At 58.9% G+C, this 105,452-nt stretch carries 94 protein-coding genes (1 of these 94 running past the window's edge); 58 read left to right on the top strand and 36 right to left on the bottom strand.

The genetic code is table 11. The annotated features are described in order from the left end of the window. Nucleotides 1-130: 130 nt before the first annotated feature. The gene (gene mrdA / locus GXB78_RS24805; protein ID WP_329517400.1) at nucleotides 131-2,023 is read left to right on the top strand and encodes a penicillin-binding protein 2; all 1,893 of its coding nucleotides are present in this window, start codon (nucleotides 131-133) and stop codon (nucleotides 2,021-2,023) included. Between the two features lie 46 nt (nucleotides 2,024-2,069). On the opposite strand, the gene GXB78_RS24800 is transcribed toward mrdA, so the two are convergent. Together GXB78_RS24800 and GXB78_RS24795 are read right to left on the bottom strand one after the other, a co-directional pair. Then, nucleotides 2,070-2,474, bottom strand: coding sequence for a lysozyme inhibitor LprI family protein (locus tag GXB78_RS24800; RefSeq protein WP_329517399.1), 405 nt, complete (start codon nucleotides 2,472-2,474; stop codon nucleotides 2,070-2,072). 48 nt (nucleotides 2,475-2,522) lie between these two features. Beyond that, nucleotides 2,523-3,437: an ADP-ribosylglycohydrolase family protein gene (locus tag GXB78_RS24795; RefSeq protein WP_329517398.1), complete on the bottom strand. Its 915-nt coding sequence runs from the start codon at nucleotides 3,435-3,437 to the stop codon at nucleotides 2,523-2,525. Nucleotides 3,438-3,613: 176 nt separating this feature from the next. On the opposite strand from GXB78_RS24795, the gene GXB78_RS24790 reads away from it, so the two are divergent. Then, nucleotides 3,614-4,102, top strand: coding sequence for an SRPBCC family protein (locus GXB78_RS24790; protein WP_329517397.1), 489 nt, complete (start codon nucleotides 3,614-3,616; stop codon nucleotides 4,100-4,102). A gap of 323 nt (nucleotides 4,103-4,425) precedes the next feature. Here GXB78_RS24790 and acnA read toward each other — a convergent pair whose 3' ends face one another. Continuing rightward, nucleotides 4,426-7,167 carry an aconitate hydratase AcnA gene (gene acnA, locus GXB78_RS24785; RefSeq protein WP_329517396.1) on the bottom strand — a complete coding sequence of 914 codons (2,742 nt, stop codon included), beginning with the start codon at nucleotides 7,165-7,167 and terminating at the stop codon, nucleotides 4,426-4,428. A 222-nt stretch (nucleotides 7,168-7,389) separates the two neighbouring features. On the opposite strand from acnA, the gene rlmM reads away from it, so the two are divergent. Both rlmM and tusA read left to right on the top strand, forming a co-directional pair. Continuing rightward, complete coding sequence (gene rlmM, locus GXB78_RS24780; RefSeq protein WP_329517395.1) at nucleotides 7,390-8,463, top strand: 23S rRNA (cytidine(2498)-2'-O)-methyltransferase RlmM; 1,074 nt, start codon at nucleotides 7,390-7,392, stop codon at nucleotides 8,461-8,463. A 162-nt stretch (nucleotides 8,464-8,625) separates the two neighbouring features. Beyond that, on the top strand, nucleotides 8,626-8,877 hold the full coding sequence (tusA, locus tag GXB78_RS24775) for a sulfurtransferase TusA (RefSeq protein ID WP_039760810.1): 252 nt from the start codon (nucleotides 8,626-8,628) through the stop codon (nucleotides 8,875-8,877). A gap of 134 nt (nucleotides 8,878-9,011) precedes the next feature. Here tusA and GXB78_RS24770 read toward each other — a convergent pair whose 3' ends face one another. Beyond that, complete coding sequence (locus tag GXB78_RS24770; RefSeq protein WP_329517394.1) at nucleotides 9,012-10,421, bottom strand: MATE family efflux transporter; 1,410 nt, start codon at nucleotides 10,419-10,421, stop codon at nucleotides 9,012-9,014. 158 nt (nucleotides 10,422-10,579) lie between these two features. On the opposite strand from GXB78_RS24770, the gene pdxB reads away from it, so the two are divergent. Beyond that, nucleotides 10,580-11,725, top strand: coding sequence for a 4-phosphoerythronate dehydrogenase PdxB (gene pdxB / locus GXB78_RS24765; protein ID WP_329517393.1), 1,146 nt, complete (start codon nucleotides 10,580-10,582; stop codon nucleotides 11,723-11,725). A 184-nt stretch (nucleotides 11,726-11,909) separates the two neighbouring features. Here pdxB and GXB78_RS24760 read toward each other — a convergent pair whose 3' ends face one another. Continuing rightward, a complete protein-coding gene (locus GXB78_RS24760) occupies nucleotides 11,910-12,089 on the bottom strand; it encodes a PA1571 family protein (RefSeq protein WP_042609025.1) in 180 nt (59 codons plus the stop codon). A 258-nt stretch (nucleotides 12,090-12,347) separates the two neighbouring features. On the opposite strand from GXB78_RS24760, the gene GXB78_RS24755 reads away from it, so the two are divergent. Then, nucleotides 12,348-14,120, top strand: coding sequence for an ABC transporter transmembrane domain-containing protein (locus GXB78_RS24755; RefSeq protein ID WP_329517392.1), 1,773 nt, complete (start codon nucleotides 12,348-12,350; stop codon nucleotides 14,118-14,120). A 103-nt stretch (nucleotides 14,121-14,223) separates the two neighbouring features. Here the strand turns inward: GXB78_RS24755 and GXB78_RS24750 are convergent, their stop codons facing one another. After that, nucleotides 14,224-16,152, bottom strand: coding sequence for a transglycosylase SLT domain-containing protein (locus GXB78_RS24750; protein WP_329517391.1), 1,929 nt, complete (start codon nucleotides 16,150-16,152; stop codon nucleotides 14,224-14,226). A 214-nt stretch (nucleotides 16,153-16,366) separates the two neighbouring features. Here GXB78_RS24750 and GXB78_RS24745 point away from each other — a divergent pair, with 214 nt between their 5' ends. After that, nucleotides 16,367-18,289 carry an ATP-binding cassette domain-containing protein gene (locus tag GXB78_RS24745; protein WP_329517390.1) on the top strand — a complete coding sequence of 641 codons (1,923 nt, stop codon included), beginning with the start codon at nucleotides 16,367-16,369 and terminating at the stop codon, nucleotides 18,287-18,289. Between the two features lie 173 nt (nucleotides 18,290-18,462). Here the strand turns inward: GXB78_RS24745 and GXB78_RS24740 are convergent, their stop codons facing one another. Beyond that, nucleotides 18,463-18,900 carry a universal stress protein gene (locus GXB78_RS24740; protein ID WP_329517389.1) on the bottom strand — a complete coding sequence of 146 codons (438 nt, stop codon included), beginning with the start codon at nucleotides 18,898-18,900 and terminating at the stop codon, nucleotides 18,463-18,465. A gap of 103 nt (nucleotides 18,901-19,003) precedes the next feature. Here GXB78_RS24740 and GXB78_RS24735 point away from each other — a divergent pair, with 103 nt between their 5' ends. The 7 genes from GXB78_RS24735 to GXB78_RS24705 all read left to right on the top strand — a co-directional run bounded on the left by GXB78_RS24735 (nucleotide 19,004) and on the right by GXB78_RS24705 (nucleotide 27,406). After that, nucleotides 19,004-19,441 carry a hypothetical protein gene (locus GXB78_RS24735; protein WP_329517388.1) on the top strand — a complete coding sequence of 146 codons (438 nt, stop codon included), beginning with the start codon at nucleotides 19,004-19,006 and terminating at the stop codon, nucleotides 19,439-19,441. Nucleotides 19,442-19,966: 525 nt separating this feature from the next. Further along, a complete protein-coding gene (gene fadB / locus GXB78_RS24730; RefSeq protein WP_039760793.1) occupies nucleotides 19,967-22,114 on the top strand; it encodes a fatty acid oxidation complex subunit alpha FadB in 2,148 nt (715 codons plus the stop codon). Between the two features lie 29 nt (nucleotides 22,115-22,143). Next, nucleotides 22,144-23,319 carry an acetyl-CoA C-acyltransferase FadA gene (gene fadA / locus GXB78_RS24725; RefSeq protein WP_016775495.1) on the top strand — a complete coding sequence of 392 codons (1,176 nt, stop codon included), beginning with the start codon at nucleotides 22,144-22,146 and terminating at the stop codon, nucleotides 23,317-23,319. 93 nt (nucleotides 23,320-23,412) lie between these two features. Continuing rightward, nucleotides 23,413-23,649: a DUF1653 domain-containing protein gene (locus tag GXB78_RS24720; protein WP_076563666.1), complete on the top strand. Its 237-nt coding sequence runs from the start codon at nucleotides 23,413-23,415 to the stop codon at nucleotides 23,647-23,649. Between the two features lie 114 nt (nucleotides 23,650-23,763). After that, nucleotides 23,764-26,397: a type I DNA topoisomerase gene (topA, locus tag GXB78_RS24715; RefSeq protein ID WP_129999684.1), complete on the top strand. Its 2,634-nt coding sequence runs from the start codon at nucleotides 23,764-23,766 to the stop codon at nucleotides 26,395-26,397. A gap of 144 nt (nucleotides 26,398-26,541) precedes the next feature. After that, entirely contained in the window at nucleotides 26,542-27,066 is a 525-nt protein-coding gene (locus GXB78_RS24710) for a DUF6586 family protein (RefSeq protein ID WP_329517387.1), read from the top strand. A gap of 106 nt (nucleotides 27,067-27,172) precedes the next feature. Continuing rightward, nucleotides 27,173-27,406 carry a hypothetical protein gene (locus GXB78_RS24705; RefSeq protein ID WP_003226592.1) on the top strand — a complete coding sequence of 78 codons (234 nt, stop codon included), beginning with the start codon at nucleotides 27,173-27,175 and terminating at the stop codon, nucleotides 27,404-27,406. Nucleotides 27,407-27,499: 93 nt separating this feature from the next. Here the strand turns inward: GXB78_RS24705 and sulA are convergent, their stop codons facing one another. Both sulA and lexA read right to left on the bottom strand, forming a co-directional pair. Continuing rightward, nucleotides 27,500-27,973, bottom strand: coding sequence for an SOS-induced cell division inhibitor SulA (gene sulA / locus GXB78_RS24700; protein WP_329517386.1), 474 nt, complete (start codon nucleotides 27,971-27,973; stop codon nucleotides 27,500-27,502). Nucleotides 27,974-27,983: 10 nt separating this feature from the next. Beyond that, entirely contained in the window at nucleotides 27,984-28,592 is a 609-nt protein-coding gene (gene lexA / locus GXB78_RS24695; RefSeq protein ID WP_016775490.1) for a transcriptional repressor LexA, read from the bottom strand. Between the two features lie 229 nt (nucleotides 28,593-28,821). Between lexA and GXB78_RS24690 the strand changes: the two genes are divergently transcribed. The 4 genes from GXB78_RS24690 (at nucleotide 28,822) to GXB78_RS24675 (ending at nucleotide 34,750) form a co-directional block, all read left to right on the top strand. Then, nucleotides 28,822-29,529, top strand: coding sequence for a TetR/AcrR family transcriptional regulator (locus tag GXB78_RS24690; protein WP_042609037.1), 708 nt, complete (start codon nucleotides 28,822-28,824; stop codon nucleotides 29,527-29,529). A 157-nt stretch (nucleotides 29,530-29,686) separates the two neighbouring features. Continuing rightward, nucleotides 29,687-30,697 carry a beta-N-acetylhexosaminidase gene (gene nagZ / locus GXB78_RS24685; protein ID WP_329517385.1) on the top strand — a complete coding sequence of 337 codons (1,011 nt, stop codon included), beginning with the start codon at nucleotides 29,687-29,689 and terminating at the stop codon, nucleotides 30,695-30,697. Nucleotides 30,698-30,709: 12 nt separating this feature from the next. Further along, the gene (locus tag GXB78_RS24680) at nucleotides 30,710-31,447 is read left to right on the top strand and encodes an S-methyl-5'-thioinosine phosphorylase (protein WP_329517384.1); all 738 of its coding nucleotides are present in this window, start codon (nucleotides 30,710-30,712) and stop codon (nucleotides 31,445-31,447) included. A gap of 9 nt (nucleotides 31,448-31,456) precedes the next feature. Beyond that, entirely contained in the window at nucleotides 31,457-34,750 is a 3,294-nt protein-coding gene (locus GXB78_RS24675; RefSeq protein WP_329517383.1) for a DEAD/DEAH box helicase, read from the top strand. Nucleotides 34,751-34,874: 124 nt separating this feature from the next. On the opposite strand, the gene GXB78_RS24670 is transcribed toward GXB78_RS24675, so the two are convergent. The 3 genes from GXB78_RS24670 to mfd are packed head-to-tail and all read right to left on the bottom strand — an operon-like array spanning nucleotide 34,875 to nucleotide 41,618. Beyond that, nucleotides 34,875-37,565, bottom strand: a complete 2,691-nt coding sequence (locus GXB78_RS24670; RefSeq protein ID WP_329517382.1) for a DEAD/DEAH box helicase — start codon at nucleotides 37,563-37,565, stop codon at nucleotides 34,875-34,877. An 11-nt stretch (nucleotides 37,566-37,576) separates the two neighbouring features. Continuing rightward, the gene (locus tag GXB78_RS24665) at nucleotides 37,577-38,158 is read right to left on the bottom strand and encodes a CsiV family protein (RefSeq protein ID WP_329517381.1); all 582 of its coding nucleotides are present in this window, start codon (nucleotides 38,156-38,158) and stop codon (nucleotides 37,577-37,579) included. 10 nt (nucleotides 38,159-38,168) lie between these two features. Beyond that, entirely contained in the window at nucleotides 38,169-41,618 is a 3,450-nt protein-coding gene (mfd, locus tag GXB78_RS24660; protein ID WP_329517380.1) for a transcription-repair coupling factor, read from the bottom strand. A 354-nt stretch (nucleotides 41,619-41,972) separates the two neighbouring features. Between mfd and GXB78_RS24655 the strand changes: the two genes are divergently transcribed. Continuing rightward, the gene (locus GXB78_RS24655; protein ID WP_016775482.1) at nucleotides 41,973-43,436 is read left to right on the top strand and encodes a glyceraldehyde-3-phosphate dehydrogenase; all 1,464 of its coding nucleotides are present in this window, start codon (nucleotides 41,973-41,975) and stop codon (nucleotides 43,434-43,436) included. Between the two features lie 172 nt (nucleotides 43,437-43,608). On the opposite strand, the gene tcuC is transcribed toward GXB78_RS24655, so the two are convergent. Then, entirely contained in the window at nucleotides 43,609-44,907 is a 1,299-nt protein-coding gene (gene tcuC / locus GXB78_RS24650) for an MFS transporter (protein ID WP_041477332.1), read from the bottom strand. Nucleotides 44,908-44,982: 75 nt separating this feature from the next. Between tcuC and GXB78_RS24645 the strand changes: the two genes are divergently transcribed. Continuing rightward, a complete protein-coding gene (locus GXB78_RS24645; protein WP_329517379.1) occupies nucleotides 44,983-46,032 on the top strand; it encodes an FAD:protein FMN transferase in 1,050 nt (349 codons plus the stop codon). Between the two features lie 197 nt (nucleotides 46,033-46,229). After that, nucleotides 46,230-47,624: a Si-specific NAD(P)(+) transhydrogenase gene (gene sthA, locus GXB78_RS24640; protein ID WP_016775479.1), complete on the top strand. Its 1,395-nt coding sequence runs from the start codon at nucleotides 46,230-46,232 to the stop codon at nucleotides 47,622-47,624. 42 nt (nucleotides 47,625-47,666) lie between these two features. On the opposite strand, the gene GXB78_RS24635 is transcribed toward sthA, so the two are convergent. Next, complete coding sequence (locus GXB78_RS24635) at nucleotides 47,667-48,389, bottom strand: glycerophosphodiester phosphodiesterase (RefSeq protein ID WP_007910500.1); 723 nt, start codon at nucleotides 48,387-48,389, stop codon at nucleotides 47,667-47,669. A gap of 14 nt (nucleotides 48,390-48,403) precedes the next feature. After that, nucleotides 48,404-48,985, bottom strand: coding sequence for a PilZ domain-containing protein (locus GXB78_RS24630; RefSeq protein WP_016775478.1), 582 nt, complete (start codon nucleotides 48,983-48,985; stop codon nucleotides 48,404-48,406). 94 nt (nucleotides 48,986-49,079) lie between these two features. On the opposite strand from GXB78_RS24630, the gene GXB78_RS24625 reads away from it, so the two are divergent. The 3 genes from GXB78_RS24625 to GXB78_RS24615 all read left to right on the top strand — a co-directional run bounded on the left by GXB78_RS24625 (nucleotide 49,080) and on the right by GXB78_RS24615 (nucleotide 52,329). Then, nucleotides 49,080-50,330, top strand: coding sequence for a lipoprotein-releasing ABC transporter permease subunit (locus GXB78_RS24625; protein WP_329517378.1), 1,251 nt, complete (start codon nucleotides 49,080-49,082; stop codon nucleotides 50,328-50,330). After that, a complete protein-coding gene (gene lolD / locus GXB78_RS24620; protein ID WP_024013628.1) occupies nucleotides 50,323-51,021 on the top strand; it encodes a lipoprotein-releasing ABC transporter ATP-binding protein LolD in 699 nt (232 codons plus the stop codon). The genes GXB78_RS24625 and lolD overlap by 8 nt, the downstream gene beginning before the upstream one ends. Nucleotides 51,022-51,084: 63 nt before the next feature. Beyond that, a complete protein-coding gene (locus GXB78_RS24615) occupies nucleotides 51,085-52,329 on the top strand; it encodes a lipoprotein-releasing ABC transporter permease subunit (protein WP_329517377.1) in 1,245 nt (414 codons plus the stop codon). A gap of 137 nt (nucleotides 52,330-52,466) precedes the next feature. On the opposite strand, the gene GXB78_RS24610 is transcribed toward GXB78_RS24615, so the two are convergent. Together GXB78_RS24610 and GXB78_RS24605 are read right to left on the bottom strand one after the other, a co-directional pair. Further along, nucleotides 52,467-53,816 carry a heavy metal sensor histidine kinase gene (locus GXB78_RS24610; RefSeq protein WP_329517376.1) on the bottom strand — a complete coding sequence of 450 codons (1,350 nt, stop codon included), beginning with the start codon at nucleotides 53,814-53,816 and terminating at the stop codon, nucleotides 52,467-52,469. Beyond that, a complete protein-coding gene (locus tag GXB78_RS24605; RefSeq protein WP_065615885.1) occupies nucleotides 53,816-54,496 on the bottom strand; it encodes a heavy metal response regulator transcription factor in 681 nt (226 codons plus the stop codon). The genes GXB78_RS24610 and GXB78_RS24605 overlap by 1 nt, the downstream gene beginning before the upstream one ends. A gap of 176 nt (nucleotides 54,497-54,672) precedes the next feature. Between GXB78_RS24605 and copI the strand changes: the two genes are divergently transcribed. Beyond that, on the top strand, nucleotides 54,673-55,206 hold the full coding sequence (copI, locus tag GXB78_RS24600) for a copper-resistant cuproprotein CopI (protein ID WP_329517375.1): 534 nt from the start codon (nucleotides 54,673-54,675) through the stop codon (nucleotides 55,204-55,206). Nucleotides 55,207-55,267: 61 nt separating this feature from the next. Then, a complete protein-coding gene (queF, locus tag GXB78_RS24595; protein ID WP_329517374.1) occupies nucleotides 55,268-56,098 on the top strand; it encodes an NADPH-dependent 7-cyano-7-deazaguanine reductase QueF in 831 nt (276 codons plus the stop codon). A 187-nt stretch (nucleotides 56,099-56,285) separates the two neighbouring features. Here queF and GXB78_RS24585 read toward each other — a convergent pair whose 3' ends face one another. Continuing rightward, nucleotides 56,286-56,552: a DUF4404 family protein gene (locus tag GXB78_RS24585; RefSeq protein WP_076563651.1), complete on the bottom strand. Its 267-nt coding sequence runs from the start codon at nucleotides 56,550-56,552 to the stop codon at nucleotides 56,286-56,288. Between the two features lie 108 nt (nucleotides 56,553-56,660). Beyond that, nucleotides 56,661-57,281 (bottom strand): HAD family phosphatase, encoded by a 621-nt coding sequence (locus GXB78_RS24580; protein WP_329517373.1) that lies wholly within the window; start codon nucleotides 57,279-57,281, stop codon nucleotides 56,661-56,663. A gap of 199 nt (nucleotides 57,282-57,480) precedes the next feature. Between GXB78_RS24580 and GXB78_RS24575 the strand changes: the two genes are divergently transcribed. The 3 genes from GXB78_RS24575 (at nucleotide 57,481) to rssC (ending at nucleotide 60,178) form a co-directional block, all read left to right on the top strand. Further along, nucleotides 57,481-58,170, top strand: a complete 690-nt coding sequence (locus GXB78_RS24575; RefSeq protein ID WP_253503782.1) for an MlaA family lipoprotein — start codon at nucleotides 57,481-57,483, stop codon at nucleotides 58,168-58,170. A 344-nt stretch (nucleotides 58,171-58,514) separates the two neighbouring features. Then, nucleotides 58,515-59,699 (top strand): two-component system response regulator RssB, encoded by a 1,185-nt coding sequence (rssB, locus tag GXB78_RS24570; RefSeq protein WP_329517372.1) that lies wholly within the window; start codon nucleotides 58,515-58,517, stop codon nucleotides 59,697-59,699. Next, a complete protein-coding gene (gene rssC / locus GXB78_RS24565; protein WP_003226553.1) occupies nucleotides 59,696-60,178 on the top strand; it encodes an anti-sigma factor antagonist RssC in 483 nt (160 codons plus the stop codon). Before rssB ends, rssC begins: the two co-directional genes overlap by 4 nt. A gap of 205 nt (nucleotides 60,179-60,383) precedes the next feature. On the opposite strand, the gene tal is transcribed toward rssC, so the two are convergent. Next, nucleotides 60,384-61,310: a transaldolase gene (gene tal / locus GXB78_RS24560; RefSeq protein WP_041477315.1), complete on the bottom strand. Its 927-nt coding sequence runs from the start codon at nucleotides 61,308-61,310 to the stop codon at nucleotides 60,384-60,386. Nucleotides 61,311-61,512: 202 nt separating this feature from the next. Beyond that, nucleotides 61,513-62,469 (bottom strand): glycosyl hydrolase family 5, encoded by a 957-nt coding sequence (locus tag GXB78_RS24555; protein WP_329517371.1) that lies wholly within the window; start codon nucleotides 62,467-62,469, stop codon nucleotides 61,513-61,515. Nucleotides 62,470-62,758: 289 nt separating this feature from the next. Between GXB78_RS24555 and GXB78_RS24550 the strand changes: the two genes are divergently transcribed. The 8 genes from GXB78_RS24550 (at nucleotide 62,759) to GXB78_RS24515 (ending at nucleotide 72,402) form a co-directional block, all read left to right on the top strand. Continuing rightward, a complete protein-coding gene (locus tag GXB78_RS24550; RefSeq protein WP_329517370.1) occupies nucleotides 62,759-63,199 on the top strand; it encodes a low molecular weight protein-tyrosine-phosphatase in 441 nt (146 codons plus the stop codon). A gap of 39 nt (nucleotides 63,200-63,238) precedes the next feature. Next, nucleotides 63,239-65,461 (top strand): polysaccharide biosynthesis tyrosine autokinase, encoded by a 2,223-nt coding sequence (locus GXB78_RS24545; protein WP_329517369.1) that lies wholly within the window; start codon nucleotides 63,239-63,241, stop codon nucleotides 65,459-65,461. Between the two features lie 40 nt (nucleotides 65,462-65,501). Further along, nucleotides 65,502-66,581 carry a glycosyltransferase gene (locus GXB78_RS24540; protein WP_329517368.1) on the top strand — a complete coding sequence of 360 codons (1,080 nt, stop codon included), beginning with the start codon at nucleotides 65,502-65,504 and terminating at the stop codon, nucleotides 66,579-66,581. A 15-nt stretch (nucleotides 66,582-66,596) separates the two neighbouring features. Further along, entirely contained in the window at nucleotides 66,597-67,709 is a 1,113-nt protein-coding gene (locus GXB78_RS24535; RefSeq protein WP_329517367.1) for a polysaccharide pyruvyl transferase family protein, read from the top strand. Further along, entirely contained in the window at nucleotides 67,706-68,938 is a 1,233-nt protein-coding gene (locus tag GXB78_RS24530) for an MATE family efflux transporter (protein ID WP_329517366.1), read from the top strand. The genes GXB78_RS24535 and GXB78_RS24530 overlap by 4 nt, the downstream gene beginning before the upstream one ends. Then, a complete protein-coding gene (locus GXB78_RS24525) occupies nucleotides 68,929-70,032 on the top strand; it encodes a hypothetical protein (protein ID WP_016775461.1) in 1,104 nt (367 codons plus the stop codon). Before GXB78_RS24530 ends, GXB78_RS24525 begins: the two co-directional genes overlap by 10 nt. Before the next feature lie 12 nt (nucleotides 70,033-70,044). Further along, the gene (locus tag GXB78_RS24520; protein WP_329517365.1) at nucleotides 70,045-71,094 is read left to right on the top strand and encodes an acyltransferase family protein; all 1,050 of its coding nucleotides are present in this window, start codon (nucleotides 70,045-70,047) and stop codon (nucleotides 71,092-71,094) included. 177 nt (nucleotides 71,095-71,271) lie between these two features. Further along, a complete protein-coding gene (locus GXB78_RS24515; RefSeq protein ID WP_329517364.1) occupies nucleotides 71,272-72,402 on the top strand; it encodes an SGNH/GDSL hydrolase family protein in 1,131 nt (376 codons plus the stop codon). Between the two features lie 107 nt (nucleotides 72,403-72,509). Here the strand turns inward: GXB78_RS24515 and GXB78_RS24510 are convergent, their stop codons facing one another. Then, nucleotides 72,510-72,920, bottom strand: coding sequence for a mannose-1-phosphate guanylyltransferase (locus GXB78_RS24510; protein WP_329517363.1), 411 nt, complete (start codon nucleotides 72,918-72,920; stop codon nucleotides 72,510-72,512). Nucleotides 72,921-72,952: 32 nt separating this feature from the next. Next, nucleotides 72,953-73,786, bottom strand: a complete 834-nt coding sequence (gene galU / locus GXB78_RS24505; protein ID WP_329517362.1) for a UTP--glucose-1-phosphate uridylyltransferase GalU — start codon at nucleotides 73,784-73,786, stop codon at nucleotides 72,953-72,955. Between the two features lie 386 nt (nucleotides 73,787-74,172). Between galU and galE the strand changes: the two genes are divergently transcribed. From galE to GXB78_RS24475, 6 genes are all read left to right on the top strand, one after another. Continuing rightward, nucleotides 74,173-75,189, top strand: coding sequence for a UDP-glucose 4-epimerase GalE (gene galE, locus GXB78_RS24500; protein WP_253503750.1), 1,017 nt, complete (start codon nucleotides 74,173-74,175; stop codon nucleotides 75,187-75,189). A 231-nt stretch (nucleotides 75,190-75,420) separates the two neighbouring features. Then, nucleotides 75,421-75,657 carry a hypothetical protein gene (locus tag GXB78_RS24495; RefSeq protein WP_016775457.1) on the top strand — a complete coding sequence of 79 codons (237 nt, stop codon included), beginning with the start codon at nucleotides 75,421-75,423 and terminating at the stop codon, nucleotides 75,655-75,657. Between the two features lie 91 nt (nucleotides 75,658-75,748). Then, nucleotides 75,749-76,864, top strand: a complete 1,116-nt coding sequence (locus GXB78_RS24490; RefSeq protein WP_456239210.1) for a polysaccharide biosynthesis/export family protein — start codon at nucleotides 75,749-75,751, stop codon at nucleotides 76,862-76,864. A 12-nt stretch (nucleotides 76,865-76,876) separates the two neighbouring features. Then, nucleotides 76,877-77,542: a YjbF family lipoprotein gene (locus GXB78_RS24485; RefSeq protein WP_329517360.1), complete on the top strand. Its 666-nt coding sequence runs from the start codon at nucleotides 76,877-76,879 to the stop codon at nucleotides 77,540-77,542. Then, a complete protein-coding gene (locus GXB78_RS24480) occupies nucleotides 77,539-78,300 on the top strand; it encodes a capsule biosynthesis GfcC family protein (protein WP_329517359.1) in 762 nt (253 codons plus the stop codon). Before GXB78_RS24485 ends, GXB78_RS24480 begins: the two co-directional genes overlap by 4 nt. Further along, nucleotides 78,297-80,375 carry a YjbH domain-containing protein gene (locus tag GXB78_RS24475; protein WP_329517358.1) on the top strand — a complete coding sequence of 693 codons (2,079 nt, stop codon included), beginning with the start codon at nucleotides 78,297-78,299 and terminating at the stop codon, nucleotides 80,373-80,375. The genes GXB78_RS24480 and GXB78_RS24475 overlap by 4 nt, the downstream gene beginning before the upstream one ends. A 347-nt stretch (nucleotides 80,376-80,722) precedes the next feature. Here the strand turns inward: GXB78_RS24475 and GXB78_RS24465 are convergent, their stop codons facing one another. From GXB78_RS24465 to GXB78_RS24455, 3 genes are all read right to left on the bottom strand, one after another. Next, a complete protein-coding gene (locus tag GXB78_RS24465) occupies nucleotides 80,723-82,117 on the bottom strand; it encodes an undecaprenyl-phosphate glucose phosphotransferase (RefSeq protein WP_329517357.1) in 1,395 nt (464 codons plus the stop codon). 390 nt (nucleotides 82,118-82,507) lie between these two features. Continuing rightward, on the bottom strand, nucleotides 82,508-83,167 hold the full coding sequence (locus tag GXB78_RS24460) for a winged helix-turn-helix domain-containing protein (protein WP_329517356.1): 660 nt from the start codon (nucleotides 83,165-83,167) through the stop codon (nucleotides 82,508-82,510). A 278-nt stretch (nucleotides 83,168-83,445) separates the two neighbouring features. Continuing rightward, a complete protein-coding gene (locus GXB78_RS24455; protein ID WP_329517355.1) occupies nucleotides 83,446-84,186 on the bottom strand; it encodes a winged helix-turn-helix domain-containing protein in 741 nt (246 codons plus the stop codon). Nucleotides 84,187-84,757: 571 nt separating this feature from the next. On the opposite strand from GXB78_RS24455, the gene GXB78_RS24450 reads away from it, so the two are divergent. Next, a complete protein-coding gene (locus GXB78_RS24450; protein ID WP_329517354.1) occupies nucleotides 84,758-85,591 on the top strand; it encodes an undecaprenyl-diphosphate phosphatase in 834 nt (277 codons plus the stop codon). 52 nt (nucleotides 85,592-85,643) lie between these two features. On the opposite strand, the gene dusA is transcribed toward GXB78_RS24450, so the two are convergent. After that, complete coding sequence (dusA, locus tag GXB78_RS24445) at nucleotides 85,644-86,663, bottom strand: tRNA dihydrouridine(20/20a) synthase DusA (RefSeq protein WP_329517353.1); 1,020 nt, start codon at nucleotides 86,661-86,663, stop codon at nucleotides 85,644-85,646. Nucleotides 86,664-86,765: 102 nt separating this feature from the next. Here dusA and GXB78_RS24440 point away from each other — a divergent pair, with 102 nt between their 5' ends. Continuing rightward, a complete protein-coding gene (locus tag GXB78_RS24440; RefSeq protein WP_329517352.1) occupies nucleotides 86,766-87,857 on the top strand; it encodes a site-specific integrase in 1,092 nt (363 codons plus the stop codon). Nucleotides 87,858-87,901: 44 nt separating this feature from the next. Next, nucleotides 87,902-88,966 (top strand): hypothetical protein, encoded by a 1,065-nt coding sequence (locus GXB78_RS24435; protein ID WP_329517351.1) that lies wholly within the window; start codon nucleotides 87,902-87,904, stop codon nucleotides 88,964-88,966. 57 nt (nucleotides 88,967-89,023) lie between these two features. Here GXB78_RS24435 and GXB78_RS24430 read toward each other — a convergent pair whose 3' ends face one another. Together GXB78_RS24430 and GXB78_RS24425 are read right to left on the bottom strand one after the other, a co-directional pair. Further along, on the bottom strand, nucleotides 89,024-89,293 hold the full coding sequence (locus GXB78_RS24430) for a pyocin activator PrtN family protein (RefSeq protein ID WP_128192157.1): 270 nt from the start codon (nucleotides 89,291-89,293) through the stop codon (nucleotides 89,024-89,026). Beyond that, nucleotides 89,290-91,035 (bottom strand): DNA cytosine methyltransferase, encoded by a 1,746-nt coding sequence (locus tag GXB78_RS24425; RefSeq protein WP_329517350.1) that lies wholly within the window; start codon nucleotides 91,033-91,035, stop codon nucleotides 89,290-89,292. The genes GXB78_RS24430 and GXB78_RS24425 overlap by 4 nt, the downstream gene beginning before the upstream one ends. Before the next feature lie 101 nt (nucleotides 91,036-91,136). On the opposite strand from GXB78_RS24425, the gene GXB78_RS24420 reads away from it, so the two are divergent. Then, nucleotides 91,137-91,787, top strand: a complete 651-nt coding sequence (locus GXB78_RS24420; RefSeq protein WP_329517349.1) for a hypothetical protein — start codon at nucleotides 91,137-91,139, stop codon at nucleotides 91,785-91,787. A gap of 326 nt (nucleotides 91,788-92,113) precedes the next feature. Here GXB78_RS24420 and GXB78_RS24415 read toward each other — a convergent pair whose 3' ends face one another. The 6 genes from GXB78_RS24415 to GXB78_RS24390 all read right to left on the bottom strand — a co-directional run bounded on the left by GXB78_RS24415 (nucleotide 92,114) and on the right by GXB78_RS24390 (nucleotide 94,343). Continuing rightward, on the bottom strand, nucleotides 92,114-92,335 hold the full coding sequence (locus tag GXB78_RS24415; RefSeq protein WP_329517348.1) for a hypothetical protein: 222 nt from the start codon (nucleotides 92,333-92,335) through the stop codon (nucleotides 92,114-92,116). Beyond that, a complete protein-coding gene (locus tag GXB78_RS24410; protein WP_329517347.1) occupies nucleotides 92,332-92,751 on the bottom strand; it encodes a hypothetical protein in 420 nt (139 codons plus the stop codon). The genes GXB78_RS24415 and GXB78_RS24410 overlap by 4 nt, the downstream gene beginning before the upstream one ends. Nucleotides 92,752-92,808: 57 nt before the next feature. Further along, entirely contained in the window at nucleotides 92,809-93,126 is a 318-nt protein-coding gene (locus GXB78_RS24405; protein ID WP_329517346.1) for a pyocin activator PrtN family protein, read from the bottom strand. A gap of 158 nt (nucleotides 93,127-93,284) precedes the next feature. After that, nucleotides 93,285-93,569, bottom strand: a complete 285-nt coding sequence (locus GXB78_RS24400) for a phage antirepressor KilAC domain-containing protein (protein ID WP_329517345.1) — start codon at nucleotides 93,567-93,569, stop codon at nucleotides 93,285-93,287. 10 nt (nucleotides 93,570-93,579) lie between these two features. Next, a complete protein-coding gene (locus GXB78_RS24395) occupies nucleotides 93,580-94,170 on the bottom strand; it encodes a hypothetical protein (RefSeq protein ID WP_329517344.1) in 591 nt (196 codons plus the stop codon). Then, nucleotides 94,167-94,343: a hypothetical protein gene (locus tag GXB78_RS24390; protein WP_329517343.1), complete on the bottom strand. Its 177-nt coding sequence runs from the start codon at nucleotides 94,341-94,343 to the stop codon at nucleotides 94,167-94,169. Before GXB78_RS24390 ends, GXB78_RS24395 begins: the two co-directional genes overlap by 4 nt. Nucleotides 94,344-94,516: 173 nt before the next feature. Here GXB78_RS24390 and GXB78_RS24385 point away from each other — a divergent pair, with 173 nt between their 5' ends. Continuing rightward, nucleotides 94,517-95,719 (top strand): putative phage abortive infection protein, encoded by a 1,203-nt coding sequence (locus GXB78_RS24385; protein ID WP_329517342.1) that lies wholly within the window; start codon nucleotides 94,517-94,519, stop codon nucleotides 95,717-95,719. 12 nt (nucleotides 95,720-95,731) lie between these two features. Here GXB78_RS24385 and GXB78_RS24380 read toward each other — a convergent pair whose 3' ends face one another. Continuing rightward, a complete protein-coding gene (locus GXB78_RS24380) occupies nucleotides 95,732-96,463 on the bottom strand; it encodes a LexA family protein (RefSeq protein ID WP_329517341.1) in 732 nt (243 codons plus the stop codon). A 79-nt stretch (nucleotides 96,464-96,542) separates the two neighbouring features. Between GXB78_RS24380 and GXB78_RS24375 the strand changes: the two genes are divergently transcribed. The 10 genes from GXB78_RS24375 to GXB78_RS24330 all read left to right on the top strand — a co-directional run. After that, the gene (locus GXB78_RS24375; RefSeq protein WP_329517340.1) at nucleotides 96,543-96,803 is read left to right on the top strand and encodes a hypothetical protein; all 261 of its coding nucleotides are present in this window, start codon (nucleotides 96,543-96,545) and stop codon (nucleotides 96,801-96,803) included. 330 nt (nucleotides 96,804-97,133) lie between these two features. Then, the gene (locus tag GXB78_RS24370) at nucleotides 97,134-97,652 is read left to right on the top strand and encodes a phage regulatory CII family protein (RefSeq protein WP_329517339.1); all 519 of its coding nucleotides are present in this window, start codon (nucleotides 97,134-97,136) and stop codon (nucleotides 97,650-97,652) included. Next, the gene (locus tag GXB78_RS24365; protein WP_329517338.1) at nucleotides 97,645-97,872 is read left to right on the top strand and encodes a TraR/DksA family transcriptional regulator; all 228 of its coding nucleotides are present in this window, start codon (nucleotides 97,645-97,647) and stop codon (nucleotides 97,870-97,872) included. Before GXB78_RS24370 ends, GXB78_RS24365 begins: the two co-directional genes overlap by 8 nt. After that, on the top strand, nucleotides 97,862-100,081 hold the full coding sequence (locus GXB78_RS24360) for a VapE domain-containing protein (protein ID WP_329517337.1): 2,220 nt from the start codon (nucleotides 97,862-97,864) through the stop codon (nucleotides 100,079-100,081). Before GXB78_RS24365 ends, GXB78_RS24360 begins: the two co-directional genes overlap by 11 nt. Further along, on the top strand, nucleotides 100,074-100,439 hold the full coding sequence (locus GXB78_RS24355) for a PA0613 family protein (protein ID WP_329517336.1): 366 nt from the start codon (nucleotides 100,074-100,076) through the stop codon (nucleotides 100,437-100,439). The genes GXB78_RS24360 and GXB78_RS24355 overlap by 8 nt, the downstream gene beginning before the upstream one ends. Nucleotides 100,440-100,968: 529 nt before the next feature. Beyond that, complete coding sequence (locus GXB78_RS24350) at nucleotides 100,969-101,313, top strand: phage holin family protein (protein WP_329517335.1); 345 nt, start codon at nucleotides 100,969-100,971, stop codon at nucleotides 101,311-101,313. Between the two features lie 168 nt (nucleotides 101,314-101,481). Further along, entirely contained in the window at nucleotides 101,482-102,081 is a 600-nt protein-coding gene (locus tag GXB78_RS24345; RefSeq protein WP_329517334.1) for a terminase small subunit, read from the top strand. Nucleotides 102,082-102,085: 4 nt separating this feature from the next. Further along, nucleotides 102,086-104,107 (top strand): phage terminase large subunit family protein, encoded by a 2,022-nt coding sequence (locus GXB78_RS24340; RefSeq protein ID WP_329517333.1) that lies wholly within the window; start codon nucleotides 102,086-102,088, stop codon nucleotides 104,105-104,107. A gap of 1 nt (nucleotide 104,108) precedes the next feature. Further along, on the top strand, nucleotides 104,109-104,315 hold the full coding sequence (locus tag GXB78_RS24335; RefSeq protein ID WP_201059406.1) for a phage head-tail joining protein: 207 nt from the start codon (nucleotides 104,109-104,111) through the stop codon (nucleotides 104,313-104,315). Further along, nucleotides 104,315-105,452 carry the 5' portion of a phage portal protein gene (locus GXB78_RS24330; RefSeq protein ID WP_329517332.1) on the top strand. It continues 344 nt past the right edge of the window, so 1,138 of the gene's 1,482 nt are visible here — the first part of the coding sequence; its start codon is at nucleotides 104,315-104,317; its stop codon lies beyond the right edge, outside the window. The genes GXB78_RS24335 and GXB78_RS24330 overlap by 1 nt, the downstream gene beginning before the upstream one ends.

Below are 105,452 nucleotides of genomic sequence, written 5' to 3'. Positions count from 1 at the left end.
TCAGAGCGCCACCGGGGTAAATTCATCCTGAAGTGGACGGCCAGTTTTGGTATGGTGCAGCTCGTTTTTTAACGGACTGATGTCCTGCCCACGGATCGGCACTCATTTATGTCAAAGAGTTGCTGTAGAAATGCCTGAACCAATTCCGATCAAGGACCATGAAAAAGAAACGCGGCTAGTCAACAAACGCTTGATTGCCTGTGCTCTGTTCGTCTTCGCCATCAGCTGTGCTCTGGTGGTACGCCTGTATATCCTCCAAGTGGTGGAGTTCGACTACCACTCGACCATCTCCGAAAACAACCGTGTCCATGTCCTGCCGATACCGCCGACGCGCGGATTGATCTATGACCGCAACGGTGTACTTCTCGCCGACAACCGCCCCAGCTACAACCTCACCATCACTCGTGAGCGTGCAACTGATGTCAATCAGGAGCTGGACGAAGTCATCAACTTGCTGCATCTGCCTGCCGAAGATCGCTCGGTATTCGACAGGGCGATGAAGCAATCCCGGCATCCGTTCACACCGGTCACCCTGTTTTATGAGCTGACGGAAGAGCAGATCGCCGTCCTGGCGGTCAACGAATTCCGTCTGCCGGGCCTTGATGTCGAACCGCAGTTTGTCCGGCACTATCCCCTCGGAAAGCATTTCGCCCACTCGATCGGTTACGTCGGTCGGATCAATGAAAAGGAATCGAAAACTCTCGACTCCGTTGAATACCGTGGTACGCAATCCATCGGTAAAACCGGTATCGAGCGCTTCTATGAAGCGCAGCTGCATGGCCATGTCGGTTACGAAGAGGTCGAAACCAATGCTCAAGGCCGAGTGCTGCGGGTGCTCAAGCACACCGACCCGGTGCCAGGCAAAAACATCGTCCTCAGCCTCGATGTGAAACTGCAGGAAGCCGCCGAAGCCGCTTTGGGCGACCGTCGTGGATCCGTGGTGGCTCTTGATCCGTCCACGGGAGAAGTGCTGGCCATGGTCAGCAACCCGAGCTTCGATCCGAATCTGTTCGTCACTGGTATCAGTTCGAAAGAATACTCGGCGCTACGTGATTCCATCGACCGGCCGCTGTTCAACCGCGTGTTGCGCGGCCTGTATGCTCCAGGCTCGACGATCAAACCGGAAGTTGCCATCGCAGGTCTGGACGCAGGCGTCGTGACTCCGCAAACCCGCGTATTCGACCCTGGCTATTACCAACTACCGGACTTCGATCACAAGTACCGTAACTGGAACCACAGCGGTGACGGCTGGGTGGATATGGACGCGGCGATCATGCGCTCCAACGACACTTACTTCTACGACTTGGCGCACAAGCTTGGCATCGATCGTCTGCACGACTACATGGCGATGTTTGGTCTCGGTGAAAAAGTCTCGCTGGACATGTTTGAAGAATCGCCCGGTCTGATGCCGTCGCAAGCCTGGAAACGCGCGACGCGGCGACAGGCTTGGTATCCCGGTGAAACCGTTATTCTCGGCATCGGCCAAGGCTATATGCAGGTCACGCCACTGCAATTGGCCCAAGCCACTGCACTGATTGCCAACAAAGGAATATGGAATCGGCCGCATTTGGCCAAGTCGGTCGACGGCGTAGCGCCGGTTGACGAGCACCCGATGCCGAACATCCTGCTCAAGGATCCGCGTGATTGGGAGCAGGTCAACCACGGTATGCAGATGGTCATGCACGATGCTCGCGGTATTGCCCGAGCGGCCGCTGCGGGCGCGCAATATCGAATCGCCGGCAAAAGTGGTACGGCGCAAGTGGTGGCGATCAAACAGGGTGAGCGCTATAACCGTGAGAAAACCCTCGAGCGCCACCGCGACAATGCTTTGTTCGTTGGATTCGCACCGGCAGAGCATCCAAAGATCGCCATTTCGGTAATGATCGAGAACGGCGAGGCTGGAGGGCGAGTTGCCGGGCCAGTGGTCCGGCAGATCATGGACGCTTGGTTACTCGATCAGGATGGGCACCTCAAACCGCAATACGCCGCGCCGAGCAAAGCCCCCGGCGATCCTCATGTCTGAGGCGTAATGGCTTCCCAGTACAGGCTCCCGCGAGCGGAGCCTGTAATTACGCACCGGGTACCGGGCAACTCATGTCGCCTTCCTCACATTGCAGATATTGCTTGAACGCCTCGACACGCGTCTTGGTAATGCCCGTCAGGCAATCGCTGTAAATCAATGGATAAACGCTCCCGCCCGTCACCCCTGATGCCGAAAACTTGCACTCGGCATCCCGAAAGCCGATCCACGCCCGTTGCGCGTTGACCAGCAGCTTCTTGCCGTCCGGGTTGTCCTTCAGGCGTCCGGTGATCTGCTGATAGAGCGTATTCAGTTCCTTGTCTGCCGCTTTGAAGGCTTGCCCCGCGCATTGATTCATCGTCGCCTGATCGTTGGCGTTGGAGCAATCAACGGCGGCGTGGGCAAATGGGGAAAATAAAAAAGGCGCAAGGGCCAGGAGCAGGCGCACTGACATTAGGTTCTCGCTGTATCGAGTGGAAAGAGCAAAACAGTGTAGCGATTGTTACGCACGTAACCTGGAGGCCTCAAGCAGGCGATCCGCAGTGGCTGCGATTTCTTCGCCTTCATGCAGCCGCTCCAGCCAGTGCTCAGGAATCGCCCGAACGCCGTAGTAAGCGCCGGCCAACTGACCCACGATAGCAGCCGTAGTATCCGCATCATCACCGAGATTGGCTGCCTTGAGTACAGCGTCAGCGTAGCTCTGCGTGTGATGAAAGCACCACAAAGCGGCTTCCAGTGATTGGACGCTATAGCCGCTGCCTTTGATTTCAGTTTCCGCTTTATCGAGGTACTCACCCCGTGCGATCGCAACCACCTTGGGCTGGGAAAGCTCTGACAGTGGTGACCGGCGAAGCTGTGTTTTCTCCGCACCCTCCAGCGCTCTCGCGATCAGATCAGCCAGCAATTGGCAGCACTCGATTGCCTCCGGCGCCGCATGGGTTGTGCGCGAACTATCGGCAGCAAAGGTCTGGATCTGTCGAATGTCGGGAAAATAGAACAGCACGACGGGCGCCAATCGCATCAGCGAACCGTTGCCAGCGGTAAGAGGGTCAGTGGAACCCGCAAAAGGGTCCCCGGTTGTCTGGTACTGTTCCAGCGCCTGGCTCACGGTCATGCCGATATCGAAACATTCACCGGTAGAACTGAGGTATCCCCATTTCCACCAGTTGAGATAGCGGCCCATCTGATCAGCCGCATCGAAGCCGTTTTTGCTCAGCAGGCTCTCGGCCAGACAGAGTGCCATTGAGGTGTCGTCCGTCCATTGCTCGGGTTTGAGCTGGAATGGACCTCCGCCGACCATATCACTCAGCGGTCGGAAGGATCCTCGCGGTTGAAACTCCACCGTTGTGCCGACCGCATCGCCGCAAGCCAGGCCGAGGAGGGCGCCGCGATAACGATCGGCAAGAGAAGGCTGCATGATTCGTCCTTGTTTCTGCGGATTCGCTGGAAAGATAACAGGTCGGGCAGCGCTGATCACAGAGCGAAAACTACGGCAGGATGTGTCCGCAGGATTGCGTGGTTGCAGCGCTTCGATACAACTTCGCATTGGACACGTGGTCATACAAGCCTAGTGTTCAGAACATGAGGTGACGTATGAAACCAGTACCCAACAGTTTCGAACGCAAAATCACGCTCAAGGCGTCGCGTTCCCATGTCTGGCGTGCACTTGTCGATGCCGAGGCCTTTGGCCAGTGGTTCGGCGTGGCGCTGGAGGGCCGGCGGTTCATCGCCGGCGAATGGACACAGGGGCAGGTTACGTACCCCGGTTATGAGCACGTATTGTGGAATGTGCTGATCGAGCGGGTCGAGCCGCAGCAGTTGTTTTCCTTCCGCTGGCACCCGTACGCGGTCAACCCGAAAATCGACTACTCGCAAGAGCCGACCACGCTGGTCAAGTTCGAATTGCAGGACTTCGAGGACGGCACTCTGCTCAAGGTCTCGGAGTCGGGCTTTGCGCACATTCCCGATATTCGCCAGAAAGAGGCGTATTACATGGACAGTCGCGGCTGGGAGGAACAATTGAGCAGGCTTGAACAGTTCCTCGTCGAAAGCGCCAAGGCCCGTGAAAGCGGTAGTGCCTGACAGGTCTAAGGGTTTTCGGAAGTGTTTGTATGGCGAATGTCTTACACGCGTTGGTAGCTTTTACGACTATTGCTGATTGGATCCACTGGGTAATCTACACACATCAACTGAGACACAGGGAGTGTTTCAGGATCATGGATGATCGACCATTTGCAAGGATCGCTGCCGACAGGGAGTCGATAATGGTCTTGGGAAAAACCCGCTTCGGCGGGTTTTTTTTCGTCTGTACGTAGGAGCTGCCGAAGGCTGCGATGTTTTGATCTTGCTCTTGAAAGCCAAAGTCAAAAAATCGCAGCCAGGGGCAGCTTCACAAATGTTGCTCCTTACGAAGCAATCAACTGCCGCAACACATAATGCAGAATCCCCCCCGATTTGAAGTACTCGACTTCGTTCAACGTATCAATCCGGCACAAGACTTCAATCTTCTCCTGACGCCCATCCTCGCGAGTAATCACCAGAGGCAGATTCATCCGCGGCGTCAACTCGACACCGCTCAGCCCCTGAATCTCGAATGTTTCCTTGCCAGTCAGATTGAGACTCTTGCGATTCTGGTCAAGCTTGAACTGCAACGGCAGCACACCCATGCCGACCAGATTGGAGCGGTGAATACGCTCGAAACTTTCCGCAATCACGGCTTTGACCCCCAGAAGATTGGTACCTTTCGCCGCCCAGTCACGGCTTGACCCGGTGCCATATTCCTGGCCGGCAATCACCACCAGTGGCGTGCCCGAAGCCTGGTACTTCATGGCCGCATCATAGATGGCCAGTTTTTCCCCGCTGGGTATGTAGATCGTGTTGCCGCCTTCCTCGCCCCCGAGCATCTCATTGCGGATACGAATATTGGCAAAGGTCCCGCGCATCATCACTTCGTGATTACCGCGACGTGAGCCATAGGAGTTGAAATCACGCGGCTCGACGCCTTTTTCCTGCAGATAACGCCCGGCCGGGCTGTCGATCTTGATATTGCCGGCGGGGGAGATGTGGTCGGTGGTTACCGAATCACCGAGCAAGGCCAGTACCCGCGCGCCTTTGACGTCTTTGACTTCCGGCAAAGGGCCGGAAATATCGTCGAAGAAAGGTGGATGCTGAATGTAGGTCGAATCGTCCTGCCACACGTAAGTCGCCGCTTGCGGCACCTCAATGGCTTGCCACTGCTCATCACCGGCGAACACTTCGGCATATTCCTTGTGGAACATTGCCGTGTTGACCTGATTCACCGCCTCGGCGATTTCCCGGCTGCTTGGCCAGATATCGCGCAGATACACCGGATTGCCTTGCTGATCCTCACCCAGCGGTTCGCTGCTGATATCCGTGCGCACGCTGCCAGCCAATGCATAGGCGACGACCAGCGGCGGCGAGGCCAGCCAGTTGGTTTTCACCAGCGGGTGCACCCGGCCTTCGAAGTTGCGGTTGCCGGACAGTACTGACGCGACGGTCAGATCGGCTTTCTGAATGGCCTTCTCGATCGGCTCCGGCAGTGGCCCCGAGTTGCCGATGCAGGTGGTGCAGCCATAGCCGACAAGGGAGAACCCGAGCTGATCAAGGTACTGAGTCAGCCCGGCAGCCTTGTAATAGTCGGTGACGACTTTCGAGCCGGGCGCGAGTGAGCTTTTGACCCACGGCTTGCGCGTCAGACCTTTCTCGACGGCTTTTTTCGCCAGCAGCCCGGCCGCCATCATCACGCTCGGGTTGGAAGTGTTGGTGCAGGAAGTGATCGCGGCGATGACCACGGCGCCGTTTTTCAGGCGATAGGTCTTGCCCTCGTATTCGTAGTCCGCTTCGCCCACCAGATCGGCGTTGCCCACCGCCACGCCGCCACCGCCCTCGCTTTCCAGGCGTCCTTCTTCCTTGCTGGTGGGTTTGAATTGCAGGTCGATGAAATCACTGAAGGCCTGCGCGACGTTCGGCAGCGAGACGCGATCCTGCGGGCGTTTCGGCCCGGCCAGACTGGCCTCGACGCTGCCCATGTCCAAAGCCAGGCTGTCGGTGAACACCGGCTCCTGACCCGGCAGACGCCACAGGCCTTGAGCCTTGGTGTAGGCCTCGACCAGTTTCACCACTTCTGGCGGACGGCCGGACAGGCGCAGGTATTCCAGGGTGACATCGTCGACCGGGAAGAAGCCGCACGTCGCACCGTATTCCGGAGCCATGTTGGCGATGGTCGCACGGTCGGCCAACGGCAGGTCGGCGAGGCCGTCGCCGTAGAATTCGACGAATTTGCCGACCACGCCTTTCTTGCGCAGCATCTGCGTCACGGTCAGCACCAGGTCGGTCGCGGTGATGCCTTCCTTGAGCTTGCCGGTAAGTTTGAAGCCGATCACTTCCGGAATCAGCATCGACACCGGTTGCCCGAGCATCGCCGCTTCCGCTTCAATCCCGCCAACGCCCCAGCCGAGTACGCCGAGGCCGTTGATCATGGTGGTGTGGGAGTCAGTCCCGACCAGCGTGTCGGGGAACGCGTAAGTGCGGCCATCCTCATCTTTGGTCCAGACGGTGCGGCCGAGGTATTCGAGGTTGACCTGATGGCAGATGCCGGTGCCCGGCGGTACCACGCTGAAGTTATCGAACGCACTCTGGCCCCAGCGCAGGAAGGCATAGCGCTCGCCGTTGCGTTGCATTTCAATGTCGACGTTCTGTTCGAAGGCACTGGCGCTGCCAAACTTGTCGACCATTACCGAGTGGTCGATCACCAGATCCACCGGCGACAACGGATTGATTCGTTGCGGGTCGCCACCGGCCTTGGCCATCGCCGCACGCATGGCGGCGAGGTCGACCACGGCAGGGACGCCGGTAAAATCCTGCATCAATACACGGGCCGGGCGGTACTGGATTTCGCGATCGGAGCGGCGCTCCTTGAGCCAGGCGGCGATGGCCCTTAGATCGGCGCCGGTCACGGTTTTTTCGTCTTCCCAGCGCAGCAGGTTTTCCAGCAGGACCTTCAACGACATCGGCAGCTTGTCGAGGTCGCCCAGGCTTTTGGCGGCTTCCGGCAGGCTGAAATAATGGTAGGTCGTGGCGTCGATTTGTAGGGTTTTCAATGACTTCAGACTATCGAGGGACGGCATTACGATCACTCCTTTGAGTCCGCACGGCTACGGACTGAGGGGACGGGCAGAGCATTAAACCTAGCCCTGTTTTGAGTAGCTGGCTAATAACTGGACTCTATGGGCGGAACCAAGGTTCCGACTTCGGCTATCATGCGCCGGTTTTCGTGACAGGCATTGCGGCAGCGCAAGGCTTGAGCATCGCGCAGCGGCCGAATCATCGACCGCTGCCCAGGAGTAAGAATGAACACCCTATTCATGCATTGCCGGCCGGGCTTCGAAGGCGAAGTCTGTTCGGAGATTTCCGACCTCGCCGCCCGTCTCGATGTCGCCGGTTACGCCAAAGCCAAAACGGCTGCGGCCTGCGCCGAGTTCGTCTGCACTGAAGCGGACGGCGCCGAACGTCTGATGCGCGGGCAACGTTTCGCTGAGCTGATCTTCCCGCGGCAGTGGGCGCGCGGCTTTTTCATCGATCTGCCGGAAAACGACCGGATCAGCGTGATTCTCGCGCACATGGCCGATTTCCCGGTGTGCGGCAGTCTGTGGCTGGAAGTGGTCGATACCAATGACGGCAAGGAGCTGTCGAACTTCTGCAAGAAGTTCGAAGGCCCGCTGCGCAAGGCGCTGACCGCCGCCGGCAAACTGCTGGAAGACGCCAGCAAGCCGCGTTTGTTGCTGACCTTCAAAAGCGGCCTCGAGGTGTTTCTCGGCATGGCCGACGCCGGTAATTCGGCAATGTGGCCGATGGGCATTCCGCGCCTGAAGTTTCCCCGCGAGGCGCCAAGCCGTTCGACCTTGAAGCTGGAAGAAGCGTGGCACCACTTCATTCCGCGCGATCAGTGGGAAGATCGTCTGCACAGTGACATGACCGGCGTCGACCTCGGCGCCGCGCCGGGCGGCTGGACCTGGCAACTGGTCAATCGCGGCATGCTGGTTACCGCCATCGACAACGGCCCAATGGCAGAGAGCCTGATGGAAACCGGGCTGGTCCAGCATCTGATGGCTGACGGTTTTACCTTCAAGCCCAAGCAGCCGGTTGACTGGATGGTCTGCGATATCGTCGAGAAACCGGCGCGCAACGCGGCGATGCTGGAAGAGTGGATCGGCGAGGGACATTGCCGCGAGGCGGTGGTCAACCTGAAGCTGCCGATGAAGCAGCGTTATGCCGAGGTGAAGCGACTGCTCGAGCGCATTGCCGATGGTTTCAAGGCGCGCGGGATCAAGGTTGATATCGGCTGCAAGCAGCTGTATCACGACCGTGAAGAAGTGACCTGCCACTTGCGTCGGCACGACAGCAAAAAAACCAAGTCCCGCTGAAGCAGCGCAAACCCTTGTGGGAGCGAGCCTGCTCGCGAAAAGTGGTGGGGCAGCCAACGATGTGTTGACTGACGGATTGCCTTCGCGAGCAGGCTCGCTCCCACATGGGTTGGACGATACCCGGCAATGCGCGACAATGCCGGCCAGTTTCTGGAGTGAATCATGAGTGAAATGATCGATACCCCGGTCGACGGCACCCTCGACGCCACCGGTCTCAATTGCCCGGAACCGGTGATGATGTTGCACCAGCACATCCGCGATCTGGTGCCCGGCGGCCTGCTCAAGGTGATCGCCACCGATCCCTCGACCAAACGCGATATCCCCAAATTCTGTGTGTTTCTCGACCATGAGTTGGTGAGCCAGCACGAAGAGGCCGGTACTTATCTGTACTGGATCCGCAAGAAAGACGCTTAACAGCAGCTACACATAGAACAACTGTGGGAGCGAGCCTGCTCGCGAAAGCGGTATCTCAGTCACTATTGATGGCGACTGATTCACCGCATTCGCGAGCAGGCTCGCTCCCACATTTTTTTGTCTTGCGTAAAGGCTCAACCCGCCGAACGACTGATCCGAATCCGCTTGCGCGCACTGCGTGTCAGCCGGATCGACAGCATCAGCGCCGCGCAGCTCAAACCGACAATCAGACCCTGCCACAAGCCGCTCGGGCCACGTGGTTCGCCGAGCCAGTCGGTCAGGCCGAGCGCGTAACCCACCGGCAAACCAATCCCCCAGTAGGCGAACAGAGTCAGGATCATCGTCACGCGAGTGTCCTGATAACCACGCAACGCGCCGGCCGCAGTTACCTGGATCGCATCGGAAAACTGGAACAGTGCTGAATAGACAATCAGCATCGCCGCGATGTGAATCACCGTCGGATCGGCGGTATAGATCGACGCAATCGGCTCGCGCAGCAACAGCATCAGGCTCGCTGACAGGCAGGCGTAGGCCAATGCTGTGCCCATGCCGACTCCAGCGGCAAAACGCGCCTCACGCGGTTCCTCGCGGCCCAGCGCCTGGCCGACACGCACGGTGACCGCCATGCCCAGCGAATAGGGAATCATGAACACCAGCGAGCTGACGTTCAGCGCGATCTGATGCCCGGCCACCACCGTCGCGCCGAGGCTGCCGATCAGCAGGGCGATCACGGCAAAGATGCTCGACTCGGCAAACACCGCGATGCCGATTGGCAAACCGATCGACAGCAGGCGCTTGATCACCGCCCACTGCGGCCAGTCGAAGCGGCTGAACAGTTCGCTCGAGCGATAGGCTGGCGCCCAGCGTTCGTAAGCGGCCAGGCCCAGCGCCATCACCCACATCACGATCGCCGTGGCCCAGCCGCAGCCGACGCCGCCCATGGCCGGCACGCCGACGTGGCCATAGATGAAGATGTAGTTCAGCGGAATGTTCAGCGCCAGACCGCACAGGCCCAACACCATGGCCGGGCGGGTACGGCCGATTCCATCACTGGTGCAGCGCAGCACGTGATAGAAGGCCACCGCTGGCAAGCCGCTGGCGATGCCGTGCAGGTATTGCATGCACGGGCCGATCAATTCGGGATCGACCTGCATCAGGTGCAGCACCGGTTCGGCGGCGATCAGCATCGAGGTAGCGATCAAGCCGACGACCAATGCCAGCCACAACGCCTGCCGCACGATCGGGCCGATTTCGCTGTGCTTGCCAGCGCCGAAACGCTGCGCGACTTTGGGCGTGGTGGCCAACAGGGTGCCAGTCATCAGCAGAAACACCGGAACCCAGATCGAGTTGCCCAATGCCACTGCCGCCAGATCCTTGGGCCCGACGCGCCCGGCCATCACCGCATCGACGAAGCCCATGGCCGTGGTCGCCAGTTGCGCGATGATGATTGGCAGCGCCAGGGCGAGCAGGTTTTTCAACTCCAGGCGAATCCGCGCTGGGCGGGACAGGGAGACGGCGACAGGTTGATCGGTTACAGGGTTCACAGGCAAAGCGTCCAGAAAGTTAGTGCGCGAGGCGGCGCATTCTACGCCGCTGACACCCCGGTCAGGAAAAATCCTCTGTTGCGCATTTGTAAGCGCAAACCCTGCTGGCTGATCGACGCGTCTGCACCTAAACTGCCGATCCGCCCAAGGAGCCCGCCATGCTGATTGTTGCCGACGAAAATATACCCCTGCTCGACGCTTTTTTTGCCGGTTTCGGCGAGATCCGCCGGGTGCCGGGTCGCTCCATTGACCCTGCGACGGTCGAGCAGGCCGATGTGTTGCTGGTGCGCTCGGTGACCAACGTCAATCGTGCGCTGCTTGAGGGCAGCAAGGTGCGCTTTGTCGGCACCTGCACCATTGGCACCGATCATCTGGATCTTGATTACTTCAACGAGGCCGGAATCTGCTGGTCGAGCGCGCCGGGGTGTAATGCCCGGGGTGTGGTCGACTACGTACTGGGCAGTCTGATGACGCTGGCCGAAATCGAAGGCGTTGATCTGACTCACCGGACTTACGGCGTGGTTGGCGCCGGTGAAGTCGGTGGTCGCTTGATCAAGGTCCTCAAGGGCCTGGGCTGGAACGTAAAGGTCTGCGATCCGCCGCGTCAGGCTGCCGAGGGCGGCGAATATGTCAGCCTTGAGCAGATCCTCGAGGAATGCGACGTGATCAGTCTGCACACCCCTTTGACTCGTCATGGCGACGACGCGACCTGGCACCTGTTCGATCAACAGCGTTTGCAGCAACTCAGGCAGGGTGCATGGCTGATCAACGCCGCGCGCGGCCCTGTGGTGGACAATGCAGCGCTGCGAGAGGTACTGCTGGAGCGCGACGACCTGCAAGCGGTGCTCGACGTCTGGGAAAAAGAGCCTGAAGTCGATGTTGCGCTGGCCGAGCTTTGTGTATTGGCAACGCCACATATTGCCGGTTACAGCCTCGACGGCAAGCAACGCGGGACCGCGCAGATCTATCAGGCCTACTGCGCATTCATTGGTCAGCCTGCAACTATCCAGCTTGGTGATCTGTTGCCAGCACCCTGGTTGTCGGAAGTTTCCCTGCACGTCGACAGTGATCCGGCGTGGGCACTGGCGATGTTGTGCCGGGGCGTGTACGACCCGCGCCGCGACGACGCGGATTTCCGCCGCAGCCTGGTGGGAAATGTCGCTGAGCAACGAGCGGCGTTTGATGTGTTGCGCAAGCAGTACCCGGTGCGACGCGAGATCGAAGGGCTGAAGGTGCGGATCGAAGGGGATGCGCCGGGCTTGCGTCAGCTGGTCGAGGCGCTGGGCGCAAACCAGGTCCCATAATCGCATTGCCCGTAGGAGCTGTGTAGGAGCTGTCGAGTGAAACGAGGCTGCGATCTTTTGATCTTGCTGTTAAGAATCAACATCAAAAGATCGCAGCCTCCGGCAGCTCCTACACGATCCCAAGTGAATTCCGGAAAGAAAAAACCCGGCCAATCAGGGCCGGGTCAGGAAGACGGTGGCTATATCACTCTTGTTCGGCAGGCTTGACCAATCGCTTCTCCAGTTCGCGGCAAGCGTCCTGGATCATGTTTTCAGTGATCGGTACTTCGCGGCCCTGTTCATCGATAATCGAGCAACCCAGAGACTGGTCGGGTTGGGTGCGGATCACTTCAATCTTGTCTTCGCTGCTGTGTTGCAAGGACATGGCCTGTCTCCTCATCAGGTTGTGTGCCTAAGTTAAAACCGCCAGTGACCAGGCTGTGACAACTCCCTGCGGTCTGTCGCCGGGCGGCATCTCTACTCAAACAGAAATGACCGCTCGTCTCAACCGCAACCTTAGACCAATCGTTTCTAGCATCCGGACATCCCGGGCATATTTAACCTGACTCATTGTGATTTACAGAGTTCCACCCCATCTGAAGTCTGTAGGCTGGCCCGATCCATTTGCGCAGACGTGAACTCCATGATCTCCATGCTTTCTTCCCGACACCGGCGCGCCCTGCGCCTGACCAGTCATTTTCTCCTGCCGTACCGCTTGCATGCGTTTGGCGCGTTGCTCGCGTTGATCGTCACAGCCGGTATTACCTTGTCGATGGGGCAGGGCATCAAATTGTTGGTCGATCAGGGCTTCATGACCCGATCGCCGCATCTGCTCAATCAGTCCATCGGCATTTTCATGCTGCTGGTGCTCGGGTTGGCGCTGGGCACTTTTGCCCGTTTCTATCTGGTGTCGTGGATCGGCGAGCGCGTGGTCGCTGACATTCGTCGTCAAGTGTTCAACCACTTGGTGTATCTGCATCCGGGCTTTTATGAGGACAACCGCAGCTCGGAAATCCAGTCGCGCCTGACCGCCGACACCACGCTGCTGCAATCGGTAATCGGCTCGTCGCTGTCGCTATTCCTGCGCAATCTGCTGATGGTGATCGGCGGTGTGGTGTTGCTGTTCGTCACCAATCCCAAACTCACCAGCATTGTTGTGATTGCGCTGCCGCTGGTGATAGCGCCGATCCTGATTTTCGGCCGCCGCGTGCGCAATCTGTCGCGCCAGAGCCAGGATCGCATCGCCGACATCGGCAGTTATGTGTCGGAGACCCTTGGCCAGATCAAAACCGTGCAGGCGTACAACCATCAGGTACAGGACGAGCAGCGTTTCGCCTCGACCGTCGAGCAGGCGTTCGAGACCGCACGCAAACGGATCTTCCAGCGGGCATGGTTGATCACTCTGGTGATCGTGCTGGTGCTAGGCGCGGTCGCAGTGATGTTGTGGGTCGGTGGCATGGACGTCATGGCCGGGCGCATCTCGGCTGGCGAGCTGGCGGCATTCGTTTTCTATAGCCTGATCGTCGGCAGTGCGTTCGGCACGCTGAGCGAAGTGATCGGCGAACTGCAACGCGCTGCCGGCGCCGCCGAACGCATTGCGGAATTGCTGCGTTCGGAAAACATCATCCAGCCACCGCTGACCGGACTGATCACTTTGCCAGCGCGAGTCAAAGGTGAGCTGGAGTTGCGCGATGTGCGCTTTTCCTACCCGTCGCGTCCAGATAGCTACGCAGTCGATGGTTTGAATCTGACGGTTAGGGCGGGTGAAACCCTGGCACTGGTAGGGCCGTCCGGCGCGGGCAAGTCCACTGTCTACGACTTGTTGCTGCGCTTCTACGATCCGCGCGAGGGCCAGATTCTGCTTGATGGTGTGCCGCTGACCAGCCTTGACCCACTGGATCTGCGCCGCTGTTTCGCACTGGTCTCGCAAACCCCTGCGCTGTTCTTCGGCAGTGTGGAGGAGAACATTCGCTACGGCTGCCCAACCGCCACGCTGGAGCAGGTCAAGGAAGCTGCGCGAATCGCCCACGCCCACGACTTCATCGAACAGATGCCGGACGGCTATCAGACTCATCTCGGCGACGGCGGCCTCGGGCTTTCCGGTGGCCAGCGCCAGCGCCTGGCCATCGCTCGCGCGTTGCTGGTGGACGCGCCGATCCTGCTACTGGACGAAGCTACCAGCGCCCTCGATGCGCAGAGTGAACACCTGATTCAGGAAGCCCTGCCAACGCTGATGAAAAACCGCACCACGCTGGTCATCGCCCACCGGCTGGCCACGGTGAAGAACGCTGATCGAATTGCTGTGATGGATCAAGGCAAGCTGGTAGCGGTGGGGACACACCAGCAATTGATCGCCAGCAATCCGCTGTACGCGCGGCTGGCGGCGTTGCAGTTTAATGATGGTCAGCCTGATTAACCGACCCAGTAACCGACCCAGTAACCGACTGGTAATGATCCATAAAAAAATGCCCGTATCTCACGATGCGGGCATTTTTCATTCTCATGCGGTCACTGCCTGCTCATTGATCATCAAAATACCGCTCATGCCAATCCACCAGAGGTTGTGGCGAGTTGAGCTTCTGGCCGTAAATCACCGAGTACGACAGCACGTTCTGCACGTACTGGCGGGTTTCGTCGAAGGGGATGCTTTCCACCCAGACGTCGAAGCTCAGGTGATCGGCGCCGCGCAGCCATTGACGCACGCGGCCGGGGCCGGCGTTGTAGGCGGCGGAGGCGAGCACGCGGTTGCCGTTGAACTGGCTGTGCACCTGGCTCAGATAAGCGGCACCGAGCTGGATGTTCTTGTCCGGGTCGAGCACTTGCTGGGGCGAGGCCAGCGGAATGCTGAACTTGCGCGCGGTCTCCTTGGCGGTGCCGGGCATCAATTGCATCAGACCGCTGGCGCCGACGCCGGAGCGCGCGTCGTCCATGAAGGCGCTTTCCTGCCGGGTGATGGCGAAGACCCAACTCGAATGCAGGCCGCGAACCTTGGCTTCACGCACGAGGGTATCGCGGTGGGCCATCGGGAAGCGGATGTCCAGATCGTCCCAGTACTGCGCCTGACTGATGGTGCGGATCGCCGGGAAGTACCACTTCAGGTCGTAGGCCAGCTTGGCCTGGGCGACCATTTCATCGCGATTGAAATGGCGGCTGACGTGATACCACTCGCGACGCCCGTCGACGATCTGCCCGCGCGCATGAAACTCCAGCGCGCGGCGAACGCCGGGGGTGTTGCGAACCTTGTTGATCAGTGCCTGGCTCAGCACCAGCGGCTTGTTGTTCAGCGAGTAAGGCGACTGTGAACGGTCAGCGGCGAGGAAGCCGTAGAAGTCCCGTTCCCGCGCCAGGTTCTTGTACAGGTTCAGCGCTTGCGGGTTCTGCGGCTGGGCCAGTTCCAGGCTGCGCGCCTGCCAGTAGCGCCAACGGTTGGTGGTGGCGAGGTCTTGCGGCAGACGTTTGGTCAGCTCGTACGCATCATTCCAGCGTGCCAGACGCAGCAGCAGGCGCAGGCGCCATTCCGAGACGGTGTTGTCGCGCAGCTCCGGATCGTATTTGGTCATTACATCCAGTGCGCGGCTGTCGAAGCGGCGTGCGAGGGTCAGGCCGATCTCGCGAGCGATCGCGACTTTTTCATCGCGAGAGAAATGCATGCTGCTGGCGTACCCGTCGAGCAGGGCCATGGCCTTGTCCGGATCCTGCCGGGCGAGGCGGCGCAGGCCAAGGCTGACGACGTCGGACATCGGCTCGTCGGCCGGGGTGAAGCGCGACGGCTGATTGAGCAGTTCGGGTTTCTGCGCCACGTCGACCAGCAAGCGCCCGCGCGGGGCGAGGGTGGTCAGGCCGTTGATCAGACTGTTGGCCAACGGATAGTTGCGCGCCTGTGCGGCGAGCTTGGTGCGCTCCCAGCGTTTCTGCTCGGTCAATTGGCCGTCCGCGGCCCAGATACCGAACAGGGTGTCACAGGCGGCCGGTTGCGATTTGCCGGTCAGCCAGAGTTTTTCCGCGTTGGCATAGCCTTCGGCTTTCTTGTCGTGGCTGATCTGGTATTGCGCGTTGAGGCAGTCGAGCTCGGTGAAATTCAGTTTCGGATCGTAATACTTGACGAACGTCGCCCAGTCGCCACGGTCGGCGAGCCAGCGTAACCAGCGCAGCTTCATCCAGTTGGCTTGCGGCAGGTCACCGTGTTCGGCGAGGAATTTCTCGATTTCCGCGTTGCTCGCGGTCTTCAGGCGCGCGGTCAGCTCGTCGTAGGCCAGATACGGCTCCAGCGGATAATCGGCCAGCGCCTGGCTGTAGCGGAAATACGGGCCGGTATCGCCTTTGGCCAGCGCGCGCTTGGCTTCATCGTAATACTGGCGTTGGGTGGAAAGGTCCACCGCCTGGACGGATTGAGCGGCAGCGGCGGTAAGAAACAAGCAGGACAAAACACTGAAAAGGCGACTGCGCATGAGACATCCGGGCAGAGAAATCATGACAAGTGCCGATCGGAATCCGCACTGAATTGCCTGTAGCTTAGCCTTTTGCCAGCAAGCGGCGAAAGCTTTGCGCGCCTCGCTGCACAAGTTCGCAACAAATGTTGTGCAGAGTGCTTCGACAGACAAATTGCCGGCCTGCTGAAGCCTCAAGTCAGGTAGAATGCGCCCCCGGTTTTTGGAGAAGCTCATGACCCTGCTCAAATTCAGCGATGTGTCCCTTGCGTTCGGCGCTATGCCGTTGTTGGACAAGGTGTCCTGGCAGATCGCCCGTGGTGAGCGGGTGTGCATCATCGGCCGCAACGGCACTGGCAAGTCCAGCATGATGAAACTGGTCAAGGGCGACCAGAAGCCCGATGACGGCTCGGTGTGGCGTGCCCCCGGTCTGAAAATCGGCGAATTGCCGCAGGAATTGCCGGTGGCCGACGACCGGACGGTATTCGATGTGGTAGCCGAAGGCCTCGACGGCGTCGGCGCGTTGCTCGCCGAATATCATCATCTGAGCCAGAACATCGTCACCGACGCCGATCTGGACAAGCTGATGCACGTCCAGCACGACCTCGAAGCCCGTGACGGCTGGCGCTTGCAGACGCTGGTCGACAGCACCCTGAGCCGCCTGCAACTGCCAGCCGACAAGACCCTCGCCGAGCTGTCCGGTGGCTGGCGTCGTCGCGTCCTGCTGGCGCAGGCGCTGGTGTCCGAACCGGATCTGCTGCTGCTCGACGAACCGACCAACCACCTGGATATCGGTGCGATTGCCTGGCTCGAAGAAGCGCTGAAAGATTTCCAGGGCGCCGTGCTGTTCATCACGCACGACCGTTCCTTCCTGCAGAACCTTGCCACGCGCATTCTCGAACTGGATCGCGGCGGCCTGATCGACTGGAACGGCGACTACGCCAGTTTCCTCGTGCACAAAGAGGCCGCCCTGGCCGCTGAAGAAACCGCCAATGCGCTGTTCGACAAACGTCTGGCTCAGGAAGAAGTGTGGATCCGTCAGGGCATCAAGGCCCGGCGTACTCGTAACGAAGGCCGCGTGCGCGCGCTGAAAGCCCTGCGTGTCGAGCGCAGTGAGCGTCGCGAGCGTACCGGCAAGGCCAACATCCAGCTGGAAACCGCTGATAAGTCCGGCAAGCAGGTAATGGTCCTCGAGAACGTCAGCTTCGCGCATCCGGGCGGGCCTTTCCTGATCAAGGATTTCTCCATGGTCCTGCAGCGTGGCGACCGTATCGGTCTGCTCGGCGCCAACGGTACCGGCAAGACCACACTGCTGAAACTGATGCTCAGCGGTCTGCAACCGACCAGCGGTAAAGTGGAAGAGGGCACGCGCATCGACGTCGCCTACTTCGACCAGTTGCGCCATCAGTTGGATCTGGAAAAAACCGTAATCGACAACGTCGCTGAAGGTCGCGATTTCATCGACATCGACGGGCAGAGCCGGCACGTGCTGAGCTATCTCGGCGACTTCCTGTTCAGCCCGCAGCGTGCGCGCACGCCGGTCAAGGCGCTGTCGGGCGGTGAACGTGCACGCCTGTTGCTGGCGAAGCTGTTCAGCAAGCCGGCCAACCTGCTGGTACTCGACGAGCCGACCAACGACCTCGATGTGGAAACCCTCGAGCTGCTCGAAGAAGTGCTGCTGACCTTCAACGGCACCGTGCTGATGGTCAGCCACGACCGGGCATTCCTCGACAACGTGGTGACCAGCACGCTGGTTTTCGAAGGCGAAGGCAAGGTTCGTGAATACGTCGGCGGCTATCAGGACTGGATCCGTCAGGGCGGCTCGCCGCGCCTGCTGGGCGTGACTGAAAGCAAGTCGGGCAAGGCGGACCTGAATTCAGCGGTGGTTACCGCTGAGCCGGCTGTGGTTGCTGCGCCTGTCGCGGCTGCTCCGGCGGCCAAGAAGAAGCTTAGTTACAAACTGCAACGCGAGCTGGAAGCGCTGCCGGGTGACATCGATGCGAAGGAACAGCAGATTGCCGCCGTCGAGGCTGAGATGGCTGAGGCCGGTTTCTATCAGCGCCCGCCAGCAGAAACGGCCAAGGTGATTGCTTCTCTGGAGCAGTTGCAGGCTGAGCTGGATGCATTGGTGGAGCGTTGGGCTGAGCTGGATGCCTGATTGAACCGGATGTGAAAAGCCCGGCGCTCAGTGATGAGCGCCGGGCTTTTCATATGTCAACGCAGTTCCCTTGCAGGAGTGAGCCTGCTCGCGATAGCGGTTTCGCATTCAACGAATTCATCGACTATCAGAACGCTATCGCGAGCAGGCTCACTCCTACATGGAGGGGCATTTCAGCGTTTGACCAGGTGTACCGCCAATACATCGCATGGTGCACCGTGGAGTACGTCGTTGGCGGTAGAGCCGAGCAACAGTGCCAGCCCATGACGCCCATGGCTGCCGACCACGATCAGATCACATTGCTGTTCCTTGGCGACGTGATGGATTTCCTGGCGTGGCTGACCATAAGTCAGATGGCAGTTGGGGCCTTCGAGTTCGGAGTACTTGAGCTTCAGGCGCTCAAGACGCTCCTTGGCCTGATCGAACTGCTGCTGTTGCAGTTGTGACAGGTCCATCGGCACGTCGCCACCGAACGCCATGGCCATCGGCTCGACGATATGCACCAGCGACAGTTTGGCGCCATTGCTCGCCGACAGCTCTCGGGCGCGGTGAATCACAGGGTCGCACTCTTCGGTCAGGTCTACGGCGACCAGAATATGGGTGTAGGGCATGAGGTGCTCCTCGTGACGGTTCAATATTGGTAAGTATGGCTGGTTTCAAGCGCATTGGCTCGCAAGTGACACAATGGGCTCATCAAAAATCGGGAGTACAGATATGACGGTCTGGCTGGTGGTGTCAATCCTGCTGGTAGTTTTAAGTCCGCTGGCATGGTTGCGCCCATCGCGCGCGCAGAGCGGGCGCATGGCCTTGCGCATGGAAGCGCGACGCATCGGCCTGGCCATGCAACTGGCGCCGCAGGAATGGCCGCACTGGCTGTTGCCCGAGCCGCCGAATCCCTGCGCCCAGTACCACCGGCCCCGGCGTGGCAGTCAACCGGCGTGCTGGACCTACTGGCAGAAAACTCCGGGTGTCTGGGTCAATCAATGGCAGGAAGCCTGCGATGACCGGACGCTGCTGGATTATTTCGAAAAATTGCCGGGCAATGTTTTCAAGATCGAAGCGGACAAGCAGATGATCGCGTTGTACTGGGGCGAGAAGGGCGAGGCGACGGTTTTGCAGGATATCGACGCCACGCTGAAAGCGCTGGCGTGAAGCGGCGATTTTTCTTCCTGCAACGGTGAGAAGTGCCCGGCAGACGCGCAATAAAAAGCCCGACATGATGCGTCGGGCGGGTTGGCCAGGCAGGCCGGTAATCTCTCTGTGGAGGCGGCATGCGCTCGCCCCGGCAACTTTCCCAGCAGTGCAGCTAGCTTAGCCTTGTAAACAGCGCTCGCCTAAAATTAGGGCGACTTTTCTAACTATTGATTCTATGAATGGCTGACCATGCAAGCGGGTGTTGCTGCTCATCATGGTGCAGAAATGACTGCAAAGTCGCATTTCAGCCCGAATTTAGGGCGATTGACAATTGTCAGAAATTCCGTGAAGGTGACGTACCCGAATCAAACGGGCGTATGAATTGAGCGTTTGTCTTACAGACTGCTCCTACAGAATCCCGACTATCGCGTTGGCGGGTGTGCCAGGCGGACGGTGTCAGTATCGACGAACAAAGCGTCCTTCTGTGCCATATGCCTGCGTCCGACGTGTACTGTTCAGCTTCCATATCGTGGAGATCAGTTGATGATTTACGAAGGTAAAGCCATCACGGTTAAAGCTCTTGAAAGTGGCATCGTCGAATTGAAATTCGACCTCAAGGGTGAGTCCGTCAACAAGTTCAACCGTCTAACCCTGAACGAACTGCGTCAGGCCGTAGACACCATCAAGGCAGATGCTTCGATCAAGGGCGTGATCGTCAGCAGCGGCAAGGACGTATTCATCGTCGGCGCCGACATCACCGAATTTGTCGACAACTTCAAGCTGCCGGATGCCGAGCTGGTTGCTGGCAATCTCGAAGCCAACAAGATCTTCAGCGATTTCGAAGACCTCAACGTGCCAACCGTCGCGGCCATCAACGGCATCGCCCTCGGTGGCGGTCTGGAAATGTGCCTGGCGGCCGATTATCGCGTCATGTCCACCAAGGCCAAGATCGGTCTGCCGGAAGTCAAGCTGGGCATCTACCCAGGTTTCGGCGGTACCGTACGTCTGCCGCGCCTGATCGGTGTCGACAACGCCATCGAGTGGATTGCCGCCGGCAAGGAAAACCGTCCTGAAGACGCGCTGAAAGTCAGCGCCGTCGACGCCGTGGTTGCACCTGAGAAACTGCAGGAAGCTGCCCTCGAGCTGATCAAGCGCGCCATCTCCGGCGAGTTCGATTACAAGGCCAAGCGTCAGCCAAAGCTTGAAAAACTCAAGTTGAACGCCATTGAGCAAATGATGGCTTTCGAAACCGCCAAAGGTTTCGTGGCTGGCCAGGCCGGCCCGAACTATCCGGCGCCGGTTGAAGCGATCAAGACCATCCAGAAAGCCGCCAACTTCGGTCGCGACAAAGCGCTGGAAGTGGAAGCTGCAGGCTTCGTCAAGCTGGCCAAGACCTCTGCGGCGCAGAGCCTGATTGGCCTGTTCCTGAACGATCAGGAATTGAAGAAAAAGGCCAAGGCCTACGACGAAATCGCCAAAGACGTGAAGCAGGCCGCCGTACTCGGCGCCGGCATCATGGGCGGCGGTATCGCCTATCAGTCGGCCTCCAAAGGTACGCCGATCCTGATGAAGGACATCAACGAGCACGGTATCGAACAGGGTCTGGCCGAAGCCGCCAAACTGCTGGTCGGCCGCGTTGACAAAGGTCGCATGACCGCCGCGAAGATGGCTGAAGTGCTCAACGGCATTCGTCCGACCCTGTCCTACGGCGACTTCGGTCACGTCGATCTGGTCGTCGAAGCTGTGGTCGAGAACCCGAAGGTCAAGCAAGCGGTACTGGCTGAAGTCGAAGGTCAGGTCAAAGAGGACACCATCCTCGCCTCCAACACTTCGACCATTTCCATCAGCCTGCTGGCCAAGGCCCTCAAGCGTCCGGAAAACTTCGTCGGCATGCACTTCTTCAACCCGGTGCACATGATGCCGCTGGTGGAAGTGATCCGTGGCGAGAAGTCCAGCGAACTGGCCATCGCCACCACCGTTGCCTACGCGAAGAAAATGGGCAAGAACCCGATCGTCGTCAATGACTGCCCGGGCTTTCTGGTCAACCGCGTTCTGTTCCCGTACTTCGGCGGTTTCGCCAAGCTGGTCAGCGCCGGTGTCGATTTCGTGCGTATCGACAAGGTCATGGAGAAATTCGGCTGGCCGATGGGCCCGGCATACCTGATGGACGTGGTCGGCATCGACACTGGTCACCACGGTCGTGACGTCATGGCTGAAGGTTTCCCGGACCGCATGAAGGATGACCGCCGTTCGGCCATCGACGTGCTGTACGAAGCCAAGCGCCTGGGCCAGAAGAACGGCAAGGGCTTCTACGCCTACGAGGCCGACAAGAAAGGCAAGCAGAAGAAGGTCGCCGATCCGTCGGTGCTGGAAGTGCTCAAGCCGATCGTTTACGAGCAGCGCGAAGTCACTGACGAAGACATCATCAACTGGATGATGATCCCGCTGTGCCTGGAAACCGTGCGCTGCCTGGAAGACGGCATCGTTGAAACCGCCGCCGAAGCCGACATGGGTCTGGTTTACGGTATCGGTTTCCCTCCATTCCGTGGCGGTGCGCTGCGCTACATCGATTCGATCGGTGTCGCCGAGTTCGTTGCCCTGGCTGACCAGTACGCTGATTTGGGCGCGCTGTACCACCCGACCGCGAAGCTGCGCGAAATGGCCAAGAACGGCCAGAGCTTCTTCGGTTAAGCGCCCCCAACTAGAGTGAGAGTGAACTTATGAGCTTGAATCCTAGAGACGTCGTGATCGTCGACTTCGGTCGTACTCCGATGGGCCGCTCCAAGGGCGGCATGCACCGCAACACCCGCGCTGAAGACATGTCGGCGCACTTGATCAGCAAACTGCTGGAACGCAACAGCAAGGTCGACCCGGCGGAAGTCGAGGACGTGATCTGGGGCTGTGTCAACCAGACCCTGGAGCAAGGCTGGAACATCGCGCGCATGGCGTCGCTGATGACCCAGATTCCGCACACTTCGGCCGGCCAGACCGTCAGCCGCCTGTGTGGCTCGTCGATGAGCGCACTGCACACCGCAGCGCAAGCGATCATGACCGGCAACGGTGACGTGTTCGTGGTCGGCGGCGTCGAGCACATGGGCCACGTGAGCATGATGCACGGTGTCGATCCGAACCCGCACATGTCGCTGTACGCGGCGAAAGCCTCGGGCATGATGGGCCTGACCGCTGAAATGCTCGGCAAGATGCACGGCATCACCCGTGAGCAGCAGGATGCCTTTGGCGTGCGTTCCCACCAGTTGGCCCACAAGGCAACCGTGGAAGGCAAGTTCAAAGACGAAATCATCCCGATGCAGGGTTACGACGAGAACGGTTTCCTTAAACTGTACGACTACGACGAAACCATTCGTCCGGAAACTACCCTGGAAAGTCTGGCGGCACTGAAGCCGGCATTCAATCCAAAGGGCGGCACCGTGACTGCCGGTACTTCGTCGCAGATCACCGACGGTGCTTCGTGCATGATCGTGATGTCGGCGCAGCGTGCACAGGATCTCGGTATCCAGCCTATGGCGGTCATCCGTTCGATGGCAGTGGCGGGTGTGGATCCGGCAATCATGGGCTATGGTCCAGTGCCGGCAACCCAAAAAGCTCTGAAGCGTGCGGGCCTTGGCATCAACGATATCGACTTCTTCGAGCTCAACGAAGCTTTCGCCGCACAGGCCCTGCCAGTGCTGAAAGATCTGAAAGTGCTCGACAAGATGAACGAGAAGGTTAACCTGCACGGCGGCGCTATCGCCCTGGGTCACCCGTTCGGTTGCTCCGGTGCGCGTATTTCCGGCACCCTGCTGAACGTGATGAAGCAGAATAGCGGCACCTTCGGGGTGGCCACTATGTGCATTGGTCTCGGCCAAGGCATCTCCACCGTCTTCGAACGCGTTTAAGCGTCTCGTCGATGGAAGCCGGGGCCCAGTGCCCCGGTTTTTGTTTTTTGGGTTTTTTATTTATTTTTGAAAAGATTCAGTGAGGGCCGAAGCATGCCGATACAACCTGGGCTCTACCAACATTACAAAGGTCCGCAATACCGTGTATTCAGTGTTGCGCGGCATTCCGAAACCGAAGAAGAAGTGGTCTTTTACCAAGCCCTGTATGGCGATTACGGCTATTGGGTGCGCCCGCTGAGCATGTTCGTCGAGTCGGTTGAGGTTGACGGCGAGCAGGTGCCGCGCTTTGCTTTGGTGCAGGCCGAACCGAGCCTTTTTGACAAGGTTTGAGGCAACTGCGCAAAGAACCCTGCGCTTGACCTCACCTTGTATCAACTATATATAGCGGTGCCGCGTCAGGCGCCAACCGCCTTTCACTTCTAGAATTCAGGAATTTTCTGATCCATGGGCAAATCGCTGGTCATTGTGGAATCCCCGGCTAAGGCCAAGACCATCAACAAGTATCTGGGTAACCAATACGTGGTGAAGTCGAGTATCGGCCATATCCGAGACCTGCCCACCAGCGGTTCGGCTAGCGCCAGCAAAGAGCCAGCCGCCAAGCGCGGCAAGGCTGCTGCGGGCGAAGGTCCGGTGCTCTCGCCGAAAGACAAAGCGCGCAAGCAGCTGGTCTCGCGTATGGGCGTCGATCCCGAACACGGCTGGAAGGCCAAGTACGAGATCCTTCCAGGCAAAGAGAAGGTCATCGAAGAGCTGCGCCGGCTCGCCAAGGATGCTGACACCATCTATCTCGCAACCGACTTGGATCGCGAGGGGGAAGCCATTGCCTGGCACCTGCGCGAAGCCATCGGTGGTGACGACAGCCGTTACAAGCGCGTAGTGTTCAACGAGATCACCAAGAAGGCGATCCAGGAAGCCTTCTCCGAGCCGGGCGAGCTGGACATCGATCGTGTCAACGCCCAGCAGGCGCGTCGCTTCCTCGACCGCGTCGTCGGCTACATGGTGTCGCCGCTGCTGTGGGCCAAGATCGCCCGTGGTCTGTCCGCCGGCCGTGTGCAATCGGTTGCCGTGAAGCTGGTGGTCGAGCGTGAGCGAGAAATCCGCGCGTTCATTCCGGAAGAATACTGGGAAGTGCACGCTGATCTCGGCACTGCCAAAGGCTCGACCGTGCGTTTCGAAGTGGCTCGCGAAAAAGGCGAAGCCTTCAAGCCGCTGAACGAAGCCCAGGCCATGGCCGCGCTGGAGAAACTGAAGTCTTCCAGCTACAGCATCGTCAAGCGCGAAGACAAACCGACCAGTAGCAAACCATCGGCGCCTTTCATCACGTCGACCTTGCAGCAGGCTGCGAGCAACCGCCTTGGTTTCGGCGTGAAGAAAACCATGATGATGGCCCAGCGTCTTTACGAAGCCGGCTACATCACTTACATGCGTACCGACTCGACCAATCTCTCGGCCGACGCCGTGGCGATGGCGCGCACTTACATCGAAGACGAATTCGGCAAGAAGTACCTGCCGGAAACGCCGAACGTCTACAGCAGCAAGGAAGGCGCGCAAGAGGCTCACGAAGCGATTCGTCCGTCCGACGCCAACACCACGCCGAGCAAGCTTGCGGGCATGGAACGTGATGCCGAGCGTCTGTATGAGCTGATCTGGCGTCAGTTCCTCGCCTGCCAGATGCTGCCGGCACAATACCTGTCGACCACCGTCAGCGTCGGCGCTGGCGACTTCGAGTTGCGCGCCAAGGGCCGTATCCTCAAGTTCGACGGTTACACCCGCGTAATGCCGCAGATCGCCAAGCCTGGCGATGACGATGTACTGCCGGATATGGCGCAAGGCGATGTGATGAAGCTGATCAAGCTCGATCCATCGCAGCATTTCACCAAGCCACCGGCGCGTTATTCCGAAGCCAGTCTGGTCAAGGAAATGGAAAAGCGCGGCATCGGTCGTCCTTCGACTTACGCTGCGATCATTTCGACCATTCAGGATCGCGGTTACGTCACGCTGCACAACCGTCGTTTCTATTCGGAAAAGATGGGCGACATCGTCACTGAGCGTCTGTCCGAGAGTTTCTCCAATCTCATGGACTACGGCTTCACCGCCGGCATGGAAGAGAACCTCGATGACGTGGCGCAGGGTGAGCGCGACTGGAAAAACGTGCTGGACGAGTTCTACGGCGACTTCAAGAAGAAACTCGAAGTAGCGGAAAACCCGGACAGCGGCATGCGTGCCAACCAGCCAGTGATGACCGATATTCCTTGCACCACCTGCGGCCGTCCGATGCAGATTCGTACTGCCTCGACTGGCGTGTTCCTCGGTTGCTCGGGCTATAGCCTGCCGCCGAAAGAGCGCTGCAAGGCCACGGTCAACCTGGTGCCGGGCGATGAAATCGCCGCAGACGACGAAGGCGAATCGGAATCGCTGGTACTGCGCGGCAAGCATCGCTGCCCGATCTGCAGCACGGCGATGGATGCCTACCTGCTGGACGAAAAGCGAAAGTTGCACATCTGCGGCAACAACCCGGATTGCGCCGGTTACGAAATCGAAGAAGGCAGCTATCGCATCAAAGGCTACGAAGGTCCGAGTCTGGAATGCGACAAGTGCGGCAGCGAGATGCAGCTCAAGACCGGCCGTTTCGGCAAGTTCTTCGGCTGCACCAACCCCGAGTGCAAAAACACCCGCAAGCTGCTGAAGAGCGGTGACGCGGCGCCGCCGAAGATGGATCCGGTGAAGATGCCTGAGCTGAAATGCGAAAAGGTCAACGACACCTACATCCTGCGCGACGGCGCCTCCGGTCTGTTCCTGGCCGCCAGTCAGTTCCCGAAAAACCGCGAGACCCGTGCTCCGCTGGTGATCGAGATTCTGCCGCACAAGGACGAGATCGATCCGAAGTACCACTTCCTGTGCGAAGCTCCGCAGAAGGATCCTGATGGTCTGCCGGCGGTCATCCGCTACAGCCGCAAGACCAAGGAGCAATACGTGCAGACCGAAGTCGACGGCAAGCCTACGGGCTGGAAGGCTTACTACGATGGTGGCAAGTGGACTGTTGAAGACAAGCGCAGCGCGAAGGCCAAGGCTGAGTAAGCGTTAGTCTGAACAGCAAAAAGGCCGCATGAAACCTTACGGATTTCATGCGGCCTTTTTGTTTTGTGCTTGCGGTGGCGTTGGCTGATCCACGACACTGTCCGGCCTGTGTGAAGCAATTATTTCGTTGTGGAGGCTGCCGTCATGGCCCACGAACTCTATACCCGCACCAACCAGAAAATCTATTTCGCCGGGCTGTCACTCGAAGCTCTGGCTCGTGCTGAAGAAGGGCGGGCGATGAATTCTCTGGCGCTGATTCAGGCCGGGCGTGAGTCGGCGTTGTTCCACCTCTACGGCGCACTGCTGGGTCTGTGTCATGAGATTGCCGGCTTTTACCGGCTACCGCAGGCCAATTCGCCGAGGGCGGAGGAGTTGCTGAAGCAGGAAGTCCTGGAATCGATCGCTATCCCGGAGCTCGCAGAAATGGTCGAGCTGGCCGGGAACTCGGAAACCTGGCTGGCCAAACTGCTGGCGGCGCACGCGGCACTGTTTCAACCTCCCAGGGGGCCACGCAAGCCGAAAGGCGACGTGACACAGCCGCTGATTCAGGCCGTCAACCTGGATGAAGAAGAGGCGCCAGAAGAGTTGAGTCGAGATGAGCTGGAGAGCTGGCGGCAGAACCTGAAAGGTCTGGCCCTCCGTTTCCGCGAAGGCTTGAACGAGTGCTAACGGGGTTTGATGCAGTGGCAATCTGAAACATGCTGCTGGTCAAGATCCCGAGCGAAGCTCGAATGATGTCTATATAATCGCTGCCTTTCGTGGAGAACAGACTTATATGCCAACGTCCTTTCTAGAAATTGTCGAGTTACCAGACGGCCGAATCGAACTGCGCAGGGCTGAGGACGAAGGTTCTCTGGTGACGCTGGATTTCTCCGAGGATGCCAAGGCGTTCCTGCAAGGCCAGCACGTTGAAATCGCCAAAGCGATGTTGAGCGTTGGCGTGCAGATGGCCGGTCGCATGGTTGAAGGCGAGTTTGATAAGGAAGAGGGGCCGCGGGTTCTTCATTGATCCGCGCTTTGGCCTTTCCCGGTCGCTTGTTACAGATCGGCTTCTCTGTCCTGGAGAAGCCCTGCGCTTCACACAGCGCGCATCATCAGGCAATCAACCCAAACGAATATTAAGACTCTGCGCTTCGCCCGTACGCGCGGCGCTGATCAGTTGTTGCCGTGAATTGGCATTCAGCGGGTTGAGCCAGGTCACCACCGTGTGACTGCGACCCAGGCGCAGCGCTTCGCACGCCAGTTGCTGAGCACTTTGAGTGCCGCGCGGTTGCAGCAGCAGAATGCGTTCGCGGTTCAGGCCGGCATCGCGTAGCCAGGTTTGCGTCAGACTGGCGGGCGGTGCGATCAGCGTCAGCCAGCGAGCATCCTGGTCCTCGCTGAGTTCACGCAGGATCGGCGCGAGCAGGTTCAGGCAGTTCCCGGCCGCACCGCGCAGTGACAGCTCACTGAAAGCGTCAGGTTTGGCATTCCAGTCACTCTCGATCACGTCTTTAAGGATCGGCGCCATAGGCTGCGCCAGAAACGCTTCGAATAAAGGCAGTTGTGTTTGCTGAGTTGTGTGTGGGAACTGCATGGAGCCTCCTTTAGCGGCGAATGACGCCGACACTCAAGCCTTCGATCACCAGTTCCTGGTCTTTCAGGTCGACTTCGATAGGGGCAAACTCGGGGTTTTCGGCGATCAGCCAGACTTTGCTGCCTTCGCGCTTGAAGCGTTTGACCGTCACTTCGTCGCCGATACGGGCAACCACAACCTGGCCGTTACGCGCTTCGCGGGTGGTGTGCACTGCCAGCAGGTCACCGTCGAAGATGCCGATGTCCTTCATGCTCATGCCGTGCACGCGCAACAGGTAGTCGGCGCGAGGATGGAAGAAGGTCGGGTTGATGTTGCAGGATTCTTCGATGTGCTGTTGAGCGAGGATCGGCGCGCCGGCAGCCACTCGGCCGATGATCGGCAGGGTGGAGTCGTCCGCCTTGGCTTCGAAGCCGGGAATACGGATGCCGCGGGAAGCGCCCGGGGTCATCTCGATCGCGCCTTTGCGGGCCAGGGCCTTGAGATGCTCTTCCGCCGCGTTGGGCGATTTGAAACCCAGTTCCTGAGCGATTTCCGCACGGGTGGGCGGATAGCCGTTGTCTTCGAGGCAACGTTTGATGAAGGCCAGAATCTCGGCTTGGCGTGGCGTCAGCTTTAGCATATTGATCGCTCTGTCTTTTTATACAGTGACTGGGATTATATACAGTGAAGCAATCTTGGCAATGGGCGTTTTTTTACCGCCCGCCGAGCGGTCACGATGAGCGTTTATTAATGCTGGCGCGTTGTATGGTTAAATAGCTGACCGACCATTCCCGAAACGAACCGGCAGGCTTGACAAGGCACAGGCTGAAACGTATGTTTCAAACAAGTGTTTGTCAGGCGGAGTAGCCATGGCCCAGTCGGAAACCGTTGAACGCATTCTTGATGCTGCCGAGCAGTTGTTCGCGGAGAAAGGATTCGCTGAAACCTCATTGCGTTTGATCACCAGCAAGGCTGGTGTCAATCTGGCTGCGGTGAATTATCACTTCGGCTCGAAAAAGGCGCTGATCCAGGCGGTGTTCTCGCGTTTTCTCGGGCCGTTCTGCGTCAGTCTCGACAAAGAGCTCGAGCGCCGTCAGGCCAAGCCGGAGAACAAGCCAACCCTCGAAGAACTGCTGGAGATCCTCGTCGAGCAAGCGCTCGTCGTGCAGCCTCGCAGCGGTAACGACCTGTCGATCTTCATGCGCTTGCTCGGCCTCGCGTTCAGTCAGAGCCAGGGCCACTTGCGGCGTTATCTCGAAGACATGTACGGCAAGGTGTTCCGCCGCTACATGTTGCTGGTCAATGAAGCGGCGCCACGCATTCCGCCCATCGAGCTGTTCTGGCGCGTGCACTTCATGCTTGGCGCCGCCGCGTTCAGCATGTCCGGGATCAAGGCCTTGCGCGCGATTGCCGAGACCGATTTCGGCGTCAACACGTCCATTGAGCAAGTCATGCGCCTGATGGTGCCGTTCCTCGCTGCCGGCATGCGCGCCGAAACCGGCGTTACCGATACCGCCATGGCCAGTGCACAACTGCGTCCGCGCAGCAAATCGACGCCGGTCGCCGCCAAGGTTTGACCGCGCACGGGTGGGCGCGGCAGCGGGGATCCGCTAAGCTAGCCGGCCATGCCGACTCTCGTAATGAACCCGATCTGCATGATTCTGCTGACCGTCCGGGCACTGCCCACGGTAGCGGACACAGGCAGATCGGGTTTTTCGTTTTCAAGGAATCTCTATGACTGCTGGCCTGCAAGGCTCGTTGATGGTGGACGTCGCCGGTACCTGGCTGACGGCCGAAGATCGCCAATTGTTGCGTCAGCCCGAAGTGGGCGGCCTGATCATTTTTGCCCGTAACATCGAGCATCCACGCCAGGTGCGCGAGCTCAGCGCCGCGATCCGCGCGATTCGCCCGGATCTGTTGCTGGCGGTGGACCAGGAGGGCGGGCGCGTGCAGCGCCTGCGTCAGGGTTTCGTGCGTCTGCCGGCCATGCGCGCCATCGCCGATAACCCGAATGCAGAGTATCTCGCCGAACAATGCGGCTGGATCATGGCCACCGAAGTGCTGGCGGTCGGGCTCGACCTGAGTTTCGCCCCGGTGCTGGATCTGGACTATCAGCGCAGCGCCGTAGTGGGCACCCGTTCTTTCGAAGGGGACCCCGAGCGCGCAGCCTTGCTCGCGGGTGCATTCATCCGCGGCATGAACAGCGCCGGCATGGCCGCCACCGGTAAGCATTTCCCAGGCCACGGTTGGGCCGAAGCCGACTCTCACGTGGCGATCCCGAACGACGAGCGCAGCCTCGACGAAATCCGCGCCAACGATCTCGTGCCGTTTACCAGACTCAGCCAGCAACTCGCCGCCGTCATGCCGGCCCATGTCATCTATCCGCAAGTCGATTCACAGCCCGCCGGTTTCTCCCGGCGCTGGCTGCAGGACATCCTGCGCGGCGAGTTGCAGTTCGATGGCGTGATCTTCAGTGACGACTTGTCGATGGCCGGCGCCCACGTGGTCGGCGACGCCGCCAGCCGCATCGAAGCTGCACTCACTGCTGGCTGCGACATGGGCCTGGTGTGCAACGACCGCGCCGCTGCCGAACTGGCCCTCAGCGCCGCCCAGCGCATGAAAGTCAAGCCGTCCGCACGCATCGCCAAGATGCGCGGTCAGGCCTTCGCCAGCACCGATTATCGTCAGGACCCGCGTTGGCTCACCGCCCTCGGCGCGCTCAAAGACGCTCAACTGATCGATTAAGGATTTTTCGTTATGACCGTTTACGCAATCATCGGTGGCACCGGCCTGACTCAGCTCGACGGCTTGAGCATTCGTCAGTCGCTGGCAGTCGATACCCCGTACGGCGCGCCTTCGGCCGAAGTGCAGATTGGTGAATATGCCGGCAAGGAAGTGCTGTTCCTCGCCCGCCACGGTCACCCGCATCGCTTCCCGCCGCACAAGGTCAATTACCGCGCCAATCTCTGGGCGCTGAAGCAGGCCGGTGCCGAAGCGATCATCGCCGTGAATGCAGTGGGCGGGATCCACCCGGCCATGGGCACCGGGCATTTCTGCGTGCCGCACCAGATTGTCGACTACACCAGCGGGCGCGAGCACACCTATTTCGCCGATGATCTGGAACACGTCACCCACATCGATTTCAGCTTTCCCTACAGCGAGCCGTTGCGCCAGCAACTGATTGCCGCGCTCGCCGTCGAAGGTTGTGAGTACAGCGATCAGGGCGTGTACGCCTGCACCCAGGGACCGCGTCTGGAAACGGTCGCCGAGATCGTGCGACTGGAGCGTGACGGCTGCGACATCGTCGGCATGACCGGCATGCCGGAAGCAGCGCTGGCGCGTGAGCTGGATCTGGATTACGCCTGTCTGGCGCTGGTGGTGAATCCTGCAGCCGGCAAGACCACCGAAGTCATCACCATGGCTGAAATCGAGCAGGCGCTGCACGATGGCATGGGCAAGGTGAAATCAACCTTGGCCCGGGTGCTGGCCAGCTAAGGACTGTCCATGAGCATTTTCATCGAGCGGCTCAAAGGGCTGGCATGGACCCACGCATTCAGTGGCAAGGCGTTGGCCAAGGCCCGCGCTTATGCCGCCGATGACCGGGTCGAGATCCTCGAGATCGATGACAAGAAGATAGAGGCGTTCTGCGTCGGTTCTCACCCCCAGACGTATGCGCAAAGCATTTACCTGTCCGAAGATCGGCTGGGCTCGGTAAACCTGCGTTGCCTGTGCAGCTGTCCTGTTGCAATCGACTGCAAGCACAGCGCAGCGGTGCTCTATCACCTGCTGGGCACTGGCGAGGATGCGTCTGGAAGTGACGCGCAGACCTCATTGGGACGAGCGCTGGAGCATTGGCTTTCAACGATTCCCGTGCCGGCCGCGCCTGCTGACGAAAGCGCGCAAACCGCAGGCACGCGTCTGTTTTACAAGCTCAAACCGACGTCTGCCAACGGCAAGTGGCTGCTCGATATTTTCAAGGTCTACCAGCTCAAGAGCGGCGAGTTACGCGAAGTAAAACCGATGTATTCGCTCTCGGAAATGCTCATGCGCCAGCCCGGCTACCTGGCCGATCTGGATCTGCGCATCGCCAGGCTGCTGGTCGCCATGCATTCCCATCACGCCTATTACAGCGGCTATCCGCTGGAAGGCAGTAGTGGTGCCGAACTGCTGGAAATGCTCCTGCGCACCTCGCGCCTGTTCCTCGACTTCGAAGACTTGCAGCCACTGACGCCGGGGGCGAAGCGCGTGGGCGAGTTCGCCTGGGCCGAACAGGCTGACGGCGGGTTCCGCGCGCAGTGGAGCAGTGCCGAAGCCGCGCAGGAAACCGTGCTGGCGCTGGAGCCGCTTTACTACATTGATCGCGAGCAGCGCCAGGTTGGCCCGCTGTTCACTGAGCTGGAAGAAAAACTCGCCTGCCACTTGACCCTGGCTCCTGACATTCCGGCGCGTCAGGCCATGCAGTTCAGCCATCGCATGAGCGCGACGACCAGAATCCCGCCGCCACACAAACTCACCGAACGCATCATCGATGACGTGCTTCCGCAGCCGCAACTGACCCTCGTCAGCGGCCGGGAGCGCTCGCGCTGGGAATACGTGCTGGAGCACCGCGCCGCTCTGCTGTTTACCTACAACGGCCATCCGGCGGTGGATCGCAACCCGGAAGTAATGATCCTCAACGGCAGCGAGACCCAGCGCATCCAGCGCCAGCCGGCGCTGGAAAAGAAGCTGCGCCAGAACCTGCAAAAACATGGCCTCAAGAAAGCCACGCGCAAGAGTGCAATGGATCGTCCCGGCGAGATGTTTACCTTGCCGGATGATTCCGCCTGGCTCGGATTCATGCACGAAGGGCTTGCCACGCTGCGCGCCGCAGACTGGAAAATCGAGATCAGTCCCGGTTTCCATTTCAATGTGCAAGCGGTTGAGCAGTGGTACGCCGAGGTCGAAGAAGAGGCTGGGCATCAGTGGTTTGATTTGCAGTTGGGCATCGTCGTCAACGGTGAGCGCTACAGCTTGCTGCCGATCCTTTTGCATCTGTTGCGCACGCAGCCGCGCTTGCTCGACCCGGTCAATCTGGCGCAACGCAGCGATGACGAAAAACTCCTGATCGAACTCAAGCCCAGCGGTTTTGGCGACCCGGCGGGCGCCAAGGTCGCGTTGCCGCTGAGTCGGGTCAAACCGCTGATGGCGACGCTGGGCGAGTTGTACCTGGGCGGACATCAGGGCGATGCGCTGCGCTTGACCGCTCCCGACGCCGCGCGCCTGAGCATGCTCGATGGCGTGCCGCTGGATTGGCAGGGCGGCGAACGCCTGCGGACCTTTGCCAGGCGCCTGCAGAATTCCAGTCACGCCCACGTTGCTGCGCCGGCCGGCCTCAATGCGCAACTGCGCCCTTATCAGCTCGAAGGCCTGAACTGGATGCAGACCCTGCGCGAGCTGGAAGTCGGCGGCATTCTTGGCGATGACATGGGCCTGGGCAAAACCCTGCAGACCCTGGCGCATCTGCTTACGGAAAAACATGCCGGGCGCCTGGACTGTCCGGCACTGGCGGTGATGCCGACCAGCCTGATTCCGAACTGGCTCGATGAAGCCGAGCGCTTCACGCCGCAGTTGAAAGTGCTGGCGCTGCACGGGAGCGGGCGGCAGAAGGACTTCGCCAATCTTGCCGAATACGACTTGGTGCTGACCACTTACGCATTGCTGCCCAGGGATCTGGAAACCCTGCAGCCGCAGGCCTGGAGCGTGTTGATTCTCGACGAAGCGCAGAACATCAAGAACCCGCTGAGCAAAGCCGCGCAGGCCGCACGTGACTTGCAGGCCCGTCAGCGCTTGTGTCTGAGCGGCACGCCACTGGAAAACCACCTCGGCGAGCTATGGTCGCAGTTCCACTTCCTGATGCCCGGCTGGCTTGGCGACAGCAAATCCTTCAATCGCGATTACCGTACGCCGATCGAAAAGCACGGCAATATCCAGCGCATGCAGCACCTGACGGCGCGCATCAAGCCGTTTTTGCTGCGGCGCAAGAAGGATCAGGTGGCCACGGAGCTGCCGCCGAAAACCGAAATCATCCATTGGGTCGAGCTCAGCGATGGTCAGCGCGACGTCTATGAAACGGTGCGCGTGGCGATGGACAAAAAGGTCCGCGACGAAATCGCCCGCAGTGGCGTGGCGCGCAGTCAGATCATCATCCTTGATGCGCTGCTCAAGCTGCGTCAGGTGTGCTGCGATCTGCGCCTGATCAACATGCCGCTCACGGCCAAGGCGCTGCGCTCGGGCAGCGGCAAGCTGATCAGCCTGATGGAAATGCTCGAGGAATTGCTCGGCGAAGGTCGGCGGATTCTGCTGTTCTCGCAGTTCACCTCGATGCTGGCGCTGATCGAGCAAGAGTTGCAGCAGCGCGGGCTCGGCTATTCGTTGCTGACCGGCGACACCACCGACCGGCGCACGCCGGTCAAGAATTTCCAGGGCGGCAAGGTGCCGTTGTTCCTGATCAGTCTCAAGGCCGGCGGCACCGGTCTGAACCTGACGGCGGCGGACACGGTGATTCACTTCGATCCGTGGTGGAACCCGGCGGTGGAGAATCAGGCGACTGATCGGGCGTATCGCATCGGCCAGAACAATCCGGTGTTCGTCTACAAGTTGATCGCCAAAGGCACCGTCGAGGAGAAGATCCAGGCGTTGCAGCAGGAGAAGGCTGCGCTGGCGGGGGCGGTGCTTGAGGGTGGCACGACGGGTGGATTCAAACTCGAACAGAGTGATATCGAGGCGTTGTTTGCGCCGTTGCCGGTTTCCAGAGGTTGAAGGTTTTGAACCGCAGTGGGGCCATTCGCGAGCAGGCTCGCTCCCACATTGGATCTCGAGCGAATCTGGGTTAATTGTGGGAGCGAGCCTGCTCGCGAAAGCTATCTGACGAGCGACGACGAGTTCAGCGCTTGTCGATCTTGTCCGGCAACGGCGCAAACAGCGCTTCAATATCATCGCTCTGCAACTTCCAGTCCCCGGCCTTGCGCCCGTCCAGCACGCCTGCTGCGAGGTCAGATTTTTCCTTCTGCAGGTGCTGAATTTTCTCTTCCACCGTGCCCCGGGCAATCATCTTGTAGACGAACACCGGGTTTTCCTGGCCGATGCGATACGCACGGTCGGTGGCCTGATTCTCGGTCGCCGGGTTCCACCACGGATCGTAGTGAATCACCGTATCGGCTTCGGTGAGGTTCAAACCGACACCGCCGGCCTTCAGGCTGATCAGAAAAATCTGACGCGTGCCGCTCTGGAATTCCTTCACCGGGGTGCGCCGGTCACGGGTCTGGCCGGTGAGCAGGGCATAGGCAATCTTGCGTTTTTTCAGTTCCTCTTCGATCAATGACAGCATCGAAGTGAATTGCGAGAACAGCAGAATCCGCCGACCTTCCTCGAACAATTCCTCAAGCATTTCCATCAGGCTGTCGAGCTTGCCCGAAGTGCTGCCGCGCGCGGGCAGAGTGGCGTCGTTGACCAGACGCAGGTCGCAGCAGACCTGACGCAGCTTGAGCAGCGCTTCGAGGATGATGATCTGGCTGCGCGCCACGCCTTTGCGGGTGATCTCGTCGCGGACTTTCTTGTCCATCGCCAGGCGCATGGTCTCGTATACGTCGCGCTGCGCTTCATTGAGTTCGACCCAGTGGATGATCTCGGTTTTCGGCGGCAGCTCGGTGGCGACCTGCTCTTTGGTTCGGCGCAGCAGGAACGGTTTTATCCGACCGTTAAGGTGTTGCAGTCTGACTTCACTGCCGCGTTTTTCGATCGGCACGCGGTAATCGGCGTTGAAGCTTTTCACGTCGCCGAGCCAGCCCGGCAGCAGGAAGTGGAACAGCGACCAGAGTTCGCCCAAGTGGTTTTCCAGCGGCGTGCCGCTGAGGCACAGGCGCTGGCGTGCGTTCAGGTCGCGCGCGGCCTGAGCGGCTTTGCTGTTGGGATTCTTGATGTATTGCGCTTCGTCCAGCACCAGCACGTGCAGGGGCTGTTTGGCCAGACGCTCGACGTCTTTTGGCAGCAGGGCGTAGGTGGTGAGGATCAGGTCGAAGTCGGTCAGATTGTCGAAGTATTTCTTGCGCGTGGCGCCATACAGCGCAAGCACTTTCAGCTGCGGGGTGAAATGCGCCGCCTCATCGAGCCAGTTCGGAATCAGGCTGGTCGGCATCACCACCATGCACGGGTGATCGAGGCGTCCGGCGTTCTTCTCGCTGAGAATATGCGCCAAGGTCTGTAGGGTTTTGCCCAGGCCCATGTCATCCGCGAGAATCCCGCCGACTTCCAGTTGTCGCAGCGATTGCATCCAGCTCAGGCCTTCGAGCTGATACGGGCGCAGCGTTGCGTTCAAGCCTTGCGGCGCTTCGGCGCTGAAATCGCGGATGTCGCGCAGGCGCTGAGCGAAGGTGCGGATCTGCTCACCGCCTTCCCACAACAGCGGCAGGCCCTCCAGCGAATTCAGCCGGGTGGCGTCAGCCTTGCTCAGGCGCAGCGTTGTTTCGCCCGGCTCCTGCAAATAGAACTCGCCCAGCGTCATCAGTACCGGCTTCAAGCGACCGAGCGGCAGCGCCACTTGCAGCGGGCCATGCTCGCTGGTGCGTTGCGGAATGTTGACCAGAATCAATTCGTCATCGCGACGGCGGGCGAGGCGTTCCGGGTTGAGGATCTCGGTGTGCGAGCGCATCAGATTGAGCAGGATCGGCAGCAGGCTCAGGCGTTCGCCGTTGACGATAATGCCCAGTTCCAGATCGAACCAGTCGCGCTCCGGCGCCTGTTCGACGGTGGCGTACCAGTCGTCGACGGCGGTCAGGTCGAAGCCGAATTCCTCATCGATCTGCAACTCCCAGCCCTGGCTGCGCAACTTCGGCAAGTCATTGAGAGTGAAGGTCAGCCAGGCGCTGTCGTTGACCATTTCGTAGAGTTCGCCGGCGCTCTCCGGTAGGGCTTTGCTTTGCCGGGTGGCGATGCGGAAACCGAGGATGCGCAACTGCTCGCGGTAGGACTGTTCGACATCCGGGTGGCGTTTTATCCGCAGGGTCTGGGCTTCTTGGCGGATCAGGATGTCGCTGTGCTTCTGCCCGCTGACGTATTCGTCCAGATAGCTGAACGACAGCGCCGCGCGGTGTTGAATGTAACGCTGCATCTTGCCGTTGCGCGGCTCGAAGGCGCTGAACTCGACACTGGCCAGCCAGAGGCGGGGCACCGGTTGCACGTTGTCCACCAGCACTTGCGGTGGCGCTTTCGGGCTGCGGTTTTCCAGCACGGCCTGGAGTTTCTCCAACAGCTCGGCATCTTTCACGGCGGCGGGGTAGTCGAGGGTTTCCTGGATTTTCAGCAGCACCGCTGCGCAATGTTTGCAATTGCTGCGCACCGGGCAGGTGCAGGAGGCGTCGACCAGCAGCAGGGTGGCTTTGGCTGACTCGCGCAGATGGATGGTCTGCCGGTAGACACTGCCGCCAGAGCCTTCGCAACTGGCGGTGATGGTCGCATCGCCGACCTGGGCGATGCGCACCCGATTCTCCAAAGCGTAGCGGCGGCCGCGCTCCAGACTCTGTTCTTTGAATCGGCTGACCCACGACGGGGCCAGCGGTTTGCTCAGGGGCGGCGGCATAAGGACTTCGATCAGTCCGGCACGACTTCAGGCGCTTCGCGAGGCGCTGGCGCGGTGAGGGAAGTGATCTTGATCAGCAGGGCCAAGTGGCCGTTGTCGAGGTAATTGAGCTGGCCGTTCTTGGTGTGGCTGTCCTGACGCAGACGCTCGCTGGCGGTGACCAGACCATTGGCGTCGATCTGATTGACCCAGAAGTCGGCGGTCACGTCGGTGAAGCGGCCGAGCTTCATTTCCAGCGTGCCCTCGATCGGGAACTGGCCGAACTGCTCCTGACCTTCACTGACCGCGACTTTCGCTGGCGCTTCGCCTAGCGTCTGCTGCCAGGCTTTATGCATCAGCACGGTGTACTCGCCGCTGGCGGTGAGTTTGCTCACAACATCATTGAGCGCCGGCGTGCGCTGGCTGTCGTTGCCCAAACGCTGGGCGCCAGCGGCCCAATCTTCCGGCGCGGCGCGGCTGACGATGGCCGGGACGGCATTCTGGCGCACCAGGATCATTTCGACCTGATACGTGTCATCGGCAAACGCCGCTGGAGCTGCCACTGTCATCAAGAGCGAGGCAAGCAACAAAGTCAGAGAGCGAAACAGGCGCATCGGGCGTCCTTCAAGCGGATTTCGGGATGAGGCGCTCAAACAGCGCCTCGACAGTATTGAAACGTTCTTCCGGGCGCTCCATCGGCACCTGGAATTTGAACATCGTTGCGCCTTCGAACTTGTAGCGTTTGGGCTGCGTCTGGATCAGCTTGATCAGCGTCATCGGATCAACCGGCGTCTGCGCCTCGAACTCGATGCGTCCGCCTTGCGGCCCGCCGTCGACTTTCTTGATGCCGAGCTTTTCCGCCTGCAGTTTCAACGCAGTAATCCGCACCAGATTCTTGGTCGGCTCCGGCAACAGGCCGAAACGGTCGATCATCTCGACCTGCAGATCCTTGAGGCCTTCCTCATCGGTGGCCGAGGCGATGCGTTTATACAGAATCAGCCGCGCGTGCACATCCGGCAGATAATCTTCCGGAATCAGCGCCGGCACCCGCAGATTGACCTCCGGGCCGCCGCCAAGCGGTTGATCGAGGTTCGGCTGTTCGCCTTTGCGAATCGATTTCACCGCGCGCTCGAGCATTTCCATGTACAGGGTGAAACCGACCGCCTGAATCTGGCCGCTTTGGCCATCGCCCAGCAGTTCCCCGGCACCGCGGATTTCCAGGTCGTTGGTGGCCAGGACGAAACCGGCGCCGAGGTCCTGGGTATTGGCGATCGCTTCCAGACGCTTTTCCGCATCCGAAGTGATCTGCTGGCGCGGCGGCGTCAGCAGGTAGGCGTAAGCCTGGTGGTGACTGCGGCCGACACGACCACGCAACTGGTGCAGTTGCGCCAGGCCGAATTTGTCGGCGCGCTCGATAATGATGGTGTTGGCGCTCGGCACGTCGATGCCGGTCTCGATGATGGTCGAGGCGATCAGCACGTTGAAGCGCTTGTGGTAGAAGTCGCTCATCACCTGTTCGAGTTCACGTTCGCGCATCTGCCCGTGGCCGATACCGATGCGCGCTTCCGGCACCAGTTCGGCGAGGTCGGCGGCGCATTTCTCGATGGTCTTCACATCGTTGTGCAGGTAGTAAACCTGACCGCCGCGCAGCAGTTCGCGCAGCAGCGCCTCTTTGACCGTGCTCTTGTTCTGTTCCATGACGAAGGTGCGCACCGACAGGCGTCGCGCCGGCGGCGTGGCGATGATCGACAGATCGCGCATGCCCGATACCGCCATGTTCAGCGTGCGCGGAATCGGCGTCGCGGTCAGGGTCAGGATGTCGACTTCGCTGCGCAGGGCCTTGAGCTGTTCTTTCTGGCGTACGCCAAAACGGTGTTCTTCGTCGATGATCACCAGCCCGAGGTTTTTGATCTTGACGTCGTCGGACAGCAGCTTGTGCGTGCCGATGACAATGTCGATCTTGCCCTCCGCCAGATCGGCGATCGCCGCATTGACTTCCTTGGCCGACTTGAAACGGCTCATCACTTCCACCGTCACCGGCCAGTCGGCGAAACGGTCGCGGAAACTGTTGTAGTGCTGCTGGGCGAGCAGGGTAGTTGGCACCAGAATTGCCACCTGACGCCCGCCGTGCACGGCGATGAACGCGGCGCGCATGGCCACTTCGGTCTTGCCGAAACCGACGTCGCCGCAGACCAGGCGATCCATCGGTTTCGGCGCGAGCATGTCTTCGCGCACGGCCTCGATGGTGGCCTGTTGGTCTGGGGTTTCTTCGAACGGGAAACCGGCGCTGAACGTAGCGTAATCGGCCTTCGGGTCGGCGAAGGCGTAACCTTCACGGGCGGCGCGACGGGCATAGATGTCGAGCAATTCGGCGGCGACGTCGCGCACCTGTTCGGCGGCTTTGCGCTTGGCTTTCTGCCAGGTTTCCGAGCCGAGACGATGCAGCGGCGCGAGCGAATCGTCGCTGCCGGTGTAACGCGCGATCAGGTGCAGGTTGGCCACCGGCACGTAGAGCTTGGCGTTCTCGGCGTATTCGAGGGTGAGGAATTCGGCAGCCTGGTTGTCGATTTCCAGAATCGTCAGGCCCAGGTAGCGGCCAACACCATGGTCGATATGCACCACCGGCGCGCCTTCGCGCAGCTCGGTAAGGTTCTTGATTACCGCATCGTTGCTGACGTCGCTGCGCTTCTCGCGACGACGGCGTTGCATGACCCGTTGGCCGAACAGTGGACTTTCCGCGACCAGCGCCAGTGCCGGGTCGTCGAGCATCAAACCTTCGTCGAGCGGGGCGATGGTGATCGCCAGACGATCCTTGCTGGCGACGAAATCCGGCCAGCTGTCGACGGTTTTCGGCCGCAGCTTCAAGCGTTCAAGCAGTTCCAGCAGGACCTCGCGACGACCCGCCGATTCAGCGGTGAACAGCACGCGACCGGGGAATTCTTCGAGGAAACCGGCCAGTGCCGCCAGCGGTTGCGTGGCTTTGGCTTCGATGGCCAGATCCGGCAGCGCGTGCGCCGGGAAGCGTTCTCGGCCGACGCCGCTTTCAACGTCCTGCTGACTGGCGACGACCCGTGGCCAGTTCTTCAGGCGCGCGAAGCAGTCTTCCACCGGCAGAAACAGTTCGGCCGGTGGCAACAAAGGACGCGAAGGATCGACGCGGCGTTCTTCGTAACGGTTGCGCACGTCGTTCCAGAAGTTTTCCGCCGCCTGCTCGATGCCCGGCAGCGAGAACACCTGAGTGTCCTGGGGCAGGTAATCGAACAGCGTCGAGGTTTCGTCGAAGAACAGCGGCAGGTAGTACTCGATACCGGCCGGAGTGATGCCGCTGCTCAGGTCCTGAAAGATCGGGCAGCGGCGGAAGTCGACGTCGAAGCGCTCACGGAAGCGCGCCTTGAAACGGGTGACCGCGTCTTTCTGCAACGGGAACTCGCGGGCCGGCAGCAGCTTGACCGACTCGACCTTGTCGATCGAACGCTGGGTTTCCGGATCGAACGTGCGCAGGGTTTCGATTTCGTCATCGAACAGGTCGATGCGATACGGCAGTTTGCTGCCCATCGGGAACAGGTCGATCAGCGCGCCGCGTACGGTGAATTCGCCGTGCTCATACACCGTGTCGACATAGCGATAGCCGCTGGCTTCGAGCCGCGCGCGCATTTGTTCGACGTCGAGCTTCTGGCCGATGTCCAGCACCAGACTGCTGCCGAGGAGGAATTTGGTCGGCGCCAAACGGTGCAGGGCGGTGGTGATCGGCACCACCAGCACGCCGTGAGCCAATTCCGGCAAGCGATAGAGGCTGGCGATGCGCTGGGAAATGATGTCCTGGTGCGGCGAGAACAGGTCGTAGGGCAGGGTCTCCCAGTCGGGGAAATGCAGCACGGGCAAATCCGGGGCAAAGAAACTCAGCTCCTGTTCCAGCCGTTCGGCACTTTGGCTGTCGGCGGTCAGCAGCAGGGTAAAGCGCTTGGCAGCGCTGGCAGCCTCGGCAATCGCCAGGCTGAGGGCGGCACCGGGCAGATTGCCCCAGTGCTGTTTACCTGCTTCGGCAGGGAGTAGCGGTAGACGCAGAACAGGCACGGAAGGTTGAGCTCCAGGCGTTGCGACAAAGTCGGTAATTGTAGCGGCCTCCGGTGCCGCCTGTCAGTTGCAGACTGCGTCTATCTTCACGGTTTGGACGAAATGTAGTGGTAACCATAAAAACGAGCACTTTTTTCATGGTTATGTAGTGCCGAAACAGGGTGGTGTTACGGAGGGTTACAGACATCGTCTAACAGTCGTCGAAAAATTGACTGCGCTGAAAGGCCCGGTTTTACTGGGCTGGAGAAGGGCGTAAATTTTTTGAACGGGATTTTGTCAGCAATTGCGCGACAAGCGCGCATTGCTGAAAGGGCTTGTCGGCGGCATAATGTAGCCCCTTTTTTCTGCCCCTACATGTGGAAGGTTACCGTGACTCAGAAGCCCGACCAGTGTCTTGGTGAATGGATCGACCGTGAAGCACTCGCAGAAGCGATGATCCCGCTTATCGGTCAGCTCTACCGCAATAACAACGTGGTTAGCTCGATCTATGGCCGCAGCCTGATCAACCAGTCTGTCATCGCGATTCTCAAAGCTCACCGCTTTGCTCGCCACCGTTCTTCCGACGACAGCGAACTCTCCGTCCACGAAACATTCCCACTGCTCAAGGCCATGAGCGAGCTCAAGCTCGGCGCGGCGTCGGTGGATCTGGGCAAGCTGGCGTTCAAATTCCGCAACGAAGGCAACGGCCGCAGCGCCGAGCAGTTCGTGCGTGAAGAGATGGCTGACGTGGTTGGCCAGCAGAACGCCTCGGCCCGCAAAGGCACCGACGTTGTTCTGTACGGCTTCGGTCGTATCGGCCGTCTGCTGGCGCGCATCCTCATCGAGAAAACCGGTGGTGGCGACGGCCTGCGTCTGCGCGCCATCGTCGTGCGCAAAGGCGCCGAGAACGATCTGACCAAACGCGCCAGCCTGCTGCGTCGCGATTCGGTACACGGTTCGTTCAACGGCACCATTACCATCGACGAAGAAAACAACACCATCACCGCCAACGGTAACCTGATCCAGGTGATCTACGCGAAGAACCCGACCGAGGTGGATTACACCCAGTACGGCATCAAAGACGCGCTGCTGGTGGACAACACCGGTGTATGGCGTGACGCCGATGGCCTGGGTCAGCACCTGGCCTGCCCGGGCATCGACCGAGTTGTTCTGACGGCGCCTGGCAAGGGCAAGCTGAAGAACATCGTTCACGGCATCAACCACGGTGAAATCACCGCTGACGACAAGATCGTCTCGGCTGCTTCCTGCACCACCAACGCCATTGTGCCGGTGCTTAAAGCTGTGAACGACAAGTTCGGCATCATCAACGGTCACGTTGAAACCGTTCACTCGTACACCAACGACCAGAACCTGATCGATAACTTCCACAAGGGCGATCGCCGTGGCCGCAGCGCCGCGCTGAACATGGTGATCACCGAGACCGGTGCCGCTACCGCTGCTGCCAAGGCACTGCCTGAGCTGGCCGGCAAGCTGACCGGTAACGCAATCCGCGTTCCGACGCCAAACGTGTCGATGGCTATTCTCAATCTCAACCTTGAGAAAGCCGCCACCCGCGAAGAGATGAACGAGTACCTGCGCTACATGGCGCTGCACTCCGAGCTGCACAAGCAGATCGACTTCGTCAATTCGCAGGAAGTGGTGTCGACCGACTTCGTCGGCTCGCGTCACGCCGGTGTGGTCGACGCTGAAGCGACGATCGTTCAGGACAACCGCGTCGTTCTGTATGTCTGGTATGACAACGAGTTCGGCTACAGCTGCCAGGTGGTTCGCGTGATGGAAGACATGGCTGATGTGAATCCGCCAGCGTTCCCGCGCTAAGCCTCAGGCTTGAATGAAAACGCCCCGGCATTTGTCGGGGCGTTTTTGTTTGTGGGCCTGTTGAATCTTCGGTGTGCTTGGCGGCCTCTTCGCCAGCAGGCTCGCTCCCACACTGGATCAGTGTCGTTCACAAATCTTCTGTGGGAGCGAGCCTGCTCGCGAAAGCATTCTGTCAGGCGCCGCTGGCCACCGAAGCCTGCGCCGTGCGCAACTCATGCCGATTGCCACGGAACAACACCAGCGTCGCAATCAACCCCAGCACCGCCGCGCCACTGAGCCAGATTCCTGGTGCTGCCTTGTTGTCCAGCACGTGGATCAGATAGGTGCACGCTGCCGGAGTAAAGCCGCCGAACGTCGCCGTCGCCAGGCTGTAGGCCAGCGAGAACCCGGTAGTGCGCACTTCCACCGGCATGATCTCGGTCAGCGCCACCACCATGGCGCCGTTGTACGAGCCGTAGAGGAACGACAGCCACAATTCGACAATCAGCAAATGACTGAAGCTCGGATTCGCCACCAGCCACGACAGCGCCGGATACGCGGTCAGGATCGCCAGAATCGTTGCCGCCAGAAGTAAGGGCTTTCGCCCGATCTTGTCGGAAACTGCGCCCATCACCGGTAGCCAGAAGAAGTTCGACAAACCAATGCACACGGTCACCAGCAAGGCATCGAGGTCCGACAGGTGCAGTTCGGCTTTGCCGAACGTCGGGGTGTACGCGGTGATCAGGTAGAACGACACCGTGGTCATCACCACCAGTGCCATGCCGGCGATGACGATGCCGAAGTTCTGGCCGATCGAGCGGACAATTTCACCGAGGGTAGGGCGGTGGGTGCGCGCCTGGAACTCCGGGGTTTCTTCCAGTGAGCGACGGATGAAAAAAATCACCGGCACGATCATGCAGCCGATCAGGAATGGCACGCGCCAGCCCCATTCGCCCATCTGCTCCGGACTCAGCCAGTGGTTCAGACCAACGCCGAGCAGGCCGGCAAAAACCACCGCAGCTTGTTGGCTGGCCGACTGCCAACTGACGAAGAAACCTTTGCGCCCCGGCGTGGAGATTTCCGCCAGATAAACCGACACGCCGCCCAGTTCCACACCCGCCGAGAAGCCTTGTAACAGACGGCCGAACAACACCAGTAGCGGCGCGGCGACACCGAGCGTGGCGTAGCCCGGCACGCAGGCAATCAGCACCGTACCGGCGGCCATCATCGCTAGAGTGATGATCAAGCCTTTGCGCCGTCCGTGACGATCGATATAGGCACCGAGGAAAATTGCCCCCAGCGGGCGCATAAGAAAGCCGGCACCGAAGGTTGCCAGTGACAGCATCAGCGAAGCGAACGCGCTGTCGGTGGGGAAGAAGGTTTTGGCGATGGCCGTGGCATAGAAGCCGTAGACCATGAAGTCGAACATTTCGAGGAAGTTGCCGCTGACAACGCGAAAGATCGCTTTGCCTTTGCCCGTGGTGGAGGACATGGGAGGTACTCACTGTTCAATTTTGTATAAAGGCGTTGCAGCCATGGGGAAGCGAGCGGGCGCTTGTAGTTCATAATGGCCGCCGTGGTTTTGCGGGGAGATGAAGAATTGTTAACTGGACGCTGGTTGGGGCTTGTGGTCTTGGCGGGGGCAATCGGCGGCTGCGGCAACGGCGATTCCCTGGAACAGGTCGGCGGCTCGACCATGGGCAGCACCTGGTCGGTCAAGTACGTGGGCCACGCCGGGGTTGCCGAACCTGCGCGGGTGCGCGGCGAAGTGCAGGCAATCCTCGCTGAAGTCGATCAACAGATGTCGACTTACCGAAGTGACTCCGCCATCGAGCGTTTCAACTCGTTGCCTGCCGATAGTTGCCAAATCATGCCGGCGGCGGTGCTTGAGCTGATCCGTGTCGGTGAACAACTCTCGACGCAAAGCGAAGGATCCTACGACCTGACCGTAGAGCCGCTGATGAATCTGTGGGGTTTTGGTCCGCAAGGACGGGAAGGAAAAGTCCCCGATGCGGCCGCATTGGCCGAGGTCATGCAGCGGGTCGGTCATCAGCATCTGCGCATCGACGGCGAGCGGTTGTGCAAGGACGCCGCCGTCGAAGTCGACTTCAACAGCATCGCTGCCGGCTACGCCGTGGACACCATCGCCGCCAGATTGCAGACCATGGGCATCGACAATTACCTGGTCGAAGTCACGGGCGAACTCAAGACCAAGGGCAGCAAGCCAGATGGCTCAGCGTGGCGCATCGCTGTCGAAGAGCCCCGGGATGACCAGCAAGTGGCCGAGCGGATTATCGATGTCGATGGCTACGGCGTGTCCACCTCCGGCGACTACCGCAACTATTTTCTGCAGGACGGGCGGCGTTATTCCCACACCTTCGATGCACGCAGCGGGCGACCGGTCCTACATGATCTGGCGTCAGTCACAGTGATTCATCCTTCAGCGTTGATGGCCGATGGACTATCGACGCTGTTGCTGATTCTCGGGCCGGAAAGGGCGCAGGACTATGCCCAAAAGCATGCCATTGCTGCATTCTTTGTCCTGCGTGCCGATACAGGTTTCGTCGCCCGCAGCAGTCAGGCATTTGCGCAGCTTGTCGGCGAAAAAACTGACTGAAGACAAGACGAAAGCTGGCGTTGTAGTGCAGGCAAAAGTAGCCTACGACGCGACCAAGGGTTAATGTGCGCGGCGTTGACGCTTCTATAGACTGTGTCCGGGTTCTTCACTGGCCCCCAATTGTTCCTTCGCGCCGCCGTTCGGCGTGATTTAGCCGCCGGTGCTGCTGGCACCGCGGCCTGTTCTGAGGAGTACGCATGGCTGTCTACAACTACGACGTGGTGGTACTGGGTTCCGGCCCGGCGGGAGAAGGCGCGGCAATGAACGCCGCCAAAGCGGGGCGCAAGGTCGCGATGGTCGACAGCCGTCGCCAGGTCGGCGGCAACTGCACCCACCTCGGCACCATCCCGTCCAAGGCACTGCGTCACTCGGTGCGGCAGATCATGCAGTTCAACACCAACCCGATGTTCCGCGCGATCGGCGAGCCACGCTGGTTCTCCTTCCCGGACGTGTTGAAAAGCGCCGAGAAAGTCATTTCCAAACAAGTCGCCTCGCGCACCGGCTACTACGCCCGTAACCGTGTCGACGTGTTCTTCGGCACCGGCAGCTTCGCCGACGAGCAAACCATCGAAGTGGTCTGCGGCAACGGCGTGGTCGAGAAGCTGGTGGCCAAGCACATTATCATCGCTACCGGTTCGCGTCCGTATCGCCCGGCGGACATCGATTTCCACCACCCGCGTATCTACGATAGCGACACCATCCTCAGCCTCGGCCACACCCCGCGCAAACTGATCGTTTACGGCGCTGGCGTGATCGGTTGCGAATACGCATCGATCTTCAGTGGTCTGGGTGTGCTGGTCGAGCTGGTCGACAACCGTGGGCAATTGCTGAGCTTCCTCGACTCGGAAATTTCCCAGGCGTTGAGCTACCACTTCAGCAACAACAACATCACCGTGCGCCACAACGAGGAGTACGACCGCGTCGAAGGCGTGGACAACGGCGTGATCCTGCACCTGAAGTCCGGCAAGAAGATCAAGGCCGACGCCTTGCTCTGGTGCAATGGCCGAACCGGCAACACCGACACGCTGGGTCTGGAAAACATCGGGGTCAAGGTCAACAGCCGTGGCCAGATCGAAGTCGACCAGAACTACCGCACCTGCGTCGAGAACATCTACGGCGCCGGCGACGTGATCGGTTGGCCAAGCCTGGCCAGTGCCGCCCACGACCAGGGCCGTTCGGCCGCTGGCAGCATTGTCGACAATGGCAGCTGGCGCTTCGTCAATGACGTGCCGACCGGCATCTACACCATTCCGGAGATCAGCTCGATCGGCAAGAACGAGCAGGAGCTGACCCAGGCCAAAGTGCCTTACGAAGTCGGCAAGGCCTTCTTCAAGAGCATGGCGCGGGCGCAGATTGCCGGCGAGCCGCAAGGCATGCTGAAGATCCTCTTCCACCGCGAGACGCTGGAAGTGCTTGGCGTGCACTGCTTCGGTTATCAGGCGTCGGAGATCGTCCACATTGGTCAGGCGATCATGAACCAGCCGGGCGAGCTGAACACCCTGAAGTATTTCGTCAACACCACGTTCAACTACCCGACCATGGCCGAAGCGTATCGGGTCGCGGCGTACGACGGCCTCAACCGGCTTTTTTGACGGGCTCCGGCCGGTGGCCTGAGCCGGCCGGGGAGACCGATTTCAGCAATTCTCGAGGGTGGCAGTGGCCAAACCGGGAAAGTCTGTAATCAGGCTGTCAACGCCGAAGTCGGCGAGTCTGCGCATCAGCGCGGGCTCGTTGACGGTCCACACCGATACATGCAGGCCCTGACGCTGCGCTTTCTGCAAGCGTTCCGGCGTACACAGCGTCCAGTTCAAGGCGAGAATCTCGCAGCCGTAGCTGGCGGCAACCTTCAACGGATCGAGCCAGGCGTATTCGGCCACCAGGCCGCGCGACACGTCCGGCACCAGATCCAGCGCTGCCTTCAAGACTTCCCGTGAACTCGAGGTGATCGTCACCTTGTCGAGCAGGCCGTGGCGCTGAGCCATTTCCCGAATCGCCAGCACGGTAGTCGCAGCGCGGGTGCGCGAAGCGCTTTTGACTTCCAGCTGCCAGTGCTCGAAATCACATTTCTCGAACAACTCTTCCAGCGTCGGAATCGGGCACGGCTTGATCCAGCCCGGGCCACCCTTGCGCGCGTCATAGGTCACCAGTTCGGCAGCGGTGTGCTCGACGACTTTGCCGCGGCGTTCGGTGGTGCGCTTGAGCGTAGGGTCATGGATGACCATCAGCTCGCCGTCCTTGGACAGGTGCAGATCCAGTTCGCAGCGGCGCACGCCGTGCTTGAGGCATTCCTGAAAACTGCTCAGGGTGTTTTCCGGTGCTTCGCCCTTGGCGCCGCGGTGGCCGTAGATGAGGGTCACGGTGCTTCCTTAAGTTAAATGCCAGATTCGTTCTGTTCGCGGGCCAGACGGCGTTCCTGAGCCTGCTTCTGCAAAATGTAGCGCGCGAGCAACTGGCGCTGGGCATCGGTCGGGCGTTCGAACTCAGTGCCGACGTCATAACCATCGCCCTTGGGATCGCAATGGGTGACCCGGGCGCGCAGCAGCAGGCCCAGTGCCTGCGGCATCAACACCAGTTTTACCGACAGGTGCGCGCCGGTGGCGATTGGGGTCGGGTATTGAAAATCGATGCCGCCTTCGGAAATGATCACCGGCTGCGGCTCGCCGATGTGGCCGAGCACGGTCAGGGCGATCACCTGGCTGAGCAGGTCGATGCGTTTGTTCTGCGATTTGAGGAACGCAGCGATGGCGCGGTCGCGCTCGCTGATCTGCCGCAGCAGGTGCTGCGACTCGAATTCGCTCAGGTGCAATTCGCTGAGCAGGTTGAAGAGTGGAGAAGCATCCTGCAACACTTCCTGGCCTGCGGCTTCGGGAGCGGACAGGGGCCGAATTTCCAGTGCGATCGTGTCCTCGATACGGTAGTATTCGCGGCGATCTTCTTCATCTAATGTCGACATGGCGAACCCATGGTAGCGGCGGTGGTCTGAGTGTAAAGCTGGTTTTCGACCCCCGCCACAAGGACGTTCCTTTTCCCTCCGAACAAGCCCCGACATGTTCAGACCTCTCTTCGTATTTATCGGCACGCGTTATACCCGTGCAAAGCGTCGCAATCATTTTGTGTCATTCATTTCCCTGACTTCGATGATCGGGCTCGCCCTTGGCGTGGTCGTGATGATCGTCGTGCTGTCGGTGATGAACGGCTTTGATCATGAGATGCGCACCCGCGTGCTGGGCATGGTGCCCCACGCTACTCTCGAGACCGGCGAGCCGATCAACGACTGGCAGAGCCTGGCCGACAAGGTCAGGCAGAACCGGCAGGTCACGGCGGTGGCGCCGTTTACCCAGATGCAGGGCCTGCTGACCAACAACGGTCAGGTTTCCAAGGTGCTGCTCAATGCCATTGATCCTGCGCTCGAGCGCAATGTGTCGATCATCGACAACTTCATGAAGCAGGGCAAACTCGACGACCTGACACCGGGCAGCTTTGGCATCGTCATCGGCGACAAGGCGGCGACCAAGCTCGGCGTCGGCATCGGCGACAAGATTACTTTTGTCGCGCCGGAGGTCAGCGTCACTCCGGCCGGGATGTTCCCGCGCATGAAGCGCTTCACCGTGGTCGGCATTTTCCATGTCGGCGCCGGTGAGCTCGATGGTTACCTGGGCGTGACCAATCTGCAGGATCTGGCCAAGATGCACCGCTGGAAGGCCGATCAGGTGCAGGGCCTGCGGCTCAAGTTCGACGACCTGTTCCAGGCCCCGCGCGAGGCATGGAACATCGCCCAGCAGCTCGGCGAAGATCGCTATTACGCTCGCGACTGGACCCGCACCCACGGCAACCTGTATCAGGCGATCCGCATGGAAAAAGCCATGATCGGGCTGCTGTTGCTGCTGATCGTCGCGGTCGCCGCGTTCAACATCATTTCAACGCTGGTGATGGTGGTGAACGACAAGAAGGGCGACATCGCCATTCTGCGCACCCTCGGCGCGACCCCGGGCACGATCATGCGTACGTTCATGGTGCAGGGCACGGTGATCGGCGTGGTCGGCACAGCCATTGGTGCGGTGGTCGGGATTCTCGCGGCCCTGAATGTCAGTGCGGCCATTTCGGCGCTTGAAGGGCTGATCGGCCACAAGTTCCTTAATGCTGACGTGTATTTCATTGATTATCTTCCTTCGCAGGTACAGAGCCAGGACGTCGTCATGGTCTGTGCCGCTGCGTTGGTCCTGAGTTTCCTCGCCACCCTGTATCCCGCCTGGCGTGCCGCGCGCACCCAGCCGGCGGAGGCGTTACGTTATGAGTGAGTCGGGCATGAGTGAACAAGCAATTCTGAGCTGCCGTAACCTCGGCAAATCTTACGAGGAGGGTCCGGAGTCGGTACAGGTGCTGGCCGGTTTGCAACTGGAGTTGCACCCGGGCGAACGTGTGGCGATTGTGGGTAAATCCGGTTCCGGAAAAAGTACTTTGCTCAATCTCCTCGGCGGTCTCGATACGCCAAGCAAGGGCAGCGTCTGGCTCGACGGCGAAGAGCTTTCGGCATTGAGCGAGAAGAAGCGTGGCCTGCTGCGTAACCGCGCGCTTGGTTTCGTTTACCAGTTTCACCACTTGCTGCCGGAATTCACTGCACTGGAAAACGTCTGCATGCCGCTGCTGATCGGCAAGACTGCAATCCCGGAGGCGCGCCAGCGTGCCACCGCATTGCTGGAGCGTGTCGGTCTCGGCCATCGCCTCGAGCACAAGCCGGCGGAACTGTCCGGCGGCGAACGTCAGCGCGTGGCCATCGCCCGCGCCCTGGTCAACAACCCGGGGCTGGTGATGCTCGATGAGCCAACCGGCAACCTCGACCTGCACACCGCCGAAGGCATTCAGGATCTGATGCTGGAGCTGAGCACTTCGATGCGCACGGCGTTTCTGGTGGTGACACATGACATGAACCTGGCCCGGCAGATGGATCGCGTCCTGCAGTTGCAGGAAGGCTGCCTGACCCCCATCTGACTGGCTGAAACCCGGCGCCCGTAATGGCGCCGGGTCTTTTATTTTTATACGGTGCCCCAGCGAATGTTCAGACCGTTATCGATCTTTATCGGCACGCGCTATACCCGCGCCAAGCGCCGCAATCGCTTTGTTTCGTTCATTTCGATGACCTCGATGATCGGCCTCGCCCTCGGCGTGCTGGCGATGATCGTGGTGCTGTCGGTGATGAACGGCTTCCAGCGCGAAATGAGCTCGCGCATCCTCGGCATGGTCCCCCACGCGACCATCGTCGGCGTCAAGCCGATCGACGACTGGCAGCCGGTTGCCGCCGCCGCGATGAAAAACCCGGAGGTGACCGCCGCCGTACCGTTCACCGAAATGGAAGGCATGCTGTCCTACAAGGGTTCGATGCAGCCGATCCAGATCAGCGGCGTTGATCCGGCGCAGGAAGGCAAGGTGTCGATCGTTGCCCAGCACATCGTTCAGGGACGTCTCGATGCGTTGAAGCCGGGCGAATTCGGTGTGGTGATCGGTGAAATCACCGCACGGCGTTTCCGCCTCAATGTCGGCGACAAGATCACCCTGATCGTTCCGGAGGTCAGCACCGCGCCGGGCGGTATTACCCCGCGCATGCAGCGCCTGAATGTGGTTGGCGTGTTCAAGGTCGGCGCCGAGCTGGATGGCTCGATGGGCCTGATCCACGTCGCCGATGCCGCGACCATGCAGCGGTGGCAGCCGAATCAGGTGCAGAGCGTGCGCCTGGCGGTCAAGGATCTGTACGCCGCGCCGAAGGTGTCTTCCGATATTGCCAGTGGCCTCGGCGCCGACTTCAAGGCTGACGACTGGACTCACACCCAGGGCAGCCTGTTCAGTGCGATGAAGATGGAAAAAACCATGATCGGCCTGCTGTTGCTGATGATTGTCGCGGTGGCGGCGTTCAACATCATTGCGACGCTGATCATGGTGGTGAACGACAAGGGCGCCGACATCGCGATCCTGCGCACCATCGGCGCCACTCCCCGGCAGATCATGGCGATCTTCATGGTGCAGGGCACGGTGATCGGCATTGTCGGCACCATCATCGGTGGCGTGCTGGGTGTTATCGCCGCGCTGAATGTCAGTGAACTGGTCGGTTGGGTCGAGCGGGTGAGCGGCCAGCATATCTTCAGTTCGGACGTGTATTTCGTCAGCAACCTGCCCTCGGAACTACAGGGCGGCGATGTGCTGTTGATCTGCTCGGCGGGGTTCATTCTGAGTTTTCTGGCGACGGTGTATCCGGCGTGGCGGGCGGCGAAGATCGAACCGGCGCATGCCCTCAGATATTCGTAACCTTTAGACCGCTTTCGCGAGCAGGCTCGCTCCCACAGGGGAGCGCTTCCTCTTCAGAGAGCAGGCTTGATGTCACAGGGGAATGCATTCCAACTGTGGGAGCGAGCCTGCTCGCGAAGGGGCCGGACCTGCTGGCCTCAATTCTGCTTCGGTAACTCAATCACAAACCGCGTAAACCCCACCTCAGATTCGCAACGAATCTGCCCGCCATGAGCGCGAACGATGGACAGGGTAATCGCCAACCCCAACCCCGCATGTTCACTGCTACCTTCCTGCCGCGCTGGATCCGCTCGATAGAAGCGATCAAACAGACGTGGCAACACCTGCGCTGAAATCCCCTCACCACTGTTCTCGACACAAACGCGCACGGCCTGCGGCTGCTCGACAATGCTCAGCCGAACATGACCCTTGGGCGGGGTAAAGCGCAGCGCGTTATCCAGCAAATTCGACAAGGCGCGGCGCAACATGCCGCGATCACCTTCGATACGCGCCGCCCCCTCACGGCTCAGGCTGACGCCAGCGTCTTCGGCCAATGGCGCAAAAAACTCCAGCAGCATGTCAGCCTCATTGGCCAGCTCCAGCGGTTCACGCTTGGGCATCAGCAGGCCGTGATCCGCCTTCGCGAGGTAGAGCATGTCGTTGACCAGTTGCGCCATCCATTGCAGTTCTTCGAGGTTGCTGTGCAGCGCTTCGCGGTACTCCTCCAGTGCCCGTGGGCGGGTGAGGGTGACTTGGGTGTGGGTGAGCAGATTCGACAACGGCGTGCGCAGTTCATGGGCGATGTCGGCGGAGAATGCCGAGAGGCGCTGAAACGAGTCGTCGAGGCGGGCGAGCATGGCGTTAAAGCTGTAGGCCATTTCCGCAAGCTCTGGCGGCATCTTCTCTTCAGGCAGTCGGGCATTCAGTGATTGCGCAGAAATCCCACGGGCCACCGTGCTCATCTGCCGCAACGGGCGCAAACCGCTGCGCGCGGCCCAGGCCCCGAGCAGGGCAGTGGCCAGCGCTGACAGGCCGACGGTCAGCCAGATCAGATGCTGCATGCGCGCAAGGAAATGCTGGTGGTGAGTGATGTCCAGCAGCAGGGTCAGTTGCGGCGAATCCGCTGCATCCGGGTAGAGCGGGGCGCGCAGTACGCGGTAGTCGGTGCCGTCATGGCTGATGGTCGACAGGCCTGTTTGCAGCGGCAGATTTTTCGGAATCTGCACCGAACTGTCGTACCAGTGCTGGCCGTCGCCACTGGTGATGCGCAACGACAGGTCGGCCTGGCGGCTGAGTTCATCGGCCAGCCGCGCTTCGCGCTGAGCGGGCTGCAGATCCTGCAAGGCGCGGCGCAGGCCGATCAACTTAGCCTCCAGTTGTTGCTGGTCGAGTTCGATGAAGTGCGCCTCGCTGGCGCGGTCGAACAGGACGCCGGCGAACAGCGAAACCACTGCGGTGCAGGCGGCAAACAACAGGGCCAGGCGGGTGCTCAAGGACAAACGACGCATCACAGCGCCCGTTCTTCGAGCACGTAACCCATGCCGCGCACGGTGTGGATCAACTTGTTGGGAAAGTCGTCGTCGATCTTCAGGCGCAAGCGGCGGATCGCCACTTCGATGACATTGGTGTCGCTGTCGAAATTCATGTCCCAGACCTGCGAAGCAATCAGCGACTTCGGCAACACTTCACCCTGACGGCGCAGGAGCATTTCCAGCAGGGCGAATTCCTTGGCGGTCAGGTCGATGCGCTGGCCACTGCGTTCGACCCGGCGGCGGATCAGATCCAGGCGCAGGTCGGCCAGTTGCAGGCTGGTTTCCTGGGCGATCGCGCTGCCGCGCCGCAACAGGCTGCGCACCCGGGCGAGCAATTCGGAGAAGGCGAACGGCTTGACCAGATAATCGTCGGCGCCCAGTTCGAGGCCGTGAACCCTGTCCTCCACCGCGTCCTTGGCGGTCAGGAAAAGTACCGGCGTGTCGAGGCCGGCGCTGCGCACCGCTTGCAGAATCTGCCAGCCACTGCGCCCGGGCAGCATCACATCGAGGATCAGCAGCGCGTACTCGCCGCTCAAGGCCAATTGCTGGCCGCTGATGCCGTCTGCCACCAGCTCGGTATTGAACCCCGCCTCGGTCAGGCCCTGACGCAGGTATTGGCCGGTTTTCGCTTGGTCTTCGACGATCAACAGTTTCATGGGCAACTCGGGCTGGTTCGGGCTGATTCGGAGAGTAGAAGGGGCGAGGGCGTTATACCGGAGATCGGGCGATAAGCGCCAAGCTGACAAAGTTGTAATGTGCCTGTCAGGTCGATGCCAGCGCAGGGTGGTTAGAGTTTCCCACAAGCTGAACCTTATCTTGTTGGAGCATGACCATGTTTTTTCGCACATCCTTAACGGTGGCGGCTTGTCTGCTGGCATTGAGTTCGCCAGTTTCGGCGACACCGGCGCATACCTTCGCCTTCGGCCAGCCGGCAGCGACGAGCCAGGCCACACGCAGTATCGAAATCGTCATGGGCGACATGAACTTCGATCCGAAAATCATACAGGTCAAGGCCGGTGAGACGGTTCGCTTTGTGCTGGTGAATAAAGGCCAGTTGTTGCACGAATTCAACTTGGGTGACGCGGCGATGCATGCCAGTCACCAGCAGGAAATGTTGCAGATGCAGCAGAGCGGCATGCTCACGCCGACAGGCATGAAAGAAATGTCCCACGACATGGCGGGCATGGATCACGCGGCGATGGGCCACGGAATGAAACACGACGACCCCAACAGCTTATTGGTCGAGCCGGGTAAAACCGCGGAGTTGACCTGGACCTTCAGCGAGGCCACGGCGCTTGAGTTTGCCTGCAATATTCCCGGGCATTATCAGGCTGGCATGGTCGGCAAACTGACAGTCAGTCAGTAAGCACTCAAAGGCGCGGGCAAAGGCTGGTAGAATCCGCTGATTCTTCAGTCAGGTTTCCGCCATGCATCCCGCAGCCGAACATTCGCCGCTGGGCAAATCCAGCGAATACATCGCCACCTACACGCCGTCCCTGCTGTTCCCGATTCCGCGCACCGCGAAATGGGCCGAGCTGGGCCTGAGCGCCGAAACCCTGCCGTACAAAGGCGTGGATTTCTGGAACTGCTTCGAGCTGTCGTGGCTGCTGCCCTCGGGCAAACCGGTGGTGGCGATCGCTGAATTCAGCATCCCGGCGGACTCGCCGAACATCATCGAATCGAAGTCGTTCAAGCTCTACCTCAACTCGCTGAATCAGACGCCGTTCGCCGACGTCGCCACGCTGGAGGCGACACTGGTCAAGGATCTGTCTGCCGCTGCCGGCAAACCGGTGGGCGTGCGGGTTCGCAGTCTGAAGGACGTTGAGGCCGAAGGCGTCGTGGCACTGCCGGGCGTGTGCATCGACGATCTGGATATCAGCGTCAGCAACTACGAACACCCGCGCCCGGAGCTGCTGCGTTGCGACGATTCGCGCGTTGTTGAAGAGAGCGTGCACAGCCATCTGCTCAAATCCAACTGCCCGGTGACCAGCCAGCCGGACTGGGGCAGCGTGGTGGTGGAATATCGCGGCGCAGCGCTGGATCACGCCAGCCTGCTGGAATACATCGTCAGTTTCCGCCAGCACTCGGACTTCCATGAGCAGTGCGTGGAGCGGATTTTTCTTGATCTGCAGCGGTTGTTGAAGCCGGAGAAACTGACTGTGTTTGCGCGATATGTGCGGCGCGGTGGGCTGGATATCAATCCGTATCGCAGTACCGAAAGCGTACAGCTGCCGAATCATCGGCTCGTACGTCAATAAAAATCCTGAATGTGCGATATCCCTTGTGGGAGCGAGCCTGCTCGCGAAGGCGTCGTGTCAGTCGACATCATCGTTGAATGACACACCGAATTCGCGAGCAGGCTCGCTCCCACAAGGGCTTGCCTGCACATGTTGGAAATGAAAAAGCCCTGCCATCGCTGGCAGGGCTTTTTTGTGCGGCGGGGCGTCAGATGCCCATGCTGCCCAGCGTATTCATGATATTGCGCAGGGTGCCGGCGATGGTTGGGTGTTCCACTTCAAAACGCTCCACGGCAAGGTTCACCCCGTCCACCAGATTGTTATCCTGTAGCTGATTTTCCAATTGAATTTCTGCTTCAATCTGCGCCATCAACTGGTGTAGGTTTTCACGTTCAGACTCGGACAGAGGCGGGTTCTGCTCCAATTGATCACGCAAGGTGTTGAGCTGATCCTGCAGTTCTCGTCGGGCGGGCATGGTGGTTTCCTTTTATCAATAGGCACTGGCATTGACCGCGGCCGCGCGCCAAAGGTCTATGGCTGACCTTTAGATTAATCCACTCTCGGTAAACCTGCATGACGTCGATCAGGGCTTTTCGCCTTTGGTGCGGCGCAAGCTGATGTCGGCAAGACAGGCGTCCAGTTCGCCGAGATGATCGATCACCGAATGCACGCCCAGGCTGAATAATTGCACAGTGGCCTTGCCGCGCAACTGTTCGCGCTCCTTTTGTGAGAGTGCCTGCCATTCGCTCGGGCTCAGGCCGCACAGCGAGCCGCAGGACGCCAGACCAATCGTCCATAACCCGGCATTCAGGCCGGCCTGCAACAGACGCGGCTCACCGCTGACCAGCACGCAGCCATCGAGGCGGTCGATGTTCAGATCCATCAATGCTTGCCAGCAGGCATTCGGCGCTGGCCATGGATTCATTGTTGCTGAATGTTGCGTCGGTTTGATCCAGTCCGGCAGCGAGGCGGCCAGTGGCTGAGCGAGGGCAGGGGGCAATTCATCGAGCCACGCGCAGGGAATTCCCTGGCGTTGCAAGCTCTTCACGCTATCGAGCGCGCCGGGCGTGGTTTCGGCGTGTTCCGGCCGGACGTTGAGTTGTTGCGCGGCGCGGGCACCGAAATCCACCAGGCAACCGCTCAGGCCGAACAGCACGGCAGTCAGACTGGGCGCGGCGACGGGCAAGGTTTCGGCGTGAGTCATGGCAACGTCCCTGAAATAACGCTCAAGGCTAGGGCACGAGGGTGACAGTTGCATGACAGTCCGGTGAAGGTCAGCGTAGGAAACTTCCTGCATATCCTTGCAGCGGCAGACTGCCCAAATTGCCGTTTACGCTTATACTAGCGGCCTTAATGCCCGGGCCGAGAGGTCCGCGCCAGTATCAAATCCAAGGAGTTTTTCTATGCGCTGGAGCCCTTCGCTCGCTCAGCTAAGTGTTTGTGCCAGCCTGTTGCTGGCGCCGTTCGCCACCCAGGCGGCCACCGAAGAAGACCCTTGGGAAAGCGTCAACCGGCCGATTTTCCAGTTCAACGACTTCGTTGACACTTACGCGTTGAAGCCATTGGCGCAGGGTTATGAGTTCATCACTCCGCAGTTCGTTGAAGACGGCATTCACAACATGTTCCGCAACGTCGGTGACGTCACCAACCTGGCGAACAACATTCTGCAGGCCAAACCGGCTGCTGCCGGCGTTGATACCGCCCGACTGATTTTCAACACCACCTTCGGTCTGCTTGGCTTTTTCGATGTCGGCACCCAGATGGGCTTGAACCGCAGTGACGAAGACTTCGGTCAGACCCTCGGTTATTGGGGCGTGGGCAGCGGCCCGTACGTGATGCTGCCGCTGATGGGCCCGAGCACCTTGCGTGACGCACCTTCCAAGTACGTCGACAGCTACACCGGCATGTACCGCTACATCGATCACGTGCCGACGCGTAACTCGATCTTCGGCCTGAACATCGTCGACACCCGCGCCAGCCTGCTGTCGAGCGAGAAGCTGATCAGCGGCGACAAATACACCTTCATCCGCAACGCTTACCTGCAGAACCGCGAGTTCAAGGTGAAGGACGGTCAGGTCGAAGACGATTTCTGATTTCGACCGATGCCAGGAAGGCGACCCTCGGGTCGCCTTTTTTGTCGGCAGCAGAGCAGCATCCACGACCGTCGCTACCTTCCATCGGGTTACGCTTGGAGCGGTTCTTATAACTCCCGGTGATTTGACAAACAAAGTCGTCAAGCGACAATCGGCGCATGCTTGAAACGCTCTGCGGATGGGAGTACCGTCTGCGCCTTAGAAGGGCACCTCTGTTTAAAACCGCGCACAAAGCGAATGCTTGAAAGCGCCGCAGCAGAGAGGCTAGAAAGCGAATCCAGTAGTCTGCGCAGGGCCGTTGCCCCGCTTGCTACGCCAACCTAATTCTGGCGCCGTTTGCCCACATGCCAAAAACCAGTGCCACGCTGCTGATAATCGATGATGACGAGGTAGTGCGCGCGAGCCTCGCGGCCTATCTGGAAGACAGTGGTTTCAGCGTCCTGCAGGCCGGCAACGGTCAACAGGGTCTTCAGGTATTCGAGCAAGACGAGCCCGATCTGGTGATCTGCGATCTGCGCATGCCGCAGATGGGCGGTCTCGAACTGATCCGTCAGGTCACCGAGCGCTCGCCAGAGACACCGGTGATCGTGGTCTCGGGCGCCGGAGTGATGAACGACGCGGTCGAGGCCCTGCGCCTGGGCGCGGCGGATTACCTGATCAAGCCTCTCGAAGATCTGGCTGTGCTCGAGCACTCTGTGCGCCGGGCCCTGGATCGTGCGCGGCTGCTGCTGGAAAACCAGCGTTACCGCGAAAAGCTGGAGAAGGCCAACCGCGAGCTCGAAGCCAGTCTGAACCTGCTCCAGGAAGACCAGAACGCCGGTCGCCAGGTGCAGATGAACATGCTGCCGGAAAGCCCGTGGAGCATCGACGAATTCAACTTTGCCCACCAGATCATCCCGTCGTTGTACCTGTCGGGTGATTTTGTCGACTATTTCCGCGTCGACGAGCGCCGGGTCGCATTCTATCTGGCGGATGTTTCCGGGCATGGCGCGTCATCCGCCTTCGTCACCGTGCTGTTGAAGTTCATGACCACGCGTTTGCTCTTCGAGTCGAAACGCAGCGGTACCTTGCCGGAGTTCAAGCCTTCGGAAGTGCTCGGTCATATCAACCGGGGGCTGATCAGTTGTAAGCTGGGTAAACACGTCACAATGGTCGGTGGAGTCATCGACGAGGAGACCGGTTTGTTGACCTATAGCATCGGCGGCCATCTGCCGTTGCCTGTGTTGTACACGCCTGACAGTGTTCGTTATCTCGAAGGCCGTGGTCTGCCGGTGGGGCTGTTCAACGAAGCCACCTACGAAGACCACGTGCTTGAGCTGCCGCCGACGTTCAGCCTGACGCTGATGTCTGATGGCATTCTGGACCTTTTGCCGGAAGCAACGCTCAAAGAAAAAGAGGCTGCTTTGCCTGAACGGGTGAAGTCAGCGGGCGGCAGCCTGGATGGTCTGCGGCAAGTGTTTGGTTTGGCCACGCTAGGGGAGATGCCGGATGATATCGCCCTGTTGGTGTTGAGCAGGAATCTTCAATGAGTACCGGTAGAATCCAGTTCGCCGAGCAGGACGGCACCTTCGTCCTGAAGTTCGTCGGTGAAGTTCGCCTGACCCTGTGTTCGGCGTTGGATGCGACTATTGAGAAAATCTTCACCGCGCTGAATTTCAACGCGATCGTGATCGATTTGACCGAAACCCGCAGCATCGACAGCACCACCCTCGGCCTGTTGGCCAAACTGTCGATCCTGTCGCGGCAGAAGGTCGGCCTGTTGCCGACGGTTGTCACCACTCACGAAGACATCACCCGGCTATTGCAGTCGATGGGCTTCGAGCAGGTGTTCAACATCGTCAACCACCCGGTGCCGTGCCCGGAGTGCCTGGACGACCTGCCGGATCAGGATCAGTCCGAGGAAGTGGTGCGCATCAAAGTGCTGGAAGCGCACAAGATTCTCATGGGCCTGAACGATTCCAATCGTGAAGCGTTTCATGATCTGGTGAACGCGCTGGAGCGGCATTGATCCAGTGAATTGATGGTGCGTGGGCTCGCTTATTCGCGAGCAGGCTCGCTCCCACAGGATCTTTATTCGACACACAATCGAGATCACTCACAAATCCCCTGTGGGAGCGAGCCTGCTCGCGAAGGCGGGCACCACCGATTTCCAACAGCCACAAAAAAGGGCGAACCCTCACAGGTTCGCCCTTTTTGCATTCTTCAAACTCAAATCACAGCTTGGCCTGCAGCAACGCTTCCAGCTTCTCCTGGTCGCGGGCGAACTGGCGGATGCCTTCAGCCAGTTTCTCGGTGGCCATCGCGTCTTCGTTGGACAACCAGCGGAATTGCGCTTCGTTGAGGCTCAGACGCGCTTCACCGGCATTGCCCGGCGCCAGTTTGCGTTCCAGCTTGCCGGTGTCGGCGGCAAGCTTCTCCAGCAGTTCCGGGCTGATGGTCAGGCGATCACAGCCAGCCAGTTGCTCGATCTGGTTGATGTTGCGGAAGCTCGCGCCCATGACCACGGTCTTGTAATCATTGGCCTTGTAGTAGTTGTAGATGCGCGTCACCGACTGCACGCCCGGATCGTCGGCGCCGGTGTAGTCGTTGCCGTTGGCCTTCTTGTACCAGTCGTAGATGCGGCCCACGAACGGCGAGATCAGGAACACCCCGGCATCGGCGCAGGCGGCGGCCTGGGCGAAGGAGAACAGCAGGGTCAGGTTGGTCTGGATGCCTTCCTTCTCGAGGATCTCGGCAGCGCGGATGCCTTCCCAGGTCGAGGCGATCTTGATCAGCACGCGGTCGCGGCCGACGCCGGCCTTGTCGTACAGCTCGATCAGACGATGCGCACGCTTGAGGATCGCGTCCTGGTCGAAGGACAGGCGCGCATCCACTTCAGTGGAGATGCGGCCCGGAACCACGTTGAGGATTTCCTTGCCTACCGCGACGCCGAAACGGTCGCTGGCCAGGCCGACATCGCCCTTGCAGTCGCGAACGCAATCGTTCAGCAGTTCGGCGTAACCGTGAATGGCCGAAGCCTTGAGCAGCAGGGAAGGGTTGGTGGTGGCGTCGACCGGTTTGACTCGGGCGATCGCTTCGAAGTCGCCGGTGTCGGCAACCACGGTGGTGAACTGTTTGAGTTGTTCCAGCTTGGAAGTCATGGGCGTGCTCTATCCTATGGGTCTGAAGACATTACCCGAGCGCTGACGGGCACTCAAGGGTGCATTCGTGGATCGATGGCCCCTGCGGCAACAACCTGAAAACGATTGTTTGAAAGGCGGGGCGCGGTGTCGATGAATACGATGCCAAAACAGCCCACAGGTTCAAAGCAACCGACCTGTGAACAGACCGGTTGCCCAAGCCCTACTCAGCGTTCAACAAACCTTCCACGGACAAGCGTGCCGGTTTCGGCTGACCGTCGGAGGTGAGAAAGCCGAAGTTCTTCTCGCGATCGTTGCTGCCCGAATCACTGTTCCGCCATTCATAGATAGAGGTCAGGGGAATGTTGAGGCGTTTAACGTCGGTAATAAACGCGTTGATCTTGGTCGCTTGCCCCTCAGGACCACCGTTGGAGGCGAGGGCCGAAACCCCCCATTCACTGATGACCCCCGGCAGATTGAAGTTCTGCTGGATGAAGGTCTGTGCGTTGCTGATCTGCGTGGCGGTCATGCCGTAAGGGTGATAGGACACGGCGTTCAAGCATTTGGGGTAATCGCTGACGATACTTTTCATCGCCACCGTCGACGCCGAGCCGGCGCTTGGCGGCCGGGCGAAGCCGAAACCGACCCGTGGTGTCGTCTGCGGCTGACCTTCGAAGGCCTTGCACATGCCGGCCATGAACGGCACGAAGGTGGTATCGAAATTGCGCGTCGGCCAATAGGTTTCCAGGTCCGGTTCGTTCCATATTTCGATCGCTACCAATTGCGAACTCCAGGTTTTTTCCAGCCCGGTCACGGTGTTGGCGAACTTACCGCCGGCGGCGTTCAGCTCCTCCGGCGAAGTGGCCGGCAGTGCCTTGATCGCGCGCACCGTCAGCAGCACCGGCAACCCGGCAGAAGCGGCGGCAGCGAAGGCATCGCTGACCTGTTTCTGATAAGTCTTGGCGGTGAGGCTGTCGCTCCACACGCCGAAGCGCACAAAGCTGAAACCTGCTGCTTTGATCTGCGCGGCATCGGCGGCGGTAAAGCTCTGGATCTTCACCTGAACGCCGATAGTTTTCGCTGGAAGGTTGGGGAACAGCTCACTGGCATGAACCTGGCTGGTGGCACCGATCGCCATCAGGGCGAGGGCGGCGAGTTTATTGCGCTGTGCTGTTTTCATGTCTGCTCTCCTGAAGAGAATGACAACTACGAATATTTATCCCGTTACTCAGTTTCCGATAACGGTGATGGCACTAAGTGCGTGAATGTTATTTTTTGTCAGGAAAACAGCAACTGAAAATCACAGTTATTTTTAGTCCGCTAATTGTGGTTGGGGCGGCTTAAATCGCTGTGGTACTTAATGTTCCTGTACTAACAGGGCGAAGCTATTTCTGAGTGCAGGAAAGCCGTGAGGGTTCATTAACTTTTGCGGCATGTTGGCTGTTTGATATTACACAGGAAAGCAAGACTTGTTCAAAAAGATCCTGGTTGTCTGCGTGGGCAATATATGCCGAAGTCCGACGGCTGAACTGCTGCTGCGCAACGCGCTGGGCCCGTCCGCCGTCACGGTGTCGTCCGCTGGCCTGTCCGCCCGCGTGGGCGAGGGCGTCGAAGCCTCGGCGCGGCAGGTGCTCGAAGAGCACGGCCATTGCGCAGAAGACTTCAAGGCGCGGCAACTGACTTCGGACATCGTCAATGACTCGGACCTGATCCTGGTCATGGAAAAGGCCCACGTTAATCAAGTGCTGAAGATTGCCGCGCACGCCAGAGGCAAAGTGTTTCTGCTCGGCAAATGGCAGAGCGAGCGCGAAATACATGATCCGTATCGTCAAGGCAAGGCCGCGTTTATTCATGCCCACGCATTGATTGAAGATGCTGTTAGTTCATGGGCAAAGCGTCTCGGGCATTGATGAATATTCTTCAGAACAGCAAATGGTAAGAACAGACTTATGCAGTTACCGTCAGTAAACGGCACCCGCGACAATGATCAAGACAGTATTGATCTGCTCGGCATCTTCGGCAGCCTGATTGACCAGAAGTGGCTGATCGGCGCGCTGACCGGTGCCTTCATGGTCACTGGCGTCGCCTATGCGGTACTGGCAACCCCGGTGTATCTGGCGAACGCGCTGGTGCAGGTCGAACCGAAAAAGAACGACATGCTCGGGTTCTCCGACCTGAACAGCATGCTCGGTGGGCAATCGCCGTCTGTGACCGAAATCGGCATCATCAAGTCCCGCGCGGTGATCGGCAAAACCGTTGACGACCTGCGCCTGGATATCGACGTCACCCCCAACACTTTCCCAATGATCGGCGGCTTCCTTTCGCGGCGCTATCGCGGTGACAGCGAGACCAGCGTCGCGCCGCCGCGGTTCGGCCTGAACAGTTATGCCTGGGGCGGCGAGCGTCTGCAGTTCAATCGGCTGGAATTGCCGAAAGACCTGCTCGGCAAGAAGCTCACCCTGATCGCCGGCGAGCAACAGCGCTTTGAGCTGTTCGATGAAAATGACAATCTGCTCGCAGAAGGTGTCGCGGGCGAAGCGTTTGTCAACGACGGTGTAGAAGGGCAGATCGCGCAACTGGCAGCCAACCCCGGCACGCGTTTTCAAGTGGTGCGCAATCCACGGATCGTGACCATTCAGGGCTATCAGGACGCGCTGGATATTTCCGAGCAAGGCAAGGAGTCGGGGATCATTCGTCTGGCGCTGGCCAGCTCCGATGCTGGCGAAGCGGTGAAGATTCTCAACAAGATCGCCTCGCTCTACGTCGAGCAAAACGTGCGCCGCACCTCGGCTGAAGCCGCGCAAAGCCTGGCCTTTCTGCAAAGCCAGTTGCCGCAGGTCAAGCGTGACCTGGCCAAGGCCAGCGACGCCTTGAATGCCTACCAGACCCACGGCAAGACCGTAAATATTTCGCTGGAAACCCAGTCGGTGCTGGGCCAGTCGGTGGCGCTGGAAACGCGCATCTCCGAACTGAAAATGCAGCAGGCCGAGCTCGATCGCAAGTTCACCAAACAGCACCCGGCCTATCGCGCCCTGATGACGCAGATCGGCGAGCTGACCCAGCAGCAGAAATCCCTCGAAGGCAAGGTTCAGGACCTGCCGGCCACCCAACAGGAATTGCTCAACCTGACCCGCGACGTTGAAGTGGCCTCGCAGATCTACACGCAGTTGCTGAACAAATCCCAGGAGCTGGACATCGTCCGCGCCGGGGCCGTCGGCAATGTGCGCCTGATCGACACCGCTGATGTCGACCTGACCAACCCGATCAAACCGAAGAAACCGCTGATCGTGCTGATCGCGACATTGCTCGGCGCGTTTGTCGGCGTGGCGCTGGTGCTGCTGCGCAAATCCTTGAGTCGGGGGCTCGAAGGCCCGGAAGGCATCGAGCAGTTGGGCCTGCCGGTTTATGCGTCGATTCCCTACAGCGCCTTGCAGGAAGAAGAGGACAGCAAAAAGGGCCGTGCCCGCGATGGCGTCGACAAACCGGCGTACCTGTTGGCGCTGCGCAACCCGACCGACCTGTCGATCGAATCGATCCGCAGCCTGCGCACGTGCCTGCACTTCGCCGGGCTCGATTCGACCAACAACCGCATCATGATTTCCGGGCCGAGCCCGCAGGTCGGCAAGACCTTCGTCTCCTCCAACCTCGCGGCGGTCATGGCCCTGAGTGGCCAGCGCGTGGTGCTGATCGATGCCGACATGCGCAAAGGGCATCTGCACAAAACCCTCAACACGCCGATCAGCAACGGTCTGTCCGACCTGCTGGTCAAGCGCTGCACTCTCGAGCAGGCGATCAACACCGTCGAGATCGACAACCTGCATTTCATCAGCCGGGGTCAGGTGCCGCCCAATCCTTCCGAGCTGCTGATGCACGCCAACTTCCGCGAACTGCTGGCGCAACTGAGCGAACGCTACGACCTGGTGATCATCGATACACCGCCGCTGCTGGCGGTGACCGATGCCGCCATCGTCGGTCGTGAGGCCGGCATCAGCCTGATCGTCACCCGCTTCGGCGTGAACCCGGCCAAAGAGATCGAACTGACCATTCGCCGCTTCGCCCAGAACGGCATCGAGTTGAAAGGCGCGGTGTTCAACGGCGTCGAGAAGCGTGCAGCCAGCTATTACGGCGGCACTGGCTATTACAACTACGAATACGCGTCCGACAAATCCTGATGATTGCCGATTGTTCTTTCCTGTTTGAAGTGGGTGAGCTGTGAAAAAAATACTGCACGTGGCAGAGACGATCAAAGGTGGCGTGGCGACAGTGATCCGGACGATTTCGGCATCGCCTGACGACGCGGCGAATTATCAACTGGTCTATCTGGTCCCCGAGGATCAGGCCAAAGAACTGCACGGCATCGCCCCGCAGCAGGTGCGCACCTTCCCGCGCAGTGGCCGTAACGTGCCGTCGCTGCTGCGTTTCGCCTGGCGACTGACTCAGGTGCTGCTCAAGGAAAAACCCGACGTCGTGCATTTGCACAGCACCTTTTCCGGAGTGATCGGCCGTGTTGTGTGCGTGCTGTTGCGGCCATGGCGCAAACCGAAAATCGTCTACTGCCCGCACGCCTTTTCGTTCCTGATGGAAAGCTCGCCGACCAAGCAGAAAATCTATGCGTGGATCGAACGCGTGCTGCAGAAAGTCACCGACGTGATCATTTGCGTCAGCCAGTACGAGCTGGATAAAGCCGCGCGCTTCGGCATCGAGCGCAAGCGCATGAAGCTGATCTACAACGGCATCCATCACCGGGATGACGCGCCGAAGAGCGCTGGCACCGCGCCGATTCATCTGCTGTTTGTCGGACGTCTGGACTATCAGAAAGGCTTCGACGTGCTGCTCAAGGCCTACGCCAAGGTCAATCGAAACGACCTGAAACTGACGGTGGTCGGCAGTGCGGTCAATGAGGACTCGGTCGAGTGCCCGCCGATGGATTCGGTCGAGTACCTGCCATGGGTGACACCGAGCGAAGTGCAGGCGCTGTATCAGAAGGCCGATGCGCTGATCGTGCCCAGTCGCTGGGAAGGCTTCGCCATGGTGCCGCTGGAAGGCATGGCCATGGGGCTGCCGGTGATTGCCAGCAACTGCACCTCGCTGCCGGAACTGGTCACCAATGAAGTGTCCGGCTACGTCTTTCCGTCCGGCGATCACCAGGCGCTGGCCGACGTGTTGACGATCATCCAGAAGCCGCGCCTGCTCGACCTCGGCAACGAAGGCCGGAGCATCGTCCGCGAACGCTTCAGCGCCGCGTTGATGATCCGCCAGACCTACGACCTGTATCACGCTCCCACTTATTAAGTAGAACTCAAGCTTATGAACGTAACGATTTTGCATGGCTACAGCGCGTCCAACTCCGGTGACGGTCTGCTCGTCGATCTGGCCATCGCTCTGGTGCAGCGTAACTTCGGTGACGACACCGCGATCAATGTCGTGGCATCCGATCCCGAGTCGTTCAACTATCTGCCGCACCCGCGTTTCGATGCGCCGGTGATGGCCGCCAAAGGTCTGGGCCGGGTCAAGCAAGCGGTGTTTCTCAATCAGTCCTACGCCGGGCTCGCCGAGCTGCTGAAGAAGACCGATCTGATCGTTGGTGTCGGCGGCGGGTACATGCGTTCCAAGAGCGCGTTCGAGCACATAAAGCTGAAGCTCGGCCACGCCAAGCAACTGGAAACCGCGATCCTCAGCAAGGTACCGTCGGTGTACCTGCCGCAGAGCATCGGCCCGTTCCACGGCGAGAGCAGCAAGATCGTCGAGCATTACGCCAGCGCCGATGCGGTGTTCGTGCGCGACAACCGCTCCTCGGCGATCTTCGATGCTTGTGAAAACGTCTACCGCGCGCCGGATCTGGCGGTGCAGTCGCTGGCCGGCAAGATTCTTCAGCAACCGAAGTTCACCCGGTGCGCCGTGTCGCCGGCGACAGTCTGCGTAGTGCTGCGCAAGCCACCGGAGTGGAGCAAAGAGAAGAAGGTCGCCTACGTCGCCAATCTGAAACTGCTGCTGCAACGTCTGAAGAACAAGAGCAAAGTGGTCTGCGCCGTACAAAGCGCGGTGCGCGGCAACGATGACGGTGCGTTCTATCGCGAGCTGGGCATCAATGAAGACCTGCTGTCGCTGAAGGCAACCATCGCCAAATATCAGCCGGACCTGGTGATCTCGGTGCGTCTGCACGGCGCCATCGAATCGCTGCTCTCCGGCGTGCCGGCGTATCACATCAGCTACGAGCGCAAAGGCTTTGGTGCCTATCAGGACATGGGCGTCGAGGACTGGGTGATCAATGGCGGCGATATCGACGTCGACACCATCATCAACACCGTTTACGCGCCGAATGCGCTGGCCGATTTCGGCAAGCGCCTGACCGACACCTGCCGCGAAATCGAAGCGAAAACCGTGGCCATGGACGAAATCATCAAGGGTGTCATTCGATGATATTTCGGCTGATGCTTCGCGGCGGAGCCTTGGGCGCGAAGTTCTTGCTGGTGTTGGCCATCACCCATTACCTCGGGTACGAGGCGTTGGGCTTTTACGGCGTGGTGGTCGCGGCTTCGCTGATCGCTTCGAAGTTCTACAGCGTCGGCTTCAGTTCAGAGATCAACCGGTTGATCAGCGTCGGCGGCAGTTCGCGGCGCGTGGTCGACAAAGTCCTGTTGCTGTATCTGGCGGTGGGGCTGTTGCTGTCGGTGCTCACCGTACTGATCTATTCGCTGTTCCAGTCGGTGGAAGCAACCGCCACGCTGATCCTTTGCGTGACCCTGGTGCTGCTCACCGAACACCTGTCGTTCGAAATCAATTCCTTCGTGTTTTCTGCGCAGAAAGCCACCGCCGGTGCCTTGCTGTTTTTCGTCAAGACCGGCCTGTGGGCGGTGTTGGCGGTCGGCGGCATGATGCTCGGCTGGGTCGCGGGTATCGCCAGTGTGTTGTGGTTGTGGGTCGCCGCCAACGTGCTGGTGATCATCGCCGGTTACCTGATCGTGGTGAACGTGCACAAGGGGCGCGAAGCAGCGGTGCTGGACACCGCGACGGTGTGGAAGGCCGGGCTGCCGTTCTATCTCGGCACCGGTCTGATTGCGCTGAGTCAATACGCCGAACGCTTTCTGATCATCGATCTGGAGCCCTACGCCAGCCTCGGTAAATATGTGTACGCCTGGTCAGCAGCGAACACCTTGCAGGCGTTGTCGTATGCGGTGGTGGCGGTGGTCGGCATTCCGGTGCTGGCCAAGCGTTTTCAGGCCGATCAGCAGGCGTTCACGGTCAGGCAACTGTTCGTCAACAAATGGGTGATGCGTTCCCTCGCGGTCTCCGCCGTTGTCGCCGTAGCGATCTATGTCTTTTTCAATCTGCTGCTCGATTACGTCGCCAACAGCGTGCCGCGTCCGGATAACGCGCTCCTCGCGGTGCTGATTTTTTCTTTCGCCTTGCGGGCGATCGGCGACATCGTCTGGGGCGGTTTGATTGCTTCGAAAAACAGTCGGGTATCGCTGGCCAGCGCGGCGATCTGCCTGCTGATTTCGGTGCCGGTCAGCTATGTGTTGATCAAGCATTACTCGATCTATGGCGCGGCGTGGGGCAACGTTTTCGCCATCGTCGTGCAACTTGGTGTGATCGCGCTGTTGACCCGTGTGACCGGCGCGAAGAAGGCTGCGCTGTCATGGGCTTGAAACTGCCGCGCATCGAATTTCGCGGGCGCAAATTCGATTCGTCGATTTCCTTTCTGATCCTGTTCACCGGGCTGTTCCTGTCAGTGGCGATGCCGCTGCTGGTACCGCGCGATCCCGGGCCGGATGCGATGACGTTGTGGTCGTCGTATGCGCGTGCCGACAACTGCAATTTCTGGAATCCGTTCTCGCCGGATCGCTCGTCCTATGAGTGTTCGGCGTTCCTGCTGCGGCCCACCGGGATCAACCTGACCAATGCCTGGGCCTACGGCATGTTCTGCAATTTCTTCCTCACGGCGATTCCGGTGGTGGTGTTCCGGCGCATGCCGCTGACCATCTTCGGCACCCTGTGCCTGTGGGGCATCGTTCGTTCGTTTTTTCTCGAGAACCTGACCAAGGAAATCATTGTGTCGGTGGCGGTGTTGAGCATTCTGCTCAGCGCGTTGACGCGCAAATATCGCGGCGGTTTTTTTCTCTCGGCGGTGATCTACGGCGTGTTGATCCGGCCGTACTGGATTCTGTTTTCGCTGTCGTGGGTCGGCGTCTGCGTGATGAAAAAGTACGTCTCGCGCTTCACCTTTTTTCTCATGCTGTTCCTGTTTTATCTGGCGGTGGCCATGGCGATTCAGCTGGCGCTGGGCTTTCCGGTGTCATCGATCCGGGCGAGCAACAACGAGCTGCGCACGGCGGGCGAGGAGGGCTCGAAGTCGCTGATCGTCTCGTGGCTCAGCGGCAGCGACTTCGTCTCCCAGGCGCTGGATTCGATGATTATTTTCTTCCGCCTGTCGTTCCCGGTTGAGCTGATTCTGCTGTCCGGGCCGGGACAGGTGATCTTCGTTGCGCTGATGATCATGACCGCGCTGCTGCTGTTCAAAGTCATCACTTCGACCGACTACAAGGGCGCGCCGATCCAGACCAAACCCAAGGAACTGATCGCGATTCCACTGGCGTTTCTGTTGGTGCAAGGCTTGTTTGAGCCGGACTTCGGCTCCTTCGCCCGACACTTCTCGATGGTCGTGCCGGTGCTGTTCGTTGGCCTGGGTTTGATGCTGCGCGCGAACAAACCGGTGCAGGTCGAATCAAGAATTCTCACTTAAGGCAGGTGCTCTATGTCGAGCAAGAAAAAGTCCCTGGAGATCGAAACCCTGCGCGGCCTGGCGTGCCTGCTGCTGGTGCTCTATCACGTCATCGGCCCGCTGGGCGGCGGTTTGAAGATCGACATCGGCTCGCCGTTCCGGGTCATCGCCGACTCGATGGTGTACGTGCGCATGCCGCTGTTCACCTTTATCTCCGGCTACATCTATTCGATCTACAAGATTCGCGGCAATGACTTTTCCGCGTTTTTTGCCGGCAAGGTGCGCCGGTTGATCGTGCCGCTGTTCTGCGTCGGCGTACCGTTCTCGGTACTGCAAGCGGTGGGTCCGGGAGTGAACAAGGACGTCGGCGTAATTGATGCGCTGTTGTCGTTCTGGGTGCCGATCAACCACTTCTGGTTCTTGCAGGCGGTGTTCAGCATTTTCATCTTCGTCGGCGTGCTGGAATGGCGCGGCATGCTGCGTTCGCCTTTGCGCCTGTATGGGCTGTTTGCTTTCGCCGCGGTGTTGTTCCTGCTGCCGCCGTTACCGCTGGATGCGTTCGGTATCAACGGTGCGATTTACCTGCTGCCGTTTTTCGTCGCGGGGATGATTGGCCAGGAAAATGTCGATGCGTTGAAACAGCGTTTCAAGGTAGTCGGGCCGCTGCTGTTTGTGCTGATTTCGCTGACGTTGTTGTATGTCGCGGCGATTGATCGTGAGCTGATTGTTGATCGCCGGAGTCTGATCGGTTTGACGGTGGGTTGTGTGTCTTGCATCGCCTTGCTGTCGAGTGACATGCGTTCGAAAGCGCTGACCTGGCTGGGCGGGTATTCCTATGCAATCTTCCTTTTTCATGTGCTGTTCGCGGCGACCTCGCGGGTTGTGCTGGGGCGCTTGGGTGTGAAGGATGAGAGCTTGCTGGTGCTGGGTGGTCTGAGCTGTGGATTACTCGGACCGGTGGTGTTGGGGATGGTGTTCAGTCGGTTCAATTTCACCTCGGTGCTGTTCCTCGGCGAGCGGGCCGCGAAGGAGAAAGCGCCGGTGATTGTGGCTCCGGTGGTGCAGACGCAATCATCCCCGTAGGCGCTGACGAGTGAAACGAGGCTGCGATCTTTTGATCTTTTGCCGTGGCTTGCGAAAGTCAAAAGATCGCAGCCTCGTTGCACTCGTCAGCTCCTACAGTGGATCCGTGCAAGTCACACATCCTTGTGGGAGCGAGCCTGCTCGCGAAAGGGCCATCCCGGACAAAGGAAATATTGAATGATGCCAGTAGACGCCCCTCAACCAGTCGCCACCTCGGCCATCACGGTAGAGGATGCCAGCGAACGTTTTGCGCAATGGCGCGAGGGCAAGGCCGGCAAGGTGTTGTCCGTTTCGGTGATCGGCGACAGCTACACCGCCGGGCAGGATTTTTACCTGAACAAACTGGTGCAACGAGTGGCTGCCGAGGTGGGTTTCGCCGGCCCCGGTTACGTCGGGTTCAATCACGGCGCGGCGCTGGGCGGCACGCATTTCAAATACACCCGCAGCAGCGACAAATACTTCGGTGGCGACTGGAAGGTTTCCGAGCTGGGCCAGGCCAGCCCGGACAGTCGCACGATCAGCGGCAAACCTGGCGCCTGGTTGCAGGTGGATGCCAACCCTTCGCCGCGCATCGATACCGCGGTGACTCAGGCGAAACTGTTGTATCTGGGTAACGGCGGATCCGACGAACTGCGCTATCGCTGGTCGCCCACGCAAGACTGGCGCCCGTTGCAGCTCGCAGGCTCGGGCGTTCAGGAAGTCGCGCTACCCGGTGCTCCATCAGCCGCAGACTGGTCATTCAAACTGGAAGTGGTGAAAGGCGCGCCGACGCTGTTCGGCCTGTGGCTGGGCAACGAGCAGAAGGGTGTGCGGGTGTCGAAACTGGCGGCGTCAGGTGCGGCATCGGCCGATTTCTATCACGCCGATCCGCAGTGGCAGACGCAATGGAAAGCCGTGGTGGCGAAGATCCCGGCCGACGTTTACCTGATCATGCTCGGCGGCAACGACCAAGGGTTTGGCGTCAAGCCTGCGCAGTATCTGCAAAACGTGCAGGGCCTGGTGAGCATGCTGCGCGAGATTCAGCCAGCGGCGAGCATCAACCTGATCATGCGCCAGGACACCACGCGTTCCAGTGCTTATCCGATGTCGGCCTATGCACAGGTGCTCGAACCGTGGGCACGCGAGCAGCATCTCGGCTTCGCCAACCTGCAATGCGCGTTCGGTCCCGACGTCAAACGCTACGCCAGCGCGATGATCGGCCCGGACCGGATTCATCCGCTGCCGGCCACGGGCGGGAGGGTGATTGCCGATTATTTTTATGCCTGGATCATGGGCGCGAACGACCGTTGCGACAAACCCCCGTTGTAGGAGCTGACGAGTGAAACGAGGCTGCGATCTCTTGATCTTGATCTTGATCTTCATCGCAATCCGAAAAGATCGCAGCCTCGTTTCACTCGTCAGCTCCTACGGGTTGATCATGTCGATGCGAAGTGATCGACGTGATCCAGCAGCTCCGCGAGCTTGCGCGGCATCAACCGCGCATCACAACGTGTCTCCACATTAATGATGATCGCCGGGTCATTGCAGCAGATGCGCACGCGAAAGCGCCAGTCGCTGAAAATCACTTTCAGCCCATCGCGGTCATCCATTTCCAGCGCCTGTTCGCCATACAACGCCTTCAGGTGCGCGAGCAGCGAATAGGGATCGCGCATCGGCCGGCGAATATCCCCCGACGCGGGAAACACGCCAATCCGTTCCACCAGCAGAATCGTGCCCAGCCAGGTTTCGTTGGCGCTGGGCAGCGGTTGATGGCGCGACAACCAGCTCATCACCCCGAGGTTGTCCACCTCACGTTCAATCTCTGTCGAATGTTGTGCAATGTTCATGGTTGCCTGCCTGTGGGGAGTGGAAAGCCGTCTCAGCGGCCCTTGAGGTACACGTTGTCGTAGCAGAAGTTGGTCGCCTGCAGATAGCCCTCGGCATCGCCGCAATCGAAGCGCAGGCCTTTGAATTTGTAAGCCAGCACGCAGCCGTTCTGCGCCTGCTTCATCAGCGCGTCGGTGATCTGGATTTCGCCGCCCTTGCCCGGTTGCGTGTCGGCGATCAGGTCGAAGATATCCGGCGTAAGAATGTAGCGCCCGATGATCGCCAGGTTCGACGGCGCGTCCTGCGGTGCCGGTTTTTCCACCATGTTGTTGACCCGGTAGATGCCGTCGGAAATCAGCTCGCCGGCGATCACCCCGTACTTGTGAGTCTGGTCGGCCGGGACTTCCTGGATAGCGACGATCGAGCAGCGGAATTTCTTGTACAGCTCGATCATCTGCGACAGCACGCCGTCGCCTTCGAGGTTCAGGCACAGGTCGTCGGCCAACACCACGGCAAACGGCTCGTCACCAATCAACGGGCGGCCGCTGAGAATCGCATGCCCCAGGCCTTTCATTTCCACCTGACGGGTGTAAGAGAAGGTGCACGTGTCGATCAGCTCGCGGGTGCCGGCAAGGAATTTCTCTTTCTCGGTACCGCGTATCTGGTGCTCGAGTTCGTAGCTGATGTCGAAGTGGTCTTCCAGCGCGCGCTTGCCCCGACCGGTGACAATGGCCATGTGTTGCAGGCCGGCGTCCCGTGCTTCTTCGACGGCGTATTCGATCAACGGCTTGTTGACGATCGGCAGCATCTCTTTCGGCATGGCTTTGGTCGCCGGCAAGAAACGCGTGCCGTAGCCGGCAGCGGGGAACAAACATTTACGAATCATAAAAGTATCCTGGACAGTCATGGAACACAGGCGACGGTTGCGCACCAGAGCATGGCGGCAAGTTTCAATGATTATTGAAGGCTTACTTTAATACCCGAGTCAGGTTGTAGATGGCAATTAGTTGCGCTGTTAAAAGGCGGCAATGTTATGAGATGTCGACTACTTCGTTATAAGTTATTTTTAGTCGGTATCTGTTGATAGTGGTAAGTGCGCAGGGAGTGCTAATAAGTACCCGTAGATAGTTTGACCGGCAAAAATAATTATTGCCAGTGGTTGAACTAAATTTGATTGTGGTGGTTGTCGCCTTGTTTGTGTGAATTGCTCCGCATATCCACTCGTAATGGCTTGACACGCTACCGGGTATTTATTCAATGACGGACCGCGCTATGAAAATTCTGGTAACGGGTGGCGCCGGCTATATCGGCTCGCATACCACACTTGCATTGCTTGAAGCAGGTTATGAAGTTGTCGTCCTGGATAATCTTTGTAACAGCAGCGACGCAGCACTTCACGCTGTTGAAGCCATCTGCGGCAAAAGTGCGTGGATGATTCGCGGCGATGTCTGCGATCGCACGTTGCTGGATCGTATTTTTCGCGAACATCAGATCGACGCCGTGCTGCATTTCGCCGGGCTGAAAGCCGTGGGCGAAAGCGTGCGCAAGCCGCTCGAATACTACGAAACCAATGTCGGTGGCAGCATCACCCTGTGCCAGGCGATGGCGGCGGCGGGGGTGTTCCGGCTGGTGTTCAGTTCCTCGGCGACGGTGTATGGCGAACCCGAGGAAATGCCGATTCGCGAGGATTTTCCCACGGGCAATCCGACCAATCCCTACGGCCAGTCCAAGCTGATCGTCGAGAACGTGCTGCGCGACCTGAGCCTCGCCGAGCCGCGCTGGAGCATCGCGTTGCTGCGCTACTTCAACCCGATCGGCGCCCACGCCAGCGGGCACATGGGCGAAGACCCCAACGGCATCCCGAACAATCTGGTGCCGTATATCAGCCAGGTCGCGGTCGGCAGCCTGCGTGAGTTGTCGATCTTCGGGAACGATTACCCGACCGCCGATGGCACCGGCGTGCGCGATTACATCCATGTCGTTGACTTGGCGGACGGGCATTTGAAGGCGTTGCAGTCGATCAGCGAGCGCACCGGCATTCACACCTGGAACCTCGGCACCGGCGATGGCTACAGCGTCCTGCAAGTGTTGCACGCTTTCGAACAGGCCTGCGGCCGGCCGGTGCCGTACCGGATGATGCCGCGTCGCGCCGGTGACATTGCCGAGAGTTTTGCCGACGCGTCGAAAGCGGCGAAAGAACTCGGCTGGAAGGCCACGCGCAACTTGCAGGACATGGTCGCCGACACTTGGCGCTGGCAATCGAATCATCCCAACGGTTATTCGCGATGATGGCCATTTAGTCCGATGTTAGTTTCAGTCAGGTTGTTAGATAACGTCGGGAAATTACACTGGCAATGCCTTTTGCAAGTCCGTAGATATAAACCTGCCGTTCGACTTTTAGCAGTTGCGTATGGCTGTGAAAGAACAACGGATCTTGTTCGCGCTCTTTGCGGACTTGAAAGCTACCAGCTCTGACACAGATCTGTTTTTTAACAGTTCGAATGTTAGAAAGGAGTTGTTATGAAAAAAGTGATGGCAGTTGCCCTGTTGACGATGTTGAGCAACTGGGCTGCCGCAGCTGAAGCGCCGTTGACAGCGGTAACCAATGTAGGTGGCAGTGTGGCGGCTTCGCAAGCGCCCGCGGCCAGTACTGCAATGGTTGCCAGTGCTGTAGCGGCGTCCAACAGCGGCGGTAGTGCCAACGGCGGTACCACCGGTACGACAGGTACCACCGGTACAACCGGCACGCATAACTAACAGGAACATTTGTTAGTGCAGTACAGAGTCGCCCGACGCAAGTCGGGTGACTTTGTTTTTTGGATTCGCCCTTGAATAGCGTAGTGCCATTATGACTCGTAGTGTTTATCTTTTAATGTTGGCAAGTCTCGCTTTGCAAGGTTGCATGTTTTCCCCCGGTCAGTACCTGAGCACCAGCGATATCACCCGCCAGGGCGCCAGCGAAAGCAGCCGGGTCGAGCTGATTCCGATCACCCCCAAGCTGATCGCCATGAACCGCGCCACGCAAAAGCGTGAGTCGCTGCCGCCGGAGCTGCTGGTGACGCCAGCGGAATATCGCATCGGCAACAATGACGTGTTGTACATCACCGTCTGGGATCACCCGGAGCTGACCGCGCCCTCTGGCGCGCAACAACAGATCGATGCCAACGGCCGTCTGGTGCGCTCCGATGGCACGCTGTATTACCCGTTCATCAAGGAAGTCCAGGCCGCCGGCCGGACCATCCAGCAACTGCGCGCCGACATCGAGCAGCGCTTGTCTGCATTCATCGCCGAGCCGCAGGTCGACGTCGCGGTGTTGCGCTTCGCCAGCCAGAAAGTCGTGGTCACCGGCGCGGTAACGAAGGCCGGCCCGCAGGCGATTTCGACCAATCCGCTGAGCGTGGTCGAGGCCCTCGGTTCCGCCGGCATCGACACCAACAATGCCGACTTGTCCGGGCTGTTGCTGACGCGCAACGGGCGGGTCTATCCGCTCAATCTCGACTCGCTGAATCAGCAGGATTCCGAACTGCAGAACGTCTACCTCAAGGGCGGCGATCAGCTGTATCTGCCGTACAACGACAACAAGCGCATCTATGTCATGGGCGAGGTCAACCAGCCGCGCGCGCTGAGCTTCAAGACCGCGACGATGAACTTGTCCGATGTACTCGGTTCGGTCGGCGGCCTCAGCCAGACCAGCTCGAATGGCAATGCGGTCTACGTCATTCGCGGAGTGGAAAATCTCGACGTCGAGCCCGCCAGGATCTATCAGCTCGAAGCCGAATCGCCGACCGCCATGGCGCTGGCCTCGCACTTCCAGGTGCGGCCGCAGGATGTTGTCTACGTCGGCCCGGCCAACGTCACTCGCTGGAACCGTTTCATCAGCCAGTTGGTGCCGTCGGCGTCGATTGTCGGCACCGGGGCTTCGGCAGCGAAGAACTGGAGCGAATACAGCAACAACAGCAAATAAGGCCGCCCGACTGTGAACCTATTGAAAGTGGGCGTGTGCCTGATGGCGGCCTCGTTGCTGTGCGGCTGTAATCCGCTGATGAGCGCGTCGCTGAACAACCTCAAGGCCGCCGTCGTCGGCCCCGATGAAGTTGATGTATCGGCGGCCGAAGTCGCCGGGGTCAATTATCCGCAACTGAAACTGACCACGCCGTCCGGCTCAGGCGTGCTGGCGCTGGTGCGCGAGCGCGAAGACCTGCAATTCTGGGTCGCGTCCGGCAAGCAAGTGTTGTTGCTGCGCGATGGCCTCGCCGTGCGCAGCATCGGCCTCGGTCTGCAGGGCGATCTGGATGGCACGCGGCTGGCCGATGACTCGCCGTTCAGGCAAGGCCTGCATCACGTCGCCGACGGTTTCACCACGCGGCGCTGGATCGATCTGTACAAGGGCCAGGAAGTCGGTGTGATCGTCAACAGCCGCTTTTCGCGCCGCTCCACCGAGACGCTGGAGATTCTCGACAAGACCTACTCCGTGCTGCGCGTCGATGAACAGATCGACGCTCCGGCGATCGGCCTCAGCGCGACCAACCGTTACTGGGTCGACCCGCGCGACGGTTTCATTCTGCAGAGCGAGCAACAACTGACCTCGCAACTGCGCGTCAAGCTGGTGCAACTGACTCCTGATCGCAGGCATCTGCCGTGAAGCGCTTGAGCCTTATCGCGGCGGGTTTTCTGCTGATCGCAGGGGCGAGTCAGGCCGCCGTCACCGTGTCCGGCGACGTCGCCAACCCCGGCCCGATCGAACTGCCGCCGGGCGGTCGCCTGCTCGATGTGATCAGCGAAGCCGTGCCGAATGCCGAAGGCTATTGGCTGGCGGGCGGCTTGTTGCGCCAGTCGCTGGTCGAGGAACAGACGCGGCTCAAGGTTGGAGTACTGTTCGATCTCGAGGTGCTGCAGCGCATGGCGACGCTGTTTGATCGGCCGAGCCGCGCAGCATTGGCGCAGCGCATTGCCGAAGAAGTCCGGCAAATGCCGGTGACCGGGCGGCAGATCGCTGACCTTGATCCAGTGGCGGTGGAAGTCGGCTTCGCGCGCAACATTCGTCTGGATGACGGCGATCGGCTGATCTACCCGAAACGGCTTGATGAAGTGCAGGTAGTCGGCGCGGTCAACGAGCCGTGCCACTTGCCGTATCAGCCGTTGCAGGAGGCTCGCGAATACCTGGAGGGCTGCTCGATTCTCGACGACGCCGAGGCCGATTATCTGTGGCTGATTCAGCCCAACGGCGTGTCGCGGCGCGTCGGCATCGCGCACTGGAATCGCGAGTCCGGACAGTTCCCGGTGGCCGGCAGCAGGATTCTGGTGCCGATAAAAAATGATGATCTTGATCCGCCTCTTCCTGAACTGAATCAGCAGTTGGCCGAATTCATTGCCACGCAGCTGGCCGAGGTGGTTCGTTGAAGTTACGTTTTGCAGCTGTGTTGCTATTGCCTTGCGGTCTGGCCAACGCCGAGCCGCGCATCACCCAGAATGACTTCGGTGGCGCCGGTCTGTTGCAGACGCCGACGGCGCGCATGGCCCCGGCCGGCGAGCTGAGCGTCAACGCCAACCGCACCGACCCTTACAGCCGCTATAGCGTGTCGTTGCAGCCGCTGGACTGGCTCGAAGGATCGTTTCGCTACACCGCGATTACCAACCGGCCGTACGGCTCGGAGGCCCTCAGCGGCAGTCAAAGCTATAAGGACAAGGCGGTCGACGCCAAGGTACGCCTGTGGCAGGAAAGCCACTGGGCGCCGGAAGTGGCGCTGGGCTTTCGAGATATCGGTGGTACCGGTTTGTTCTCCAGCGAATTCTTCGTTGCCAACAAGCGCTTCGACAATTTCGATTTCAGCGCCGGCATCGCCTGGGGCTACATCGGTAATCGCGGCGACTTCGACAACCCGTTGGGCTACGTCAGCAATCGCTTCGATACCCGCCCGGCGCTGGAAGGCACCGGTGACGTCAACTCCGGCTCGTACTTTCGTGGCAGGCCATCACTGTTCGGTGGCGTGAGCTATCAGACACCGTGGGATCGACTGAGTCTGAAGCTGGAGTTCGAAGGCAACGACTACAAGAACGAGCCGAAAGACAACGAGATCAAACAGGACTCGCCGATCAACCTCGGTGCGGTGTTCAAGGTCACCGACTCGATCGACCTCAGCGCCGCCTGGGAGCGGGGCAATACGGCGATGTTCGGCGTGACCTTCCACACCAATTTCGTCAGCCGCAAGGCGCCGGCGAAAACCTACGACCCGACCCCGGAACCGCTGCCGGCGAAGGCGCCCACGACGTCGATGGAGCAGGTCAACTGGGCCGATGTGTCGCGGCGTTTGCAACAGAATGCCGGGTACAAGGTCGAGCGCATCAGCCAGCGTGATTCCGAGTTGATCGTCTATGGCGAGCAGCAGCGTTATTTCCATTCGTCCAAGGCTGTCGGCCGCGCGAGCCGGATTCTCGACAACAGCGTCAACGACGACATCGACTGGTTCACCGTGGTCAACAAGCGCTACGACTTGCCGCTGGAAGAAACCAGCCTGCCGCGCCAGACCTTCCGCGAAGTGATCAGCAACGAAGAACCGTTGGAGTCGCTGCACCGCACCACCGAAATCAACCCGGCGATGCCACACAACGAGAAAACCCTCTACAGCGAAGCGCCGCAGCATTTCAGCTATGGCGTCGGTCTGGGCTTCAAGCAGAACGTCGGCGGTCCGGATGGTCTGCTCTATCAATTCAGCGCGGATGCGGACGCGGAATATCGCTTCAACCGCAACACCTGGTGGAGCGGTTTGCTCAGCGCCAACCTGGTCAATAACTTCGACAAATTTGTCTACGACGCGCCGAGCGGATTGCCGCGCGTGCGCACGGATCTGCGCCAGTACCTGACCACCTCCAACACGACCATGCCGTTGTTCCAGCTCAGCCATGCCGAGCAGTTGGACAAGGATCTGTACGGCATGGTTTACGGTGGTTATCTGGAATCGATGTTTGCCGGCGTCGGCGCCGAAGTGTTGTTCCGCCCGACGGGCGAGCGTTGGTCGCTGGGCGCAGATTTGAACTGGGTGCGCCAGCGTGATTTCGATCAGGGCTTCGCGTTGCGCGATTACTCGGTGGTGACCGGGCACATCACCGGTTACACCGATCTGCCGTTCGACACGCTGGCGGCGGTCAGTGTCGGTCGCTATCTGGCCGGGGACTGGGGCACGACCGTGGACATCTCCCGCGAGTTTTTCAACGGCGTGCGCGTCGGTGCCTGGGCGACCATCACCACGGCCAGCAGCGCCGAATATGGCGAAGGTAGCTTCGATAAGGGCCTGTACCTGTCGATCCCGTTCGACGAAATGATGAGCATGTCTACCATGCGCCGCGCCAACCTGGTCTGGGCGCCGCTGACCCGAGATGGCGGCGCCAGACTGAGCCGCAGCTATCAACTGCACTCGATGACGGATAGCCGGGAAGGGGACATGTTCTATCGCAACTTCGAGAAGATTACCGAGTAAGCGCTGACCTCCCAAGCCCGACACAAAACCCTTGTAGGGTTGAGCCTGCTCGCGATAGCGTCCGATCAGCCGACATCGTTGTTAACTGACATACCGCCATCGCGAGCAGGCTCACTCCTACATTTGATCGTCATCCAATTACGGAACCCGGCCATAACCCAACCCCCCTGTGGGAGCGAGCCTGCTCGCGAAGGCGCCGGCACATCCAACATCCCCATCGCCAGACACGCCGCTTTCGCGAGCAGGCTCGCTCCCACAGGGAGCGCACCTGTGTTCGATACCGGTGTGCCAAACCCCGCCCACAAAAAAGGGGACTTTCGTCCCCTTGCGATCTGAAGCGCTGAACCTCAGTAAATATCCTTCGACAACAACGTAAACGGCGTCTTCACCAGGATCTTCAGATCCAGCCACAACGACCAGCTGTTGATGTACTGCAGGTCGATCTCGACACGCTTCTGCATCTTGTCGATAGTGTCGGTCTCACCCCGGCAGCCGCTGATCTGGGCCAGCCCGGTGATCCCCGGTTTAATCCGGTGACGCGCCATGTAAGCGAGGATCTTGCCCGAATAGTAGTTGTTGTGCGCAACAGCATGTGGACGCGGACCCACCAGAGCCATATGCCCCTGCAACACGTTGAACAGTTGCGGCAACTCATCCAGCGACGTGCGACGGATAAAGCGACCCACTGCGGTGATACGCGAGTCATTACGACTGGCTTGTTTCACTTCGCGATCATCGTGGACACGCATCGAGCGGAATTTCCAGACCTTGATCACCTTGCCGTTCCAGCCATGACGATCCTGCTTGAAAAACACCGGGCCGGGCGAGTTGAGTTTCACTGCCAGAGCGATGATCAACAGTAGCGGACTGAGCGCGATGATCGCCAGGAACGCCACGGTTTTCTCGACCAGACTTTTGCTCAGCGCAGCGGTCGGGCGGCTGGTCAGGGGGCTTTCGTTCAGGTAGATCGCCGGCAGGCCGTCCACGACTTTCACCGAGTGGTTGAGCAGGGTCAGGCTGTTCAAGTCCGGCACCCACACCACATCGACGTTGGCACCGAGCAAATCGACATACATCGCTTCGATTTTCGCTGCTTCGCACAGCGGCAGGGTGATGTACAAGCGGCGGATGTCGTGGGCTTCGATCAGCTCAAGCAACTCGTCCTGAGCGCCAACGACCCGCGGAGCATCCGAGGCGAGAGCAGGCTTGTCACCGTTGCTGACCAGACCGATCAGCGGCAGGTTTTCCAGTTGGCTGAGTTTCTTCGCCAGCCCCAACGCCAGTTCGCCAGTACCAACGATGAGCGTGCGGTGTTCGCTTTTACGCGAGCGCTGGTAGTACTTCGAAAATGCATGCAGCGGCGCGTAGAGGAAGGCCTGACCGAGGAAGCCGTACACCGCCCAGCTCAGGATCACCTGACGGGAAAACAGCTCGTCGGCCTGGCAGACAAACGCGATGCATGCCAGAGCGGCCATGGTCATCGACCAACCCATGAACAGTCGACCGAGGCCGGTCAGGTAGTTATCACGTTTGCGATAAACGCCAGTGAAGGTGTAAGCCGGAACCGAGGCCAGTACCGCGAGGGTGGCGCACATTCGGTAGTAGAACGCGACGGTGCCGGTGTGCTGTTCAGCGAGAATGAACAGCAGCGTCACAACGAAAGCCTGTGCCAGCGCCCATTGGCCCCAAAAGGTCAGTCCCTTGAGGCCCGTGCTTCGATTAATACTGAGAGAAAGATCCATACGATATCCCCAAAAGACGTCCATTCAGGTTTCAACAGTTGAAAGCCGAGTTGTTATGCAGACTTATTGTTTTTGTTTTAGCGAGTGTCTTGAGGTAACAACATCGAGAGCCGAACTGTCGTCAGCCAATAGACTAAGTTATTGTCGGGAATGGTGTCTGACGAGTTTTAACAAGATGGCACTGTGCCAACTTTTTAATATTTAAATAAAAGGCTGTTAGAAAAGGTCGTAGAGAGGAGGGTGAAAACGCGAGGGCATATTTGTTACTGTTGAAGGGTGGAGGCAGGGAGGCTCGAATTTAATCAGGGAGGTGAAATCAAACAGAGTGCTCTTGTTGTTTTTGTAGTCGCACTTTATATCCGTTTGTCTCGGTTTCGGTGTCGCCTGTAATCAGCCGACGACTTCCTGTATCAGGCAATAACCGCGGTTTCTCACGGCGCGGAACAATCGCTCGCCATTACTCGCGCTCTTGAACTTGTCCTGCAACCGACTCAGGCACATTTCCAGACCCCGGTATTGCTCGGGTTCCCGGCCAATGCTGATGATCAAGTCCTCACGACTGACCACGCGTTCTTCATGGGTCAGCATTTTCCTGACCAGAGCGGTTTCCAGGCCGGTCAGGCTGATCGCAATATTGTCCTTGAGCAATACGCCTTGATCATCGTCAAGATGCCAGGTATCGCTGCAAGGCTCAGTGCTCTCACTGACATTGGAGATATGAGCTCGGTCTGCGGTTTGCGTCGGGAAACTTTGAAACGGATTGTCTGTATGCGCGGCTCGCCACTCATTCTCAAGGGTAGCCAGTATGCGTTGAGTATCGTGTTCGATACTGCGCGCAACATTCTTTCGGCTGAGGCTTGGGTAACTGAACTCCATGACCATGGGGGCGGAAGAGGGCGAAGCAACACCTTCAACAAACATTTGTGCCTGCGACGTGCCAAACGAATTGAAACGCTCACTGGACAAGATACTTTCCAGTTCGCGTTGCGACGTTGTGCTGTGCGTCACAACAACAAAATATTTTCTGGGGAGGGTTGTACTCGTTTCCATGTCTCTCTCCTAAATACACACCAAAATTGGCTAAAAGATAAATCGGCAGGCGAGCAATGACTTCCTCGGAAGTAATCGTAGGCAGGGTTCGGGCCGAAAATGGCCGTCGATAAATTCCACTCGATCTGCTGCTATGTTATGGAGTTTTATTGTTATGAGGCGTGATGCCGTGCTCATTCAAGTGCTTGAGTTTTAACAAGTATGAAGCGCAATTGACACGATATGGCTGCATCAGACGATCCTTCGTACGTATGCAAAAGGGGAAGACTGCCCGAGACTCAGGCAGTCGATATCAGGCCCCGCATCAGGCGATAGCCGTAGCCGCGGATGCTCTGAATCGCGTTTGTACCATACATGTCCTTGATTTTTCCACGCAAGCGACTGATTGATTTTTCCAGTGCCCGGGGGTCGTAGAAATTGCTGTTGAGGCCCATGATGCTGGCGATTTCATCATGACTCAGAATGTGATTACCCGTGTTCGCAAAGGCCTCGAGGATCTTCATCTCGGCGAAAGAGATATCCAGTTTGCGCCGACTGTCCATCAGGCAGATCCGCGTCGGATCAAGCGTTAGATTGATATCTCGCTGCCAGTCTTCGCTGTTGAAGAACTCTGTCAGCAATTCGTCGTTGTCGTCGCCCAGTGTGTTGAGCTTGATACAGGCGTCCGCCCCGGCGAGAAAATATTTTAGCTTGTTGACGGCGCCGCGGCCGGTAATGACTGCGCAAATGAGCGGCTTCAAGTTCGCGTCACGCAGGTTCTGTATCAGCGCCAGATTGTCTTCGAGGGCCTGGGGACTATCGATAATCAGGAAAATGGCGCGATAGGAACCGATGTAACTCTGCTGTTTATATGAACTAGTGAAAGCACCTGTTTCCACGATCATATCGGAGTGCACGTGCTTTGCGATCAGCGTTGTAAAGTGATCAGCCACACCCACGGTACGACCCAGAGCAAGTACACCGGATTCATCATTTGTCGGGCGCGGACTTCTAGTCGCCAAGTTCCCTGAGAGCATCATGCGTTGACTCGAATTAGGTGCTGACATCGGGATGTTAAAGCACCGGTTCTCATCTGTGACTGACAATTGGTAACATTTGCGCGGATTTTAGACGTGTCTCCCGAGTTTTCTAACAATAAGTAAGCTTTTCAAGCTTTTAGTTGATTTTCTCGGGGTTGTGAACTAATGCGTAGGTGATGGCTATATGCAGTGGTGCCACTATTTTGAGCTTGTGGTGATGGCTTTGTCTATGTCCTTTTGCCATTGGTTAGCCATGTATTAATTCTGTGAAGTTGATCACACTTCATATCTGGGCTGACATATTTGTTGTAATAGAGGTAAATTTTTCCCGTTTAGTTCGTCGGCCGACGATTACTAACATGGCTTGAGTGTGGCAGTCCGTTAGACCTATTCTTCGAAATCAAAAGATCGCAGCCTTCGGCAGCTCCTACATGGAAATGCATTCCAAATGTAGGAGCTGCCGAAGGCTGCGATCTTTGGATCTTCATATGCGCCAATTGTGTAACTCAGATACTCAACCCCTGAGTGTTATTGACTGGTCGCTCACCCTGAGTGCTCTGACGGAGGATTAATGGATTTCTGGACCCTTTTCCAGGTATTGATATTAGGCGCGGTTGAAGGCCTGACCGAATTCTTGCCCATCTCGAGTACCGGCCACCAGATTATTGTCGCCGACCTGCTCGAATTCGGCGGCGAGCGCGCCATGGCGTTTAACATCATTATTCAATTGGGGGCCATTCTTGCGGTGGTCTGGGAATTTCGTGCGAAGATCTTCGAAATCGTCAAAGGACTGCCCACCGAACGCAACGCGCAAGGTTTCACCCTTAATCTGCTGATCGCGTTTTTCCCCGCCGTTATCCTCGGCGTGTTGTTCGCCGACGCGATTCATCAGTACTTGTTCAACCCGATCACCGTTGCGGTTGCCCTGGTTGTCGGCGGCATCGTCATGTTGTGGGCGGAACAGCGCAGCCATGTCGTCAGCGTCGAACATGTCGACGACATGCGCTGGTCCCACGCATTGAAGATCGGTTTCGTACAGTGCCTGGCGATGATTCCCGGCACCTCGCGCTCCGGCTCGACCATCATCGGCGGCCTGCTCTTCGGCCTCTCGCGCAAAGCCGCCACCGAGTTCTCGTTCTTCCTCGCCATGCCGACCATGGTCGGCGCCGCCGTGTACTCCGGCTACAAATACCGCGAGCTGTTCCAGCCCAACGACCTGCCAGTCTTCGCCCTCGGCTTCGTCACCGCGTTCATCTTTGCAATGATCGCCGTGCGTGGCCTGCTGAAATTTATCGCCAACCACAGCTATGCGGCGTTCGCGTGGTACCGGATCGGTTTTGGTTTGTTGATTCTTGCGACCTGGGTGTTTGGCTGGGTGAACTGGACCGCCGCAGCGGCCGCTTGAGATGTCAAGCCAGGCGGATCAAGCCGCCTGGCTGATATATGAGGGGAGGGCATCAACGCCCTTCAAGCAACTCAGCCGCCTGATCCAGCAACGCCAGCGGATCCTTGGCCTTGTGAATATCCACCGACAACAACTGACGAAATTTACGCGCCCCCGGGAAACCAGTGCCCAAGCCCAGCACATGCCGCGTGATGTGATGCATCGCACCACCGGCCAGTAGATGCTCGGCTATGTACGGCCGCAATTGCGCCAGCGCTTCCGCCCGGCTGATCACCGGCGCAGTACTGCCGAACAACTGCTGATCGACCTCTGCCAGCAGATACGGATTGTGATAAGCCTCACGCCCGAGCATCACACCGTCGAACGTCTGCAGATGCTCATGGCAGGCTTCCATGGTCTTGATCCCGCCGTTCAGCACAATTTCCAGCTCCGGAAAATCCGCCTTCAACTGCGCCGCGACGTCATAACGCAACGGCGGAATGTCGCGGTTCTCCTTCGGCGACAGCCCTTCGAGAATCGCAATCCGCGCATGCACGGTAAAACTCGTGCACCCGGCATCTCGCACCGTACCGACGAAATCGCACAGCTCGGCATAACTGTCGCGCCCGTTGATGCCGATCCGATGCTTCACCGTCACCGGAATCGACACCGCATCACGCATCGCCTTCACACAATCAGCCACCAACTGCGGATGCCCCATCAGGCAGGCGCCGATCATGTTGTTCTGCACACGATCGCTCGGGCAGCCAACGTTCAAGTTCACTTCGTCGTAGCCGTGCTCTTGAGCCATACGGGCGCAGGCCGCGAGATCGAGCGGAACGCTACCGCCGAGCTGCAACGCCAGCGGGTGCTCGGCTTCGTTGTGACGCAGGAAGCGTTCGTGATCGCCGTTGAGCAACGCGCCGGTGGTGACCATTTCGGTGTAGAGCAGGGCGTGCTTGGACAGGATGCGGAGGAAGTACCGGCAGTGGCGGTCCGTCCAATCCATCATCGGCGCCACACTGAAGCGGCGTGACGGCTCAGTACGGGCGGGGCTAGTGTTTACGGGGGCTTCAGGTTTTTCGAAATTCATTGATACTGATCTTTTATACAGCGGTTTTTACCCATTTTTCCTTGTTTTTCGAGATCGGTTGCTACAATGTAGCAATCGAATTCAGCAATGTAGCAACTGGAAATGGGCACGATCACATCACGCAAGCGCAAGGACAACTCGACGGCCTATACGGCGCAAATACGGATCAATCGGGACGGTAGGACAGTTTATCAGGAAAGCCAGACCTTCGACCGCAAGCAGGTCGCCCAAGCCTGGATCAAACGTCGCGAGACGGAGCTGGCCGAACCGGGTGCCATCGAGCGTGCGAACCGCAAGGGTGTGACGATCAAGAAGATGATCGAGCAGTACCTGGAGGAGTACGAGAAGATCCGGCCGCTGGGCAAGACCAAGAGCGCGACACTGAGCGCGATCAAGGACACCTGGCTGGGCGAGCTCGACGACTCAGCGCTGACCAGCCAGAAGTTGGTCGAGTTCGCGCAATGGCGGATGAGCAAAGAGGGCGGTGGTGTGCAGGCGCAGACGGTCGGCAACGATTTGTCGCACCTGGGCGCGGTGCTGTCCGTGGCACGACCAGCGTGGGGTTATGAGGTCGACCCATTGGCTATGCCTGATGCGCGCAAGGTGTTGCGCAAGTTGGGAATGGTGAGCAAGAGCAAGGAGCGCAATCGCCGGCCAACGCTGCAAGAGTTGGACAAGCTCATGGTGCATTTCTTTGAAATGCAGACGCGGCGCAAAGCCCAGATCGACATGCCGAAGCTGATCGCCTTTGCGGTTTTCTCAACGCGTCGGCAGGAAGAAATCACGCGAATCCGCTGGGAGGATCTCGACTGCGCTCGGCAGGCGGTCCTGGTGCGCGACATGAAAAACCCGGGGCAAAAAATCGGCAATGATGTGTGGTGTCATCTGCCTGACGAAGCCTGGGCGATCCTGCACACCATGCCTAAGGTAGAGAGGGAGATTTTTCCCTATAACGCTAAGTCGGTGTCAGCGTCGTTTACGCGGGCGTGCCCTATGCTGGGGATTGAAGATTTGCATTTCCATGACCTCCGGCACGAAGGGGTAAGTCGGCTTTTTGAAATGGACTGGGACATACCCAGGGTCTCAAGCGTGTCTGGGCACAGGGATTGGAACTCTCTAAGGCGTTACACCCATTTGAGAGGGAGGGGGAATAGCTATCTCAATTGGGTTTGGTTAAAGAGATGTCTCGGGTGATCTTTAGAGATTAATGTCTGTATCAGCGATTTCATGGAGTTGAAATGAAAGATAAATTTGCGGTTGACTTGGGGCGGATTGGAAGAAGTTGGGGGCGAGACTTGGGGTGGCAAGCAATTAGTGAAATAGATTGCCAGTTTTGGGAAAATGCTCATCAAGTATTGAGTAGCTATGAATATCAATTGAACGGTAGTAGATATCTAATTAGGGCAGAGCTCCATAAAATTTATGAGTGGTACATCTGGGCAGATAAGTGTGGGCGTTATTATGATCGTCCGCAAGATTTTTCCGGGGAGGACACATCCTTCTTGAATGCTGAGGCGGATTTGGTTCTAGAGGTGGAGGTTGAGTACTCTCCGGATGATGTGAATAATGAAAATCGTCCCGTGCCTTTGAAGCGTTTTGCAGAGCAATACATCTACGATGTTTTTTTTATGGCGAACATAGCGTTGCCGGGATCGTGTGAGTTTCTGAATGCAAGGTTTATCAATCTTTATCACAGTGGTGAGAATCATCATCATGAGAAAATGTACCTATCATCCTACAATTTCGAGCTTTCGCATCTGGATATGACAAGCGGTAAGAAATTTGCTCCCAAAGTATTGCCATTGGAAGACGTTGTATCGTGGTACAAAAACCTAGATTTGGGAGTGACCCAGATTGGCGATTCGAAAGCTGCTCGGGCGATATTCGCGCTCTTACACGTATGCAAATCGGAAATGGATATCACCAGCATAATTTGGATGTTTCATGCTTTTGAAGCTATTTACGTGACTAGGATGGGAGAGTCAGTTGCCGGAATGGTATCTAGAATGATGATTCTTTTAGATCTTCCGGATAGTGAGAAAAAGCAACTCACGAAGTTGCTGCGCACATTATATGATCAGCGAAGTGCTTTTGTTCATGGGGGATACAGGGTTCATCACCCGTTGAACAGTGAGCAGCTAGATCCACGTTTGAGCGACTCGCGTTTAGATACCTACGATTTATGTCAGATCGGCTTCAATTTGGTAGTGCTTTCTTTTCAGAAGCTGATAGAAAAGGATTGGTTTGGTATGGAAGTTATCGAGCAGGTGCAAGGGTTGCGTAGGCCCGAGCCCAATGTGTAAAACCGACGCTATAGGTGGAGTCCTGACGTGTCGATGCGCCAGGAGCTCCTGTTTGATTTATGCCGCTCTTCCCATCAGCTGATTCTGTTCTTTTGTTGCCTTTTCTCGCTGGCGGTCAATGTAATCGGCGAGATCTTTCAAGTAGATGCCAAGAGCAGCTTTTTGGCTATCAGCACCGAGGCGCACGACGGGTATATCAATTTCTCCATCCAGTCTTTTTCGTTTGAATTTCTCTACCGTTAAATGCATGTAATCCGCGCAAACTCGATCCAGAGGAATGACTGCCTGGCCTTCGTATTGAGCCATCAGTAAAAACAGGGTATTCATGCCGCTGCCTCCGTCAATATTTCAGCTTCTTGATCTGTATTCGCTTTTATCAACGCCATCATCGGCCAAGGCGACACCGAGTTCCCGACCATCATCACTTGGGCCTTGTTGCTGAACTTCCGGCCGTCGTGCCCTCTATCGATGACGTAGTTATCGGGGAAGCCTTGAGCGCGGTACAGCTCGCGCGGGGTGAGCATGCGCATGCCGATATCGACGATCACGTAAGGCGTACCTTTGATCGTGACGGTGACGAGTGCCAAGCGGTCTCGTGTGGTGATGGTGGCGGCGGGATCGCGCAGGTCGTAGACGTTATCGCTGCCGTAGTAGCCCATCAGAAACGAAGCCACTCGCAAGGCTCCAGCCTCCACCTCGGGGGCGAGTGTGTACTCGACCAGTGCGTGATGCTCGGCACCGGCTGTGATTGTCGGCACTAGCTCGTCCATTCCGCGGCCGACGCAGTTCCGGCGAAGGGTGGATAGGTGCGCCGTGACGATCTGCTGTTGGCTGCCGGTGGTGGTTATCGCGGTGAGTGGCTGAGTTAGATGATGACCTGGTGTTTTGTTGTACCCGCCGTTGTGTTGGGCGACGTAGGCCACGGCCACCGCGAAGTGCCCACCCTTGACGCCGCTGCAAATGGTGCGCAGTGGATCGTCACCGGGCATGTTGCGCTGGCTGCTGCCGTTCGCGTGTTCGGTGATAAATGGCGCCAGTTGTGGTGTGACTAACGCGAAGCCGTGAGCGCCTGTGATGGTTTTCGCAGGATCCTGCACTGAGTGGCAGCGGGACAGGTCGCCACCGCTGTGGTTGACGCTGACAATGAACGGGTCTTTGTGCTCCAGCACGTAGCGCTTGGCACCTTTGCGCAGGCGTTCCATGGTGTTGTTCACCAGTGGTCGTTTGACTCCGGCCGCGCAGCCTTCTTCTTTGGTAAGGAAGATGCTCGGACACTGGATCGACCAGTCGATGCAACTGGCGGCAGTGCGGTAGGGGAGTTGTCCCTTGCCCGGGTTCTTGAAGTGGGTTGGTTCTGGCCAGCGCAGAGGTTTTCCATCGCGACGGGCGATCAGAAACAGGCGCTCGCGGGTGGTGGCGGCGCCGAAGTCGCAGGCCTTGAGCTTGCCGTGCATCAGCTCGTAGCCCATTGCACGCAGTCGGATCTCAAAGTGGAGCCAGGTTCGGCCTTTGCGCTTCGGATCGGGTACCAAGTATTGGTCCTGTACCGGAACGCGCTCACCGACCGCCGCGACGGTAAGGTCTCGACGAATAACCCGCCCGGTTTTCGGGCAGCGCTTGGCGATCAGCGGACCCCACTGCAGGATCTGCATCACGTTCTCCATCGTGATCATGTCCGGGCGGACCTGGCCTGCCCATTTAATGATGACCCATGACAACGAGCGGCTGGTCGTGCTGCGGGCCTGACCACCGGCTGCAAGGCTGTGGTGGGTACATTCAGGGCTGGCATGCAGGTGTGCAACTGGCCGACCTCGGGTTGCCATGCGCGGGCATACATCGTAGACGTCGGTGATGTAATGCTCGGCGCTCGGGTGATTGCGTTTGTGCATGCTGATCGCGTCAGCATTGTGGTTGATGGCGATATCCACCGGAATGTCGGTGGCCATCTCCTGGCCCATGGTTGCGCCACCGCCGCCAGCGAACAGATCGACGCGAATTCCTCCAGCCAAGTTTAGACCGAATTGGGTTTTGACCGCCGATGTAATAGGAGTTGGATTGAAGGCGGTCATGCTTGGCCTCCATGGACGGGAGTGACGAAAGTGGGCAATCTCGCGGATCTTCTGACGGCAAGGGTCCAGGTTGTATGAAAGGGTTGAGATTTCCACCGCTTATGAGCACGGCCACGGTATGGGTGGTGTGGTTGTTTTTGGCTATCGGTGCCTTGGGGTGGGCTCTGTTTGTATTGCTTGATTCTTTTGATGCGAAGAAGGACGCCGCAGCTTGGGTTCAGGCTTTTGGTTCGATAGCTGCAATTGTGGGGGCTTTCCTCGTTGCTCAGCGCACGCATCAATTGGAGAGAAAGGCTAAGGCAGAGGAATCTACCCAGCTCGAGGTAGATGCTCTTCATTTCGCGGAAAATGCAGCGTATGAGGCGTATTCCTCTGTCCACCAGGCGGCAGGATTGGCAGAAAGTGCGCCCTACATGATTGATCTGGGAAGATTGGAGGAGGTGCGGCATACGCTTAGGAGTCTGTTGAATAGACCACTTCCAACTCACGTCTTTAGCTCGATTTTCATAGTTCAGGCGCAAGTTTCTGAAGCTCTGAGCGCTGCGGAACGGGTAAAAAAAGGCTTTGCGGCATCCGGTTATTTGAGAGAGAACGATATTCAAGAGCTTGAATATCGTCGCAGTAAACTCTCGGACGCTAGGAAGGTAATCGCAGGACTCTACTGGAATAAAGCGGCGTTGGCGGGGGTTGCCTACAGCCGCCGACCTGAAGATCAGGAGCAGGAAACGGCTACAGATATAGTCGAACCGTAATGCTTTATACCCCAGTGCAGGCTGCGCGAGCGGGCGATTCTGAGCCATTAGCGTTGCATCAGGTGTGGCTGCCTCGCGCAGCTTTTCGTGGGGTATAAATGCCTCGGCAGTGGCGCTGAGGGGGGCAATAATGCCTGCTGCTGCGCAGCAGAGGCTGTTTGTTTCTGATGTGTCGACGCCATTGGTGTTGCAGAGCAAAGCGGTCGATGTTTGGGTGGTGTGCTGGTCCATTTCCACGCCGCTTTCCTCTGGTGTTCGATAGCGAGTTGGTCCATCAAGCGCTGGTGAAGCGTGAGCCGTGTTGCGATGGTGGTGAGAAATCGGGCTCATGCCGCCTCCTTGACCAAGTCCGCCAGTAGCAGGGCGTTCTTGGTGTCTTTGTTCAGTTTGTGCAGGGCGTCGTTGCCGATCAGTGCGACCAGTTGCCGGTCGAACTCTTTGCGAAAGCGCGTCAGTTCCAACAACTCGGTGGTGGCTTTGATGCATTGCTTTTGCAAGGCGCCGGCTGCCTGTGGTGTCAGGCGCAACATTTGGGGAGTGCGATTCATGCCGCAACCTCCTGCGTTGCTGGCACCAGCAGGGCTGCAATGGAGAGCGCTTGATCGCGCAGGGCGAGTGAATCGCGTTCGAGTTTTTTGCCGGTGCGGAATGCGCTGAATGTCTCGGCAGCGATCCTGAGCTTGTCGGCGATGGCCAGTAGGGTCTGATGCTCCTGCTCCCCTAGTTTTGAGGCCGCCAGTGCGCGCTCGTAGCGGGCGTACAGTTGCAGGCGCTCGGCATGAACTTGGTTTAGCGAGAGCTCCAGGCTACGGATGGCTTCCGAATTGTCGGATTGTTGGATGGCTTTGCCTTCGTCGATTCCCTCGATGCGGCCATCGATCAGGCCACCTCGGTAGCCGATCCAGTAGAGAAGGGCGGCGCCGATGATGAGGCCGATCAATGCGCAGATTTGAATTGCAGTCATGTGGTGTGCTCCTGGTGTTGTCGTGGGCTGGTGGTGGCAGCCGTTGGGTCAGGTGTCTTACTCGGTTGAATCGTCCTGTGGTCGCAGCATCTCTTCATCTGCCTTGTAGGCGCGGATGTCGATCAGCGAAGCGACATGTCGGATGTGTGCGTACTTCGGCGCCTTGCGGCTGGTGTCCAGCGTGGTGATGGGTAGCTGGATCCGGCCGCTGTTGATCTCGGCCACGAACGACTGCTCGTTGAGGTTGCGGAAGTACTGCTCGCGGACTTTTTCCAACGGGATCAGCACGTCGCCGAAGGTGCGGTAAAGCAGTTCCACGGTGGCTGACTCAGGTGCGGGTCGCAGTCGTAGCGGTGTCTGGCTGGCGTTATGCATTGGCTTGCTGAGCCTCCTTGCGTTGTGTTCTTGCCGGGTGGTTCCAGGCATTCAGGCAGTGTGTTTTGGTCAGCTCCCGCAGATGCTCCGGCACTTCGAGGAGCGCGGCGTTTCGCTCCGCGCGTGTGCGCATGGCGACGATCTGGCGGGCGTACTCCCTAGGCCACGTCACGGTTGTTTACCGGGATGGCGGGTAGGTCCAGCCCCAGTTGATCGGCCAGCCAGCGGATGCCGGGTTGTTTGACGCGGGTTGACTGGCTGTACTGCATGCCAGCGGTTTCGTGGTACCAGTTGGTGTCCTTGATCCGCAGGAATTCGCGATCGCGGTTCGGATAGGTCGGCAGGTTCCGGTTATTGAGCAGACCTTTTGCTCGCATTAGGTCGATCAGCTTGGGCCGAGTGATGCCGAGGTGTTTTGCGGCTTGGGCGAGTGTGCGTTCCATGTCGTCCCCCTCAAGCCGCGTGTGCGGCGGGTGTTGCCGCTGCGGCCAGGTGGTTAATGGACTCGGCCACTTGTTTGTAGATCTCGACGTCGCTGCCGTACACGGTGAAGCATTTGGTGCGTGGCCTTTTCTTGCCGATGCTCATGATGGTGGTGACACCAGAGCGGGTTTTAGTTCGATGCAAGGCTACATGGAGGGGGAGCTCAAAACCCATGTTGAGGGTCACCACACCACCGGTACGCACAAGCTCGAGCACTTGTTGCTTATGCTCGATCTCGAAGCGGGCGTACTGGCGGCCGGCGTGAGGGAGGTTCTGCAGATCGGCTGCGTTACTTGCATCGAAGGGGCCGTTGACGATCTCTTCGATGAAGTCGGCTAGCTTGAGGTGCATCTTTTTTTCGTTCTTCAAGGTCAGCGTGTGGCGCTCGCTGCCTAGTTCAACGGTGAAAAGGGTGTCGGATGTGTTGCGTTCAACTTTCAGGCGGAACGACAGAGCCTCGCGCTTAGGCATCGACCTTAGCGTGTGGTTGAAGGTCTCGGTCAGGTTGACCTGGGCGTTGAGCAATTGGAGGGTGCGGTTGTCGAGCTTGTATTTGCTCATGCTGCATGCCCTCCGCCATTCGGATCGAACGGCGCGGGTGTGGTGCGGGCTTTCGGCTTTGGTTTGGTGGTGACAAACGGGCAGCCGCATTCGCGGGCTAGACGGCGGATTTCGAAGATGCGGAACGGTTCAGCAGCGGCCGGATGGACGTGCAGGGTTGCTGTGGTATGCATGGTGTTGACTCGCTCTGTGGTGGAAGAGTGAGTCGAATATCAACTAGTGGTTGATCAATGTCAACCATTGGTTGTTTTTGTCTGGTGGTGTAGGTTTTTGGTGATGTCAGAACGCCGCATCTTCAGTAAAATATGTACGATAATATGATTAATTTGGGTATGGGCCGTTGTATATGGATATCTTGGTATTTCTTTTCCCGTTGCTGTGGGGCGTGAGCGTTGTTAAAGATTACGACATACTCGCCAAGACAAAATTTGTGTTCATGTATTATAAGCGTGAATCATATGGGGCTTTTGTTGGTGTACTTTCTGAAAAAAATAATACAGGAGATAGTAATGTTCTGACTAAAATGCTCTTTTATGTAATATGTGGTGCTGTTTGTTTTGTGGTTTTATTGTTTTTTATAGATATTTGGATGGTGCGTAATCGGGCTGATGTAGCTGGAATTTTTGGGGATTTTTTCGGTGGGGTTTTAAATCCTATTTTAACTTTCCTAACTTTTTTTGGACTGATAGTGACAATTGTTGTCCAGCGCCACGATTTGAGATTGTCGCGGGTGGAGTATGAGCGAACGGCAGAGGCGTTGACGATTCAGTCCGTTGAAAATACTTTCTTCAATACTCTCGAGTTGCATAACAAAATTGCCGAGGGTATTAAGTTCGACTTGAGTGCGATCGGTGGAAATGCTTATTCTGAGAAAGCATTAAATGTTAAAAATTTCCTTAGGGGATATTACAATAAGCCTGGAAATGTAGATGATCCATATCGGACGCTGCCTGGTATTTCTTCTTTTAAGGCCGAGACTAGTGCTGCGCCAGTGTTAGTAGCTGTTGTTGAGGGTAGGGCCGCATTCAACGAGATCCTGAAATATCTTTCAAATGGCTCAGCTACTCCGAAACAGGTTTTGGAAAGATATATGATAATACAGAGCGATCATAATCATATAGTTGGGCACTATTTCAGGAATCTGTATCAGGTTTTGAAGATGATAGATGGTTATGCGGACTCGGTTGTGTCCAGTGATAACAAGAAAAAATATGCAAGTATATTGCGTGCGCAGCTTTCAACAAAGGAGCTGGTGCTTCTATTTATCAACTGCCTAGATAACGTATGCGACAAAGGGAAGTTTAAAAATCTACTGATTAAATACAAAATGTTTGAGCACCTTCCTTGCAAAGAAATAAAAGGCGATAAAGGTAGGTTTTGGATGGGGGGCAGTACAGGTGTGACAGTTGATAGGGCGATGCTTCTTCAATATCAAAGAGAAAAGGTATTTCCACCTTTGGATCTGGAGAAGGTATATGGAGGTGCCTTTGGCCAGAATAGGAGTATTCCCTATAATTTGGCTAGAAAAAGCTATATGTCGGAGGAATAATGGACGAGTTAATTATTCTGGAATAAAGGATCCTACTACTTTTCCGCAAATATGTGTTTCTTCCGTTATATCAATGATTGGATATTGCGGATTGATTGGCCGTAAGAATTGTCGTCCGGCGTCTTCTACAAATACTTTAAAGGTTGCCTCATTTGTTCGCGGAACCCGGGCGATCACACGATCTCCGGTCTTAGTCTCCGCTTCTGGGTCTACAAATATAATACACCCCGTTGGATAGCTGCGACCTGGTCCGGGATTTGTCATTGAATCGCCAAGTACCTTCAACGCATACCCATGATTACTGATAGGCACTGGGCACGAAAGCCACGAATCTGCATCGTAAGCCTCAAAATTCGAGATAGCCTCGCACCAAGCCCCTGCTTGAACCCAAGATATAAGCGGGACTTTTCCAAAGCGCTGGCTAATTTCGCTAACGTTACTCCCATCTCCAACAGACAAGTGGTGAACATTGCTCTCACCGGCCTGTTCTTTCGGTAGTACCCCATATTCTAGCCATTCGCGGCGCACCTTCAGCCAAGAACAAAGCGCCGCCATACTGTCCGCTTCGGCCATCGCTTCACCGTTCAGCCACTTGCTGATTGCCTGCGTTGTCTTGCTCACTCCCAAGCTTTTCAACTCGCGATGGATGTCCACACCACGACCCCGGCTGCGTACGCCGGCGTCGTTCAGGGCTTCGTGTAGGCGCTCGCTAAAAGCTGCGCGGAGTGTATTTTTATCAACCATGAGTTGAGAGTCTCATAAAGGTTGCGCAATAGTCAGTTGATCTATAACATCAACCGCAAGTTGATAAATGGAGGTTGTCATGCTGGACCCCGCAGATTTTCCGAGCGCTATTGCGTTCGCTTTTGAAGCCGTAGGCGGCATCGGGGCCGCCGCGAAGGTATGCAATAGAAGCTATCAAGCGTTGAACAAATGGCGTCAGGCTGCATGCCTGCCACGAACGGATTACACGGGCGAAACCAAATACGCTGAGCTGCTGGCAACTGCGGCGAAGCAGAAAGGCAATTCTTTTCATGCAGCTTGGTTGCTGAACGCTTCGGCACCTCAAAAAGCCGCTGCATAGAAAGAAAAAAGGCGACCCAAAGGCCGCCCAGTTCCTCCCGACACGCACCACCACAGCGCTGTCGGGTCGCGATAAAGATAGGCGGGCACACCACATGCTAACCACCTCTCTTTACCGCGCTTTCCAAGGCACGGATGCCTTGGTGTTGCTGCCTTTTCCACCACAGATTGGGCAGCTGTTGCGCCAGGGGTGAACGACGGATCATTCGCCTCGGCACGGTGCCGGTTCGATCCTGAAGATCTAGCCGGCGTTTGGGCCCTTTCAAGCCACGCGGCAAATGTATCACCACTGCATGTCGCGAGGCACTGGCAACCTGTAAGGATTAATGCCATGAGCCGAATCGCTCTGAGTTCTGTAGAACGGGCGCAGCGGGAAATCCTGCCGCTCGATTTAGCGCTTTATCATGCTGCCCGGGACTATCCCGGCGGCGCCGCTGCAATTGCCGCCACCACCGGCAGAAACGCCACCACGCTGCAGCACAAGCTATCTCCCACCCACCCCAGCCATACCGTGAACATTCAGGAGTTCGGCGAAATCCTGGAGCTGACCAAGGATCGTCGCATTCTGGATGCAGTGCATGCGCTGGTCGGGGATACGACTTGGCAGGAGTTGGCCGAGGCGTACACCAACGACATGCCTGAAACCTTGACCACCGGCATTGCTGAGTATTTCCGGCAGGTCGCGGACTTGGCTGAGACATGGGCCAAAAGCATCGGTGATGGTGTGGTGACGGACCACGAACTGGCCGCGATTCGCCTGCAAGTGTTTCGCGGTATTCAAGGGCTGCTAGGGATGTTCAATCGCGCCTCCTACGTGAATCAAACAACGCGGGGTGTCGACCGTGGCTGATATCGCTGACTTTGCCAACGACCTGGTGCAGGAGCGTCTTGATCAGGCACTCGCTGCGCGTAACGCCGCCAAGTCTGCTTCGGCGGCGCATTCATTCCTGTTCTGCGAAGGTTGTGATGATCCGATCCCTGAAGCTCGACGACTCGTACTTCCGGGTTGCACTCAGTGCGTGATCTGCCAGTCCATCGACGAATCTCGGGAGGCCCGCCATGCTCGATGAGGTATTGGGTCAATTCGCAGACTACGGCCTTGAGCCGGACCAGCCGTTGATTTTTGGCAAGCTGACCCGCTGCAAGACCACGCAGGACAAGGGCAAAGAAAAGAACGGTTGGTACGTCGTCCACGAACATCGCGCCGAAAAGGGCGAGACGCTGATCTTCGGCAGCTTCGGCGACTGGCGTTCGGGTGAGACGCAGAAGATTAAGGTGAAGGCGGGGCGGATGTCGCCTGAAGAGCGTGAGGTTATGCGCGCTCGCCAAGAGGACGCCAAACGTCGTGCCGCCGAGATAGCGGCCAATGCGGCACGTCGAGCGGCGAACCGTGCGGCGGGGCTGTTTAAGCGCATGCCCGAGAAGGGGCGTAGCGACTATTTGGACCGAAAGCAGATCGTCGGTTTTGGTGTTCGTTACGCGCCACGCACTGGCGCGTTTTTGGTGCCGATGTGCAACGTGCGGGACCAGATTGTTGGCCTGCAGGTGGTCTTTCCGGCGAAGCAGGAAGATACCGGTCGGGATAAGTCTTACTGGCCTTACGGGATGTCGAAGGAGGGGGCTTTTCACCTGATCGGGCCTCACCCTGAACCTGGGGAGCCAGTGCTGGTATGTGAGGGTTACGCCACGGGCGCCAGCCTGCATATGGCGACCTCGCTGACGGTGGCGATCGCTTTCGATGCGGGTAATCTACTGGTGGTGTGCAAGGCCATGCGTGAGCGCTTTCCGGGTTGCCCGCTGATCGTCTGCCGGGATGATGACTGGAAGACGAAACGCCCGAATGGTGATGCCTGGAACCCCGGTGAGGAGAAGGCCAACAATGCCGCGCTGATCGTCGGTGGCCAGGTGGTTGCGCCGATCTTCTCGGGTGAGCGGGAAGACAAATGGACGGACTTCAATGACCTGCACGTTGCCGAAGGCTTGGAGGCGGTCCGTCGACAGGTGTTGTCGGTGGTCAAACCGCCGGCAGCGGGTGGTTGGAAAGACCAGTTGGCTCGCACCGAAAGCGGCGCCCTGATCGCCCACATGCAGAACGTCGAGTTGATTCTCGGCAACGACGAGCGCTGGTCCGGGGTTATCACCTACAGCGCTTTCAGTTCAAAGATCGTCAAGCTGCGTTCGGCTCCTTATGGCGGCGGTACGGGCGACTGGGCCGACATCGATGATGTGCGGGTGATGAAGTGGCTCGCGCAGCAATACAACCTGCGGGTTAAGTCGACTCAGGTGATCGAGGCGGTGAGTGTTGTCGCTCATGATCATGCGTTTCATCCGGTGCGAGAGTACCTGCACAAGCTCGAATGGGACCGGGTGCCTCGGTTGGAAAGTTGGCTCACCGATGTCATGGGCGTTCAAGCCAGCGACTACTCGGCCAAGGTCGGTAAGCGCTGGATGCTCTCGGCGGTAGGGCGGGTAATGAGGCCCGGCTGCAAGGCTGACTCGGTGATGATTCTGGAAGGCGCGCAGGGCGCAGGTAAGTCGACAGCGATGAGCATCCTCGGCGGCGAGTGGTTCATGGATACGCCTTTTGCCCTGGGTGACAAGGATGGCTTTCAGGCGATCCGTGGCAAATGGATTGTCGAGCTGGGGGAGCTGGACAGCTTCAACAAGGCTGAGAGTACCAAGGCCAAACAGTTCTTCTCAGCATCGACCGATACCTACCGCGAGAGTTACGGCCGCCGAACAAACGACGTGCCACGCCAGTGTGTGTTCGTAGGGACGACCAACCAAGACGAATACCTCAAGGACGCCACCGGCAACCGGCGTTATTGGCCGGTGGCTTGTACCAAGGTCGACTTGGAGCAGCTGCGTGAGATCCGAGATCAGCTCTGGGCTGAAGCGATGTTTTGCTATGAGGCAGGTGACATCTGGTGGGTGACGCCTGATGAGGCGCCGACCTTTGCCGAGGCGCAGGAAGAGCGCTTTGTGGTGGATGAGTGGGAAGGGCCAATCCTCACTTGGTTGGAAGAATCGCAGATCGGTGAAACCACATCTGGCAGTGAGGTGCTGACTAATGCGCTGAAGCTCGACTTCGGCCATTGGGGTAAGCCCGAGCAGATGCGTGTCGGGGCGATCATGCACCGACTTGGTTGGCGGCGAACGCGGATGCCGGCGCTGGCGAAAAGCGGGCAGCGTCCTTGGGCATACAAGAAGCCGGCAGGTTGGGGTGGCGCTTCGGCGTTGAAGGTGGAGCCAATCGAGGAGCCTTGCTTCGGTGATTAAGCGAATTGATGAAATGCTCAAGCTTTGGGCTGAGGATCTGCACTCTCCGGTGACCGCGTCCTCCGGTGGACCGAGCGGCGGGAACATGATTGCCATGTTGATGGAGTGCAAAGGGGAGCTGATTCGCGGTACTCGCGGGAGTCGGGTGCTGCTGGATGAATCGGCGGATATTGAGCTGATCGTGAACAAACACCTGCCACCGCAGTTGTCGGTGGTGGTGTGGGAACATTACTGCAATCACGAAAGTTTTCTGGCTCAGAAATACACCCATTGCGGTTGTAGTCGCGACACGTATTACCAGCGCTTACATGAGGCGCATTTGTGCATCGCCGGCATGTTGATGGGGAAGGCTGCGTGACCCCAGGTACGACACCGGTAGTTGTTGTCCCACTGGCTCGCCTTGTCCCGCTGCGTTTTAACGTAGTGGGACAAGCGCGGGCCTTGTCGTTGTTGGGTTGTCCCACCGTCCCGCCTGTTGTTGCCTCCCGCCCATGTGAGCGGAGCGGTCACCAGTACGCGCCCCGTGGCGCGCACGCGTGTTATTCAATTCCTTTCTTTACACGAGAAAGAAGATAAAAAAGTAGGACAGTGGGGCGACGCCCCGAATTTAGGCGCTCTCAGGCGTCCCACTTCGATTCTGAAAGGTGGGACAAATGGGACAACGCAACAGCAACAGAAAGCCGAGGTGGTGTATTCACCGACATTGCCTAGGCTGTTCACCCTGCGTTACCCACATATTCACCGGGTGGCATTAAAGTGGGGTTGCTGCCACCGGAATCCACCTGTAAAAAGTAGTCATCTTCGATAGGTGCGACCGCAGAGAGCGGCAGGCACCACACACCAAACCCGGCCATTGCGTCGGGTTTTTGCGTTTATGGGGTAGGGCGATGACAAACGAGCAGCAAACGCTGGCAGAGATGCCGATCTGGTTAGTGATCGTCCTGGCCCTGGTCGGCGGCGTGTCGGGCGAGATGTGGCGAGCTGACAAGGACGGGGCAAGGGGCTGGGCATTGTTACGACGCCTGGCACTTCGGTCCGGTGCCTGTGTTGGTTGCGGACTGTCCACCATGATGTTGTTGCACGCCGCCGGGGTGTCGATCTGGACTGCATCGGCGATGGGCTGCCTGACCGCAATGGCCGGCGCCGATGTTGCTATCGGGTTGTACGAACGCTGGGCTGCCAAGCGGCTGGGTGTCTGCGAAGCGCCGCCTGCCAAAGGTGAACAGGGGTGATGCACCGGTCCGGAGCGCTGAAAATCGCCGGGGACCCTGGGGTTATCCGAGGGGTACGGGGTCGGAAACCCGCGGGAAAGTGTTAGCGGCAGGGTTGCCAGCTTACTGAAATTCAATCCATTGAAATTGAAAGGTTTCCATTGAAAAGCCGTTGAAAAGGAGGGCTTGATGACAGAACCAATGTACCTGTCAAAGAGCGCCTTCGCGGCTCGGATCGGCAGGGCGCCCAGCTACATCACCTGGTTGAAAAACAACAACCGCCTGGTGCTGACCGCCGATGGTAAACAGGTCGATGTCACGGCCAGCGAAGCGTTGATTCGCGACACCGCTGACCCCAGCAAGGCCGCCGTTGCCGACCGCCACCACCGAGACCGGCTTCAGCGTGACGTGTACAGCCAGTTATCCAGTCAGGTCGAGCCGACTTCATTGGCTGCGCCGCCCGCGATCACCCCTGCGGGACAGCTGCCCGACTTCCAGAAAGCTCGGGCACTGCGCGAACACAACCTGGCCCAGCTCGCCGAGATCGAATTGCACAAGGCCAAGGGCTCGTTGGTCGCGATGTCGGCGGTCCAGACCGGGGCCTACAACGCCGGCCGCATGCTGCGCGATCAACTGCTGGGCATGCCTCCTCAGTTGGCTCCCGAGCTGGCCTCCATGACCGACCCTTGGGAAATCGAAAAGCACCTCACTGCGGCGATCCGTCGCTCGCTGGAGGATGCCGAACGGATGTCTTCAGCGGATCTTGAACACGCACTGACCACGAGTTAAGCCCATGCCCACGGATATTCCTGACGGTGCAGAGGTGTACCGCGAGGCGTATTTCCGTGGGCTACGGCCCGACCCGGATGTCTGGATCGATCAGTGGGCCGACGAGTACATGCGGATTCCGCGTGACACCGGTGCCGCTGAGCCGGGCCAGTACCGCACCTCGCGTACGCCGTATGCCCGCGAGCCCATGCGTTGTCTGTCGCCGGCTCACCCCTGCAAGCGCGTGATCACCATGGTCGCGTCGCAGCTGATGAAAACCCAGATCGGTTTGAATTGGATCGGCGGGCTGATGCACATGGCGCCGTCGAACATCCTGGCGCTGTTGCCAAGCCTCGGCCTGGCAAAGCGAGTGTCCGCGCGGATCGGCAAGACGATCAAGGCCACGCCCGTTTTACGGGAGCGCGTGGCGGCCAACCGTTCGCGGGATTCACGCAACACCATGGACACCAAGGAGTTCGAGGGCGGAACGTTGTACGTCACCACCGCCGGCTCGGCGGCCAACCTGTCGGAACTGTCGGCGCGCTACGTGTACGGCGACGAGATCGACCGTTGGGAAGTGGACATTGGCGAGGAGGGCGATCCCATCGAGCTGGCGGAAACCCGGGGCAGCACCTTCGGCCGCAACGCGAAGTTCTACTTCTCCAGCTCGCCGACGATCAAGGGCGCCTCACGGATTTCCGACCTATTCGACGGCAGCGACCAGCGGCACTACTACGTGCCATGTCCGACTTGCGGCCATATGCAGACCCTTGAATGGGAGCGGCTGCATTACTCGCAGGATTTCAGCGTGGTGCACTACCAGTGCGCCGGGCCTGAGTGTGACGTGCTGATTGAGGAGTACCACAAGGGCGAGATGCTCGCCAATGGCGAGTGGCGTGCCCATGCGGAGGGCGACGGCGAGACAGTCGGCTTCCACCTCAACGCGCTGTATTCGCCGCTGGGCTGGATGGACTGGAAATCACTGGCCAAGCAATTTGAAAAGGCCAAGAAGGCCCAGGCCAAAGGCGATCTGGAGCCGATGCAGGTGTTCTACAACACCCGTCTGGCGAAGGTCTGGGACGCCGCTCAGGAGCAAACCAAAGCCGATGTGCTGAGGCAACGGGCGAGGTTGGAAGCCTTCACCCTTGGCTCGATGCCGGCGGCGGTGCTGATGATCACCGGCGCCGTCGACGTTCAGGCCAACCGCCTGGAGTTCATGGCGATGGGCTGGGGTGTCGGCATGGAGCGCTGGGTCATCGACTACCAAGTGGTGTCGGGTGATCCCGCCGACGAGCGCACCTGGGCCGCGCTGGACGAATTACTCAAGGCCAAATATCGCCATCCCTGCGGTGTCGGTCTGGGCATTCTCGCGGTGGCCGTCGACTCTGGTGGTCATCACACCGATGAGGTCTACCAGTTCTGCCGGGTGCGTCGCTGGCGCAACGTGTTCGCCATCAAGGGTGCGAGCAAGCCCGGCAAGCCGGTGATTGCTCAGCGCCCATCCATGGTCGACGTGACCTGGAAGGGCCAGACCGAACGCAATGGCGCCGAGCTGTGGTTTGTCGGCACTGATACGGCTAAGGACTGGATCTACAACCGTTACCCGTTCGAATCGGGACCGGGTGCATTGCACTTTGCCAATGATCTGCCAGACGACTTCTTCGACCAGTGCGTTGCGGAGCGCAAGGTTGCCCGCTACATCCGGGGCCACAAGCGCATCGAATGGGTCAAGGGCAAGGCCGAGCGTAACGAAGCGCTCGACCTGATGGTGTACTGCCTGGCCATGGCGCACTACCTGGGTCTTAACCGCTACAAGGAACACGACTGGGAGCGGGTGCGTCAGGCCTTGGCGCAGTCAGGACTGTTCGACGAAGCATTGGGCATCAAGCCCGTGCAAGGCGAACGCGTCAGTAACCCGATGCCAGCGTCACCCGTTGCCGCACCACAACTGGCACCGCAACCCGCTGCTCCGGTAGTGCAATCGCGACCGGCAGCACCGCCACCTCAACGCCGCAGCTCCACCAGCGGTTACCTGAAGAGACGCTGATATGTCATTTACCCAGAAGCACCTCGACGCGGTTGAGGCGGCCATCGCTCGCGGTGAGAAAACCGTGCGCTACACCGACCGCACCGTGGAGTACCGCACGGTCGACGAACTGCTCAAGGCTCGCGAAGAAATCCGCACGTCGCTGATCAGCGCTGCCGGGCCGCGCTCTCGCGTGGTTCGGTTGTACCACGGAGGCAAAGGAGTCTAATGGCCCGCCACTATCCGACGCTGACCCGTAACGGATTCTTGCTGCCGTCGAACATCAAGGCCAGTTACGAAGGCGCCGGAGAGGGCCGCCGATCCACTGGCTGGGATGCTCCCGACAACGGGATCAACAGCATCAACACCCCGGCACTGCGTAACCTGCGTTCGCGTTCACGGGCGGCGGTTCGCAACGACCCGTATGCCTACAACGTGATCGACAAGCGCGTCAGCAACCTGATCGGCACCGGTATCACGCCACGGCCCAAGACCGACGACGAAGCCCTGCGCAAGTTTCTGCAGGAACTCTGGGAGGACTGGGTCGATGAATCGGACGCCGATGAGCGCACCGATTTCTACGGCCAGCAGGCACTGATCGCCCGCACAGTCGAGACCTCGGGCGAGTGCTTTGTTCGCTTGCGGCCGCGCAGTCTGGACGAAGGGTTAGCGGTGCCGTTGCAGATACAGGCGCTGGCTCCGGAGTTCGTCCCGCACGACAAGTACGAGACCACCAAGAACGGCAACATCATCCGCGCCGGAATCGAGTTCACCCCCGGTGGCAAACGAGTGGCGTACTGGATGTACCTGTCGCATCCGCGTGATGCCTCGTCGCTGAACGCCGGTTACAACCAGTTGGTGCGGGTGCCGGCGGAGCAGGTGCTGCATATTTTCGAACCGGTCGAGCCCGGGCAACTGCGTGGCGTGCCGCGATTGTCGCCGGTGCTCAAGCGCCTGCGCAGTCTCGACAACTACGACGATGCGGTGTTGTTCCGTCAGGAGGTGGCCAACCTGTTTGCCGGTTTCATCAGTCGGCCGGCGCCGGACTCTGGGCCGGTTCCGAGAGACCCGGTCACCGGCCAACCGTTGAGCCTGGATCGTGATGGTTTCACGCCGATGGTCGCGCTGGAGCCCGGCACCATGCAGGAGCTGGGGCCGGGTGAAGAGGTCGAGTTCTCCAAACCGCCGGACGCCGGCAACAACTACCCGGACTTCATGCGGCAGCAGCTAATGGCCGCTGCTGCAGGAACGGGTACGCCCTACGAGATCCTCACGGGCGACATGCGCGAGGTGAATGACAGGGCGCTGCGTGTGGTGCTCAACGAATTCCGGCGTCGCCTGGAGCAGCTGCAATTCAGTGTTTATG

Source organism: Pseudomonas moraviensis subsp. stanleyae (genome assembly GCF_036283065.1).
In the GTDB taxonomy this organism is placed as follows: domain Bacteria; phylum Pseudomonadota; class Gammaproteobacteria; order Pseudomonadales; family Pseudomonadaceae; genus Aquipseudomonas; species Aquipseudomonas stanleyae.
This window is presented reverse-complemented; position numbering and strand designations above follow the sequence as displayed.

What these genes read in the sequence shown, in the direction of transcription:
- GXB78_RS24385 (WP_329517342.1), top strand. Translation starts at nt 94,517, where the DNA reads ATGGATATCTTGGTATTTCTTTTCCCGTTGCTGTGGGGCGTGAGCGTT.
- GXB78_RS24405 (WP_329517346.1), bottom strand. Translation starts at nt 93,126, where the DNA reads ATGCATAACGCCAGCCAGACACCGCTACGACTGCGACCCGCACCTGAG.
- GXB78_RS24345 (WP_329517334.1), top strand. Translation starts at nt 101,482, where the DNA reads ATGACAGAACCAATGTACCTGTCAAAGAGCGCCTTCGCGGCTCGGATC.
- tusA (WP_039760810.1), top strand. Translation starts at nt 8,626, where the DNA reads ATGAGTGAAATGATCGATACCCCGGTCGACGGCACCCTCGACGCCACC.
- GXB78_RS24555 (WP_329517371.1), bottom strand. Translation starts at nt 62,469, where the DNA reads ATGAAAACAGCACAGCGCAATAAACTCGCCGCCCTCGCCCTGATGGCG.
- GXB78_RS24630 (WP_016775478.1), bottom strand. Translation starts at nt 48,985, where the DNA reads ATGTCGACATTAGATGAAGAAGATCGCCGCGAATACTACCGTATCGAG.
- GXB78_RS24575 (WP_253503782.1), top strand. Translation starts at nt 57,481, where the DNA reads ATGCGCTGGAGCCCTTCGCTCGCTCAGCTAAGTGTTTGTGCCAGCCTG.
- pdxB (WP_329517393.1), top strand. Translation starts at nt 10,580, where the DNA reads ATGCTGATTGTTGCCGACGAAAATATACCCCTGCTCGACGCTTTTTTT.
- GXB78_RS24750 (WP_329517391.1), bottom strand. Translation starts at nt 16,152, where the DNA reads ATGCGCAGTCGCCTTTTCAGTGTTTTGTCCTGCTTGTTTCTTACCGCC.
- GXB78_RS24675 (WP_329517383.1), top strand. Translation starts at nt 31,457, where the DNA reads ATGAGCATTTTCATCGAGCGGCTCAAAGGGCTGGCATGGACCCACGCA.
- GXB78_RS24495 (WP_016775457.1), top strand. Translation starts at nt 75,421, where the DNA reads ATGAAAAAAGTGATGGCAGTTGCCCTGTTGACGATGTTGAGCAACTGG.
- copI (WP_329517375.1), top strand. Translation starts at nt 54,673, where the DNA reads ATGTTTTTTCGCACATCCTTAACGGTGGCGGCTTGTCTGCTGGCATTG.
- rlmM (WP_329517395.1), top strand. Translation starts at nt 7,390, where the DNA reads ATGAACACCCTATTCATGCATTGCCGGCCGGGCTTCGAAGGCGAAGTC.
- topA (WP_129999684.1), top strand. Translation starts at nt 23,764, where the DNA reads ATGGGCAAATCGCTGGTCATTGTGGAATCCCCGGCTAAGGCCAAGACC.
- GXB78_RS24735 (WP_329517388.1), top strand. Translation starts at nt 19,004, where the DNA reads ATGACGGTCTGGCTGGTGGTGTCAATCCTGCTGGTAGTTTTAAGTCCG.
- GXB78_RS24525 (WP_016775461.1), top strand. Translation starts at nt 68,929, where the DNA reads ATGGGCTTGAAACTGCCGCGCATCGAATTTCGCGGGCGCAAATTCGAT.
- lexA (WP_016775490.1), bottom strand. Translation starts at nt 28,592, where the DNA reads ATGCTAAAGCTGACGCCACGCCAAGCCGAGATTCTGGCCTTCATCAAA.
- GXB78_RS24460 (WP_329517356.1), bottom strand. Translation starts at nt 83,167, where the DNA reads ATGGAAACGAGTACAACCCTCCCCAGAAAATATTTTGTTGTTGTGACG.
- GXB78_RS24690 (WP_042609037.1), top strand. Translation starts at nt 28,822, where the DNA reads ATGGCCCAGTCGGAAACCGTTGAACGCATTCTTGATGCTGCCGAGCAG.
- rssB (WP_329517372.1), top strand. Translation starts at nt 58,515, where the DNA reads ATGCCAAAAACCAGTGCCACGCTGCTGATAATCGATGATGACGAGGTA.
- GXB78_RS24400 (WP_329517345.1), bottom strand. Translation starts at nt 93,569, where the DNA reads ATGGAACGCACACTCGCCCAAGCCGCAAAACACCTCGGCATCACTCGG.
- GXB78_RS24610 (WP_329517376.1), bottom strand. Translation starts at nt 53,816, where the DNA reads ATGCGTCGTTTGTCCTTGAGCACCCGCCTGGCCCTGTTGTTTGCCGCC.
- GXB78_RS24790 (WP_329517397.1), top strand. Translation starts at nt 3,614, where the DNA reads ATGAAACCAGTACCCAACAGTTTCGAACGCAAAATCACGCTCAAGGCG.
- GXB78_RS24520 (WP_329517365.1), top strand. Translation starts at nt 70,045, where the DNA reads ATGTCGAGCAAGAAAAAGTCCCTGGAGATCGAAACCCTGCGCGGCCTG.
- GXB78_RS24450 (WP_329517354.1), top strand. Translation starts at nt 84,758, where the DNA reads ATGGATTTCTGGACCCTTTTCCAGGTATTGATATTAGGCGCGGTTGAA.
- GXB78_RS24545 (WP_329517369.1), top strand. Translation starts at nt 63,239, where the DNA reads ATGCAGTTACCGTCAGTAAACGGCACCCGCGACAATGATCAAGACAGT.
- GXB78_RS24435 (WP_329517351.1), top strand. Translation starts at nt 87,902, where the DNA reads ATGAAAGATAAATTTGCGGTTGACTTGGGGCGGATTGGAAGAAGTTGG.
- GXB78_RS24415 (WP_329517348.1), bottom strand. Translation starts at nt 92,335, where the DNA reads ATGAATCGCACTCCCCAAATGTTGCGCCTGACACCACAGGCAGCCGGC.
- dusA (WP_329517353.1), bottom strand. Translation starts at nt 86,663, where the DNA reads ATGAATTTCGAAAAACCTGAAGCCCCCGTAAACACTAGCCCCGCCCGT.
- GXB78_RS24580 (WP_329517373.1), bottom strand. Translation starts at nt 57,281, where the DNA reads ATGACTCACGCCGAAACCTTGCCCGTCGCCGCGCCCAGTCTGACTGCC.
- GXB78_RS24605 (WP_065615885.1), bottom strand. Translation starts at nt 54,496, where the DNA reads ATGAAACTGTTGATCGTCGAAGACCAAGCGAAAACCGGCCAATACCTG.
- GXB78_RS24755 (WP_329517392.1), top strand. Translation starts at nt 12,348, where the DNA reads ATGATCTCCATGCTTTCTTCCCGACACCGGCGCGCCCTGCGCCTGACC.
- GXB78_RS24615 (WP_329517377.1), top strand. Translation starts at nt 51,085, where the DNA reads ATGTTCAGACCGTTATCGATCTTTATCGGCACGCGCTATACCCGCGCC.
- GXB78_RS24705 (WP_003226592.1), top strand. Translation starts at nt 27,173, where the DNA reads ATGCCAACGTCCTTTCTAGAAATTGTCGAGTTACCAGACGGCCGAATC.
- lolD (WP_024013628.1), top strand. Translation starts at nt 50,323, where the DNA reads ATGAGTGAGTCGGGCATGAGTGAACAAGCAATTCTGAGCTGCCGTAAC.
- GXB78_RS24680 (WP_329517384.1), top strand. Translation starts at nt 30,710, where the DNA reads ATGACCGTTTACGCAATCATCGGTGGCACCGGCCTGACTCAGCTCGAC.
- GXB78_RS24760 (WP_042609025.1), bottom strand. Translation starts at nt 12,089, where the DNA reads ATGTCCTTGCAACACAGCAGCGAAGACAAGATTGAAGTGATCCGCACC.
- GXB78_RS24710 (WP_329517387.1), top strand. Translation starts at nt 26,542, where the DNA reads ATGGCCCACGAACTCTATACCCGCACCAACCAGAAAATCTATTTCGCC.
- queF (WP_329517374.1), top strand. Translation starts at nt 55,268, where the DNA reads ATGCATCCCGCAGCCGAACATTCGCCGCTGGGCAAATCCAGCGAATAC.
- GXB78_RS24375 (WP_329517340.1), top strand. Translation starts at nt 96,543, where the DNA reads ATGCTGGACCCCGCAGATTTTCCGAGCGCTATTGCGTTCGCTTTTGAA.
- GXB78_RS24510 (WP_329517363.1), bottom strand. Translation starts at nt 72,920, where the DNA reads ATGAACATTGCACAACATTCGACAGAGATTGAACGTGAGGTGGACAAC.
- GXB78_RS24350 (WP_329517335.1), top strand. Translation starts at nt 100,969, where the DNA reads ATGACAAACGAGCAGCAAACGCTGGCAGAGATGCCGATCTGGTTAGTG.
- tcuC (WP_041477332.1), bottom strand. Translation starts at nt 44,907, where the DNA reads ATGTCCTCCACCACGGGCAAAGGCAAAGCGATCTTTCGCGTTGTCAGC.
- GXB78_RS24455 (WP_329517355.1), bottom strand. Translation starts at nt 84,186, where the DNA reads ATGATGCTCTCAGGGAACTTGGCGACTAGAAGTCCGCGCCCGACAAAT.
- rssC (WP_003226553.1), top strand. Translation starts at nt 59,696, where the DNA reads ATGAGTACCGGTAGAATCCAGTTCGCCGAGCAGGACGGCACCTTCGTC.
- GXB78_RS24745 (WP_329517390.1), top strand. Translation starts at nt 16,367, where the DNA reads ATGACCCTGCTCAAATTCAGCGATGTGTCCCTTGCGTTCGGCGCTATG.
- GXB78_RS24670 (WP_329517382.1), bottom strand. Translation starts at nt 37,565, where the DNA reads ATGCCGCCGCCCCTGAGCAAACCGCTGGCCCCGTCGTGGGTCAGCCGA.
- GXB78_RS24655 (WP_016775482.1), top strand. Translation starts at nt 41,973, where the DNA reads ATGTGGAAGGTTACCGTGACTCAGAAGCCCGACCAGTGTCTTGGTGAA.
- GXB78_RS24515 (WP_329517364.1), top strand. Translation starts at nt 71,272, where the DNA reads ATGATGCCAGTAGACGCCCCTCAACCAGTCGCCACCTCGGCCATCACG.
- GXB78_RS24465 (WP_329517357.1), bottom strand. Translation starts at nt 82,117, where the DNA reads ATGGATCTTTCTCTCAGTATTAATCGAAGCACGGGCCTCAAGGGACTG.
- acnA (WP_329517396.1), bottom strand. Translation starts at nt 7,167, where the DNA reads ATGCCGTCCCTCGATAGTCTGAAGTCATTGAAAACCCTACAAATCGAC.
- GXB78_RS24430 (WP_128192157.1), bottom strand. Translation starts at nt 89,293, where the DNA reads ATGAATACCCTGTTTTTACTGATGGCTCAATACGAAGGCCAGGCAGTC.
- galE (WP_253503750.1), top strand. Translation starts at nt 74,173, where the DNA reads ATGAAAATTCTGGTAACGGGTGGCGCCGGCTATATCGGCTCGCATACC.
- GXB78_RS24535 (WP_329517367.1), top strand. Translation starts at nt 66,597, where the DNA reads ATGAACGTAACGATTTTGCATGGCTACAGCGCGTCCAACTCCGGTGAC.
- GXB78_RS24440 (WP_329517352.1), top strand. Translation starts at nt 86,766, where the DNA reads ATGGGCACGATCACATCACGCAAGCGCAAGGACAACTCGACGGCCTAT.
- GXB78_RS24360 (WP_329517337.1), top strand. Translation starts at nt 97,862, where the DNA reads ATGCTCGATGAGGTATTGGGTCAATTCGCAGACTACGGCCTTGAGCCG.
- GXB78_RS24410 (WP_329517347.1), bottom strand. Translation starts at nt 92,751, where the DNA reads ATGACTGCAATTCAAATCTGCGCATTGATCGGCCTCATCATCGGCGCC.
- GXB78_RS24425 (WP_329517350.1), bottom strand. Translation starts at nt 91,035, where the DNA reads ATGACCGCCTTCAATCCAACTCCTATTACATCGGCGGTCAAAACCCAA.
- GXB78_RS24370 (WP_329517339.1), top strand. Translation starts at nt 97,134, where the DNA reads ATGAGCCGAATCGCTCTGAGTTCTGTAGAACGGGCGCAGCGGGAAATC.
- GXB78_RS24420 (WP_329517349.1), top strand. Translation starts at nt 91,137, where the DNA reads ATGAGCACGGCCACGGTATGGGTGGTGTGGTTGTTTTTGGCTATCGGT.
- GXB78_RS24740 (WP_329517389.1), bottom strand. Translation starts at nt 18,900, where the DNA reads ATGCCCTACACCCATATTCTGGTCGCCGTAGACCTGACCGAAGAGTGC.
- tal (WP_041477315.1), bottom strand. Translation starts at nt 61,310, where the DNA reads ATGACTTCCAAGCTGGAACAACTCAAACAGTTCACCACCGTGGTTGCC.
- fadA (WP_016775495.1), top strand. Translation starts at nt 22,144, where the DNA reads ATGAGCTTGAATCCTAGAGACGTCGTGATCGTCGACTTCGGTCGTACT.
- GXB78_RS24335 (WP_201059406.1), top strand. Translation starts at nt 104,109, where the DNA reads ATGTCATTTACCCAGAAGCACCTCGACGCGGTTGAGGCGGCCATCGCT.
- GXB78_RS24340 (WP_329517333.1), top strand. Translation starts at nt 102,086, where the DNA reads ATGCCCACGGATATTCCTGACGGTGCAGAGGTGTACCGCGAGGCGTAT.
- GXB78_RS24490 (WP_456239210.1), top strand. Translation starts at nt 75,749, where the DNA reads ATGACTCGTAGTGTTTATCTTTTAATGTTGGCAAGTCTCGCTTTGCAA.
- galU (WP_329517362.1), bottom strand. Translation starts at nt 73,786, where the DNA reads ATGATTCGTAAATGTTTGTTCCCCGCTGCCGGCTACGGCACGCGTTTC.
- GXB78_RS24645 (WP_329517379.1), top strand. Translation starts at nt 44,983, where the DNA reads ATGGCCGCCGTGGTTTTGCGGGGAGATGAAGAATTGTTAACTGGACGC.
- GXB78_RS24795 (WP_329517398.1), bottom strand. Translation starts at nt 3,437, where the DNA reads ATGCAGCCTTCTCTTGCCGATCGTTATCGCGGCGCCCTCCTCGGCCTG.
- GXB78_RS24395 (WP_329517344.1), bottom strand. Translation starts at nt 94,170, where the DNA reads ATGAGCAAATACAAGCTCGACAACCGCACCCTCCAATTGCTCAACGCC.
- fadB (WP_039760793.1), top strand. Translation starts at nt 19,967, where the DNA reads ATGATTTACGAAGGTAAAGCCATCACGGTTAAAGCTCTTGAAAGTGGC.
- GXB78_RS24625 (WP_329517378.1), top strand. Translation starts at nt 49,080, where the DNA reads ATGTTCAGACCTCTCTTCGTATTTATCGGCACGCGTTATACCCGTGCA.
- GXB78_RS24390 (WP_329517343.1), bottom strand. Translation starts at nt 94,343, where the DNA reads ATGCATACCACAGCAACCCTGCACGTCCATCCGGCCGCTGCTGAACCG.
- GXB78_RS24380 (WP_329517341.1), bottom strand. Translation starts at nt 96,463, where the DNA reads ATGGTTGATAAAAATACACTCCGCGCAGCTTTTAGCGAGCGCCTACAC.
- GXB78_RS24530 (WP_329517366.1), top strand. Translation starts at nt 67,706, where the DNA reads ATGATATTTCGGCTGATGCTTCGCGGCGGAGCCTTGGGCGCGAAGTTC.
- GXB78_RS24585 (WP_076563651.1), bottom strand. Translation starts at nt 56,552, where the DNA reads ATGCCCGCCCGACGAGAACTGCAGGATCAGCTCAACACCTTGCGTGAT.
- sulA (WP_329517386.1), bottom strand. Translation starts at nt 27,973, where the DNA reads ATGCAGTTCCCACACACAACTCAGCAAACACAACTGCCTTTATTCGAA.
- mrdA (WP_329517400.1), top strand. Translation starts at nt 131, where the DNA reads ATGCCTGAACCAATTCCGATCAAGGACCATGAAAAAGAAACGCGGCTA.
- GXB78_RS24665 (WP_329517381.1), bottom strand. Translation starts at nt 38,158, where the DNA reads ATGCGCCTGTTTCGCTCTCTGACTTTGTTGCTTGCCTCGCTCTTGATG.
- sthA (WP_016775479.1), top strand. Translation starts at nt 46,230, where the DNA reads ATGGCTGTCTACAACTACGACGTGGTGGTACTGGGTTCCGGCCCGGCG.
- nagZ (WP_329517385.1), top strand. Translation starts at nt 29,687, where the DNA reads ATGACTGCTGGCCTGCAAGGCTCGTTGATGGTGGACGTCGCCGGTACC.
- GXB78_RS24800 (WP_329517399.1), bottom strand. Translation starts at nt 2,474, where the DNA reads ATGTCAGTGCGCCTGCTCCTGGCCCTTGCGCCTTTTTTATTTTCCCCA.
- GXB78_RS24720 (WP_076563666.1), top strand. Translation starts at nt 23,413, where the DNA reads ATGCCGATACAACCTGGGCTCTACCAACATTACAAAGGTCCGCAATAC.